Raw genomic sequence first — 115,343 nt, forward strand, 5'->3', positions numbered from 1 at the left:
AACTATTGCCATTACTAGATTGGCACATTGGTTTAGAGAAGTCGAACAAAGTGGACTTAAAAATTTTGCCACAGTAATGAGAACATTCCAGGTGCATTATGACTCAATTGCAAACTTCTTCAATAACAGAAGTACAAATGCAGCAGCTGAATCTTTTAACGCCAAAATCAAAGACTTTAGAAGAAATTTTAGAGGCGTAACTGACCTAAAATTTTTCTTATTTAGATTGACCAAAATTTATGCCTGAAATTAATGAAACCCAGTTTTTGCACCTGATCCCTAAAAATAACACAAGATTTAACCCGATTTCCCAAGTCAAACCGACCCCACTTCTAGCTTTTAAATTGCCGAAAAAAATAGCGAACAAAAAAAAGCCTCAAGTAAAACTTGAGGCTTTTTAATAGTTTTGGTTAGGCTTACAAAGCAGATACGTGCTTTGTCAACTTAGATTGTAAGTTACTAGCTTTGCTTTTATGAATAATATTATTCTTAGCTAACTTGTGTAACATAGCAACTACAGCAGGAAGTTTTTCTTCCGCTTCTTTCTTTTCAGTCAAAGCTTTCAAACTTCTAACAGCATTTCTTGTAGTCTTATGCTGGTATTTGTTTCTCAACTGCTTTTCGCGGTCACTTCTAATTCTTTTTAATGCTGACTTGTGATTTGCCATAACTTAAATATTTTTAAAAACTTAATTTTTTGTAGTCCGTAGGGGAATCGAACCCCTGTTACATGGATGAAAACCATGCGTCCTAACCCCTAGACGAACGGACCAGTATTGCTGCTTTTTTAAAGCGAGGCAAAAATACAAACTTTCTTAAAGCTGACAAAATTTATTTCATTTTTTTTGTCTTTATTTTTGCTGATTCAATATTTAAAAAAACGCTCACATCTCTCTCGATTTGCGGTTGCAAAGATACACTACATTTCAAATCCTGCAAACAAAACTTGAACTTTTTTTCGTTTTTTTTTAGTAGGCCTTTGCAAACAAAACTCTCTTAGTTGATGGCGCCCCAGAATAGACACAACTACCTTCCTCATTTTCAGCATCAATAGCTATACAGCGTATTGTAGCCTTCGTCTCCTTCTTAATTTTTTCTTCCGTTTCTTCGGTACCATCCCAATGTGCTAAAACAAACCCTCCTTTGGTTTCTACTACTTTTTTGAACTCGTCAAAACTATCCACCTTCGTGATATGTTCGTCTCTAAAAGATTTTGCTTTGGCAAATAAACTTTCTTGAATCTCTTCCAAAAGAGCTACAATAACATCTTCAATACCTTCTTGTTCTAAAGATTTTTTCTCTAAAGTATCTCTTCTTGCAAGCTCTAAAGTTCCATTTTCCAAATCTCTTGGCCCCAAAGCTATTCTAATTGGCACCCCTTTTAATTCGTATTCTGCAAACTTCCAACCTGGCTTGTGCGTTGTTCTATTGTCAAACTTAACGGAAACTCCTCTCTTTTTTAAAGCTGCAACTATTTCCAAAGCTTTTTCAGAAATAGCATCCAATTGTTCATCGTTCCTATGAATAGGAACAATAACCACTTGAATAGGCGCTAATTTTGGAGGAAGCACTAAGCCAAGATCATCGGAATGTGTCATAATTAAACCTCCTATCAAACGAGTAGAAACCCCCCATGAGGTTGCCCATACATGATCTTGTTTTCCTTCTTTATTTGTGAATTTCACATCAAAAGCTTCTGCAAAATTTTGACCTAAGAAATGTGAAGTTCCTGCCTGTAATGCTTTTCCATCTTGCATCAGGGCTTCAATGGTGTAAGTGTCAACAGCTCCAGCAAAACGTTCACTTTCTGTCTTCACTCCTTTTACAACTGGCATCGCCATAAAATTCTCTGCAAAATCAGCATACACTCCTTGCATTCTTGTTGTTTCCTCTACAGCTTCCTGTTCCGTGGCGTGAGCAGTATGTCCTTCTTGCCATAAAAATTCAGCGGTACGTAAAAACAATCTTGTTCGCATTTCCCAACGCATTACATTTGCCCATTGATTTATCAAAAGTGGCAAATCTCTATAAGACTGAATCCAACCTTTATAAGTATTCCAAATAATTGCTTCACTGGTTGGACGAATAACTAACTCTTCTTCCAATTTGGCATTTGGATCTACCATTAACTTTCCTTCTCTATCCGGATCGTTTTTTAATCTATAATGTGTTACCACAGCACACTCCTTAGCAAAGCCTTCTGCATTTTTTTCTTCAGCTTCAAAAAGACTTTTGGGAACTAGCAATGGAAAATAAGCATTTTCATGTCCTGTTTCTTTAAACATTTCATCCAAGGCTTTTTGCATGTTTTCCCATATGGCATATCCATAAGGTTTAATCACCATACAACCTCTTACTGCGGAATTCTCCGCCAAATCGGCTTTTACAACCAGCTCATTATACCACTTGGAATAATCTTCACTGCGTTTTGTTAATTTCTTGCTCATCTAAAAAAAGTTTGGCATAAATATTGTAATTTCAACCTACGTAACGGGTTGCTATCATCTGGCAAAACTAGTTAATTTTAGATTCTTCAACAATAAAAACATAATGATTATGAAAGTTTATATTCCATACACCAGACAATTGAGCTACACGATTATTATTGTATTGACTATATTCGGACTTCAATCTTGTGGTTCTTCTGCATATTATACGGAATATTCTGACGGAATATATTCCTCAAGACCAACTTATAGACAATCAAATAATACGCAAAGAGATTACAACCGTACATTTTCTAATGGTATTGCAGATTTAAACCTCGACGAATCTTTCGACCCTAATCAAGAAGAACAATATTTTGAACCTGAAGTTGATAACGATCAGAACACCAATTCAAACCAAACTATTTACATACAAGTAGACCATGGTAATTACTGGGATCCTTATTGGAACTCTAGTTGGGGATGGAATAATGGTTTTAGTTACAGACCTTATGCTTATTACGGTTTTGGATGGTCTAATTGGGGTTACAATAACTTTCATTTTGGAAACAATTGGGGGTATTGGGACTATAATTATTACGGTTACAACAATTACCGTCCTTACTATAGAAATAATTACTACAACGACAGATACTACAATAACAATTCTAGGTATTACAATTACGGAAAAAGAAGTACAACGAGTAATTCTACCTACTCAAAACGAAACACTACTTATTCTAAAAGTGCTAACAGTACTTATAGCAGAAGTTCTTCCGTTACTCCAAATACTACAGGCAGAAGAACTCCAAGCTCAAGCGCGTCAAGAAGTTCGTCTACTTTTTCTAAATACACAAAAAGTTCTGCGAGTAAAAGTCCAACCAGAAGATCAAGTACCTACAGTAGAAGTAGCTCAACCTATAAAAAACCTACAACCTCTTCCAAGAGTTCTTCAAAAAAGACATACACACCTAGAAGAAGTAGCTCTAGTTCAAGAAGCTCCTCCAACTCTAGTTCAAATACATATAGAAAATCAAGTTCTAGCAGCAACAACAGTTACACACCAAGCAGCAGTAGCAGCAGCTCAAGTTCTTCGAGCTACAGTCCTAGTAGAAGATCTTCAAGCAGTAGTTCTTCATCATCAAGCAGAAGCTCTTCATCAAGAAGGAGATAAACTTTTAAAACAATCTTAACAACATACCCATGAAAAAAATATTTTTCCTTTTTCTAGCGATTTGCTATGCTCAAAACGCTATTTCACAATCCTTGAGTTACGAAGATTTAGGTAAATTAGCTTCTCAAAACAATTTCCAAGGATCTGCCAGATTCAACGCCATGGCTGGTGCCTTTGGAGCTCTTGGTGGCGACATCAGTGCTACCTTTACAAACCCAGCTTCAGGGGCTGTTTTTAGTCACAGTGAATTTTCTGGAAGTCTAAGTGTCAATACTATTAAAACAAATGCAGCTTACTACGGAACTACGACTTACAGTGAAAACACAAAAGCAAATGTTCCTCAAGTCGGCGCCGTTTTTATTTTTGAAAATGCCAATAGAAGTCCTTGGCATAAATTTGCGATTGGATTCAATTACAGCATCCTAAACAACTTTAACAACAACTATACAGTTACAGGTAATAATACAAACAAATACGCAACTTTCATCAACCATCCTTTCGATGGAAGAGATCCAATTTCAGATTATACTATTGCAGAAGAACAAAATTTCACCAATGATACAAATGGAAATGCTGAAGTATTTACTTTTTCATTTTCCTCTGCTTATGAAGACATTCTTTATTTGGGGGCTAGTTTAAATTCTCATCAATTAAGTTTTACGCAAAACACTTTTTTAAGCGAAATAAATAATGACGGAAACGGAAACACGCTTTTTGCAGATTACTCACAATACCAATCGCAAATAAGCAATGGAATTTCTTTAGGAGTAGGTTTAATTGCAAAACTAAGTCCAAATGCAAGGTTTGGATTGGCCTACCAAAGTCCAATTTGGTATTATGACACTACTGAAGAAACTAATATTTTAGAAGCAGATGGCTTTGATGGAAGCACACAAATCGAAGCTACTGACATTAACCGAAATTACTCTAACAGCAACTACTACGCCTTGTCTAGTTTTAATTATGCTATTAAAACACCTAGTAAATTCACTTTTAGTGGCGCTTATGTTTTTGAACAAAATGGTTTAATTAGTATTGATTATTCCTTAAGTAATTATAAAAAAATTCATTTATCAGAAAACCGAAATTCCACTGGTTTTTTGAATGATAATAAAAATTTCAAAAGCGACTTAAACGACAATAGTGCGACTTTACGCTTAGGTACAGAATGGCGCTTAAAACAATGGAGTTTTAGAGGAGGTTATTTTATGGAAGATAGCATTTACGAAGAGAATGCAGATGAAATTGTTAACAAAGGGTATTCTTTTGGGTTTGGTATCACCTTAAAAAACACCAAACTTGATCTTTCATACCAAAACTCAAAGTATTTAAGTGCTTATGATTTTTATGGAGATTATGACGAAATAGACGCTGCCAATCTAGATTTTGACACTTCACAAATTACCGCAACTTTATCTTTCACACTTTAACAACTATACTTTTAAACTTTGGCTCTTTCATACTTTCGCCTTTAGACTAATTAGCCTATTTTTGCAGAAACATTTTATTTCTGATGAGTATTCATAAAATTTCCATAGAAGCGACAAACAATCCTAATATTGTTAAATTTAATAGCAACCAATTGTTAACAAAAGGCGGTAGCTATCAATACAATAATGTTGACGAAACGAAAGAGTCACCCTTATCAAAGCAATTATTTCATTTGCCATTTGTTAGCAAAGTTTTTATTAGTGCTAACTTTTTGGCTATCGAGAAATTTGACATTGTAGAATGGGAAGATATTCAGGAAGAAATAAGAGAATTGGTTGAACTTTATTTAAACCAAGGAAACAGTGTAATTACAGACGCCGCTGTTCCTAAAAAAGTTAGAATTGAAATATATGCTGAAAGCACACCAAACCCAGCTGTAATGAAGTTTGGTAGTAACAGACTGCTTTCTGAAAAAGACTACGAATACAAAAAAGTGGAGGAAACTACAAATTCTCCTTTGGCTCTAGAATTATTTCAATACGTTTATGTAAAAGAAGTTTTTATTACTGAAAACTATGTTTCTATTACTAAAAACGACAGTGTTGAATGGACTTCTGATGTGGTAAATGACTTGAGAATGTTTATCAAATCTTATATTGAAAGTAACAAACTTATTGTTGACGAAACAATTGCTATGGCAAAAGTAGACCTACCAACCATAGATATAAATACATTGGAAGGAACTTCTTTAGATATAGCAGGAATTCTTGAAGAATACGTAAAACCAGCTGTTGCGGCTGATGGTGGAAATATTATTTTCCAATCGTATGACGAAGAAACTCAAGTGGTCAATGTTATTTTACAAGGTGCTTGTAGTGGCTGCCCTTCTTCTACCGTAACTTTAAAAAACGGTATTGAAACAATGCTAAAAGAAATGATTCCTAACAAAATTAGTGCTGTTGTTGCCATCAACGGATAATTGCTTACCCATTCTTATGTCAAAAAAAATCACACCTTATAAAGATTCAAACCTTGGTAAAAAAGAGCAAGTTGCTCAAATGTTTGACAATATCTCTGAAAATTACGATGATTTAAATAGAGTCATTTCCTTTGGTATTGATGTTAAATGGCGTAAAAAAGTGATTCAACTTGTTGGAGAAAACAAGCCGAAAAAAATATTGGACATCGCTACGGGAACAGGTGATTTAGCTATTATGATGTCGGAATTAAATGCCGATCAAATAGTAGGATTAGACATCTCTGCTGGTATGCTCGAAGTTGGAAAACAGAAAATAGCTTCAAAAAATTTAACCCATAAAATTGAAATGGTTTTGGGTGACTCTGAAAACATTCCTTTTGGCGATAATTATTTTGATGCTATTACCGTATCTTTTGGAGTACGTAATTTTGAAAACTTAGACAAAGGTTTAAAAGAAATTTTACGCGTTTTAAAACCTGGTGGAAAATTTGTTGTCCTAGAAACAGCCGTTCCTACTAAAACACCTTTCAAACAAGGCTACAATATTCATTCAAAATATATTTTGCCCTTAGTAGGAAGATTGTTCTCTAAGGACAAAACAGCCTATTCTTATTTATCAGAATCAGCAAATGCTTTTCCTTACGGACAAGCTTTCAACAATATTTTAGAAAAAAATGGGTTTATTAATACAAAAGACATTCCTGTAACTTTTGGCGTTGCTTCAATTTATACCGCAACTAAATAAATTAGAATGTTTTCGTTACTTTTAAAACCTGAAAAAACTCGTATGAAAAAAATTAGTTTTATTATCCCTTTCTTATGTATTAGTGTATTTTTTAATGCTTTCGGACAAAGAAGAGTTGTGACCCAATTGCCAAATTTTGACAAACACGAAGTGCATTGGGGTTTTTATTTAGGATTAAATAGTATTGATTATAAATTCAACTACAAAGAAAGTAGTACTGAAAACACACATGTAACTTACGATAAAAAATCTGGTTTTAATGTTGGTTTAATTGGAGACATACGTATCAATAGCAACTTAAACTTACGTTTTGAGCCAGGACTTTCAAGTAGTGCTGGAACCATAAATTTTGTTGATGACCTTTTTGGAGGTGAAGAAGGAACTTCTAGCCGATTTGAATATTCTAGTGCAGAAATATCAGCGACTTATTTGCATTTACCTATTTTGATGAAATTCAGCGCCAACAGAATGAACAACATCAAACCTTATGTTATTGGTGGATTTTCATACGACCATAATTTCTCTAGTAAATCTTCAAATCCTAACGACAATCGCACTAATGTTTTTAGAATGCAAAAAGCTAATTTCATGTATGAGGTAGGTATCGGTATGGATTTTTACTTTCCATATTTTAAATTTTCTCCTTCTATTAGAGGACAATTTGCCATAACAAATGAATTAATGCCCGACAACAAATCAGAAGCACAACCATCAAGTCCTTACACCGACCCAATTGATTTTATGGGAACACAAGCTATTTTTATAAAGTTTGCTTTTGAGTAAGACTACACTCTTCTTCTAAATTCACTCAACAAAATAGACGTTGCTGTAGCCACATTTAAACTCTCCGTGGCTTGTATCACTCCAAACCTTGGAATAGACAAACTATTTGTGACATAATCTCGCACAGCATCACTTATACCATTGGCTTCATTCCCCATAATAAGCACCGCTTCTTTAGGTAGCTTTGCCTCGTAAACATTCTCACCAACCATATCGGCTATATACATAGGAGACGCACATTTTTCTAAAAAAGGAAGCAAATCAACATAATTAATGGCCACTCTAGATAAAGACCCCATGGTAGACTGCACCACTTTTTCATTATAACAATCCACAGTATTCACAGAACAAACCAATTGTTGTATACCAAACCAATCACACAATCTGATAATGGTTCCTAAATTACCCGGATCATTAACCTCGTCTAAAACCAATACCAATCCAGAACTATTCAATGCTTTTTCCACAGGAATTTTAAACAGTGCCAACACCCCGTTTGGTGATTTTAAAGAACTTAATTTTTTCAGATCGACTTCATTTACAATTTCAACCTTGTACGATGTAAAATTTTCACTTGCAGCTTCTGTTACAAACAAAGTATCTAACTCAAATGAAGAAGCTAGTAATTCCTTCACTACTTTTATTCCTTCTGCCACAAAAAGCCCTTCTTTCATTCGGTACTTTTTTTGGCGAAGTTTATTAATTACTTTGGTTTGATTCTTAGAAAAACTCATACAAAATAGTTGTTATAAGCAGCAAAAATACACTTTTTAGCATCGAATACTAAAAACAAATACAAACAGTTATTCGTGTTCGCTATTTTAACCTACAAAAGTGTTATTTTTGGACAAAATTAAAAATCCTTTGTTGAAAAACAATTTCAAAATACTAGTCAGACTTACTGTATGCAGTGTGCTTTTTATCACTTCATGTACTTCAACAAAATATGTCCCAAAGGGAGATTTCCTTCTGAGCAAAAATAAAATTATTGTCGATGGTAAAAACACCGTCAACACCGAAGTAAACGATTTAATTATTCAAAGACCGAATCAAAAATCAATTGGATTGCCGCTTTCTTTGTTTTTTTACAACTTTGGAAACATCAATTACAAAGAGGACCATGCCAAATGGATCGAAAACAATCCTAAAACTTCAAAATTTTTAAACAAAGTCTTCTCTAGAAAACAAACCTTAAAAATGGGGGAATCTTATAAAGATTTGCACAAATGGTTTTTAACCAAAGGAGAAGCTCCTGTAATTCACGACATCAACAAAACGGAAGCCAGTGTAAAAAAACTGCGAACCTATTATTTCAACCAAGGTTATTTTGATGCTGAAGTGACCAATGAACCTGATTTAGGGATTAAAAAAATAACCATAGAATATGCTGTCACAAAAAACAAGCCCTATTTTTTAAACAAAACAAGTACATTAATAGAATCACAGGTAGCAGATTCTATTTACAACACGCACAAAGACTTTTCTTTTTTAAAAGAAGGAGATCGCTATAAAGATTTAAACTTCAGAAAAGAAGCCAAGCGGCTTACAAATTTATACAGAAACAACGGTATCTATCATTTTACAGAAAACTTGATTGGTTTTTATGAAATAGACACCGCTAGTGTTGATTACAAAACAGATGTTTTGTTGAAGATTGCCAATCGTGTTTCTGAAAAAAGCGGAAAGGTTTATACCCATCCTTTAAAAATTCAAACCATAAAAGCAATTAATATCATTGCCGATTATTCTTACAATAAAAAAGATGATGTCTTTCAAGACTCCGTTTCGTATCAAGGTTACAATTTCTTTTCTCATGACAAGTTAAAATATCGACCAAAAGCTTTATTGAATTCTATCTTTATTGAACCCAATGATATTTACAAGGACAGTGCCCGAAATTTAACCAGAAATCATTTAAAGTCCTTAAAAAACTTCAAACTTGTCAAAGTAAAATACAACGAATTAAATGACGAGGAGCTAGCGGCAACCATAATCTTAACTCCGCTGAAAAAATATTCTATCGGATTAAATACCGAAGCCATACATTCTAACATTAAGCAACTAGGTTTTTCAGGAGGATTCTCCTTCTTAAACAGAAACACCTTTAAAGGAGCTGAAATTTTCAAACTATCTTTTCAAGGTTCCATCTTTGATGTTTCAAACAACACCGGTTCCGACGATACTCCTTTTAATTCATGGGAAATTGGTGCTGATGCTTCTTTAGAAATTCCTCGTTTTGTTTTTCCGTTTATCAACAACAAATTGATTCCAAAAAGAATGGGGCCTAAAACAGTTTTCTCTTTGGGTACCAGTTTTCAAAAAAATATTGGTTTAGACAAACAAAAATTTACGGGTGTTATTGATGTAAGCTGGCAAGCTACAAAAAGAAAAAAACACACCATTGAATTTATCAATGCACAGTTTGTAAAAAACTTAAACACTGATTCCTATTTCGACATCTATTCGTCAGAATATAGCAAGTTAAAAACAATTCAAGAAACCTATTTCCCTTCTGAATCTATTAGCCATTTAAATGCTTTGAGTTTTATAAACAACCAAATAGATAACGACTTTAACAACAGCAATCCTGATGAATATAAAATAGCCAAGAACATTGAAAAAAGGCATGCTATATTAACCACTAATTATGTAAGTCCGTCTATCACCTACGCATTCACCTATAATACACAGTCTAATTTTAAAGACAATAGTTATTTTTTCTTTAAAGCTAAAATTGCCGCATCAGGAAACTTAACTTCGGCAATTACACAAACAAGAGACGGCGATGTCAAAACTTTTTTAGACATTCCAATTGCGCAATTTGTACGTACCGATTTTGAATTTAAAAAATTCTGGAGAACCTCTTCTAGCAGCGTACTGGCCTATAGATCTTTTTTAGGCGTTGCCATTCCTTATGGTAATTCAGATGAAATACCATTTACAAACAGTTATTTCATTGGAGGATCCAATGATATTAGAGCTTGGAAAACCTATGACTTAGGGCCAGGATCCAGCAATTCAGGTTTGGAATACAATGTTTCAAATTTTAAATTCATCACCAGTCTCGAATATCGTTTTGATTTTTCTAGAAGTCTGAAAGGAGCCTTATTTGTTGATGCCGGAAATATTTGGGACATCACCAACTCCGACTTAACAACCGACGAAGAGAAATTTACAGGATTAAAATCTTTAGAAAACATAGCCGTGGGTTCTGGATTTGGTGTTAGGTATGATTTTAACTTTTTGGTGTTAAGATTAGATTTAGCATTTAAAACCTACGAACCTTATTTAACCAACAATAAATGGTTCCAAAATTACGACTTATCCAATGCTGTGTTGAATATCGGAATCAACTATCCATTCTAATCAGACCAAAACAAAGCAGATATTCAAGAACTCAAACACTTAAATATTTGACTATTACACCTACAACGTTTTCGTATTTTATTCTACATCACTCCGTCTAAAAAGTCGAAAGAAGAATAAAAATTATTACTTTTGTTACAAATTAAAAAAAACAAAACATGAGTCACAATATCAAACCAGGAGTTGCTACAGGAGATGCAGTTCAAGAAATTTTCAAATTAGCAAAAGCTAAAAAATTCGCTGTACCTGCTGTTAACGTAACAGGTAACAATACAATTAACACTGTATTAGAAACGGCTAAAGAATTAAACTCTCCAGTAATCATTCAATTTTCAAATGGTGGAGCAGTTTTTAACGCTGGTAAAGGTTTAGACAATACTGATCAAAAAGCTGCTATTGCAGGAGCTGTTGCAGGTGCTAAGCATGTACATGAAATGGCAGTTGCTTATGGAGTACCTGTAATTTTACATACAGATCACGCAGCTAAAAAATTATTACCTTGGATTGACGGTTTATTAGATGCTTCTGAAAAGCACTTTGCAGAAACTGGTGCTCCTTTATTTTCTTCTCATATGATTGACTTATCAGAAGAGCCTTTAGAAGAAAACATTGCTATCTGTAAAGAGTATTTAGCTCGTATGGATAAAATGGGAATGACTTTAGAGATTGAATTAGGAATAACAGGTGGTGAAGAAGATGGTGTAGACAACTCTGATGTTGATGAATCTAAATTATACACACAACCAGAAGAAGTAAATTATTCTTACGAAGAGCTTTCTAAAGTTTCTTCAAGATTTACAATTGCTGCTGCTTTTGGAAATGTTCATGGTGTTTACAAGCCAGGAAACGTTAAATTAACTCCGAAAATTTTAGACAATTCTCAAAAATTCATCGAAGAGAAACACGGATTAGGACACAACCCTATTGATTTTGTATTCCATGGTGGTTCTGGTTCTTCTGTTGAAGAAATTAGAGAATCTATCGGATATGGTGCTATCAAAATGAATATTGATACTGATTTACAGTATGCTTTCATGGAAGGAATTAGAGATTATATGGGCGCTAATGCTGAATATTTAGCCTCTCAAATTGGAAACCCAACTGGACCTGATGCTCCTAACAAAAAGTATTACGACCCAAGAGTTTGGTTACGTGCAGGTGAAGCGACTTTAAAAACGCGTTTGATCAAAGCATTTGAAGACTTAAATAATGTAAATACGCTTTAAGCACTTAATTTACATCTAAATTTTATAGAAAGAGAAACTGAAAAATAATTCAGTTTCTCTTTTATTTTTTTAGTAAATTAGCCCCCTAAAACAGATTATATATGTCATCTTGGTTTAAGAGAATAGATAAGGGAATTCATACTCCTACTGAAGCTAAAAAGGATGTACCTAAAGGATTATGGTACAAAACTCCTAGTGGAAAAATTGTTGACACTGAGGATTTAAAACAAAACTTATACGTAAGTCGCGAAGACGGTTACCACGTAAGAATTGGTAGTGCTGAGTATTTTGAAATTTTATTTGATGGTAAATTCAAAGAATTAGACAAAAACCTAGAGGCTGCAGATCCATTGAAATTTCAGGACACTAAAAAATATCCAGATAGATTAAAAGACGCTCAGAAAAAAACAAAATTGAAAGATGCTGTTAGAACTGCCGTTGGAAAATCTTTAGGGCAAGATATAGTGATCGCAGCTATGGACTTTGCTTTTATCGGAGGTTCTATGGGAAGTGTAGTAGGTGAAAAAATTGCCAGAGCAATTGATTACTCTATCAAACACAAAATTCCTTTCCTAATGATTTCGAAATCAGGAGGAGCCCGTATGCAAGAAGCTCCATTGTCATTAATGCAAATGGTTAAAACTTCCGCTAAATTAGCCATGTTGGCTGAGGCGAAAGTTCCATATATTTCATTATGTACTGATCCTACTACAGGAGGAATTACAGCTTCTTTTGCAATGCTTGGAGATATCAATATTGCAGAACCAAATGCATTAATTGCCTTTGCAGGACCTAGAGTTGTAAAAGACACTACAGGAAAAGATTTACCAGAAGGTTTTCAACGTTCAGAATTTTTATTAGAGCATGGCTTTCTAGATGCCATCTACGAAAGAAAAGATTTAAAAACACAAATAAATTTATACATTGATTTAATTTCAAATCAAAAAATAAGATCTTAATACAGAAAGCCTCATATAAATGAGGCTTTTTTTTTGAATTACAAATACAAAAACCAAGCGATTCTTCCAATTAAATTCATCACCATCTACTCGCTTCTATTCTCAACAAAACAGCAGTTGTTTAATTGAAAAATAATAGTATCTTTGCAGCCTTGATAACGTGGATTATCAATACATAAAAATTATTAATAACAAAATTTAATGTTAGCATGTATTTAACTAAAGAAGTAAAAAACGAAATTTTTAAAAAACACGGTGGTGCTGAAGCAAACACAGGATCTACAGAAGGTCAAATTGCTTTATTCACTCACAGAATTAATCACTTAACAGGACACTTAAAAAATAATCGTAAAGATTATAACACTGAGCGTTCTCTAGTAAAGTTAGTAGGTAAAAGAAGAAGCTTACTTGATTACTTGATCAAAACGGATATCGTAAGATACCGTGCTATCATCAAGGAATTAGGATTAAGAAAATAAAAATTCCAAAAAAGAGGCAAAATTATTTTGCCTCTTTTCTTTTTAGTACACATTACTCCACAGGGAACTCAACAAGCCCGAACCAAGCAACACGACACACATATTAGTAACAAAATTTAGAATTAAACTATGATTCCAAAAGTATTTAGAGAGGTTATAGACCTTGGAGATGGAAGAACTGTTTCATTAGAAACAGGAAAATTAGCGAAGCAAGCACATGGAAGTGTTGTTGTGCAAATGGGAAAAGCAATGTTGTTATGTACCGTAGTATCGAACTACAAACAAAGCGATGTAGATTTTTTACCATTAACGGTAGATTACAGAGAAAAATTTGCAGCAGCAGGTAAATATCCTGGTGGTTTCTTTAAAAGAGAAGCAAGACCAAGTGATGCAGAAGTATTGACTATGCGTTTAATTGACCGTGTTTTACGTCCATTATTCCCTAAAGATTACCATGCCGAAACACAAGTAATGGTACAATTAATGTCTCATGATGAAGATGTTATGCCAGACGCTTTGGCTGGATTAGCTGCCTCGGCCGCTATTCAATTAAGTGACCTTCCTTTTGAATGTCCAATTTCTGAAGCACGTGTTGCAAGAGTAAATGGAGAATTCGTAATCAACCCTACAAGAGCTCAATTAGCTGAAGCTGACATCGACATGATGATTGGAGCTTCTGCTGAATCAGTAATGATGGTAGAGGGTGAAATGGATGAATGTAGCGAAGAAGAAATGGCTGATGCAATTAAGTTTGCACATGAGGCTATTAAAGTACAATGTGCTGCTCAAGTAAGATTGGCAGAAGCTTTCGGAAAGAAAGAAACACGTGAGTACGCGGTTGCAGAAGAAAACGAAGAATTAGCAGCAAAAATCAACGCTTTGACTTATGATAAGTGTTATGCAATTGCAGCTAAAGGAACTTCTAAAGTAGAAAGAACAGACGCTTTTGCTGCTGTTAAAGAAGAAGTTAAAGCTACTTTTACGGAAGAAGAATTAGCAGAATATGGTGATTTAGTTGGAAAATACTTCAACAAATCTCAAAAAGAAGCCATCCGTGAATTAACTTTATCAGAAGGTTTACGTTTAGACGGACGTAAGACTACAGACATCAGACCTATCTGGTGTGAAGTAGACTACTTACCATCTACACACGGTTCTTCTGTATTTACAAGAGGGGAAACACAAGCATTGGCTACAGTAACTTTAGGAACTTCTAGAGATGCCAATATTATTGATTCACCAACAAACGAAGGTGAAGAACGTTTTTACCTACACTACAACTTCCCTCCTTTCTGTACAGGTGAAGCAAGACCTTTAAGAGGAACTTCACGTAGAGAAGTAGGACACGGAAACTTGGCTCAAAGAGCTTTAAAAGGAATGGTTCCTGCTGATTGCCCTTACACAGTAAGAGTTGTATCTGAAGTATTAGAATCTAACGGTTCTTCTTCTATGGCGACTGTTTGTGCTGGTACAATGGCATTAATGGATGCAGGTGTACAAATGACAAAACCAGTTTCTGGTATCGCTATGGGATTAATTTCTGATGGAGATCGTTATGCAGTATTATCTGATATCTTAGGAGATGAAGATCACTTAGGAGACATGGACTTTAAAGTGACAGGTACTGCTGATGGTATTACGGCTTGTCAAATGGACATCAAAGTAAAAGGATTATCTTACGAAATATTAGTAAATGCACTAAAACAAGCTCGTGAAGGTCGTTTACATATCTTAGGAAAAATTACAGACACCATTGCACAACCAAATGCAGATGTGAAATCTCACTCTCCTAAAATGGTTACAAAAAGAGTTGCTAATGAATTTATTGGCGCTTTAATTGGTCCTGGTGGAAAAGTAATCCAAGAATTACAAAAAACAACTGGTTGTACAATTGTCATCAACGAAGATCCTATTACTGAAGAAGGTATCGTTGAAATTTTAGGAACTGGAAGTGAAGGAATTAATGCTGTTTTGGCAAAAATTGATTCTGTTACTTTTAAACCTGTAAAAGGAGACAACTATAAAGTAAAAGTAATTAAAATGTTAGATTTTGGTGCTGTGGTAGAATACCTTGACGCTCCAGGAAATGAAGTTTTATTACACGTAAGTGAATTGGCTTGGGAACGTACAGAAAACGTAACTGACGTTGTTAACATGGGAGATGAATTTGAAGTAAAGTACTTCGGAACAGATCCAAAAACACGTAAGGAAAAAGTTTCTCGTAAAGCTTTGCTAGAAAAACCAGAAGGTTATGTAGCAAGACCACCAAGAGACAATTCTAGAGATAACAGAGGTAGTAGAGACAATCGTGGTAGAGATAATCGTAGAGATGATAGAAGACCAAGAGAGGACAGAAAACCTAGAGAAGAAAAGAAAGAAGATTAATTCAACTTTCTAAAACTATATAAAAAGCTCTTACCTATTGGTAAGAGCTTTTTTGTTTTTATGCATTTCTAAAAAAAGTGATTAAAGTAGACATCTATAGCGCTTATTTAAAAAAATAAAAAAAAGTTACTTTTTTTTGTAACAAAACAACTACTTCCTACGTATATATAAAAGCAAGGAGACTCCAAGCAAAAAAATTGCACCAACATCCTATTAAAACATGAGACAACTAAAAATTACCAAACAGGTAACGAACAGAGAAACTGCGTCATTAGACAAGTATTTACAAGAAATCGGAAAAGTAGATTTGATTACTGCTGATATGGAGGTTGAGTTAGCTCAACGCATCAAAGCTGGAGATCAAGTTGCACTTGAAAAACTAACAAAAGCAAATTTACGTTTTGTGGTTTCTGTTGCTAAGCAATACCAAAATCAAGGTTTAACACTTCCTGATTTAATTAATGAAGGAAACTTAGGTTTGATCAAAGCGGCTAAACGTTTTGATGAAACTCGTGGATTTAAATTTATCTCTTATGCTGTTTGGTGGATTCGTCAATCTATTTTACAAGCTTTGGCGGAACAATCTCGTATTGTAAGATTGCCTTTGAATAAAATTGGATCAATCAATAAAATCAATAAAATGTACGCTTTCTTAGAGCAAGAAAACGAACGCCCACCATCTGCTGAAGAAATTGCTAAGAAATTAGACATGACAGTAAATGATGTAAAAGAATCAATGAAGAATTCTGGCCGTCACGTATCTATGGATGCACCATTAATTGAAGGTGAAGACTCTAACTTATACGATGTATTAAACTCAGGAGAATCTCCAAATCCTGATAAAAATTTATTACACGAATCTTTAAGAGTAGAAATAGAAAGAGCCTTAGAAACTTTAACTCCTAGAGAAGCTGATGTTGTAAAATTATATTTCGGTTTGGGTGAACACCAACCAATGACACTAGAAGAAATAGGTGAAACTTTTGATTTAACAAGAGAAAGAGTTCGTCAAATTAAAGAAAAAGCAATTAGAAGATTGAAACACACTTCTCGTTCTAGAATTTTAATGACTTATTTAGGATAAACCTATCTTTCAAAACTATATACAAACTCTCGATATTCTTTATCGGGAGTTTCTTTTTTTATAGTACTTTTGCAAAACAAACTTTTAAACAAAAAGAAATGAGTAATTTAATAGCTCCATCAGTACTTGCAGCTGACTTTGCAAACTTACAACGCGATATAGAAATGGTTAACAATAGTGATGCTGATTGGTTTCACATTGATGTAATGGACGGAGTTTTTGTTCCTAATATTTCATTTGGTATGCCCGTTATTAGTGCTATTAAAAAACACGCTAAAAAAACAATGGATGTGCATTTAATGATTGTAAATCCTGACCAATACATTTCCACTTTTAAAAATATTGGCGCTGATATTTTAACCGTTCATTACGAAGCATGTACGCATTTACACCGAACATTACAAGCAATTAAGGCAGCAGGAATGAAAGCTGGCGTTGCATTGAACCCACATACACCTGTTGCGGTTTTAGAAGACGTGATCAAAGATATTGACATGGTTTGTATCATGAGTGTAAATCCTGGTTTTGGCGGACAATCTTTTATAGAAAACACGTATAAAAAAGTACAACAATTAAAAAACCTGATTGAATTTTCTGGCGCTGATACTTTAATTGAAATCGACGGTGGTGTAACCGATAAAAATGCCAATGAATTAATTGAAGCAGGTGCCAATGTGTTGGTTGCTGGTAGCTACGTTTTTGGAGCTGAAGATCCAACATCAACTATCGCAGAATTAAAAGCACTGATCAATTAAATTAATTATCTAATAACTCAGTAAAACCTGGTTTATTTTTCGCGAAAACGAATTCGTGAATATCTCTTTGCATTCATCGTTTTATTTTAAATTCCATTTATATTTACTGAATAAAATCTCTTATAATGAACAAGAAAGTTATCTTAATGATCTTAGACGGTTGGGGTGTTACTCAAGACCCAAAAGTCTCTGCAGTTTTCAACGCTAAAACATCTTTTATAGATGGTTTATACGATCAATATCCAAATGCCACTTTACGTACTGACGGTGAACACGTCGGACTTCCTGATGGACAAATGGGAAATTCTGAAGTTGGCCATATGAATTTAGGAGCTGGTCGAATTGTTTATCAAAATTTAGCACGTATCAACAAGGCTGTTAAAGAAAAAACTTTAGGACAAGAAAAAGTTTTACTTGACACCTTGAACTATGCCAAAGAAAACAAGAAAGACGTTCATTTACTAGGACTTGTTTCTAACGGAGGTATCCATGCACATATTGATCACTTAAAAGGATTGTTAGATGTTGCTAAGGAAAATGAAGTGGAAAATGTTTATTTACACGCATTCACAGACGGACGTGATTGTGATCCTAAATCTGCTCCTTATTTCTTAAAAGAAGTACAAGACCATATGGATATTTCTACAGGAGAAATAGCATCTGTAACAGGGCGTTATTATGCAATGGATAGAGACAATCGTTGGGAACGTGTTAAAGAGGCTTATGATGGTGTTGTAAATGGTATTGGGGTAAAAACTACAGATATCCAAGCTACTATTTCTGAAAACTATGAGGCAGGAATTACGGATGAATTTCACAAACCGATTATCCTAACGGATGCTGATGGGACTCCAAAAGCACAAATAAAAGAAGGAGACGTTGTTTTGTTTTTTAACTACCGTACCGATAGAGGTCGAGAATTGACAAACGCCTTATCTCAAAATGATTTCCCTGAACACGGAATGAAAAAATTAGATTTATATTACACAACTATTACTTTATACGATGCTTCGTTTAAAGGAATCAATGTAATTTATAACAACGATAATATTAAAAATACGTTAGGAGAAGTATTGTCTGCCGCAGGAAAAAAACAAATAAGAATTGCTGAGACAGAAAAATACCCTCACGTAACTTTCTTTTTCTCTGGAGGACAAGAAGAACCTTTTGAAGGAGAATCTCGTATTTTGAGAAATTCACCAAAAGTTGCTACGTATGATTTAAAGCCTGAAATGAGCGCTTTTGAATTAAAAGATGCTTTGTGTGAAGATTTAAAGAAAGGAGAAGCAGATTTTGTTTGTCTTAATTTTGCCAATGGAGACATGGTAGGACATACAGGTATGATGGACGCAGCAATTAAAGCTTGTGAAGCTGTTGATGCTTGTGCTAAAGATGTTATTGAAACAGGATTAGAAAATGGCTATTCTATCCTATTAATTGCCGATCATGGAAATTGTGAAACAATGATGAATCCAGATGGTTCTCCTCATACGGCACATACAACAAATCCGGTTCCATTAATCTTAATTGACAAAGACTTAAAACAAATTAAAGACGGTGTTTTAGGAGATGTTGCTCCAACTATTTTAGAGATGATTGGTGTTGCACAACCTGAAGAAATGACGCGTCATTCTTTATTATAATACTAAAAAATATTCCATCAAAAAACCTGTAAATCCACTTACAGGTTTTTTTTGTATTCTACAGAAGTATTCTCTATACTTATTACCAAATCTACCCCTTCAAAACTTAGTAGATTGATCAATAAAACTAGTCCTAAAAAAACTATAAAAACCTACGGTCTTTTTTGTATTTTGTACACTTATAAAAAGCTATCAAATGATTCAAAACAAACATTTAATTATTGCTGTAGATTTTGACGGAACTATTGCAGAAGACAAGTATCCAAAAATAGGAGAACCCATGCTTTTCGCTTTTGAAACGATGAAAAAACTACAGGAACAGGGCCATCGATTAATTTTGTGGACGGTTAGAAATGGAAAATCATTAGACCAAGCAGTTGCTTTTTGTAAAAAAAACGGTGTTGAGTTTTATGCCATAAATAAAAATTACCCCGAAGAAATTCTGGACGACAAGACCTCAAGGAAAATTGCAGCAGATATATTTATTGACGATAGAAATGTGGGAGGATTTATTGGTTGGGGTAAAATTTATCAACGCTTTTTTACCGACGAATTGGTAGAAAAAAAGAAATCCAAAGGACTCTTCTCTTTTTTAAAGAAATAAACTGAAAACATTCGTTTTAACGGATAAACTTGTAAAGATTCTCTCTTTCTAATTACTAGAATTTAAAGTATCTTTGCAGTCCTAAAAATACAATTCATGATTACAATTAAAACTTCAGAAGAAATAGAACTAATGCGCGAAAGTGCCCTTATCGTTTCCAAAACTTTAGGAATGCTTGCCAAGGAAGTGAAGCCTGGCGTAAGTACTTTGCATTTAGATAAACTTGCTGAAGAATGTATTCGTGATCATGGAGCAATACCTGGGTTCCTTGGACTGTATGATTTCCCAAACACTTTGTGTATGAGTCCAAATGCACAAGTAGTACACGGAATTCCTAACAAAACGCCATTGGTTGATGGAGATATTATATCTATTGATTGTGGTGCTTTAAAAAACGGCTTTTATGGCGATCATGCCTACACCTTTGAAGTAGGAGAAGTAGATCCAGAAACAAAAAAATTATTAGAGATTACCAAACAAAGTTTGTACGAAGGAATTCGTCAATTCAAAGCTGGGAACAGAGTTGGTGACGTAGGTTTTGCTATTCAAAAATATGCAGAAGATCATGGATATGGTGTGGTTAGAGAACTTGTTGGTCATGGTTTAGGAAGCGTAATGCATGAAGACCCTGAAATGCCAAACTACGGTAAAAGAGGAAGAGGTAAAAAATTTGTTGAAGGAATGGTTGTTGCTATAGAACCGATGATTAACATGGGTACAAAAAGCATCAAACAATTAAATGATGGTTGGACCATACTTACCAAAGACGGAAAACCTTCTGCTCATTTTGAGCATGATGTAGCCATTGTAAATGGAAAACCTGAACTACTTTCAACTTTTAAATACGTAAACGAAGCCCTTGGAATAGTGACCAATATAGAAGATGAATTCAGAGCCAAATAATTCTCATCTACACTAATTCCTTATCCAAGCTATGAAGCTTTTTAAATTTATTTTAAATACCATTCCTAGACCTCTTTTAATTAAAGGCAGTTATTTGGCTAGGCCGCTTATTAGCTTTTATCTTAAAGGAAATACCTATACGGATCCAATTGATGGGAAAAGCTTTCGGAAATTTTTACCCTATGGCTACGAAAACCAACGTGAAAATGTTTTAGCACCGGGGAGTTTATCTTTAGAACGACACCGTTTGCTATGGTTGTATCTTCAAAGAAAAACAGACTTTTTCTCAAAACCTTTAAAAGTATTGCACGTTGCTCCTGAGCAGTGTTTTTACAAACTATTTAGAAATCAAAAAAATTTAGACTATACAACAACCGATTTGTATTCGCCATTGGCAGATGTAAAAGCGGATATTTGTGATTTGCCTTTTGAAGACAATTCTTATGACCTCATTTTTTGCAACCATGTTTTAGAGCATATAGAAGATGACACAAAGGCTATGAAAGAATTGTATCGTGTATTAAAAAAAGGAGGAACCGGTATCTTTCAAATACCACAAGATTTATCTCGTAAAGAAACTTATGAAGATTTTTCGATAACAACACCTGAGGCACGTAAAATACACTTCGGACAATACGATCATGTTAGAGTATATGGCCAAGATTATTTTAACAAACTAAGAACCATAGGATTCGACGTTTTAGAACTAGCTTGCTTGGACATAAGCACTGCATCCGAAGTAAACAGCTTCTGCTTGTCAAAAGAAGAAATATTACCCGTTTGTAGAAAATTGTAATCTTTCAGGTATTATTGCTGTTTTTTCAAAAATTTCTCTAAGCTTTCCAAAGTTTCTTCATCTTTCGTAATTTGACCAGCTTCATTTATAAAATGGTATTTTGATGGTCCCACTTTCTCTAAAATAGCTGTACCAACATAATCCCCATTTTTATTCAACAATGGTTTTGTTTCAATTCCTTTTTCATTGATCCATACTTGCTGACCGTCACCTTTTATTGCTTCCGAAAACCCATTGCTAAAAGTACCTATGTTTGTATATTGACTTGCTAAAAGAATATTCCCACCAGAGGATATATAAGCGTAAATAGAACCCGTTTCCGTATAGAAAACTGAAAAACCTTTAAGATCTCCACCAAAATTCAAATAATCCTTTTCTATTTTTATTTGATTGTCATCATTGAATTTTTTGATTACTTTTTTATCCTTCCAGTATTTAAAATGTCTTTCTAAAAAAGGCGTTGGTAATAAGCTATTTGTTTCTAAATTATAAACCGCAACTTTCGTAGCATTATTCGGATAACAGACCAAATAGTGGTTGTCTCTTGGAAGCATAACTTGACCGTAATGTGTAGATAGTGAATTGAATTGCGCAACGGGTGGAATTGTAATTTCCTTCAAGCTTGTAGTATTCAACACTTTGATACTTGTCGGCTGCCCCTTCACGCCTTCCATCAAAACAATATATCCATCAAAATGCGAGAAATTAGCGTAAGCTCCAGGAGCAATTAATTCTTTTCCATCCACCGTAATGACTCCATAATTTCCTGTGGGACTTTTAAAAACAGCAACACCATTTTTATCAAGTTTATAAATAGTATCCGCAGATACAATCAAAGCGTCCGCTTTTTCTTGCCATACATTTTTTAAAGAATCCAATCGCTGTTGCTTTTTAAGAGCAAACATTGCAATTTCTCTTTCTTTTCTATCTTGTTCTTTTTGAAGTTCTATTTGTTCTTCCAAATCAACATACAAATACAAAACTTGACTATACGATTCAGAAGTTTTGTCCTTTTCTAATTCAAAATATTTTTTCGCATGTGTTTTCGATTTTTCAAAATCTTTCAATTTATAATAAATCATTGTCCCAAGTTCTTCAACCTTAGCCGTTGTTTCAGCACCTAATAGTTTTTGTGCTTTGTCAAAATATCCAAGCGCCTGATCCAACATATCAATATTCAACTTTTCTTCTGCCTTTATTAAATAAATACCCGCAATTTCGGTATTAGATTGGGCAAATGTTTGGTTTGAAAAAGCTAGGAAAACAACAAGAAATAGAATTTTCTTCATAATAGTATGGTGTGGTTTGTCAATAAATTGCAAGATAGTAATTTTTTAAAAAAAGGACAGCGCTTAAAGGAGAGAACTAGACAAACTATCGGACAGATATTCTTTCACCTCCCCTTTCTTATCTACATAAATTAAAAACACCTTTAATTCAGGGTGAGCTTTTAGAAAATCCAACGTTTTTTTATAGCCCATTGCCATGAATGTAGTAGCATAACCATCTACATCAGCACAATCTAAAGAAGAAATAACGGTTGCACTTAACAAATCTCGTTTGGCCGTAAAACCCGTTTTAGTATCAATTGTATGCACATACTTCTCACCTGTTAAAGAATCTATTTTGAATTTTCGATAATTTCCTGAGGTTGCCATACTCTCATTTTTTAAAGATAGTATTTTTTGAATTCCTCTAGATCCATCAAAATTTGGTTGTTCCACTCCAACTCTCCAATCTATATGTTCACTATTTTTCCCTCTAGCTCTAACTTCTCCACCTATCTCCACCAAATAATTCTCTACAGATTTCATTTCAAAAAAACGTCCAACAACATCGACACCAAAACCTTTGGCAATGGCATTAAAATCAAAATAGCTTTCAGGAAATTTTTTATAAACTATATCCTCTGAAATAGATACCTTATCAAAGCCAACATATTTCAATAAATTTTTAATTTTTAGAGAATCTAATTTTTCTACATTTTTATTTGGACCAAAACCCCAAGCATTCACCAAAATGCCAATAGTTGGATCAAATACCCCATCGGTCTCCTTATATATTCTATGCGCTTTTCCGAAAACTTCTTTAAACAAAGTATCTACTTTTGTATTCAATTCATTTTTGTTAATTCTAGATATATCGGAATTTGGGATATAAGTTGATAAGGATTTGTTTACCAAATAAAACAAACTATCTAGCTGTTTTGAGCTTACTTTTTCCTCAAAAGAAACATAAGTTATGTGAAATGTAGTTCCGAAAACATTACCTGACAAATTGTATTTGTTTGGCTCGGTTTTTGAGCAAGAAATAACAACGAAAACAAATAAAAAACAAATTGTTAAATACTCTAAAGTTCTAACCATAATCAATATCAATAATTTAGTTCGTAAAATTCGGCAAAATTCATATAGATATAGGTTGAATATGAAAGATTATTTAATATATTTGTACAAAATTAAATCATTTTTTTAACATCATGAAAAAACTAATTGCACTATTTTCAGTTTCAGCTTTATTATTAACCTCTTGTGTTTCTAAAAAACAATTTACTGAATTACAAAACGAAAACTCTAAAAATCTTCAAGAGTTGGCTGCGGCTAAATCAAATTTATCTTCAACTGCTTCTTCTTTAGACAAAGAGCAAAATAAAGTTAGTTCTTTAGAAGACAAAATCAAGTACTTATTAAAAGGTAATGAAAAAACTTTAGAGTTTGTTGATAATTTAACTGTGCTTTCTAAATCAGCTAATGAAAATGTTAAAGCTACTTTAACGCAATTGAGTCAAAAAGATGAATACATCAAACAAATTCAAGCTTTAAATTCTAAAAGAGATTCTATCAATTTAGCTGTTGCATTCAACTTGAAAAAAGTTTTAAACAACGGATTAAACGACGAAGATATTCAAGTTAACATTGAAAAAACAGTTGTTTACATCTCTATCGCTGACAAATTATTATTCAACAGCGGTTCTTTCAGAGTATCAAACAGAGCAAACGCTATCTTAAAGAAAGTTGCTGATGTAATCAATGCACAACCAGAAATGGATGTAATTGTTGAAGGACATACAGATTCTAAAACTATCAAAACTGACATTTTAGATGACAACTGGGATTTATCTGTAAAAAGAGCTACTTCTATTGTAAGAGAATTACAACACAAATTAGATGTTGACCCATCTAGATTAGTTGCTGCTGGTAGATCATCTTACCAACCATTGGTTGCTAATGATAGCCCTGCTAACATGGCTAAAAACAGAAGAACAAAAATTATTATCATGCCTAAATTAGATCAATTCTTTGATTTATTAGACAACAAATAATAGTTACTATATTTTATAAAAAGGCTCTACATAATGTAGAGCCTTTTTTTTGCTTGAATTTGAACTAAACCTAAGCTATTAGAATTTCTAAAGTCTCGCTACATTCAAAAAATCATTCATTATAATTTAACTACCTTAAGCAATCATTATTATAACTAACAAATCAAAGAGCATGAAAAAAGGAATGACAAAGGTTAGCGTATTCTACCCAAATGGAGAAAGTAAAAAATTTGATATGGATTATTACTGCAACACCCATTTAAAATTGGTAAGATCTCTATTAGGAGACGCTCTAAAGGGAGCAACGGCAGAACGAGGAATCGGTGGACCTACACCGGGTTCAGAAGCTACTTACGTCGCTATGGGGAATATGTATTTTGATTCTGTTGAAGATTTCGGAAATGCATTTGGACCCAATGCCGAAATAATTATGGGAAACCTCCCCAATTTTACCAATATAGAACCCGTTGTTCAAGTAAGTGAAGTATTGATTTAACCACATAAGTTTCCAAAAATAAATTCATACTAGATGCCTTACCTGTCTAAAATACATCTACACACAGAAAGAAGACATCCCTATCCATTTGATGTACCCGCAATAAAACACGCAAAACATATCGACGTCTCCAACAAAATAACATTTTTAATTGGAGAAAATGGATGTGGAAAATCGACACTCTTAGAGACTGTTGCCTGTCGCTTACAACTTCCACATATGGATGGTGTCGGTTATGGAAAAAAATGTTTTGATGCAGCAAAAAGCCTATTGCCTTATTTAGATTTAGAATGGTCAATTGAACGTTCAGTAGGCTTCTTTTTTAGATCTGAAGATTTTGGAGATTACCTTAACAGCGTACATCGATTAGACATGAATTTACAAAATCAAATGGGATTAGACGATCATGATGTACCCAGGCATATCATTCAACAAATGAAAGATAGTGCCAATTACCAACTACATCAAGTACGTAAAAACTATGGACAAGAATTAGATACCTTTTCTCATGGAGAGGCTTATATGCACATCATGAATGAAATGGTCAACCAAAGAGGTATTTATCTGTTAGATGAACCCGAAGCTTCCTTGTCTCCTTCAAAACAACAGGCATTTATATATTTCTTGCAAAATCACTTACGCTTGTACAATTCACAATTTATAATTGCAACGCACTCACCAATGCTAATGGCTTATCCCGATGCAACATTATACGAAATAACTAATAAAGAGATGAAAAAGACTTCACTAGAAGAGACTGATCATTATACAATTACTAAATCATTCTTAAACAGTCCTGAATCGTATTTGCGACATTTAAAATAATATTCAACAACAAAAAATCCCGACACTTAAGTATCGGGATTTTTTATAGTTAATTAATTTGAAGCTTATCCTCCAAAGTCATCAAAACGAACATTTTCTGGTGGTACACCAAAATCGTCACACATTTTAACAACTGCTTGGTTCATCATTGGCGGTCCACAGAAATAGAATTCTATATCTTCAGGAGTGTCATGATGATTTAAATAATTATCAATTAATGACTGGTGTACAAATCCTACGAATCCATCACCTTCATCATCCATATCTTTTTTCACTTTCCAATTGTCTTCTTCCAAAGGTTCAGATAGTACCAAGTGCATTTTAAAGTTCGGGAATTCTTTCTCCAAAGCTTCGAAATAATGCAAGTAGAACAATTCACGTTTAGAACGTCCACCATACCAGTACGATACTTTACGTCCCGTTTTCATTGTATGGAATAATTCATATAAGTGAGAACGCATAGGTGCCATTCCGGCTCCACCACCCACATATACCATTTCAGCATCTGAGTCATTGATAAAGAATTCACCATAAGGCCCAGAAATTGTAACCTCATCACCTACTTTACAATTGAAAATATAAGAAGAAGCAATTCCTGGATTTACATCCATCCAACCACCTTTCACTCTATCAAAAGGAGGACATGCTACACGTACATTCAACATAATATTACGTCCTTCTGCAGGGTAAGAAGCCATAGAATAAGCTCTTTCTACCGTTTCAGGATTCTTCATAACCATTGGCCATAATCCAAATTTATCCCATTCTGCTTGGAATTTGTTAGGCTCACCAGGATGATCTTGTGGATGTGCACTAATATCCATGTCAGAATACTTTACTTCACATGGAGGTATTTCAATTTGAATATATCCACCCGCTTTGTAATTCATATCCTCAGGAATTTCAACAACGAACTCTTTAATAAAAGAAGCCACATTGTAGTTAGAAACTACCTTTGCTTTCCATTTCTTAATTCCAAATATTTCTTCTGGAATAGAAATTTCCATATCATTTTTAACTTTTACCTGACACCCTAAACGAGCTCCTGCAGCCAATTCTTTACGTGTAAAGTGAGGCGTTTCCGTAGGTAAAGCTTCTCCTCCTCCAGAGTGAACATGACATTCACATTGGATACAAGTTCCACCTCCACCACAGGCAGATGGCAAAAATATTTTTTCATTTCCTAAAGTTCCTAACAAAGAACTTCCTGTTTCAACTTCAATAGTTTTCTCTCCGTTGATTGTAATTTTAACTTTCCCAGAAGGAAGTAATTTTGCCTTCGCAACCAATAAAACGGCTGTTAAGATCAAAATCAATATTAAAAATACAACGATACTTGTTATAATAGTCATCTATATAATCGTTAGTTGTTTATAATTTAATTCCTGAGAAACTCAAGAAACCTATTGCCATTAATCCTGTAATGATAAATGTAATTCCCAATCCTTTTAAAGGAGCAGGTACATTTGAGTACGCTATCTTTTCACGAATAGCTGCAATGGCTAAAATTGCCAAAAACCATCCAATTCCAGATCCCAAACCATATACAGCAGATTCTCCTACATTGAAGAAATCTTTTTGTTGCATAAATAATGAACCTCCTAAAATGGCACAGTTTACCGCAATTAAGGGTAAGAAAATACCTAAAGCTCCATACAAAGCTGGCGCAAAACGCTCAACAATCATTTCAACCAATTGTACCATAGATGCAATTACTGCAATAAACATGATAAAACTTAAGAAACTTAAATCAATTGAAGCATAATCTTCACCTAACCACTTTAAGGCTCCTGCTTTTAACAAGTAAGAATCTAATAAATAGTTTACAGGAACAGTAACAACCAATACAAAGATTACTGCAGCTCCTAAACCTACAGCTGTTTTTACTGTTTTAGATACTGCCAAGTACGAACACATTCCTAAGAAATATGCAAATACCATATTGTCAATAAAAATACTTTTTACAAAAATGTTAATATAATCCATCTTTCTTATCTTTTAGTCTTCAATTAATTTTCTATTCTTAGAACGTTGGAACCAAATAATAATACCAACCACGATCAAAGCCATTGGAGACAACAACATAAATCCGTTGTTCTCATATCCTAGCGCATACAATCCTGTAGAATCAGCAATATCTTTCGCTTTGTGTCCTAACACTTCAAATCCGAATAATTTACCTGAACCTAGCAACTCTCTAAAGAATGCTACTAACACCAAAATTAAGGCATATCCAGCTCCGTTTCCAACACCATCTAAGAATGATTTCCAAGGACCGTTTGCCAAGGCAAAAGCCTCTAAACGTCCCATTACGATACAGTTGGTAATAATCAATCCAACAAATACCGATAATTCTTTACTTACATCGTAAGCATACGCTTTTAATACTTGATCTACTAAAATAACCAAAGAGGCAACGATCAATAATTGAACGATGATACGTATACGACTTGGAATTAAATTACGGATTAAAGATACAATTACATTACTCGCAATAACTACGAATAATACCGCGATAGACATTACCAAAGCAGGCTTTAATTGTACTGTAATTGCCAAAGCAGAACAAATACCTAGTACTTGTACCGAAATTGGGTTATTATCATTTAACGGGTCAGATAATAATGCTCTATTTTTCTTTGAAAACAATGCTTCTTTTTCTTCTGCCATGATTAATTATTTTTAAAATATGGTAAATAACGAGCCAATCTTTCTTTCAACATATCAGATACACCGTCAGAAGTAATTGTTCCTCCTGAAATAGCATCTACTCCATGTGCATCACCAGTTTTAGCTCCACCTTTTATTACTTTTACTGAAAGGAAATTATCCGCTACAAATCCTGCATTGGCATCTTCTAATAAAGATTTACCTGCAAATTGTGCTTGAAACCAATCCGTAGTAATTTCAGCTCCCAAACCAGGAGTTTCTCCTTTATGGTCAAAACTTGCTCCGATAATAGTATTCTTATCTCCATCTAAGGCAACATATCCCCAAATAGCATCCCAAAGTCCTGCCCCGTATAAAGGCACTACATAAAAGGTTTTCCCTTCTTTTTCTGCGATATATAATGGAAAACGTTGTGCGTCTCCTTTTTTCAATTCTTTTTTCAAACTCAATGCAAAGGCATCAACAGCAGCATCTACAGTACCATCTTCTTTCAAAGCTAGTTGTTGTTTGATGTATTTGTTAAAACTTGCGTCAGCTTCATCTCTAGAAACTTCTACACCAATGGTAGAAAGAATCTTTTGCATTTTTTCTGCTTTTACGTTTTTCTCTTGAAGCGGTTTTAAACTTTCAGCTGTAAAAGCTAAAATACCGGCAATAAGAGTTACCATAATGATTGCAAAAATAAACGTATATGCGTTGCTATTTTTATCCATTTCTTATGCTGTTTCTAAATTATTTTTTTGACGGTTCTTACGACGTTTGATATTTCCTTCAACCACATAATGGTCAATAGTAGGAGCAAAAACGTTCATTAATAAAATGGCCATCATCATTCCTTCTGGATAAGCTCCGTTGAACACACGAATCATAATTGCAATAAAACCAATTAAAAATCCGTAAATCCATTTTCCTTTGTCTGTTTGTGCTGCAGATACAGGATCTGTAGCCATAAACACAACTCCAAAAGCAAACCCACCTACTAATAAGTGTTGCCACCATGGAAAGTCCATTAATGCATTGACACCAAAAGAATTAAAAATTAATCCCATTACCGCACCACCAATAGTAGCAGATACCATAATTCTCCAACTTGCAATTCCTGTAAACAACAAGAAAGCAGCTCCAATTAAAATCATCAATACAGAAGTTTCACCAACAGAACCAGGAATATATCCTAAAAACATATCCAAAACACTGTAACCCGCTTCTTTACCAGCAGCCAAAGAACCTAAAATAGTTTCTCCAGAAATAGCGTCGATACTTGCAGCGTCAGCTACCCAAACTTTATCTCCAGACATGCTTGGTGCATAAGAAAAGAATGCAAAAGCACGTGCTACCAAAGCAGGATTTAAAATATTCATTCCAGTACCTCCAAAAGCTTCTTTACCAATTAATACTGCAAAAGCTACGGAAACGCCTAACATCCATAAAGGTAAATCGATAGGCATAATTAAAGGAATTAACATTCCTGAAACTAAATACCCTTCGTTAATTTCATGTCCTCTAAAAATTCCGAAAGCAAATTCAATTCCTAATCCAACACCGTAAGAAACAGCAACCATTGGTAAGAATTTGATAGATCCGTAGATTAAATAGTCTACAAAACTACCCGCTTCACCTAATTGAGAAAAGTGTTGGAAACCTACGTTCCACATTCCGAAAATCAAAGCAGGGATTAAAGCCAATACCACAGTAATCATGACACGCTTTAAATCTACTCCATCTCTAATATGAGCTCCTTGTTTTGTTGTATGATTTGGTACAAATAATAATGTATCAAATGCATTGAAACCAGGTGCAAATTTTTCTAATTTTCCTCCTTTATCAAAAAGAGGTTTGTATTTGTCGAATGTATTTCTAATAAATTTCATTATCCTACCTCGTTTATCATTAAGTCTAATCCACCTCTGATGATTGCCTGTGCTTCAATTTTAGAAGAACTTGTATAATCTATCAATGCAAAATCTTCAGGTGCTACTTCGTAGATTCCTAAGTTTTCCATTTTTTCGATATCATTTGCAATAACTGCTTTTAACAGTTGCATTGGAAAAATATCGATTGGCATCACTTTTTCCATTTCTCCAGTTACTACCAAAGCACGTTCTTCCCCATTTAAATTGGTATTCAACGTATATTCTTTGTTTGGAAACAACCAAGAGAATGAAGTTTTAGATGCACTATGAATTGAACCACTTCCAATAAAAGGAATCCATCCAAACATTCTATATACATTCCCTTCAGGAATCACAGAAACGATGTTGTCATAATGACCTAAAAATCCGTTTTTAGCAGACTCTTTATCTCCTGTCAAAACATTTCCAGAAATAACTCTTGAATTATCAGCGTTGATATTCCCGTCTAACAAACTATTCAATTGTTGACCAATTGTAACGTTGTAATATTGAGGAGCTTTCACTTCTGAACCTGCCAATGCTAAAATTCTATTCGGTTTGTATTCCCCCGATAAGAAAAGGTTTCCGATAATAGCAACGTCTTGAGCATTTACAGTCCATACTTTTTCTCCTTGGTTAATTGGAGAAATATGTGAAATTTGAACACCAACGTTTCCAGCTGGATGTTTTCCTGTAACATTTACAATCTCTGCATTTTGAACTTTATTAAAAAAGGACTTAGACTCATTGACTGCCAAATACACTTTTCCAGCAGTTAATTTAGACAAGGCATCAATTCCTGCTTGGAAAGCAGCTTCTTGTTCTTTTAGAGTAAAAGCATAATTAGGAGCCAAAGGAGCTGTGTCGAAAGAAGAAACAAAAATAGCTTTGGCTTCATCCGCAGGATTTGCAATCACATCATAGGGACGTTGATTGATCAAAGGCCAACAACCACTTTCTAAAATAGAAGCACTCACCTCTTCTTTAGTCAAGCTATTTGGATCTTTTTTTCCAAAGTTTTTGAATTCATCCTTAGGCTTAGCTTCTATAACAACTGCTAAAATCCTTCTTTTTGCGCCTCTTTTAATCTCCGTTACTGTACCGCTAACCGGTGAAGTAAATTTGATTTGCTCATTTGATTTTGAATAAAACAAAACATCTCCAACAATAACCTCTGCTCCAACTTTTACCGTTAGTTTAGGTGTTATTCCATGAAAATCTTTTGGTTGTATTGCAAAAATCCCTGAACGAGGAGCTACAGAAACCTTCGTTTCTGCTATTCCTTTAAGCTTAATATCTAAGCCTTTTTTTATTCGAATGTCCTTTGACATATTTAGAATTTAAGTTAATCTGTTTAAAACTTTGCAAATTTAAAAATTTCAATTTTTTTTTACAGTTATTAGTACGTTTAATATAGTTCCAGAAGCTTATTTATAATCGTTAAAAATAACAAATAGAAAATTCTCTTTAATAACTACTTTTTGGCATAAAAAAAACAAGCAATCACTCTAAAACTTAAATTTTCTTAAAAAAATTAACATCTCAAATTGTTATATCCATCTTAAGGATCCTTGCATTTTAGTAAAACAGAAAAAACCAAAGACCAAATTTGAAGATTTCGCACCAAAAACAAACAATCCTACAATAATTAACCTTGGAAATACACAATTAACAAATCGGAAAAGCGGATTTGTTTATATTTACATATTAGAACAAAAACAACACAACTCTTGCTCAAAAAATATTTAATATTCGTTTTTATTTTAAGTCTTCCTTTTAGTTTGAAGGCTCAAAACTACACCGCCAGTTTTATCAAAAGTGTTCGAATCGCTACGAGCAGTTCTTCTGATGAAACCACGAACATCTTTCAATTAGGGCAAAGTATTTATTTAACTTTTGATGATTTAGAAGCGGATCAGAAGGAGTACTATTATACTATTGAACACTGCAACTATAATTGGGTTCCTAGTAACTTAAACAAATCGGAATATTTAGAAGGTTACGACGAGTTTGAACTGCAAAATTTCGAAAATTCATTTAACACCTTGCAAAACTTCACTCATTACACCTTAAGATTTCCAAATGAAAACACTAGAATAAAAATAAGTGGAAACTACCTGATTACCTTATTAAATAGTGATGACCAAATTTGTATTCAAAGGCGAATTGTACTTTTTGAACCAATAACAACGGTCAGTGCAAAAGTAATCCGAGATAGAGATCTTACAAATATTGACCAAAAGCAAGTCGTGCAATTTTCTATTTACCACCCAAACCTTACTATAAACAATCCTTCAAATGAAATAAAAACAGTTGTGCTTCAAAACAACGATTGGAATTTTATAAAAACAGACCTACACCCACAATTTTATAAAAAAGACGAGATTGTGTACAATTACAACGAAGCTTCTAGTTTTTATGGCGGCAATGAATTTTTAAATTTCGACACAAAAAACAGAAATGGAAACCACATCAGTATATTCCGAACAGAATTACAAGACATCTACCATCATTATATTGTACCAACACCGCCAAGAACAAAAGCTCCGTACACCTATTTCCCAGACATTAATGGAAATTATATTGTACGGACTTTAAATAGCGCGGATCCCATTTTAGAAGCTGATTATAGTTTTGTGCATCTTTCATTAGAAGCTACTAATGCTCTTATTGATAAAGATATTTATGTGTATGGAGCCTTTAATAATTTTGAAGTTGAAGAAAACAACCGCCTGGTTTTCAATGAAGCTTCTAACATGCTAGAAGCAACACTTTTGCTAAAACAAGGTTTTTACAACTACAGTTTTATCACTTACAATAAGGAAGATAAGCTGGATAAGCACCTAATTTCTGGCAGTCATTTTTTTACAGAAAACAACTATACCATTTTAGTTTACTACACGCCATTTGGACAACGAGTTGGGAAAGTAATAGGTTGTGCTACAATCAATTCTAAAAACTAATTAAACACCAACTGTATTAACATCCTTTTATAGCTTTCAACAAAACGATTATTTTTTTTAAATTTTACAAAAAAATCCAATGATTTAATTATATTTGAAATAGATCAAATGAAATTATTGTGGTTCAAAAAGTTACAAAAGGCATAAAAATATCCGTTCATACAAACTATGAAGGTCTTCATGTGCGTAATGAAAATAAGTTATACGCCTTTAGTTATTTTATCACTATAGAAAATCAAAGTAGTGACATTGTCCAACTGATTTCAAGAAAGTGGGAAATTTTTGACTCTTTAAATGAAAAGGAAATTGTTATTGGAGATGGCGTTATTGGACAAATACCCATCTTAGAACCCAAAGAAACTTATACCTATCGTTCCAATTGTTTTTTGGATTCTTCCATTGGTTCTATGAAAGGTCATTTTAACATGATCAACTTCACTTCAAAAACACAATTTAAAGTACATATACCTACTTTTCAATTAACCGTAAATGAAGTCCTAAATTAGTTCACTCTTACAAATTCAAATACTTCATCTCCTTGTCGGATAAAACATTTGGCACAATTTGAGCCATGTAAAAACTCATAGGGATTAGAGATCTCAAAATTTGGTTTATTAGTTTTAAATGTTGCTTCAACGTTGACCGTTCCTTTGGCACATTTTCTGCTAATGACAACGACATCACTAACTTCTTTTGTTTTAGGTTTCAATTCAAACCACGCACCACTTCCAACGCCACTCAGCCATTGCCCTTTTTCAGAAACATAAGCATTTTCATCAGGTACCTCTGTTCCTATGCGGTTTAGTACTTGCGGAACTTTATTAAAAAAACATTGCCAATGTTCTTTAGAAATAGATCTATTTCTATAAGGTGTTATGACTCCTTTTAAAACAGAAAACATTTTTCCTCCATTCGCCGTATTGATAACATTACTTATAGGACTTGGCGTTAAAGATTTAGAAAGAATCAATCTTCTTTTTAATTTATATTCTGTCGTTGATTGGATTAAAGTATCTGTTACAAACCGTGCACAATTACTTCCGTTAGGAATAAACGCCCCGTAAGGCACTTCTACTTTTGCTTGCAATTGCTGAACATAAGCCAAAGCTTTTTCATAGTTAATAACCGTACAAACTGTAGCAATCATTCGTCCTTCTCCATGTGTTTTTTCAGGGTTCGCTTCTAAAAACAAAAGAATTTCATCTAAGTTTAAAATCTCCGTTCCGTTATGCACAACCTCCATCGGAATATGCACTTCACAATCTGTATCTACATTTCTCACCCGCCCCATTCCGTCGGAAGTTATGTACCTTCCAAAATCGTAATAGGCTATTTTATTCGTTTCTTTTTTAATTAACAGCAGAGCAGCATGACCTGCCTGAACTGCTTTATTCCCTCCAACACCGAGTAATGGCCAAACTTTGCTAATTAATTCTCGTGTGGCCGGCTTCACAATTGTATCTGGATAGGCTAGCACTACAATAAAACCTGTATTCTCCGTCATTTTCATTTAATCTTGCAAAGAAAATAAATCCACGTTTTTATCAATTCCCGTTAACACATCTTGATAATACATAGTAACGCCTGCATCACTTTTAACAATAGACGTTACACTCAAAGTCTCTACATTTGGGCGTTTCATTTTTATAGACGTTTCTTTAGTTCCTAAACTGTCATCCAAATGAAATTCCAAAATTTCTTTTTGAGTAGCATCTGGATGCGAAGTCATAAAATCAACAAACCAAGATTCTCTTTCTGCTTTTATTGGTTTTGAATACAACGTAGAAGAAGACCAAATTTTTGATTGATTGGACAAAATTCGAATGTCTTTTTTTACCCCATCCCAAATTAGCTCAATGCAAATGGTTAAAAAAGACCAATCTATAGCAATTAAAGTAAAAGGCTCTACTCCATCCAATTCCAAATCTTCAATAGCCCATTTTACATTTTCTGCTTGCAATACTTCTTTTACCACCAAACCGCGGCTGTATGCATACGATACTTTAGCTTCATGGTTTTCATAGGCTCCATTTAACAAACAAACCAAACGTTCTTCTTCAGACAAGGCTATCCAAGTTCCACCAGCTTTTTTATCCTTCGGGTATAAATAATTGACTCCATTTTCTTTATAAAACTCTGGAAACAAAGTTTCTCTACTAGCCTGTTCATCTCTGTTTGAAGTAAAAATAAAATCACCATTTTCTTTAGGCAAATAAGTAACTGTACACATAAAATTGTTCTGCTTTGAAATAATTAAATCGCTTTTATTATTGCGATGTTCTTTAAACACACTTCTTAGTCTAAAAAAAGTCAATCCTTTACATAAGTCATCAAAAATAAACAATTAGTTCAAAGTCCCATTAAAGTTTCTAAAAGAAAACTAAAAAGTAATAAGTACCTTTGCTTCCTTTCAAATAAAGAATATTCTCCAATGCAAAGAGTATCACAAAGCTTTACTACTAAAAATATTGAGCAATTCAAGACACAACTTTTAAATTGGTCTCAAAATTTTGATACTGCCTTGTGGTTAGATTCTAACAACCATCAGCAAAAATATGCTGAAATTGAAGGTGTTTTAGCTGTTGAAATAGAAAAAAAAATAAGTTGTGATCACATCAATGCCTTTGAAAAATTAAAAAAATTCCAAAGCAGTCATCAAGATTATTTATTTGGTTTTTTATCCTACGACTTAAAAAACGACATTGAAAACTTAACTTCGGAAAACAAAGACGGTTTAGATTTTCCTGAATTGTTTTTCTTTCAGCCAAAAAAACTGATCTTTATTTCAGAAAACAACGTGACTTTTAAATACTTAGAAAAATATTCAAATGAAATAGCTGATGATTTTAAAGCGATAAATAAGACAACTTCTGAAATAACTTCTGTAGAAAATAAAAACATAAAATTAAAACTTAGAATACACAAAGACGCTTATTTAGAGAAAGTTGAAAATATTCTAAGTCACATTCACAGAGGTGATATTTACGAAGCCAACTTTTGTCAAGAATTTTATTCGGAGGACTCAACAATTAATCCGGTAAGAGTTTACGACAGTTTGAATAAAATTTCCAGAGCTCCTTTTGCCACATTTTTAAAATTCGATAACAAGTATTTACTTTCCGCTTCTCCTGAACGTTATTTAAAAAAAACAGGGACCACCATTATTTCACAGCCCATTAAAGGAACTGCCAAAAGAGCTAGCAATTTAGACGAAGACAACCTCCTAAAGAAAAAGTTAGAAAACGACCCAAAGGAACGTGCCGAAAACATCATGATTGTAGACTTGGTTCGAAATGATTTGTCGAGAATTGCCATTAAAGGAAGTGTTAAAGTGAAAGAACTTTGCCAGGTGTACAGTTTTAAACAGGTGCACCAAATGATTTCCACCATAACTTCTGAAATCCCGGAAAGCATTCACCCTGTTGACATTATTAAAAACAGCTACCCAATGGGTAGTATGACGGGGGCACCTAAAATTAAGGCTATGAAAATAATTGAAGCCCAAGAAGAAACGAAAAGAAGCTTGTATTCTGGTGCCGTAGGTTATTTTACTCCTGAAGGAAATTTTGATTTTAATGTAATTATTCGAAGTATTCTTTACAATGAAAAAAATAAATTTGTTTCTTATTCTGTAGGAAGTGCCATTACTTCACTTTCCCTTCCAGAAAACGAATTGGAAGAATGTTTGCTCAAGGCAAAAGCCATGCGAGAGGTCCTATTAAGCACAAATTGATTATATTTGACTACCCGATAAAACCTAGTTTTTATCGCTCTAACTCAAATTTCCCTAAGTGCTAAAATCTTTCGAAAAATACCTTCAAAAAAAATTACCTTTTTTAATAGATAGTCCAATACTAATAGCTGTATCAGGAGGAATTGACAGTGTTGTATTGACACACCTTATGCAACAAATTAATACCGATTGCACGATTGCCCATTGCAATTTTAAATTACGCGATGAGCAAAGTAATTTGGATGAGGAGTTTGTAAAAAAATTGGGAACACAAGTTAACTTTCCTGTTATTACAACAAGTTTTGACACGCAAAAATATGCCGAAAAAAACAATGTTTCTATTCAAATGGCAGCACGCGAACTTCGATACGATTGGTTTGAAAAAATACGCAAAGAACACAATTTTAACTATGTACTAACCGCACATCACAAAGACGATGCTTTAGAAACTTTTCTTATTAATTTTACCAGAGGAACCGGATTGGATGGCTTGACAGGAATTCCTGAAATAAACGGAAGTATTGTGCGTCCATTGCTTAGTTTTTCTAGAGAAGACGTACTACAATACGCTAAACTAAACACAATTGAGTGGCGAGAAGATCAAAGCAACAGTTCTACAAAATACTTTAGAAATAAAATCCGTCACGAAATTGTTCCTATTCTAAAAGAATTAAATCCCAACTTATTAAAATCGTTTGATAAGACCACTCAAAACCTAAGTGAAAGCAAGCTACTTATTGACGACAGAATTCGCAGTCTGAAAAAACATGTTTCTTACTTAGATGAAAAAGGAAATTATAAAATTTCAACAAAAAAAATTCTAGAACTTAAAAACCCAAAAGCGCATTTGTATGAACTTTTAAAACCTTACGGATTTACTGCTTGGAAAGACATTGTTGATTTGTTAAAAGCACAAGCAGGAAAACAATTATTTTCTAAAACACACCGCTTGATAAAAGATCGTGATGAACTGATTTTAACTCATTTTGGAGGAGAATCAGAAGTGGGTTGCCTTATTTACAAAAACACAAGCAGCATTGAAAAACCAATTCACTTAAGCATTTCGGAAGAAGTAACTTTTACAAACAGCACAAAGGAAACGGCCTTTATCGATAAGAGTTTGTTAAAATTTCCTTTGACTGTAAGAAAGTGGCAAAAAGGAGACTATTTTTACCCAATTGGAATGCAAGGCAAAAAAAAATTAAGCAAGTATTTTAAAGACGAGAAATTGTCGATACTTGACAAAGAAAATACTTGGTTGCTTTGCAATGCCGATGAAATTGTTTGGGTTATTGGCAAAAGATTGGACAATAGATACAAAACAACAAACAAAACAAAACAGCTATTAAAAATAGTATACAAGCCTTTAAAATGAAAAAAACATTCCCTATACTTTCTCTTTTATTCCTAACATTTTCCTCCATAAACGCACAAGAAAGTAACGCTAGTTGGTCTGCAAAACTAGAAAAATTAACAGATAATGAATATGCTATTGTTATTACAGCAGACTTAAAAGAAGGTTGGCATTTATACTCTCAATTTCTACCAGAAGGCGGTCCGTTGCCTACAGAATTTTCATTTGACAATTCTAAAAAAGACTTTGAGCTGATTGGAAAAACAACAGAAGGAGAAACACATTCATCTTACGAAGAAATATTTGAAATGGAAACGGCCTATTTTGAAGGCCAAGCCGTATTTACACAAAAAATAAAAAGTCTGACAAATGCTTTGCAATTTGTGACGATTACAGCCACTTATCAAACCTGTAATGATGAAGCCTGTACATTTGAGCCCGGAGAAGAAATTACAGCTACTTTGGCAAATGTAAAATTGGAAGCAAAAGCCACTAAAATTTCTAAAGAAAGTAATCGTCTTTCAGAAGAATTAAATTTAAATTTAAAAAACAGAGCTGAGTTTTTAGAAAATGAAGGCGAAAGTAATAATGAAGAAAAAGGACTAGGAACTACATTTTTACTAGGTTTTTTCGGAGGACTTATTGCTTTATTAACGCCTTGTGTTTTTCCAATGATTCCTTTAACGGTTTCTTTTTTTACTAAGAAAACAAAGAAAAAAGGTGTTTCAAACGCCATCCTATATGGTGTTTTTATTACCGCTATATATTTATTATTAAGCTTACCTTTTCATTTATTTGACTCCTTAGATCCTGAAATTTTAAACAATATTTCCACCAATGTTTGGTTGAATGTAGGTTTCTTTGTTATTTTCATTGTATTTGCATTTTCTTTTTTCGGTTATTTTGAAATTACTTTGCCACATTCTTGGTCCAATAAAATGGATTCTGCTTCGGATATAGGAGGTGTGATTGGAACTTTTTTTATGGCATTAACTTTAGCCATTGTTTCATTTTCTTGTACAGGCCCTATTTTAGGATCTTTACTTGTTGGCGCATTGTCTTCTGATGGTGGGGCCATGCAATTAACTTTTGGAATGGTCGGCTTTGGTGCTGCTTTGGCATTGCCATTTACCCTGTTCGCACTTTTCCCTAATTGGTTGAATAACTTACCTAAGTCGGGAGGTTGGTTAAATACAGTAAAAGTAGTTTTAGGATTCCTTGAAATTGCCTTGGCACTGAAATTCCTTTCTAACGCCGATATGGTAGAACATTGGGGACTTTTAAAACGAGAAGTATTTATAGGAATTTGGATTCTTGTATTTGCTGGATTGGCTTTCTATCTATTCGGAAAAATTAAATTTCCACATGACGCTCCTCTAAAAAAACTTGGTATTGGAAGAATTGTTACCGGTAGTGCTGCTGCAATTTTTTCTATTTACTTAATTTCTGGCTTGTTATTAAATACTTCTTTAAATGCGCTAAGCGGTTTTGCACCTCCTAAATTTTATAGCATTCACGAAACAAAAACCGATTGTCCCTTAGATTTGAATTGTTTTAAAGATTTTAATGAAGGCTTAGCATATGCAAAAGAACAAAACAAACCAATCCTACTAGATTTTACAGGCTGGGCTTGTGTCAACTGTAGAAAAATGGAAGAAAATGTTTGGAGTACTCCTGAAGTTTACGAAGAGTTAGAAAAATTTGTACTAATCTCCTTATATATTGATGACCGAAAAGAATTGCCTAAGGACTTACAATTTGATTACCAAAAGTCCAATGGAAAAGTAAAAAGAATTGCTACCGTAGGTTCTAAATGGGCCACCTTACAAGCTATTAATTTTGCTACGGCATCTCAGCCTTATTATGTGCAATTAGCACCGGATATGACTTTATTAAATCATCCAGAAAAATATACCGACAAGGCCACTTATTTACAATGGCTTCAAGAAGGATTAAAAAGATTTAAAAAATAAAAAAAGCCTCGAAATTAAATTTCGAGGCTTTTTTGTTTTTATGCTTTCTTAAACAATTTAGAATTTACTTCTTAAAAATCAAGATACCAATTAAATAAATCAACCTTTAATCCAACAGTAAACCAAGTAGTATTGCTTGCTAAAAAAGTTGCTGTTGGTGTTTCAGGACTAAAATCTCGAAACATAAACCCAGTAAATATTTTTAAATCTGTTCTTGGATTGATCAGATACGAAACCTGTAAATCACTATTTAAAATGGTCGCTTTTTGACCTTGCCCTACTTCGTTGTCATAATCTTGAAGTCGGCTAGTATAAGGTTTGTAAATATCACCACCATAACTTACATCCGTATCAAATGGATCTGGATCAAAGCCCTTTTGCCCCAAAACAACTTTTAAATTAGCAGCCCATCTTTCTTTTTTATAACGAGCTATAAAAACGGCTTCCCAAAAGTTAGCCCCCCATGAATGCGCTAAAGATTCACCATAATGTCCATAGTTGTAAATAGGTGTTTTATGTGAAAATGTATACGGCCGTACCTTATTGTATTCTGCTTGAATATATAAATCCTCTACTGAAAAAGCATCAAAATATTTCAATCCAATTTGCGATCCATACTTATTTGCCCAATAACCATTCTGCGCTTTTAACTCTGAAAGAGTAAATTCATCTAAAACAAATTGACCATACATAGAAAATTTCTTAGAAAACTTATAGCTCGCGTTGATCCCTAAAATTGCACTTCCTGCATCTTCTCCTCTAGCAAATTCAAGTGATTTGTAAAAAATGATTGGATTGACAAAATCCATATCCAAGCTTCCAGTTCTGGAATTGTCTGTAATAACGGCTTCAAAAACACCTATGTTTAATTTTTTTGTCACATTCATACTTAAATGATGCATAGACACATATTTTCTAGGATGTGCTTTCCCGATTCTTACATCGCTTCTGATATCCGTCAACCAAGTCCAAAGGTTGGTGTATTTAATTTTCCAAAAAGTCGTAGACAACTTAACATATGGATAAGGAGATGTCACATCCGATAGCAGTAAAGAACGGTAACCATCACCTATAAAGTTTTTTCCTTGGCCCATTTGAAAATTAAAAAACTTATTGGGTGTGTAAGAAATATAACCTTCGGAAACAGGATAATCATAAGAATTCTCTTTAAACCATTTTGCCTTCCCTCTACCAAAAATCAATCCTGCGGCTGCAAATGTTTTTTGGTCTTCAATGGCAATGGCGTCATTTACATATTGTGCAAACCGTCCTTGCGATTCAAATATTGTCGCAGAAAATGAAAATTTACTCCCTAACTCTCCTTGTATTTGAAGGATTCTAGAGTTGTTGAAGGTATAATCCAAATCTGAATTATCTTTCCCCATTTCTACATCTAACAGCATATTGGTACTAAACCAGTAATTATCTCCTTTAACCAAGGACAGATGTTCGTTCCAAAATTTTCTTCCCAACCAAGAACTTTTTTTCTTTAAAAACTGGCTCTTTTGAGCATCCAAATCTACATGTTCAGAAACATTCTTATAAATAAACGGTTTTACCGAAGTATGCGTGTTTTCAGCATTCCTATACTCATTTTCCAAATAAGCATATCGAGCATGATGAAAAGGAATATTTAAATTGCTATGATTCGATAAAAATTTTTCTTTTTTGAAATCTCTTTGAACTACACGCGATAAATTTTGTTTTTTCTTGAATGTTGATTTTTTACTTATTTCAGAAAACATAGAATTCCCATAAGCCAATTTTGGATTTGGAAAATGTAGAGGCAAAGCAAAACTCATTTCAACTGCATGTCCATTAAACTGTGCCGGAACAACTTTTGGTAAACTTTTAAAAACCCGTTCAACTTCAGTTTCAATTTCAGTGTACGGACTGTTTACATGTACAACCTCAAACTGCCCACTTCTATTCACATAAAAAAGCACATTCACCGTTCCTTTAAACTTCTCAGAAACAACTTTAGAAGGTACACGAAATACTTCCAATACAGCATTTTTAACATTCGTATTAAAGCAATTCTCTAATTCATCAATAGAATTATTTTCACAACCCGGAAATACAGGAAACCTTTGTGTTTGTGCATAGCTTTCAAAAAAACATAACAAAAAAGCGACTACTATTATTTTCTTCATACCAAACAAGTTCTTATTGTTTTGTTACCACATTATTATTGATCACATATACATCTTTTGTTTCTGGACAAACGGCACGGTTAAATTCGTCAAAATGCAAACGATGACCATATTCACTTACCCAACCTATTTGTTTGGAAGGATTTCCGACCACCAAAGCATAAGGCTTCACAGGCTTAGTCACCACTGCTCCTGCACCTATCAAAGCGTATGCACCTATTTCGTTACCACAAATAATGGTCGCATTGGCACCAATACTAGCCCCTTTACGAACATTTGTTTCTACATAAGAATCTCGTCGGATCACCGCACTTCTTGGGTTGATAATATTTGTAAAAACCATAGAAGGCCCTAAAAAAACATCATCTTCGCAAATAACCCCTGTATAGATAGATACATTATTTTGAACTTTTACATTGTTTCCTAAAACTACTTTTGGTGAAACAACAACATTTTGACCAATATTACATGAATTGCCTATCACAGCGTTGGACATCACATGACTGAAATGCCAAATTTTTGACCCATCTCCTATCACACAATCGGCATCTATAATAGCTGTATCGTGCGAAAAATAAGAGTTTTTGTTTTCCATATTTCCCTATGAATTTAAATATCCGTGTATAGCGAAAATACAAATTAGATACTAAAAAACCCCATCTTTAGAAAAGATGGGGTTAATTTTATTGGACTTCAAAACTGATGGGAACGGAAAACCTTACACCAACGTCTCTATTACCTTGCCTACCCGGAGTCATTTTTGGCAACAACTTTAAAATTCGTTCTGCTTCCTCTTTTAATTTTGGGTGAGGTGCCCTAGAAATAACATCTACAACATCTCCTTTTTTATCTACTAAAAAAGTAACATAAATATTTTTCTTTCCGCTATCCAATCCTAATTCAGAAGCTAAACCTACATCAAACTTCCGATTGATATGTTTGTACATCTTTTTAGAAAAGCAATCTCGTAATTCTTTTTGGCTCCCTTCGCAACCAGGGTAAACGGGAGCATTTTCTACCAAAACAAAGGCTACATCTTCTACAATTTCAACGGGTAAATCTATTTCATTAATTATAGGATGGTCTGTTACAGGTAAATCTTCAACAGGATCTTTATCTATAATTAGGTCTACTACATCTTCATCTGTAATCACTATCTCATCAATTAGTTCTACAACTTTCTGCGCTTTTTCTGTTTTGATGATTTTCTCTTTCAAAACTTCTTTTTCAAAGACCTGAGAACTATAATAATTGTCCGAATCCGTTAAACTTACACTATCAGCCAATGCCAACACCTCTTTTTTTGTTTCTAGTTCTAGAAAAAAATAAACGACAAACAATGCACATACCAAACCTAAAATAGTGAGCATTTTTGAACTACTTTCTAAGTTCTCATTAAATTTCTTTTTAAACACCTCATTCTCATACTTTTTGTTTTTCATAATCAAATAATTTAAAAGTTATGAAGTTCAAATTACAAGAAGCATACCATTAAAACAGAAACATGGAATTTTTAGTAGAACAAAAAAAAAGACCGTCCAATGGACAGTCTTTTTTCTATTAATTTTTTCAAACTAACCTACTCAACTTGAAACGAGATAGGTAGTGAGTAACGTACCGCAACCGGACGCCCTCTTTGTTTTCCTGGAATCATTTTAGGAAGCATTTTTACAACTCTTTCAGCTTCTTTCTGTAATCTTGGATGTGGTGCTCTTGCACGGATCTCTGTAATACCTCCAGTTTTATCAATTTTAAACATTACGAAAATTCTTTTCTTACCGGCAGACAAACCTAAATCTGATGCCAAGTTAGCGTTAAACTTTCTGTTGATGAACTTACTAATCTCCTTCATAAAGCAGGCTTTCTTTTCATCTTTCGTTCCTTTTTCACAACCTGGAAATACCGGAATATCTTCAATAATCGCAAAAGGAACATCTTCAATTACTTCTTCTCCTTCTTCTGCTTCAACAATTTCTTCAACCTCAACAGCTTCTTCTTCATCTGTTTCAGTAGTTTCAATTACTGTTTCTTCAACTTCTTTTTCATCTTCAACAACCTCAATAATTTCTGGTGCTGGTGGTGGTGGCGGTGGTGGTGGTTTTACAGGCTCAACACGCTGTGTAATTACCATTTCTTCTTCGTCCTCTACTGAAAGAGAAGCGACACCTAAATCGGCAACAATTCTATCATACGTTTTGTGCTCGATACCTACATACACACAAAATAATGCCAATACTAAACCTAATTGTATAAAAAGTTTAGTGTAGTTTTCTAAATTGGACTTTGGATTTTTCTTTACCTCCATATTATTGAAAAATTAATGAGTTCGCTAATTTACTAATTTTAAAATGACATATGCAAGCCTAACCCCACAAAATATCAACCATTTTCACCTGAATTTTATCAAAAAGCAAATACGCCATCAAAACACCTAAAGAATTGGCCCCTAAATCGACAATATCACCGGCTCTATAGCTTGTCATTGTTGCTTGCAATATTTCTAAAAAAGCGCCGTAAGCCACTAAACAAATGAAAATTTTCCATTTTGCCAACAGCTTATTTTTCTTATTTGCAACAAACCAACTTAAGCCTAATACAAAATAAGCAATAAAATGCTCCAACTTGTCTACATTAGAAATAGACAAAGTCTCTACACCTAGCTTAATTTTCGCCAAACTTAAGTAAGCAATCAGCACAGAAATTGCACTTGCAATTGTGATTAAATTACGCTCCAATAACTTTTTTATACGCTTCAGCATCTAATAAATTTTCAATATCGGCTATATCTGCTACTTTTACTTTAATCATCCAGCCTGCTCCATAAGGGTCCGAATTTACATGCTCCGGATCATCTTCCAATCCTTCATTAAATTCAATCACCTCACCTGTTACTGGCATAAACAAATCAGAAACTGTTTTTACAGCTTCTACAGAACCAAAAACTTCATCTGCTTCCACAGTTTCGTCTAAAGTATCTACATCTACATACACAATATCACCCAATTCACTTTGTGCAAAATCGGTAATTCCAATCGTTGCTACATCTCCTTCTATTCTTACCCACTCATGGTCTTTTGTGTATTTTAACTCTACTGGTATATTCATCTTATTGTTATTAATTAATTTCCTAAATTGTATGTTATACTTACTCCCGTACTTATTGATTGTCTTGGGAATGAAGTTGAAATGGCATATTTAGATGCCGATTGATCGTAATAAAAAGTAGCTATTAAATTTTTACTTAAATTATAATCAGCCGATACTTTTAATGAAAAGATATCTTGCCCTCCTGTTATTTGATTGTTTTCTGTATCTATAGTCCGAATTACATTGGCATTTTGTCTGTAGGAAATATCTGCTTTCATATTTAAATTTCCTTTCAATGTTTTAAGTTTACCTCCTAGCCTAGAACGCATTTTTAAATCTTTGATCACATAACCCAATCCAAAAATATATTCTGTTCCTCTAATATCTGACAAGGTATTGTTGTTAAAATTTAAGGACAATGTTCTGTCTTTTTTAACCTCTCCTCTAAAGGACATCGAATTTTTAAGCTTCAAATCTACTTTAATTAAGGGAGAAAAGCCATCGTTCAGACTAATATTTGCGATGATGTTTTTTGAAAAATAATTATTATTACTGTCTTTTAAAGGTATTGCTTTCGGTGCATTTCTTAATGGCTCTGTTGAAACTACTTCTCCATACTGCAAGTTATTAGAATAATTACCTAAGGTATAAGCCGACTTATAAGCATGTGAAATGGTAAAACTTGAGAAATTCTTTTTTACCCATTTTAATTTCATCAAACCTTTATAAGTAACGCGCCAGTTAGGTAAAGGAACATTTTTAAATGGTTTTAAACCTTCTGTTTTCGCATCATTCCCTGAATAAGCTGCAGTAAAGGCTGGCAACAAAACATCCTGACTATAGCCCTTGTAACCATCTATCACCGCTCCTGGATTATTTGCTTCTAAATTAGCTGTAAGTCGCTGTTGAATAACGGAAATATTATCTATGAATTTATCAAAGGTGGCATCTCCATTTCCATCAAAAGAAGTTGCGATCATATTATAACTCATACTGAAACTTCCTACTTCAGACAATTGAGAAGGACCAAACTCATAAATATCATCTGACGTATCAAAAGTATTTCTTCCATTTATGGTTGGATCAATTTGTTCAGAAATATTTCTAGTACGAATTCTATTGGCACTAATATTTATATCTAAGTCTTTAAACGGCTTTACAGACATATTTACATCCAATTTGTTGTAGTGTGTTTGTGCGTAATTTTTACTGTAATAACTTTCGTCCTCTATCGGATTTCCATCCGCATCTACCGTTTGTACATTACGAGCAATTAGCCAATTTCTTTCCAAGGCAAGGTCTCTAATATCTGATTGATCTCCAAATACAAATCCGAAGGAAGGTGCCAAACCGTCACCGTAAGAATTTCTTCCTAAGAAACCAACCTTTGGCGTATAGCCTTGTAATTGGGTTCCGTTATTTTCTGTATAACCTACTTTAACCGATTTTACCGCTGTTACCAAATCGTAAGTTAAATCTAATATTTTTTGCTTTGTTGATTTTTTCTTTTTCGAACTACTGATACTTCGTTTCGGTGCGGCTTGTGCAAATTTGGGTTTGTCTCCTTTTTTGGTAGCCTTTTTAGTCGATTTCTTTTTGGCTAAAAATAATTTTTGCAATCCTATTTCCTTATAAAACTTAGACATGTTTAAATTTGTCGTTAAGTTTTGTGTATTTGCATTTTGTATGCTGTTTCCAACTTTGCTATACAAACTTCCATCGGCATCTTTCGACAAAGGACCTGCTTGCCAATCAAAATTTGCTGTATACGAATAATCTGCTGTTACAAAACTTAAATAAGGTAATTTATCAATAGGAAGTTTGTAGGTCGCATCTAACTTTTGGCTGTAGTTACTTACTCTACCAAAATTAAAGAAATTGCTAAACAAACCAATTTCATCTTCGTCTATGGAATCATCCGTTTCAAAACGATCATAAATATGTTTGTTTGCCGCTCTAAAATTAAACTTCAAGGCTTTGGTTAAATTATACCCAATAGAATAATCCCAATCGAACAAGAAGTTTCTTTGTTTTAAGGTTGGCAACTCACTTAAGCCTGGCACTAAATTTCGTGACAACTGCTCGTTGTAATTTCTTGTAATATTACTATTTACCCCTATGGTTGAAGGCAATGGATAAAAATTAAAATCTTTGATCAGTTTTAAATACTTGCTCTTTTTAATAAAACCAATATTTTTAAAAGGTTCAATAGGTTTCGATTTAATGGTATAGGCGTAGCTCGCAGAACTTCGAACATCCTGTACCAAGTGTTTTTGCACATTGTAATCCTTATGAAACTGTTCGTTGTAACTATAAGACACAGAAAAATTCTCAATATCATACGGCATCGGTATTTTTTTTAACTCACCAACACGTTCTTTTCTTACATTGATAAAGTTGATACTTTTCCGTTTGGTATAATCTTGTGCATTGGCACTATTCTCATTGATATCTTTGGCATCTTCAAAACGAACATCTTGAAATTGTGGATCGTATTTAGGGTCTTTAAATTCTTCAGAAACTGAATAACTCATCGGAATTTTCACTCCCCAATTTTTCGGCATTAATTGCCCAACATTTACATTGGTAGAAATACCATATTGTTTAATTTCTTCCTGACTTCTTTCATTGACTCTTTGTTCAACATTTCCAAAGCCCATACTTTGCATTCGTCCTGTTACGGCTACCTCAGCTAAATCGGCAAAATTGGCATTGGCACTTACTACCGTTGCCCAACCCCCTTCATTGTCAAAACCAGCTACACGCAATTCATTGAACCATATTTCAGCACTTTGTGGTGTGTCCGAAATATTTTTCACCCCCATCATAATGGTTTTTATATTGGCCAAATTCGGATTTCCTTTTACACGAACTCTGTAGGCAGGCGCTTCATCTTCTACTGGCAATGGATACAATTCATTTACACCCGTTGCGCCAAATGCTTGGTAACGCTCCAGTTTTAATTTTCCTAAGGCTTCTAAATCTACTTCTAAATTATTTTCTTCTGGCCAAATTTCTTCTGCGGATGAATTTGAAAAAAGTGTTGCTTTTAAGGGGACTTCTATTTGATAAAAATTCTCATTCAAATCGGAACCAATACGGATTATAGCCGATAATTTATCATCACTTAAATTGATATTATTTCGTCCTTCGGCATGTATAAACATTTTTAAACGCTTGTACATACGTAAATCTGTAATCGTATTTTTATAAACACCCCTTGCTTCACCTTTTGGCAAGGCATCAACTTTTACAGAAAGTGATTGTTCATTTTGAAATTGAATATAAGTACTAGACTGTAATTGTTCTCGCACAATTCCTGGAGGCAACACATAAGGAATAGGAACTCGTGTTTCATTTTCCTCAAAATTCACGACACCTGCCGAAAAATTATTGAAATCTGTTTCGTCTAAATTATCACTTTCTACCTGTAAACCACCATGAACATTTTTTGTATAACGTCTCCAGTCACCTCTTACCAATTGCAACTGACCGAAACGTAAAACGACCGGTTTGGTGTAATTTGTGACAAACATTCTCATAAAACGAATAGAGTTGTACCCTGAAATTCCATTTACCGCTTCACCTGAGGTAATAGGAACTCTAAATTGGTACCATCGGGTTGCAACTTCCTTACCGTCTGGCATTTTTCTTACGGCATCTTTTGCGTCTACCAAAAAGCCTTTCCCCACGACTAAATCAGATTGCTTTAAAGAAATTTTATATTGATAATACGCATCAATCGTATTCATCGTCTGGTCCTTATTCACATCTTCAGCATCTGGTACTGATGTTGCGGAAGTAGGAAAATTTTCTGTACTTAAATTGGAGGTTGGTGAATTCCCTTCGGTATTATTGTAATCTTTATATCGTTTTAAAATAGTTGCCTTTTCTGTATCGTATTCCTTTCCTCTAAAAAAACGATAATTATCAGAAGAAGGATCTTCTCCTAAACCCGGGTGACGAGCTTGCTCAGCGGCATCACTCATTCCATCCAATCCAACATCTTGTGCCAATCGATCAGCATCTACTTCATTAAATGTGTATAAAAACGATTTATTGGTAGGAATATTTCCCCAAACTGTTTCTTCAGGTGCCGTTGGATCATTCGCTTCTGGAAGTCCGTTTTCAAACATTTTTTTACCGTCCTTTAAAACATCCTCAGAAATATTACCCAAGTTAAAATACAATTCTCCTTCTTCTTTTGGAGCCTCTCCAGTTGCTCCTTTTCCCTCTGTAGCATTTATTGAATAATTTAAATGCGGGTCTTGTATCCAAAACTGGATGTATTCCACATTGGCTCTTTCAAAATCTGTAGTTGTTAAAGCTCTGGTAATACCTCCCCAATGTTTTTCTACATTGGCCTCTAATTCGGCATTGGTTGCATAATTGTAACTTCCTTTTTCATTTGGATAATACGCCAAATCAAAAGTTCTTAAAGAAGTGGTTTGCGTAATATCTAAATTCGTTTCAGGAAAAAGTTCTTTGTATTCTACTCTACTTACCTCTACCCTTGATTGCTCCTCATTGGTTATACTGCTCGGTTTTAGACTAGAATTCCCTAAAAATATTTGATCAATGGTATACCAGGCCAACTTGGCTCTTTTTTTACCTAAATCTAGGTCTTCATTTTCTTCACTTCCAAAATCAAATTGTCCGTTGTTATTTAAAGGTTTACTCGCCAACTTCCAAGAACTCACATCCATCAAACCTATCGGAATTTGAGAACCTTCAAAATCGTCAATATAAGTAGTTGCTTCTCCATCCTGATTTACACCACTCGGAGTTCCAGGTTTTAAATAGGCAAAATCTGAACGAATAGAAAAATTAGAAGCTACATCAGTATCTTGAAACGGCAATTTATTCACCAATTTAGTAAAGAATGGAACCTCTGAATTGTAATTCATGGTCAGCCCCAACATGGTATTGTTTATTGGGTCGGCTCCAAAAGAAGCTTTTTGCGTTATTGGCCTTTCATTGACATTTAAATAGGTACCTGTCATTTGAAATTTATCTGAGAACTTATGCTCTACATCAATACCCACATAACTTTTTGTTTGCTGATTGAACAAGGTATTGTTTTCTAATGAAACTTGTACAGGTGCTCCAGAAGCCTCAATGGCCGGATTGATAATTTGCACCCTTCCACTTAAATAATCAACCACATAATCGGCTCCTTCAGTTAATAAAATTCCGTTTGAGGTAACTTTTACAGAACCTTTAGGAACGTTAAAAGCCCCCAAAGAAATTCCACTACTGGCATCTGCTTTGTAATACCCTTTTAATAAGAACTTATCTCGAGTCTGATAATTATTTCGTGCATTGGTTTGTGTATTGGTATACAATTCCTTGAATAAGAAATTGGCATCATCGGTATGTGTTAACTTCGCTTCCAAATCTCTACCAAAAGGTTCTACTGTTGGAAAAATAATGGTTCCATTTTCCGATTTTACAGTAACACCTTCTACAAAATCAAAATACCCATCTCCTTTCGGTTTTACAAAATTGTTCTGATCTAAGCTATCTAATTTCACTAAGTTTAACAAAGAACGATCGGAAACTGTAATTGTTTCACCATTTAAGTCGTAAGTAGATTTTGCATTTTGAAGTGTATTTATGGCAACTCCCGTTTTATCATCCTTGTACATTAAGTCCAAACGAAAACCTTCCGATTGCATTTGATATGCCCCTAAAGAATAAACATTTTTCATCATCAAATCCCAAATTCTATTATTGGTTTGAATCAGTTCACTTCGTAATAGTTTTAACACAATATTTTCACTCGACAATCGACCGTCGGTAGACAGCTCACCGACTTTATATACTTTATCACTTCCATTAAAAGTATATTGAAAGGCCACTGCCAAAACATCACCATCGGTTAACTGTCTGTTTAAAGAAAGTATCCCCAATTGAGGATGAAAGTCAAATTCATTAGCACCTAATTTCTTTGCATTTTCCAAAACCGTATAATCGGTTCCTTGCACCATAGAAGCCGGCAAAGTGTTTTTAACCGTTCCTATTTCTCTAATTCCAGCATTTTCTAAAACAGCACTCAAACTGTTAGAACTATTATCTGGATTTGCAAAAGCATTTGTGGGAGTTACCTCCCCGTTGATAATATTAGATTTTGAGGGGTCGTAAATATCAGAACCAGATTCACCTAAATCGGTTAAAGCCACAATATTCCGAACATCGGTAGTATTGGTGCTTCTATTGGTAATCCATACTTCAATATTGGTTATATTAACATTGCTGCTAATTAATGGAAATTGCTTTAAAGCTTTGTTGTAATTATTTCTAAAATAATGCGCCAAGAAAAAATGCTGGTTGGCAGCATATTGCGAAGTTTGCAATTCAAATTCATTCAAGGCAGAACCCCCTTCGGCAGAAACAGTTTTGGTTTGAGATTTTTGTTGCGATAAAACAGCCGTTACTTTTGTTTTTCCAAATTGCAATTCTGTTTTTACACCAAACAGACTTTGAGCACCGGTAATTAAATTATTACTGACATCCATACTCACATTTCCCAGTTCTATTTTTCGAACAATATCATCATTGTCGTTCGATTCATGTCCTGTAGGTATGGGTTGCAAAAATTCTATTTTTACCAAATTCTGAAAATCAAAAGAAGCTTTTGTGTCGTAATTTGCCGTTACCTTTAAACGCTCACCTACTTTGGCAGCAATACTTGCGGTAACTTGTTGGTCGAAATCGAAATTAAAACTACTTCTGTTTTCTTCTGACAATTGTGGATTTTCAATGTTTTGATACAAGGCTCCTAAACGTACATCAATAGATCCTTGGGTATTGACTTCTATTTTGTTACTTCCAAAAATAGTTTCAAACAACTTAGACTTCACATAGTACGTAGGTAACAAATCTTTTTGAGCTTCCTTACTTCCTTCTTTATCAGAATTTAATGCCGAAATTTTTTCTTGGAAATAATTCTTCATTCCATCTTTCAACCTAAAATCGGTGTATTCGGTGGTAGACATAAACAATGGTTTTTTCACCACTGTATTCCCTATTTTTTCAAGAATTACATAGCGCTTTGTATCCAAGTCGTACACCACTTCATTCATTGTGGGTAACTTTAGAAACAATCCACCATCGCTATCCTTTGAAAACTTGTAAGGCATCGGAATTGTGTCTTGCTGAGCCACCTCAGGAACGGTGTCCATTTTTACACTAGGAGGAGGCGGTGCTTGCGCATAGAGTTCACTTTGAATGAACACCAAACACAGCAAAAATAAAACCCCTTTATATTTTTGTAGTATTTTTTTCAAATGAAATTAAAAACTTTTCAATGCTTTTTTAATTAACTGTTCTACCGTCAAATCTGCTTCCGTTTTGATAATTCTATCCAATACTTTTTCAGAAATTTTTCTTGTAAAACCTAAAACTTCTAAGGCAGATAACGCTTCTTCTTTGTTTGTATTGTGTCCGGCCAGCGGCATTTCTTCTAGATCAAAGGTTTTTAAAATTTTATCCTTTAAATCTAAAATCAATCTTTGTGCTGTTTTGGCTCCAATTCCTTTTACAGATTGAATCAACGCCACATTTCCTGAAGCAATAGCTTGTTGAATTTCTTCCGCGGTCATGGACGACAACATGGTTCTTGCAATACTAGGCCCCACTCCTGAAACAGAAATTAGCAATCGAAAAATTTCTCTTTCAATTTTTGAAATAAACCCAAACAAAGTATGTGCATCTTCTTTAATAGACAAATGCGTGTAAATGGTGATGAGTTCTTCTGAAGGCAACAAACCATAAGTATGTAATGAAATATGACATAAATACCCAACTCCATTGCAATCCACAACAACATATGTTGGATTTTTTTCAACAAGTCTTCCCCTTAATTGTGTGATCATTTTTTTTATTTACACTATTTGTATTCTGTCTACTATTCTAGCTTAACGATTTGTTTTGCGCATCAATAACAGCAACTGCTGCCATATTCACCATTTCATCCACGCTAGCTCCTAATTGTAAAATATGTGCTGGTTTTTTCAATCCTAAAACTATCGGTCCTATAGACTCTGTTCCGTTTAATTCCTTCAACATTTTATAGGTAATATTTGCAGAATCTAAGTTTGGAAAAATTAACACATTTGGTTTTTTCCCTGCCAATGCAGAAAACGGAAATTTGTCTTGAATCATTTCAGCATTCAACGCAAAATCTACTTGAATAGGTCCGTCTACCGTAATTTTTGGATACGACTTGTGAATTAATTCTACTGCTTCTTGAACTTTCGTTGCTTTTTCTGATTTGGAAGCACCAAAATTAGAAAAAGAAAGCATGGCTACTACAGGATCTATTCCAAACATTTTAGCAACACTGCTGGTCATTTGCGTAATTTTTGCCAATTGACGTGGTGTTGGATCAATATTTATCGTGGTATCAGCCAAAAACATAGGCCCCCTTTTGGTCAACATTAAGTTGGTTGCCGCTATTCTGGACACCCCTTCTTGCATACCGATGGTTTCAAACAAAGGTTTGATTGTACTTGCATAATTTCTAGAATATCCAGTAATCATGGCATCAGCATCTCCTTCATTCACCATCATAGAAGCAAAATAATTACGCTCGCGCATCATTTTTCTAGCCTCTAATAAAGTAACGCCCTTTCTTTGGTTTGCTTTCCAATAAGTATCGGCATAAGCATATCTTCTTGCTCTTTCTGAATCTACTTTAGGATCTATAATTTGAACCTCTGTATCAAAGCCAATTTCTTTTTTATGAACCGCAATCATCTCTGCATTTCCTAATAAAATAGGAATTGCAATGCCTTCATCCGAAACAATTTGTGCAGCTTTTACTACATTTAACTGATCTGCTTCATTAAAGACAACTCTTTTAGGATCTGATTTTGCACGGTCGTGTAACATACGTACGACTTTACTTCCCGTTCCTAAACGCTCCATCAATTCACCTTTGTACTTGTCCCAATCTAAAATAGGATATTTAGCAATTCCAGTGTCCATAGCTGCTTTTGCAATGGCTGGTGGAATTTCATAAATCAATCTAGGATCAAATGGTTTTGGAATGATATAATTTCTACCAAAGGTTAAATTAGACGTTCCGTAAGCAATATTTACTTGTTCTGGCACCGTTTTCTTTGCCAAATCTGCCAAAGCTAAAACCGCTGCCATTTTCATTTCTTCATTAATACCTGTTGCTCTCACATCCAAAGCCCCTCTAAATATAAAAGGAAAACCTAATACATTATTCACTTGATTAGGATGGTCTGAACGTCCCGTAGCCATAATGATATCTTTTCGGGTATTGATGGCTAAATTGTATTCTATTTCCGGAGAAGGATTTGCCATGGCAAAAACGATAGGGTCATTGGCCATGGTTAACAACATTGCTGGTGTTACAACATTTGCAACTGACAATCCAATAAACACATCTGCATTTTGCATAGCGTCCGATAAAGAATATAAATCTTTATCCGTAGCAAATTCTTTCTTTTGAGAAGATAAATTTTCAATGTCTTTTCGGATAACTCCTTTGCTATCACACATGATTACATTTTCTCTTTTGGCTCCTAAAGCCAAATACAAACGTGTACAAGAAATAGCAGCTGCACCAGCACCATTCACCACAATTTGTATATCCTCCATTTTCTTACCAACAATTTCTACCGCATTTTTTAAAGCCGCCGCAGAAATAATTGCTGTTCCGTGTTGGTCATCATGCATCACAGGAATATCCAACTCTTCTTTCAATCTTCTTTCTATTTCAAAAGCTTCTGGAGCTTTGATATCTTCTAAATTAATTCCTCCAAAAGTTGGAGAAATTGCTTTTACCGTTTCAACAAATTTATCTACATCTGTGACATCTAATTCAATATCAAATACATCAATGTCTGCAAATATTTTAAAAAGCAATCCTTTTCCTTCCATCACAGGTTTCCCTGCCAAAGCTCCAATATTTCCTAAACCTAAAACAGCCGTACCGTTAGAAATAACAGCTACTAAATTTCCTTTGGAAGTATACTTATACGCATTTTCTGGATCTTTTTCAATTTCCAAACAAGGCTCTGCAACTCCTGGTGAATAGGCCAATGACAAATCTCTTTGACTTGCATATTTTTTAGTAGGAACGACTTTAATCTTTCCTGGCGTTGGCTTTGCGTGATATAATAGCGCTTCTCTTCTTATTCTAGATTCTGACATAGGTAAGTTCATTCAGTTAACAACTGACAAATATAAGTTTTTCAGAATATAAATCCCCTATTAAAAACGGGTTTTAAAATGATAAATATTTTTAATTACACGATCTCTTTCAGTGGACAGTAAAACCTAACAGGTTTTCAAAACCTGTTAGGTTTAAACTTACGGCCTAACTCGAAAAACTACTCCTTCAAAAAATCAATATTCCGTGTCAAACCAGAAAATTTGGTACGTTTTACTGCCGATTTTTTAAAAACTTTTTGAAAAATATCTTGGGTGATTTCTTGCCAATCATTCTTGGTCATTTGAAGTAAATCAGCATGAGGCTGAAATAACGGTTCGGTATGTGGTTTTGAAAACCGATTCCACGGACATACATCCTGACAGATATCGCAACCAAACATCCAATCGTCAAATTTTCCTTTTACCGAAGTCGGCAGCTCATTTTTTAATTCTATGGTAAAATAGGAAATACATTTACTTCCATCTACCGTGTTGTTTGGCAAAATTGCTTGGGTCGGACAAGCATCTATGCATTTGGTACAGGTACCACAATGGTTTGTATGAAAAGGTACGTCATATTCTAATTCCAAATCCAAAATTAATTCTGCCAAAAAGAAAAAAGAACCGTGCTTTTTTTGAATAAGTAAAGAATGCTTGCCATTCCAACCCAATCCTGATTTTTGCGCCCAAGCTCTTTCTAGAACCGGTGCAGAATCCGTAAAAGCTCTTCCTGAAACTTCTCCAATTTCTTGTTGAATTTCTTCCATCAATAGCTTCAACTTATCTTTGATCACATGATGGTAATCTTGTCCGTAAGCATATTTCGCTAATTTATAAGCAGCATCTGTCTGCTCTTCTTCTGGAAAATAATTATACGATAAAGAAATTACAGATTTCGCCCCTTCTACTAATAACGTTGGATCTAGACGTTTGTCAAAATGATTTTCGAGATAACTCATTTCTCCTTGAAAACCATTCTGCAACCATTGCTCTAACCTTGGCGCCTCTTCTTCTAAGAATTCTGCTTTTGAAATTCCAATACTTGTAAAACCAAGAGCCAAAGCTTTGGATTTTATAAATGCTGTATATGCTGTTCTCTGATTCAAATCGCTACAAAAATAGCTAATTTATATAGAATGCTAAGCGCTTTTATTCCTTCAAAAAAAATACTGAACTGACAATTCGAAACTTATTTTATCCTTATTTTTACACAAATAAAAATCACAGATGCACGTACACGTTTTACTCTTCGGAATTATAGCTGATTTGACAGGAGAAAGCAAGATCAGTTTGGCTATAGAAGCAAATGCTACCGTAAAAAACCTGAAAACGCTTTTAAAAGAAAAATACCCTCAATTAAACAGCTACAACACCTATGCAGTGGCCGTTAACGAAAGCTATGCTTTGGATGACGTACTTCTAAAAGACAGCGATACTATTGCCATTATACCTCCTGTAAGTGGAGGATAAACAATTGTGATTTTTTAATTCTAAGTCTTGAATTCAATAAACTGTCTATTCATTTAAGGATATCTTCTTAAGTCGATATGACCATGAATAGCATCCTAAGGAACTCAACATTAAATGCAAAAACCTAAATGAAAAATATATCCATACTATTAACCACCGATAAACTCTCTTTACAAGATTGTTATGATTTTGTAGATGCCCCCACTTGTGGAGGAATTGATGTTTTTGTTGGTACTGTAAGAAATCACACCAAAGGAAAAGCGGTTAAAAAATTAGACTTTTCTGCTTATGGCCCTATGGCAGTAAAAGAAATGCAATTAATTGCAGAAAGAGCTTTGGCTAAATTTGAAGTACATAAAATTGCCATTCATCATGCGGAAGGCCTTTTAAATATTGGTGACATCCCAGTAATTATTGCTGTTTCTGCCGCGCATAGAAATGCAGCTTTTGATGCTTGTCAGTTTGCTATTGACACCTTAAAAGATACAGTTCCTATTTGGAAAAAAGAACATTTTGAAGATGGGGAAGTGTGGGTAAATGCACATCCTTGAAGAAAAGTAAAAAGTGAAAAGTGAAAAGTGAGAAGTGAAAAGCGAAAAGTGAAAAGCGAAAAGTGAGAAGTGAGAAGCGAAAAGTGAGAAGTGAGAAGTGAGAAGTGAGAAGTGAGAAGTGAGAAGTGAAGTCAATATTTTATTTTCAAAAAAAGCTAATCAATCATTTTTTTTAACTGTGTGAAATATAGCCTTCTATTGAACTTATATAAACACTAGCTTTTTCAAAATTCGATTCGAAAGTTGAAATCAATTCTGGCTTTACTTGAAGTATTGCTATTTCTGTAATCATAAACTTAAACAATTTCCATTTTAGCCAATAAAAAAGAAGCATTCATATTTTGGCAAATACCCTTTTTTAATTTGTAGTCAAAAAACAATTCGTCGTTTACAATTTCTGCATCAAAATAATAATTACTTATTTGCTCGTAGGTTTCAGTTATTTCACACAGACTTAAATCGTGTGTTGCAATAATCCCAGTAGCATTTGACTTTACTAATTTTTCCACAAACTTCTTTGAACCCAAAGCTTTATCTGTACTATTAGTTCCTTTTAAAATTTCATCCAAAACAATAAAATAATGTTCCTTTTTTAAGGTATCTACAATAAATTTCAAACGTGTCAATTCGGAAAAGAAATACGAAGAATCATCTGTCAAAGAATCACTTGTCCGCATACTGGTAATTAATTTTACAGGATTATACGCAAACGAACTTGCACAAACCGGCAAACCTGAATTAGCCATCACAATACTTAAAGAAATTGTTCTTAAAAAAGTACTCTTCCCCGCCATATTTGCCCCAGTAATAATCAAAAAATTCTGCGCATCAATTTTACAAGTACTCGGAATTCTTTTTTCTTTTCTAATTAACGGATGCCCTAATTTTTCAGCATTCAAAACAATAGCACTTTCATCTATTTCAGGAAAAACGAAATCTGCATGATTAAACACAAAATTTGCCAATGAGTTTTGTGCATCAAAATAAGAGATTATTTCAAACCAAATTTCTACATGTTTTGCATAGGCATTGATCCACTTTTCTACCTTAGAACCGTTTTGTATATCCATTAAAAAAAGTCCATTCCCTACTATTGAAACCACTAGATTGTTTCGTTGATCTAAAGCATCTAAAGCTTTGGAGAATATTTTCACCAATTGCGAAGAAGGCAAGCCTTCTGCTTGAAGTGCTTTTGTTTTTTCTGTAATGGCATCTGCAACAAATTCTTGCGACTCAATATGCGCAATCAACTTGTAATATTGTTGAAAAGTACTTTTAGCCTGACTCGCATCGGCAGAGAGTTTGGTGATATTTTTAAAATAAATACTCGAAATTCCCAACCCAATAAAAAACCAAATGGTTATAAAACTGAATTGCAAGTTTCCAAAGCTTACAAACCCAATTAAAAGTAGCGAAACACCTGAAAAAACTCTGGAAATTACTTGTGCTTTTTTAGGTAAAAAAGACTGATAGTTCCCTATCCAATCCAATATAGTTTTTGGCAATACCTCAACTTTAATCATACTGGCCATGGCAGCAAACTCTTGACGCCAACTGGCTAATTTCGCCAATTCTTTTAAAGCCTTTTGTTTTTTAGGAATATTGAAATTCTCATTATTGGTTAAAACGGCCACCAACTTAGCTTTACCCGCTGTGGTCTTTGTTCTATTTAAATATTGAAAAAAGGAACCAATGCCAAACAAATCAATGTCGTAACTAAAAGCATGTTTTGGATTTACAAATTCTTCTCCTGCTTCTAGCTCTTTAAAATCGCCCGACAAAACCTGCAATTCCAATGCATTGATTTGCACCAACAATTCCAATCGATTTTTTTCTTGCTTTAACTTTAAATGTCTTTTTAAAAAGAATGAAAAAACAGCAACACCTACAAGTCCACTAGCAATCATCAGCTCTGCATTTCCTGTATGGTAATAAATAAAAAATACAGCGATGCTAAAAATAGAAAACCGCAAAGCAGCCACAAGTTGTAAACTTTTAACGACCAATTTTAATTCTTTCTGAAATTTTTCTTTTTCAGTGGTATAAAATACTTCGGGACTTTTATTCATTTATTTTTTTACGCTTAACTTTTTCACTGTTTTTTTTGCTACTTCAAATTCCTCAGGCGTATTGATATTTTGAATCAAATCATCAGTCACTTCAACAACTTCTACATCAGAATTGATTAAAATTTTTCTAGGACAAGAATAACCCTGTGCTAAATATTGCAACAATATTGGGTAGGCTTTCGGTTCCCAAATAGTGACCAAAGGCTCCATAAAATCTTTACTTTTTCCTTTAATTGCGGTCGCTATTTTTTTAGAATTTCTTTTAGACAACAACTCTTGAACCAAGGCTTCATTTACAAAAGGCAAATCGGTAGCCAATACAATATAAGCCTTGTTTGGATCTTTCATAAAAGCAGAACAAATAGCTCCAAAGGGACCTAAGCCCACAAAAGCATCGCTAATGGTTTTATGTGTTTCAATTTTTTGATGCCCACGAACAGACACAAATGTCTCTATACCTTGACTCTCTAACAAACGTACCATAAAATCACGTTGTGGCTCGCCATGATAGTCTAACAACCCCTTATCCGTTCCCATACGAACACTTTTACCTCCCGCTAAAACAACACCGTCTACTACAGGAATATTATTTTCTACCTGCTTCTTTACTTCTGCAATAATAGCCTCTACATCCGTTAAATCGAACATAGGTAAATTTTTGCAATCTGGGAATTTTTCTAGCAAGCAATCAAAAATGGCAACCTCAGGACTTGTTTTTATAAAAAACTGAATATCCGAAATTTGATCTAATCGTTTATTAATTGAATTCTCTTTTTCCGGATCTAAAAACACAACTTGTTTTTTTCCTTCAAAATGATTTCCATTGATACAAGTCAGATCGTATTGAGCAAAATGCAAGGGATTGTTGTATTTATTTTCTGAAATAACACCTGAAAAATTAAAATTTCCTGAAGTATGAAAAGTATGTACATCAGTTGTAGGAGCTGTCAAGTCTTTGTTATGCGAAGCATCAACATAAGCAACTTTAGCAATTGCGTCTAATTTAGCTCCAATAGCCAAAACCAAATCTGAGATAACCCCACATTTTACGCCAACAAAAGACAATTCATTTGGAGCAAAAAAGCCGTTTGCTCTTTTGGTGATTTTTGTATGTTTGGAATGTTTTTTCATAAAAATTAATTTGTTAATTTTATATCTGATTTACCACCCGTTTTTTCTAGAAGCTTTACTTCTTTGATAATCATTTTTTGTGAAACCGCTTTGCACATATCATAAATTGTTAAAGCCGCAATATTCACACCCGTCAAAGCTTCCATCTCTACACCTGTTTTTCCTTCTATTTTAACGGTACAAAAAATTTCTATGTTTTCATTGTCTAGAATATCAATGGTAACATCTACTCCATTAATTAGCAAAGGATGACACATGGGAATCAATTCCGAGGTTTTTTTAACCGCTTGTATTCCTGCAATAATAGCCGTTTGAAATACAGGTCCCTTTTTTGTTTTTAAATCATTGTTCTCAAAAAGCGCAATAATTTCTTCTCCCAAAAACATACGTGCCACCGCAGTAGCCTGACGCTTGGTTATTTTTTTTTCACCGACATCCACCATTTTAGGTTGGTTGTCTTTGTTTATATGTGTAAAATCACTCACTACTTTCGTTTTAGTTTTCAGTTTTCAGTGCTGAGTTTTTAATTATTCAAATTCTGTTGCGTTGTTTTAACTATTGCCGTCAGCATTCGTATTAATTCATCTATATCCAATAATAAATGATCTACTTTCAACCTTGTCAATTCACTGTCATTTAATAATCGTAACCAATATTTAGTTTCTCTAGCTTCTTTAGATAAAATTGACATTTTTGCAATAAAATCTTTTTTACTCTGCCCCGCCAAAGCTTCTTCTATATTCGCTCCAATCGAAGTGCCACTTCTTAAAAGCTGTTTCGATAAAACAAATTCTTTTTCTACTAGTAATTCTTTATATAAAGAAATTATGCCTAACGAAAACTTGTAACTTTTAGTTTTAATAATACTTTCTTTCATAGCTTTTTTTTAACTCAAAACTAATAATTAAAAACTTAAAACTATCTATAACGTAATATCGGAAAAGCTTCTCCTTTTTTAAATTCGTTTCTATCTTCAGGCAATTCAATAAAGGCATCTGCTTCCACTAAATTAGCTAAATCTCCAGAGCCATTTCCTGTCTGCGGAACGGCAATTAAAACGCCATTTTCTTGTAACAGTTTTACTTGTAAGAAATAGGTCATAGAAGGTTTAAAAGCAAAATCTTCACTCAACTTAGCAATCGGCAAATCTAGAGACATGCCCATTGATTTTTTATACCAAGGATAAAAATATTTTAAACAATTTACATAGGTAGAAACAGGATTCCCTGGAAAGGCAAAAACAACCGTTTGTTTTTTAGACGTATTCTTATCTTCTTCTAATTCACTCGTACTTAAAACAGCACTGCGTCCGAACCAAAAAGGTTTGCCAGGTCTTTGTTTTACCTTATGAAATAATTTCTCAACACCTAGTTCATTTAGCACCTCTGGGATATAATCGAACTTTCCTTTGCTTACTGCACCACTAAAAAGTAGCGTGTCATAATTCTTTAAAAACTGACTGATATTTTCCTTTAAACTCTCCTTATCATCTGGCAAATGTGCCGTGTCTGCTTTTATTTGCAAAACCGACAATAAAGAAACAAGACTAAATACATTACTTCTTCGAATTTGATGTTCTAGCGGGACTTCATCAACCCCTACCAATTCATTTCCTGTAGAAATAATCATTACTTTTGGCTGTCTCAAAACCTTTACATACGATTTTCCTACGGTTGCCAAAACACCAATTTCAGCCGCGGTAATACACGTATTTTCATGAATTAAAATATCATTTATTTTTCTATCTTTTCCTTTGACATGTATATTTTGAAGTGACACGACGGAACTTACGCTCACCGTAGCCATTCCATTTTCAATAGCAATCAACTCATAGGGAATGACAGCATCTGTGTTTTTTGGAAGAACCGCACCTGTCATAACTTCCAAACAATTTTCGAAATTTTCTAAAGTCATTTGTGGACTCCCAGCTGCCTGAACACCTTCAATTAAAAAACTTCTTTTACCGTTTTCAAAAGCAGCCGCAGAAATAGCAATTCCATCCATGCAAACTCTATCAAAGGGAGGAAAATCTCTATCGGCAACAATCGTTTCTTTTAAAACCTTGCCCAACGATTCTATAAAGGGTACCGTATCCACCCCAAAATATTGAGATTGACCAACAATAATGTCATAAGCTTCATCTACCGTAATCATGTACTTTTATTTTTTTGGCAATCTACTTACCATTATTTTCAAAATTGACAAACCATAAGCCATCATCAAGGTTTGATAAAAAGTCCAAAAGAATATATTTCGAAACGTCAATTCAAAGGCATCTTTTGCTTCACCAAAAAAAGCCACATCTACATCGCCTGAAGTATGCTTCCAAAACTTAAAGCCCACTACAAAAATGAAGATGGTAATTGCGAAATTCAACAAACCAAAAAATATTTTTTGAGCTATGGTTTTCCCTTCTGCAAAAGAAAATTTAATATAATGTAGGTTTAAATACAAGAATAAAAACAATACGGGAAATACAATTGGCACCGGTAAGTAATAATTTCCTGCAACTCCTTTCAATTGCAATATTTTTGTCAGGTCGAAATCCGAAATAATAAGCATAGACATTACTGAAACGATTAGCAATGCAATTATTTTTCGGTTGGTTCTTTTATAAATCATAGGTTTTTATATTTAGCCTCCGATAGAAGACATGCTCTCTGAAACATTTTTATTTTTCTTTCTATTGGCTTCGGCCACAAAACCATCTTTTGGCTTTTTAGAAACTAGATCGATAAATAGTTGTTTCAATTCTTCGTTACTTGCTCCGTTTCTTATAAAATCGCGAATACTGTACACCCCTTCATCAAAAAGACAATTTTTTAACTGTCCTGTAGAAGTCAATCTAATTCTATTGCAATCAGAACAAATAGTTCTTGTATAGGCCGGAATAATTCCAACAATTCCTTTTGCTCCTTCTAATTTAAAAAGACGTGAGGTTGATGATTTTACCAAAGGAAGTGTTTCAATGTTTGGATAGCCTGTTTTTATTTCGCCTAAAATTTTGGTATAATTCCAAACTTCATCCATGGCTCTTTTTCCAACACCGTTAAAAGGCATTTCTTCAATAAAACGAACTTCTATATTTCTATCTTTTGTCAATGCCACAAAATCGTTAATTTCATCGGTATTAACTCCCGACTGCACCACGACATTTAATTTTAATTTCAAACCACTTTTTTCTAGCAGTTCAAAAGTGTTCCATACTTCATCAAAAACATCTCTTCGCGTAATTTTTGCAAATTTTTCAGGACTCAAACTATCTAAGCTCAAGTTAACAGTTTTCACTTTAAATTTTGAAAGCTCTTCAACATGTTTTGCTATTCCAGCACCGTTGGTGGTTATATTTATTTCATCCAACAAATCGTTGTAAGACATCATTTTTATAAAACCCATCAAATCTTTACGCACAAAAGGTTCCCCCCCCGTTAAACGCACCTTATTCACTCCTAGCTCTGTCAAAACACGAGTTATTCGGTACATTTCTTTAAAAGTCAGTAATTCTTTTCGCTCTACAATATTTGCTCCAGCAGCAGGCATGCAATACGTACAACGCAAGTTACAACGGTCGGTAACCGCCAATCGCATATAGGTTATTTGCCTACCAAAAGAATCAACTAACTTGTTCATATTCATGTGAATTTTATAGCTTGTAAAGTTCCAACAAAAAGGCGTAAGAACAAAATATCTAGTAGCTTAAACTAGGATATGTATCAACTTCTATGAAGTTCCTAAAAGAAGCCCCTAATTATTATTCACTAAGAAAAAGTCCTGCAACTATAAGCTCTTTTTCATATAAGAAACAATACTATCTGAAGCACCCGTACTTGATTTTATAAAATCATCAGAAGCTTGACCTCTAATTTTTCTAAGTTCCGTGTTTTTCTTTAGCAACAACAACTCTTCCGAAAGTTGCTCAGCCCCTGAAGTCGCAACGCAAGCTCCGACTTTTATCAAATCTGAAGCCTCTTTAAATTTTTTATAATTTGGACCTATTACAATAGGCACTCCAAAAGTAGCAGGTTCCAATACGTTGTGTATACCACTTTTTGTATAGCCACCACCAACATAAGCCACATCGGCAATGCTATATATTTTGGTAAGTATACCAATAGTATCAATGATAAAGACTTGGTAATTTTTCAACTCTTTATTTTTCATTTCAGAATAAAGCACCACTTTCTTTTCAATACGTTTTTGCAAAGCATTAATTTCTTCTGCTTTTATATTATGCGGAGCAATGATAAACTTCTCGTCGGCACCCGCATGTGTATTGATATAAGCTACCAAATTGACTTCGTCTTCTTTCCAAGTACTTCCCGCAACTACCGTATAAGAATCGGCCTTAAACTCATTGATGAATTTTAACGAATTGTCTCTTTTCAGGATATCTGCTACTCTATCAAAACGCGTATCACCGCTAATGGTGTGATTTTCAAAACCAATAGTTTTCAGCAAATTAGATGAGTTTTCATCTTGAACAAAGAAATGAGAAAAGGTATGTAAATGATTTCGCATCCATTTTCCGTAAGACTTAAAGAAAATTTGGTTGGATCTGAAAATACCAGAAACCAAAAACGTAGGGATATTTCGTTTGTTTAATGCAGACAAATAATTTGGCCAAAATTCATATTTGATAAAAACAGCTAATTTTGGTTGCACACATTTAAAAAAACGATGGACATTCCTTTTTGTGTCCAAAGGCAAATAACAAACAAAATCTGCTTTTTCATAATCTTTTCTTACCTCATAACCAGAAGGAGAAAAAAAAGTCAATAGTATTTTATACTTCGGAAAATCTTGCTTTATTTTTTCAATAACCGGCCGTCCTTGCTCAAATTCACCTAAAGAAGCTGCGTGAAACCAAAGCACTTCATCTTCTTTTTGAAACGCTTTTTCTAAGTCGGCAAAAACATGCTTCCTGCCTTTAACAAAAAGTCCGATTTTATACTGAAACGGGGCTACAACCCGAAGGACAAAGCTAGAAATAAATACGAATATGGAATACAAGTGTTGCATGCAGTAAATGTAACAAAATAGTTTATTAGAAGTACTTTAAAAAGCAGTAAGTAACTTGAACTTATCAACTTCAAAAATAAAATTTACTATAATTAGAAACAAGAAAACTCCCTACCGATATGGAAGGGAGTTTTAAGATTGTAAAAATCTTATTTCTTAAGCTTCAAACGCTTCAATAGAAACATAAGACTTATTGTCTCTTTTCTTTTGGAATTTTACAACTCCATCAACTTTAGCGTGTAAAGTATGATCTTTACCCATATAAACGTTTTCACCTGGGTAATGTTTAGTTCCTCTTTGACGGATAAGGATATTTCCTGCTATTGCAGCTTGACCACCAAATATTTTTACTCCTAGTCGTTTCGATTCTGATTCTCTACCATTCTTCGAACTACCTACACCTTTTTTATGTGCCATAATTTTTAGGTTTTAATTCCTATATAGTATCAATAGGTATATTAATATTTTATTTTTCTTCTTTTTTAGCTGCTGCCTTTTTTGGAGCTGCTTTTTTAGCTGGAGCCTTTTTTGCTGGAGCTTCTGCATCATCTGCTGCTACTGCTTTTTTAGCTGCTGCTTTTTTCTTAGTACCACCTGCAGTAATACCTTCGATTTGGATTTCAGTTAAGAACTGACGGTGTCCGTTCTTTTTCTTGTATCCTTTTCTACGTTTCTTTTTGAAAACGATTACTTTATCACCTTTTAAGTGACCTAGAATTTTAGCTGTTACTTTAGCTCCTTCTATAGCTGGGGCGCCAATAGTTACATTTTCACCTTCTCCTACTAAAAGAACATTGTCAAAAGTTACTTTTGATCCTTCTTCAGACTGTAAACGGTGAACGTAAACCTTTTGGTCTTTCGCTACTTTAAACTGCTGCCCTGCTATCTCTACAATTGCGTACATATGTTTATGATTTAATTTTTTGTTTTGTTTAAAACGAGTGCAAATATACTTCTTTTTAATAAATAAACAAGAGCTTATTTTTACTTTATTTTTATTCCTACACCGCTTTCACTTTTCCTAACTAGACTCCTTTTTATATATTTACAGAAATAGATGCTTTATACATGAAAACAACTTTCAATTTTCTACTACTCTTCCTTTTAAGTTTCGGACCAACAAATAGCCATGCACAAAAGGACAACACAACTATAAAGCAGGTCCTGGACAAGTATTTTGAAGCAATTGGTGGCAAACAAAAAGCACTACAAGTAACAAGCTTCACATCAGAGTCAAAGTGTTTGTACAACGATAACGAATTTCTCTTTATTCAAAAATCGATGCTCCCAAATAGTTTTCTTCAAGAAATACGACTGTCAGATAAAATTATTTCCAAATTAGTTTTTAATGGCAAAACAGCACATAGAATACACAACCGCCAAAGAATAAAAGTGCAAACAAAAGAACTAAACAACTTTAAAAAGACAAGTGCAATTTTCCCTGAGTTTTCTTATTACAAAAACGCCAAATATTTAGGTATTGAGTATTTAAAAGAAAAAGCATACCATGTGGTCAAAACCGTTTCTAAAAAAATATACTACGACCGAGAGACTGGACTTAAAACACTATCGAAAACAAAATTAGACGCGAATGCGAATGAACAAAAAATTCACTTTTCAAAATATATCGCTATTGAAGGACTTAAATTCCCATCTAAATTTTCTTTTAGCATTGGAGAAGCTCAATTGGATTTTCAAACCTATCTTTTAACGTTAAATAGAGATGTGACTGAAAATGATTTTAAGTAGCTTTTTTATTCACTAAGAATACACCTAAAAAGATAACCCCTATGGAAAAAAATTGATACAGCGACAAACGTTCTCCATCTAACACTCCCCAAGCAACGGCAACCACTGTAATTAAATAAGTAATAGAAGAGGAAAATATAGGAGAAGATATTTGCACCAATTTGTTAAACAACACTTTGGCAATTGTGGTTCCAAGAAGCGCTAACAAAACAATATAACCAAAGGACTCTTGTACCAGCTCATTCGAAAAATCTACTTCAAAAAAACCTGAAAAACACAATATTACAAAAGCCGGTGGTATCAACAAGGTAAAACTTCCTGCCGTAATACTCAAAGCATCAATATCCAATAATTTACTTTTTACAATATTCATTCCCAAGGCATAACCTATAGAGGCTATAAAAATCAAAAGAGCATAGGCATAATTCTGCTCCGGATTTACCTGCATTCCATAAGCAATCAACATTAGTGTTCCTAGCAAACCAACAAACACCCCCACTATTTGTTTCTTTTGAAACACAAAATTAAAAAACAACGCCCCCAACAACATGGTAATTAAAGGCGTTAAGGAATTTAATATTGCCGATACGGAACTGTCTATTTCATGAATTGCAAATGCAAAAAAGAAAGCAGGAAAAAAACTAGCTATAAAACCAACCTGAGCAATTGGCATCCAGTGTTTCTTTTTAATTTTCAACACCTTCTTATAACTGAATGCTAACAAAACAAATCCCGCAACCAGAATTCGCAAAGCTCCTATTTGTATTGGAGAAAGACCTAACAATGCTTTTTTCATTAAAATAAAAGAACTTCCCCACATCAGCGAAAGTACTATTAAATACAACCATTTATTTTCTTTCATTTTCAACTTATTAGACATTGTTAAGGATTGTACAAAAATGAATGATTTTTCCGAATAATTAGATTAATCTACATAAATTTGTCCTATACTATTATAAACCTTTTCCTTATGAAATTAAGATATCTATTCCTTGCCTGCCTAACTGTACTTATATTGACAGTTGCTTGTAAAGACAATTCAAAAAACAACGCAAAAGAAGGTGCTACAAAAACGGAAGCATCGTATAAAACAGCCAACATTCAAATAGACGGAATGACTTGTGAAATAGGCTGTGCAAAAACTATTGAATCTAAATTATCAAAAACAGCAGGTATTGCTTCTGCTAAAGTTAATTTTGAAGCAAAATCGGGACAATTTACTTTTGACGAGAATACCATTTCTAAAGAAGAATTGATCAAAACAATTACTGCTATAGGTGGTGGTGAATTATACACTGCTAAAATAACAAGCATTGAAGAAGGTAATAGCACTTGCAAAACAAAAACCGCTTGCTGCAGTGCAGATGGAAAAACCTGCACTATGAAATGCAGTGCTGATTGCACTAAAAAAGATTGTGAAAAATGTGCTGCTAAACAAGAAGCTTGCAAAACCAAATGTGCTACCGATAAAATGGCCTGTTGTAAAAGCGAAAAAAAATGTGACACAAAAAAAGCTTGTTCTAGTAAAGATGCAAAAACATGCTCCATGAAATGCAGTGCTGACTGTACTAAAAAAGACTGTGAAAAATGTGCTGCCAAACAAGAAGCTTGCAAAACCAAATGTGCTACCGACAAAATGGCCAGTTGTAAAAGCGAAAAAAAATGCGACACAAAAAAAGCTTGTTGCAGTAAAGACGCAAAAACATGCACCATAAAATGCAGTGCTGACTGTACTAAAAAAGACTGTGAAAAATGTGCTGCTAAGCAAGAAGCTTGTAAAACAAAATGCGCTTCTGAAAAAAAAGCGTGTTGCAAAGACGCTAAAAAATAATCAGAACACATCCTGTTAAGAAATCCACTTGTAAAATTTACAAGTGGATTTTTTGATTTTAAAGAATAGCCATTTCCTAAAATAAATCCACCAAAATGACTTATTTTCGCAAAACATTTTAGCTAACTATTTCACGTGGAAAAACATTTTAAATCAATCGTAAAGGCAGCACTTATTTCTGTCTATTTAATTTTTTTAGCAGGCTCAATTGTCCGCATGACAGGTTCTGGAATGGGATGCCCAGACTGGCCTAAATGTTTTGGCTACTATATACCCCCAACAAGTGAAGAGCAAATCAACTGGCAACCTAATACAAGCTACAACAAAGGGACTATTATCATAAAAAACGAAGCTCTTATTGTTGCAAAAGATAATTTTAGCACACAAAACACTTTTAACGAAAGCCATTGGGAAGCCTACACAAAACACGATTACGCTATCTTTAATGTATACCATACTTGGACAGAATACATAAACAGATTGTCTTCTGTTCTTTCTGGATTTGTATTTTTAATCCTACTCGTAGCCGCCTATAAAAACAGAAAATTACACAAACAAATACTCCTCCTAACCTTTGGAGCGTTTTTCTTAATGCTATTTGAAGCTTGGCTAGGTAAAACAGTTATCGACTCTGTATTAAAACCATCTGTAATTACCATACACATGGTGGCCGGCTTATTTATTATCGCATTACTTTTAAAACTCTTGCATCTAATTTCTGACAAAGTCGCCAAAAACATTTCTTACAATAAAACATTCCATACTCTGCTTATTGTATCGATTCTATTTTCAATTATACAAATTAGTATGGGAACACAGGTTCGACAATTTGTAGACGAACAGGTAAAGTTATTTGGTTTTGACAACAAACAGATGAGTTTGTACAACCCTAATTTAAATTTCTATATTCATAGATCTTTTACCGTTGCTATTGTATTGGTCAACTTTTTTATATTCTACAAAAACGAAACTTTACAATTGAATTTTAAATTGCCTAAATGGATTTTAGGTTTAATTGGACTAGAAGCACTTACAGGAATTTTAATGTATTATAGCGATTTCCCGCTAGGAACACAGGCTATACATTTATTATCTGGAGCTTTGCTATTTGGCTTACAGTTTTATTTAATACTTCAACACGGAAAATTAAAACAACTAAAAAAATAACCGATCAGATTATTTTTTCCAACTCAGCGTTTCCATTAACTGAACAATATCCTTACGCAAGTAATGTACCGCAGGTAAAATAGAATCATAATTAGGTTTGGCATAAAAATAAAGCGCACCCGTTAAAAAATTATCGGTAGAATCTGTTGCGTGAAACTGAATTTGAGTAGCTGCATTTCCATAAACTTCAAACATTTTTCCATAAACTTTTCGATCCCTGTTTTCAAAAGGCATTGCTTGAATATCATCTGCCTTAATCATGTGCTTAAAAGTTAAGTTTTCAGCATCCTTAAACAATTCTCTTAAATTATTTTTTACAGGAGAATAGGTCAACACTAATGTTGCTTTCATATTAGGATATTCCACATCAATCCAATTGTTTTTTTTTAAGTGAATTTTTGCACCTGAATTGTAACGAAATTCAAAAGGTAAATTTCCAACCAACATATTATATTGTGCCGTTCTATAATCTAAACGCAAATAAGAAGCAGGTTTTGGAAGTTGCTCCTCCTTGCAAGAAACAAATAACAGAAGTACCGCAAAGGGTATAAAAAATAATTTATGAAACTGCATTTCCTAATATAGTTACTTTCAATCTTTTCAATCTTTTCCTGTCTACAGACTCTATTGTAAATAAGTAGTTTTCGAAAGTGATCTTTTCTTGTTTTTTTGGAAACTTACCCGAAATTTCCAAAATAAATCCGGCCAATGTTTCCGACTCTCCTTTTTGCTCTTCAAATTTCGTATCAGAAATATCAAGCACTCTGTAAAAATCTTTTAAGGTTGTTTTTCCTTCAAAAATATAATTGAATTGATCTAGTTTTGAATACGACAAATAATCGTTTGCATATTCATCACTAATATCTCCCACAATTTCTTCTATAACATCTTCTAAAGTCACCAAACCACTAGTTCCTCCATATTCATCTACCACAATCGCTAAATGGTTCTTTTTCTCTTGAAAGTCGACTAATAAATCATCTAGCTTTTTATTTTCAGGAACAAAATAAGGAGCACGAATTAGCGTTTGCCAATTAAATTCCTTCTTTGTGATATGTGGCAATAAATCTTTTGCATAAAGCACTCCAATTATTTCATCAATATTTTCGTGATACACAGGATTTCTAGAATAGCCATTTTCTACAATTTTATCCAAAACACCTAAAAAAGGCTCATCATCAGCAATTGCAAACACATCTATTCGAGGTTTCATTACCTGTACCGTTTCTGTATTTCCAAAAGCGACAATTCCTTCTAAAATATTCTTTTCATCTTTTGTGGTAGCCGCGTCTGAAGTCAACTCAAAAGCTTGCGACAATCTTTCAACAGAAAAACCGCTGTTCTTTTTCCCTAGCCTATTCTCAACAATACCTGTAAGTCCTGTTAAAAGTGAACTTAGCGGAGCCAAAAGATGACTCAACAACAATATTGCTCTGGACATGTTTTTAGAAAACGCGTCGGCATTTCTAGTGGCATACACCTTCGGTAATACTTCGCCAAACAATAAAATTAAAAAGGTAATTAAAACAACCTCAATTAAAAATCGAATGTTCTCAGAAATATCCGCTAAAAAAACGGTTCCCAAGGAAGCAAAAAGCAAAACAATTAAAATATTGATAAAATTATTCGCAATTAATATAGTGGCTAATAATTTTTTAGGTCGGTCTAATAAATCAATAACAATATTTCCTTTGACGCTATTCGATTTTCCAATTTCTTCCAAATTAGTTTTAGTCAATGAAAAAAAGGCAACTTCAGCACCGGATACTAAGGCTGAAGATATTAAAAGACCTATTAAGGCAAGCGCCTGTATAACGACATAAATATCGATTGAAGAAGAAGTTAAAGTACTAATGGGTTCTGGATCCAATTATAATATTTTTTAAAATGGCAAATCGTCATCCATAATTTGAGACGAAATATCTATTTGTTTATTTGTAGCTTGTGAATTGACATCTAGTTCTGATGTCGACAAAAAGGTCATATCTACCACATGAATTTCGGTAGCATATCTTTTAGCGCCATCTTGTTCCCACTGCCTAGTTTTTATTTTGCCTTCGCAATAAACCTTATCACCTTTCTTAAGGTATTTTTCACAAATTTCAGCTAACTTATTTTTTACAACAATATTATGCCATTCGGTAGAGGTAACTTTTTTCCCCGTTTGCTTATTTGTATACGAATCATTTGTAGCAATAGGAAAACGACCTATACTTCCACCACCTTCAAAATAGTGAACTTTTACTGCATCACCTAAATGACCAATCAGCATCACTTTATTTAACGTACCTGCCATAACATTTTATATGCCCCAAAAATAAAGAAATTTTGACACATTTGGGTTCAAAATTAGCTTTCTAGTAGAGATTCTTCTTTTTTTTCATGATTCGAATAAAATTCCTCTAAAAATTTATGAATAATTCTAGGAACCGCAAATTTATGCACCGTTTTCCAACAAATCAATTCCTCATTCTGAAAATCGCCATTAACCACCCAAAATTTAACAAACAAATGCTGGTGCGATAATTTGTGCACCCATACTTTTGGATTGTATAATTTCAAACTCAAATTACTACCTTTAGTCAAGGACAAATACTCAGAATTTTCAATCAATTCATTTGCCTCTATTTCACTATTTGTTTCTATCAACGGAAATTGAAATAAATTTTCCCAAATTCCTTTCCCTATTCGCTGCTCTAAAACAGTTTTCCCATCTGCAGAATTCAATACAACAAAATTAAAATATCGATTTCTAATTTTTATTTTCTTCTCTTTAAAAGGAAGCTCCGTTATTTTGTTAGAAGCATAAGCGATACATATATCATTTAAAGGACAGGTTTCACAAAGCGGGTTGGCCGGCTTGCACTGCAAAGAACCAAAGTCCATTAGTGCTTGATTGTAATTTCCTGGAGTTTTAGCAGGCAACAATTCCTGAGCCAATTCTTTAAATTGCTTGATTCCTTTGGATGAATTTATAGCCGTACTAATTCCAAAGCAACGAGACAAAACCCGATATACATTTCCGTCAACCACAGCCACTTCTTCATTATAACAAATGGAAGCTACGGCAGAAGCTGTATAATCTCCTACTCCTTTTAAAGCCAATAACTCTTTGTAAGATTTAGGAAAAACCCCCTTTAAATCGGAAACTATATACTTTGCTGAGAAATGCAAATTTCTTGCACGTGAGTAATAACCAAGCCCTTGCCATAATTTTAGCACTTCTTCTTCGGGCGCATTTGCTAAGTCGTTTACGGTTGGAAATGCCTCTAAAAACTTAAAATAATAAGACATACCTTGCGCTACTCGCGTTTGTTGTAATATAATTTCTGACAACCACACTTGATAAGCCTCCTTGTTTTTTCGCCAAGGCAAGTCACGCTTATTTCCTAAATACCACAATTCTAACCGATTACAAAACTCCATTCTCTATTTTTAGCTTTGCAATAATACATTATTTATTCCTTTAAATTTTAATGATTTAGCTTTTTGAAATTGAATTATTGTCATATATTTGCAGCCTGAATTTTTTTATAAAACACAACAGAAAATAGAATAAAATGACAAAAGCGGATATTGTATCAAGTATTTCAGACAAGTCGGGTATTGAGAAAGCAGATGTATTAGCAACTGTAGAAGCATTCATGAGTGAAGTTAAGGATGCTTTGGAAAAGGGAGATAATGTATACTTAAGAGGTTTTGGTAGTTTTATTATCAAGACTAGAGCAGAAAAAACTGGAAGAAACATTTCAAAAAACACTACTATTAAGATTCCTGCTCATAACATTCCAGCTTTTAAACCGGCTAAAACATTTTCAGAAGGAGTAAAAAACAACGTATTAGTAAAATAATAACTAATAAAATTATTAACCAAATCTGAATTCTCAGATTTATAAAACAGTACAATTATGCCAAGTGGTAAAAAAAGAAAGAGAGCAAAAATCTCTACGCACAAAAGAAAGAAAAGAGCAAGAGCTAACAGACACAAGAAAAAGTAAGGGTTCCTTACTTTTTTTTGCTGTTTAACAGCACACGTTCATTGAAATTGAAACTTTATGAAATTAAAGTTTCTTTGGGTATTATACCCTGTATTAAATTTAATCCATCTATGTAAGGATTGTATTCTTATGTAGTTAAAACTATTCGGAATGAAACTAGAATTGATTATCCGTTCAAATTCATCTGATATTGATTTTGCTCTACTAAAAGATGGTAAACTTATTGAATTTAATAACGAAACAAACAATAATAAATTTTCTGTTGGCGACATATTTTTAGCCAAAACAGGAAAAATATTAACAGGTCTAAATGCATCATTTGTAAATGTAGGTTATCCAAAAGACGGATTTTTACATTACCACGATTTAGGCCCACAAGTTCAATCGTTAAATAAATTCATTAAAAAAGTAAGCACAGGTAAATACAAAGATTACACTTTAAAAAACTTCCAATTTGAAAAAGACATTGACAAAAATGGAAGTATCGATCAAGTTCTTAAAACAAAACAAAACGTATTAGTTCAAATTGTAAAAGAACCCATATCTACAAAAGGCCCTAGAATCAGTTCAGAGATTTCTATTGCTGGTAGGTATTTAGTACTCGTCCCTTTTTCTAAACGAGTATCTGTTTCTCAAAAAATAGCAGACCCTAAAGAAAAGGAACGCCTTAAGCGATTGGCAAAAAGCATTAAACCAGCTGGGTTTGGTGTTATTTTAAGAACCGTTGCACAAGGAAAAAAAGTAGCCGAATTAGACAAAGATTTACAAAACTCATTAGAACGTTGGAAAAAAATGTGTGGGCAAATAGCCAATACAGAAACGCCAACAAAGGTTTTAAGCGAGCTAAACAGGGCATCTTCTATATTAAGAGATGTTCTTAATGATTCTTTTACTAGTATTGTTACAAATGATGAAACATTATTCCAAGAGATTAATGACTATTTACTGGAGATTTATCCAGAAAAGCAATCTATATTGAAATTACACAACCCAAAAACGCCTATTTTTGAAAAATATGGTATTGAAAGACAAATAAAATCAGCTTTTGGGAAAACAGTTTCCATGAATAAAGGTGCTTATTTAGTTATTGAACACACGGAAGCATTACATGTTATTGATGTAAATAGTGGAAATAGATCTAACAAAGCCAATTCGCAAGAAGAAAATGCTTTGGAAGTAAATATTATTGCCGCTACTGAAATAGCAAGACAGTTGCGTTTAAGAGACATGGGTGGAATAATAGTTGTTGATTTTATCGATTTACATTCTAATGAAAATCGTCAAAAATTATACGACCATCTAAAAGCCGAAATGTCGTTAGACAGAACAAAACATAAAATATTACCTCCTAGTAAATTTGGACTTGTACAAATAACTAGACAGAGAGTTCGTTCAGAAATGAACATTAAAACACAAGAGCCGAACCCTAATATAAATGGTGAAGTAGAAGCTCCTATTGTTTTAATAGAAAAATTACAAGTAGAATTAGATCGAATTATCGCAAATAAAGACAATTCAAAAACGATTGCATTACATGTACATCCGTTTGTTGCTTCGTATTTGCAAAAAGGAATTATTTCTGAACAAATAAAATGGTTCTTTAAATATAAAAAGTGGATTAAAGTATTACCAAGAGATGCTTACCAATATTTACAATATCGCTTTGAATTCAGATAACGTAAGTATTAGCAAAAAACATATCTAAAAAAAGCGCCCTATCAATTTGATAGGGCGCTTTTCTTGTTTAAGGTAGTAACTCTTAGTTATCAGCAATAACACTAGCTCCACCTTTCCATTCGTTTACACTTGCAATTCTTGAAGCTTCATAATCAACTTCTAACAAAGTTTCTCCTTTCCAAACAAACCACTTTCCTACTTTAGCACCTTTGTAATAATGTGCAATCGTAGTTTTTTTACCTTGCTTGTTAAACTGAATCCATTTTCCAGTTAATTTCTTTTCTGCATCGTAAAAACCTTGTTCTCGTACTTCTCCAGTACTGTAAAACTTAGTCACTTTCACCAAGTTTCCTTCTTTTTCATACTTTGGTGTATTTACTTTATTATTAGCAGTTATATCTTGAGCGTTTAAAACAAATGCGGTCATCACGAAGACAATCATCAATAGCTTTTTCATAATATTGGGGGTTTTAAGATTAATAGATACACAAACTTAAAAGTTATTTTACATTTAACCAACAATTTGGTAACATTAAATTAACATTGAAGCAAAACTTAACATTGGACTAAAACGACATCCCTACACAAAAATACCAAATATTACGATTAACATCTGGTGTCCAGGCGTTTATAATTTTAATAGGCCCCAAAATAGAATTATACCCATACATAAGTGCATAACCCGATTTTATGTCTTGAAAGACTTTTCCTCCATTGTAAATATCTAAATCCGTTCGTGCATAATTTCCGGCTAAGGCAATTGTGTGATCTTTAGCTATTTCATAACGCAGCTCCAACTCTCCTTTTAAATAAGAGTGATTGACCAGAGTTTCAAACTCATAGCCATAAAATCCAACATGATTATTGATCATATTATTACCATAACCTCCTAAGGAATATAAAAATTGGTCTGTCGTATTTGATCCTAAAGTTACCCCACCATCTACCGTTATATGAGCCGTTAACTTATGAAACATAGTTTTAACAGCAGCCAATTTTAATGTAGCTTGTGAAAACTGAGTGAAGTTATCCCAATAATCGGAAGAATTCATAAACCATTTGAATTCCCCATCTACCAAAAATCCATTTTTTGGAAAATACTTTTTATCATAGGTATCTAACTTTATATACCCCAAAGAATTTAAGTAATTACTTTTCTCAAAAAAGGTAGTCTCCATACTTAAGGTATTGGTATACAACTCTAAAAACTTATGCTCCAATCCAATCCCAACTGCAAATTTCTTATTATAGGTTGTTTGTAAATACGCCAAAGTCGTAAAATCAATATAATTCTTATCTATATGTGTCACCACATTGGTTATATCCGGAACTGCTATATTAAATTTAGTAAAACTAGAATTCACGCCATAACTGGTATAAAATCCGTTGTCAACAAAATAATTAAAATTGGTTCTTATATTATCTCCAATTACAATATCGGCAGATAAAATATCATTTTTTTGCAACAAATGCTTGCTCGTAAAATTCATTAAAAAACCCGACTTATAAATAGGGTCGTAGTTTAAGCCTAGCCGTATATGACTAGCCACATTGTTTTCTTCCATGTTAAACTTCAACAAATAGCTTCCGTCCTTTTTTTTCTTAAAATTATAATTAATCAAATTAAAATCTTTTGAAGAAGCCAAGTCTCCTATTTTAGTATTCAATTCATTATAACTTAAGGAGTCTCCCATTTTAAGTTTTAACTTACCAAGAATATAGGCTCTTGAATAATGGTTCAAATTATTCATAGAAAACTGTGAAACTTTGTATTTCTTTGCTCGTATTACTTTTCTATGAAAAGCAGCTACTTCATTTATTTGTTGAAGCTTAGCAATCGCCTCAAATTCTTTTTGGTGATCTATTGCCGACTGCTCTCCCAAATCAATAATCTTCGCAATATTGTCAAATGAAGTTACCGAAAAATCATGAATTTTGGGACTAATATGAATGGTTAGCTTTTTTATTTTCTCGGCATCATTGCCATACATTTGATAATTCACAATCTGATTTAAGACATCAATAACTGTCGAAACATCTTTGTATTTTTCAAGTTTTCCTTGAACATTAACTCCTATAATTATAGAAGCGCCTTTTTTTTGCATTTCATCTACCGGAAAATTATCTGAAATACCTCCATCAATATAAGCTTTCCCATCAATCATCATAGGATCCAAAAGTGTTGGCAAGGAAGCACTTGCGCGAACTACAGCTGGTAAATAGCCCTTTTCAAACACCTTTTTTTTGCCGGTTTCTATATTGGTTCCTATACAGAAAAAGGGAATGGGCAGCTTCTTAAAATCTTGGATATGATTGACATGTTCTAACAACAAGCTTAAACCATTATAAACACTTTGCCCTGCGGCAATTGCCTTAGGCAACTGCACTTTTTTATTTCGTACAGGAAAAGTTAACAGTGTTTTTTCACCATATTGCTTTTCAAAAAAAGACGTTTGACTTCTCGCAAATTTATCTTGTAAAAAAGTAGGGAAATCAATTGCTCTAATAATTGAATCTATATTTTCAGGAGAATATCCTGATGCATATAACGCACCAACAACCGCCCCCATACTAGTCCCTCCAATATAATCTATCTTTACACCCGACTTTTCTAAAACTTTTAATACCCCAATATGGGCAAACCCTTTCGCTCCACCTCCACTTAAAACCAAACCAACCTTTGGTGGTTTTGACTTACTTTTTTCCTGCGAAAACACCGGAAACATTAGTAATAACAGGAGATAAAAAAAGCCAGAAAATTTCATGTATTTTTTTTTATAAAGATAAGTAAAGTTTGAAAAACAGACGGATGCACTTTCAAATACTTTTTAGAGAATTATTGACCGTACATACCTATTAACATGCTCTACCTAAAGTCGCTATAAAACAAATACTTTAGAATTATTGTTCTTTTTTTAAGGCTTGATGAAACTCAAAAACCTTTTTAGCTCGAGAAGCTCCAATCACACTTGTCAAACTTTCAATACTCGCTTCTTTAACTCTTTTTACCGATTTATAATATTGTAACAAGGTTTCAATTGTTTGCTTTCCTACACCCGGAATTTGTTCTAATTCTGTTTGAATAGCTTGTTTGCTTCGTTTATTTCTATGATGCGTAATTCCAAATCGATGGGCTTCATTTCTTAAAAACTGAATGATTTTCAAGCTTTCTGAAGTCTTATCCAAATACATCGGAATTGGATCGCCTGGATAATAAATTTCTTCCAAACGTTTGGCGATTCCAATAATGGCAATTTTTCCTCGTAAGCCTAACAAATCTAAACTTTTTAAAGCGGAAGATAACTGTCCTTTTCCCCCGTCAATAACTATTAATTGTGGCAATGGCTCGTCTTCTTCTAGTAATCTTTTATAACGCCGAAAAACCACCTCTTCCATTGAGGCAAAATCATCAGGGCCTTCTACGGTTTTTATATTGAAATTTCGATACTCTTTTTTACTTGGCTTTCCATCTTTAAACACCACACAGGCTGCCACCGGATTTGTTCCTTGAATGTTTGAATTGTCAAAACATTCAATATGCCTCGGCTCCGAACTCAAACGTAAATCTTTTTGCATTTGTGCCATAATTCGTTTTACATGACGGTCGGGATCTACAATTTTTATTTGTTTAAAACGATCTTGTCGATAATATTTGGCATTTCGTTCAGACAGTTCCACAATCCGTTTTTTATCGCCCAACATAGGAACCGTAACTTTTACTCCTGCTCCAATATTTACTTTAAAAGGCACATAAATTTCTTTGGAAATAGAATTAAAACGTTGACGAATTTCTACAATAGATAGCTCTAATAACTCTCTATCTGTTTCTTCCAACTTTTTCTTAATCTCGGTTGTATGCGATTGAATGATAGACCCATTCGCTATTTTGAAAAAGTTCACATAGCCATAACTTTCATCGGAAATAATAGAAAACACATCTACATTATTAATAGACGGATTCACAACGGTAGATCTTGATTGGTAATTGGCTAATAAATCTAATTTTTCCTTTATTTTTTGCGCCTCTTCAAATTCCATTTTTTCTGCAAATGAAAACATCAGTTTTTCAAAAGTTTCTAACGACGATTTAAAATTACCTTTGATAATATTTTTAATCGATTTTATAGAGGCTAAATATTCTTCTTCACTTTCGTAATTTTCACAAGCACCTTTACAGGTTCCAATATGGTAATCTAAACAGACTTTGTATTTTCCTTGACTTACATTCTGTTCGCTCAGGTCAAAATTACAGCTACGCAATTGGTACAATTCTTTAATCAAATCTAACAAAGCCCTTGCTGTACGAACGGAAGTATAGGGACCAAAATATTCTGAGCCATCTTTAATTACTTTTCGAGTCATAAAAACCCTAGGAAAACGTTCTTTTTTAATGCAAATCCAAGGATAGGTTTTATCATCCTTTAGCATCACATTGTACTTTGGCTGATGCTTTTTTATCAAGTTGTTTTCCAACAATAAAGCGTCGGTTTCTGTAGCAACAACAATATGTTTTATATCACGAATCTTACTCACTAAAACACGTGTTTTTCCATTCTCATGGTTTTTATTGAAGTAAGAAGAAACCCGTTTTTTTAAATTTTTAGCTTTGCCTATATACAGCAACTGGTCATTTTTATCATAATATTGATAAACGCCTGGCGAACTTGGCAAAGTTTGGACTTGTATTTTTATGCTTTCAGACATGGTTGCTAAAATAGGTATTTTACCCGTATTTTTGTTGAATATACCGGAATCCTTAAAAAGGAATTTCTTTATATAAAAACTGCCTAAAATTACGTTATTTTGTAATTCATTTTATTCCTATGAACAAACTAGACCTTCGAAATAAATACAAAGCACTCCGCCAAAACTTAACGGCTGTCGAAGTGGAAGATAAAAGTATCGCCATTGCCAACCAATTGTTGAAGTTAGATATTTGGTCAAATTTGTACTTCCATTTATTCCTTCCTATAAAAGAACAAAACGAAATAGATACAGAACATATTTTAAACATTCTATTTGCTAAAAACAAAGAAATTGTCGTCTCCAAATCCGACTTTACAACGGGAAACATGCAGCACTTTTTATTGACAGAAAATACGCGGTTCAAAAAAAATGAGTACAATATTCCTGAACCTATTGATGGTATAGAAGTTCCCCTTGAAAAATTAGATGTTGTTTTTGTGCCCCTCCTTGCCTATGACCAAAACGGAAATAGAGTGGGCTATGGCAAAGGATTTTACGATCGTTTTCTAAAAAACACCAATGCCCTAAAAGTTGGCCTTTCTTTTTTTGAAGCAGAAGAAGAAATACAGGAGCTGTTTGAACAAGATATTCCTTTGGATTTCTGTGTTTCTCCTAACAAAAATTATTCTTTTTAAAAATCGTAAACTACTTTACAAATGCCCTAGCTATATGCAGGGCTTTTTTATAAACCACATTAAAAAAATCCAATTCTAAAAACACTTCTGTTTCAAAGTTTTAACTGTTCTAACGAAATTTAAAAATATTTCACCATATTTGTATGATGTACTACAAAAATACACATATCATCAATTCATTATTATAGTAAAATTCAATCCTTATGCTTTTTATCAAAACCTTTAAAACAGTCGTAATTCTTTGCCTTATTTGTTGTATTTCCTGCAACTCTAAAAAGAAAACACAAGAAATTCAACCTCCAAACATCGTATTAATTATAGCCGATGACGTGAGTTGGAATGATATTGGACCCTACGGCCATAAATCTGTTAGAACCCCAAACCTTAACAAATTAGCCAAGGAAGGTATGACTTTTACTGAGGCTTTTTTAACAACAAGTTCTTGTAGTCCTAGCAGAACAAGTATCATTTCAGGGCTTTATCCACACAACACAGATGCTGAACAACTGTCGTGGCCCTTACCTGAAGATAAAAAAACTTTTGTGCAAGAATTAAAAAATGCAGGCTACTGGACGGGTTTAGCTGGGAAATATCATATGGGAGACCCAGTAAAAGATGATTTTGATGAACTCTTAGAAATGCAATGGAAAGATGCTCCTATCGGACTAGACAGACGTTTAGTTGGTGATGGAAGCGGCTGCGACGAATGGTTAAAATTATTAAGAAACAGACCCAAAAATAAACCTTTCTTTACCTGGTTAGCTTCCTTTGATGCGCATAGACCTTTTTACAAAGGCATGAGTAAAAATCCACACCAAGCAAAAGACGTAGTGCTTCCTCCATACATGCCAGCTACAGAAAAAGTTAAAGAAGATTTTGCTTTGTATTACGACGAAATTGAAAGAATGGATACCTATATTGGAAATGTAGTTGTTGAGCTAGAAGCCCAAGGGGTTGCTGAAAACACGGTAATTTTATTTATCTCCGACAATGGTAGAGCTTTCCCTAGAGACAAAACAACCCTTTACGATGGTGGTATCAAAACACCATGGATTGTAAAATGGCCTGCCAAAATTAAACCGAACACAAGAAACAACAACCTAGTAAGTTCATTAGATATTGCACCTACTTTTATGAAACTGGCTGGCTTAACTCCTTTGAAAGATTTTGAAGGTGTTGATTTATCTCCGCTACTTTCTGATACAACTATCGTAGCCAGAAATGAAATTTACGCAGAAGATCATTTTCATGATTTTGAAGATTACACCAGAGCTGTAAGAACAAAGAAATACAAATATGTAAAAAACTACTATACAGACTTACCAAATACGCCTTCGGCAGATATTATTAGAGGAAGAAGCTGGCAAAGTATGAAAGAAGAAAAACTGAAAGGTTCTTTAAATACCGATCAATTAAAATGTTTTGAAATTCCAAGATTGGATGAAGAATTATTTGATATTGTAACAGATCCTAATGAATTGAACAACCTAGCCTCAAATCCTGCCTACCAAGATATTTTAGTAGATATGAGAAATCGTTTGGCAAAAATTAGAACAGAAACCAACGACATACTACCTTCTCAAAGAACTAAAGACGACTTTTTTAGAGAAACAGGACTGCCTACAAAATACAGAATTCGACCAAGACCTTCAAAAGCTGTTTATATGAAAGCGCAAAAGGATGGTATTATTTTAATGAACCCAGACATGAAATAAAATACGATTTCACAAAATAGAACAAGTCAAAATTTATAAATACTAAGAGGCGTGACAAGTAGAATTCACAAATCTTAGTATTTTCTTTTTAAAAATAAGTAACTTTCACCTTAATTTTCTATTTCAAACAAACTAAAAAATGCAAGCATCAATTCAAAAAACACCCTTTAAAAATGGTTTGCCTTTAGAATTTGAAATCATAGATTTAGAAAATGTTTTTTATAAAAAAGCAAGTATGATGACCACGCCGCATCGTGCCCAATTTTACCATATTCTTATTATTGAAAAGGGATCAGGTACCCATTATATCGATTTTAAACCTGTAAGCATTGAAGACAAAAGCATTATTTTTATTCCTCAAAATAGTGTCAACCTCTATGATATAAAAGGTTCCTATACCGGAAAAGCAATTTTGTTTACTGACAAATTCTTTTGTAAAAACAAAGAAGATGGGCAATTTTTAAATACAACTATGCTCTTTAGTAGTTTGTACGACATTGCCAAATTTAAAAATGACACTATTTCCTCCGAAGTAAACCGCTTTTTAAACGCCATGCAAACAGAATATGTAAGAAACCCCGACGTTTCACAATATAGCATACTGCATAATTTATTGCATATTTTTTTATTGCAATCAGAAAGAGAAATGCGCAAGCAAGGTTTTAAAGAACTACAACCAAGCACCAACCTTACTACGGTCCTGAATTTTAGAAATTTATTAGAAGAACAGTTTCAAACAGAAAAATCTGTAAAAACTTACGCTGCAAAAATGATTCTTTCAGAAAAACAACTGCACAAAGCCACCACAGCAATTTTGGACAAAACACCCAAACAAATTATTGACGAACGCATCATTCTTGAAGCCAAACGATTATTAGTTCATAGCAAGCAAGCCGTTAAAGAAATTGCCTATGAACTAGGTTTTGAGGAACCTACCAATTTTATCAAATATTTCAAAAAACATTCGTCGCATACACCTAACGAATTTAGAAAGCGCTACTAATCGCTTTTCCTTTTGTGGAGTAAAAGTATCACTCTTAGGCGTAAACTTACCTTTCCTACATTTCACAACTATTGCAATTTTGTCGTGTACAATTAAATAAAAACAAACACAATGAAAAATTTAGTATTTGCCATAGTAATTGGAGCAACAGCCATTGCTTGTAACCAAAAAAAAGTGGAAAACAAAACAATTAAAAAGGTAGAAAAAATGGAAATCTCAAACACACAAAAGGTAACAGAACTTTTAAAAAGTATTGAAACCGGTGCGCAAGAACCTGCGGGATACATCAACCCAAATAAATACATACAACACAACCAAGGTGTTGCTGATGGCTTAGCCGGTTTTGGAGCTTTGTTACAACAAATACCTGCAGGAACAGCAAAAGCAAATACGGTACGAGTTTTTGAAGACGGAGACTTTGTAATAGCGCATACTGATTATAATTTCTTTGGACCTAAAGTAGGATTTGATATTTTCCGTTTTGAAAATGGAGCCATCGTGGAACATTGGGACAATCTTCAAGAAAAAGTAACGCAAACCGCTTCTGGTCGTACTCAAATTGATGGTTTTACAGAAATTACCGATCTTGACAAAACAGTAGCAAACAAAACACTTGTAAAAAATTTGTTGACAGATGTTTTTTTTGGAGCCAATCCTACTAAAATTACAGACTATATTTCTACAGAAAAATACGACCAACACAACCCAAATGTTAAAGATGGTTTGGCTGGATTAGGAGAAGCTTTGGCTTCTTTAGCTAAAGCAGGTATGCCAATGGTGTATGAAAAAAACCACACCATTTTAGGACAAGGAAATTTTGTTTTATCTGTTTCTGAAGGCATCTTCCTTAAAGAAAAAGTTTCTTTCTATGACCTTTTCAGAATTGAAAATGGAAAAGTTGTAGAACACTGGGATACCATCGAAAAATTAATTCCAGCAGCGGAAGCTAAAAACAAAAACGGGAAATTTAATTTCTAAATTTTAAATCACTTTAGCTACAAAAGGGAAACAACATAAGGCTTGTTTCCCTTTTTTTATTCTCTAAAACATCAAAAAAAGCAACTCCTCACCCATCCTAAAGCCTAGAAAAAGGCTGCTTTGAACTACAAATAATGGTTTTAATCCTACTTCGTATGGTTTTGTCTAGTTTTTAATCATTCCTAAAAGCAAATTTAATGCTAATTAATAAAGATATTTGAACAACAACTCAATAAGAAGTATACATTGTTTCAATAATTTAATGTTTATTATGAAGAATCTAATTCTAGCTATTCTAGTCGCAAGCACAAGTATTGCTACCTATGCTCAAAAAAACAATCCTTTTTTTAATGCCATAGCCAAACACAAAGTTCAATCAGATCCTTCTGTTGAATGGAAAAATTTTGGTCCAGGCATGTCTGGCTACAATGAAGAACTTTGGTGCCACCCCACCGATGAAAATGTTTTATTTATGGGGCCTGATATGCATGTTGCTTATGGTTCTTGGGACAATGGAAAATCATGGCAGACGATTAAAGATTCTGATGGTTTTGGAAAAGATTTAGAGCGGGTTCTAGACATTGATTTTTCGAGACAAAACCCAAATTTTGGTTTGGCTTTAGAAAGAAGTGGAACGATTTACGAAACCAAAGACAAAGGAAGAACTTGGAGTTTGGTGCACACCCTTCCGAAGAAAAAAAATTCTTACACCAATGTACATACCCAAATTGCCATCCACCCTACCAATGACGCTATTTGGTTTGTTGGTGCTGGTGATTTTTGGAACGTTAAAGAAAATCACAGATCTAAAAAAAACATTCATGGGAAAATTCATCGCAGAGCTCAATATGGCTATGTATTAAAAACTACTGATCATGGTAAAAGTTGGAAAAAAGTTGCGGATCATATTTCTAAAGATTTAGATGTTGCCAGAATTATTTTCAATCCAAAACAACCTGAAAAAGTATTTATCGCCACCAATTATGGTTTTTTTGCTAGTAATGACGGTGGTGAAAATTGGAAAGCAAGCAGCAAAGGTTTGCCTAACAACCTGCCACGCGATTTAACTTCGTATTACAACCCGAAAACAAAAGAATTTATTTTGTATTTGGTGGAACAAACGGTTTATGAACCTAAAGGAAAAAGCATCACCACCAAAGGTGGTGTGTATAAAAGCACAGACAATGGCCAAAACTGGCAAAATATTACAGGTGACCTTGGCGTTAACTTTAACAAAATCACCTACAGTCACCATAGAAATAATTACCACAGAGCTTTAAGTTATTTTTTAGGTGAAAATTCAAAAGCATTGTATCCTAAATTTCCTGAGAACACCTATTCGGCATTTAATAGAATTGTTGTAAACCCAATTAATAAAGACGAAATTTATTTGGTAGCCAACCAACGTCATGATAAAAGTTTTGGTCCTGGTGACGCATGGAAAACGACAGATGGTGGTAAAACTTGGGTAATTTGTGCGCGTGCTGGTGAATACTGGTTTACAAAAAAGGACAAAGCTTATTGGGAACAAAAAGGAAATCCTGTTGGAGCCAATGTAGAATTCTCACATGTAGGTCGTGCCTATAAGGAAGAAAGCGAAACCCGATTTGGAAACCGATTATTGGCCATCAACTCAAAAGGAGATGTCTTTATCGGTATCGGTCAACAAACACATCGTTCATCAGACAAAGGTGCTTCTTGGCAACAAATAGATGATATTGAAACGGCTCCTGGCAGCAATGCTTGGATTGGTCGTGGTGATAGCGATTTACCAGGAAGATTTATGCTTTTAGAAACTGGAATTAAAGAAAGGTATTTACTTTGTAGTGGTGAACATGGTTTATGGCAAACCGCTCCGCTAGGAAACTATCCCGACAAAGATGCTGTGGCGGTCACACAAATTGAAGGTCAAGTTCACGACTATGGTGGAAATCACGCGGCACATTCCATTTCAACTGTAGCGGTTCACCCAAACAATCCTGATGTTATTTATGTGCTTTCTTGGAGACAAGAACACAGAGGTAAACTAAGAAGAACCCAAAACGGTGGAAAAACTTGGGAGAATATTTCTACCATATTTGAAGGAAAAAACAGCCCACACCAAGGGCTTGCTATGATGTATTCTTTAACTATTGACCCCACAGAGCCAAATACTATGTACTTCTGTTCTATCAGAAAACCAATTTCTGAAGTTGGAAAATCTGTCAAAGAAGAGGTACTTAAAAAAGGAGGCTATGGAGTTTATAAATCTACAGATGCAGGTTACACTTGGAAACTTTACAACAACGGCCTACCTCAGCAATCAAGTGTTCGAAGAATTGTGATGGATCCTAAAGATTCTAATATTTTATACGCTTGTTTAAATAAAAGTTCTGGCAAAGAACCTGCTGGTTTGTATATCTCTAAAAACAACGCTAAAACTTGGAAAAAAATGGATATCCCTTCTGAAATTCAAGGAGTGAATGATATTTTTATTGATAGAAACACCAATGACATGTATCTTTCTTGTGGCTATAGAAACGGTGCTTTAGAAAGTGGTGGTGTTTGGAAAAGCAGCAACAAAGGAAAATCTTGGAAGAAATTTTTCAAAGCCCCTTATGTGTGGCAAACCGAAGTTTCTCCAATAAACTCAAATATTATTACCGTAAATGTTCCTGCTCAAGTAGCTACAAAATTCAATCAATTTAAAAATCCTGGAATTTATTTAACAAAAGATGCGGGTAAAACTTGGAGCAAAATTAACAAAGGAATTGGACAGCCAGATAAAATGGTAGATGTAAAGCCTGATCCTTACAATGAAAATATTATTTGGAGTGCCGCCTGGGGAAGTGGTTGGTTTAAGGCAATTATCAAATAACAAAATAGCGAAACTCAATCCTATGAAAAATAGTTCCCTATGTAGCTTTGTCATATTAAGTATACTATGCTTTACTAGCTGCCAACAAAACAACTCAGAAAACCGAATCGCTTTTTTCAGAAAAATTAAAACAGAAAAAATCATTTCCGATCCTGCTGTTGAATGGAAAAGTTTTGGTCCTGCAATGTCTGGTTATTGCGAAGGATTTTGGTGTCACCCTACAGATCCGGATGTTTTATTTATGGGTCCCGACATGCATGTTAGTTATGGGAGTTGGGACAGCGGAAAATCTTGGCAAACACTTAAAGATTCTGACGGTTTAGGAAAGGACATGAAAAGGGTATTGGATATTGAATTCTCACTTCAAAACCCAGATTATGGAATGGCCTTAGATTGGAATGGTTGGGTATACGAAACCAAAAACAAAGGACGAAAATGGAACAAAATTGCCGAATCTGGAAAAAGTTACAAGGAAATTGGCATCGACCCAAACGACCCAGATTCATTTAAAAAAGGATGGTATTTTGAACAAGAGGGAACTAGACATAGCGAAATAGCGGTAGATCCTACAAATGATAAGATTTGGTATATTGGAGCTGGAGATTTTTGGAATGTAAAAAGCAACCACCGTTCTTTAAAAAAGCCAAACGGTGTACAATTTAAATATGCTTCCTATGGCTATATGCTTAAGTCGGAAGACAAAGGTAAAAGCTGGACAAAAATTACAAAGGGCTTAACTGAAAACACAGACATTGGTAAAATAATTGTCAATCCAAACAATTCTGCTCAAATTACGATGCTCACCAATCATGGCTTATTGCTTAGTACTAATGGTGGATTGACATGGAAAAACAATAGCAAAGGACTGCCCAACAACTTGCCCAGAGATCTGACTTCTCATTACAATAAAAACACAAAAGAATTTAGTTTGTTTTTAGTAGAGCAAACGTTTTATTCAAAAAATAAAAATACGGTGACTGCTAAAGGCGGGGTTTTTAAAAGTACCGATGGTGGTTCTAACTGGACAGACATCAGTGGAAATATGGCTTTTGACATGAATGCGATTAATTTTTCTTCTGAAGTTGATCGTTTTCATAAAACCATGGGATATTGGTTTGGCATAAGCAAACAAACCTCCAAAGAAACATTTACCCAATTACCTAAAAAAACTTTGCCCGTTTTTAACAGAATTGTTGTCAACCCTTTAAACAAAGAAGAAATTTATATTTCCTTCAATAAAAAACACGATTTTACTTTTGGTCCTGGCGATGTTTGGAAAACGGAAAATGGAGGAAAAACATGGACTGTTTGCGCACGTCAAGGAGCCTATTGGAAAAGCAATAAAGACACGGCTTATTGGAAAAGCAGAAACAATCCTACAGGAACAAATGTTGAATTTGCACACCTTCAAACCTATATGGACAATTCAAATGCTACTTCGGGCAACCGTATGATGCGTATCAATTCTTTGGGTGAAGTTTTTATTGGTATTGACCAACAAACCTTAAAAACAGCTGACCATGGAAAAACCTGGAAGCAAATAGACGATGACGAAACTGCTGCCGGCAGTAACAAATGGATTGGTAGAGGCGCTAGTAATTTACCTGGACGATTTTTAATTCTTGAAACAGGCATAAAAAACAGAAGATTACTTTGTTCTGGCGAACATGGACTTTGGCAAACCACAACTATTGAAAACAGGAAAGACAAGCAAGCCGTGGCTGTTGAGCAAATTGAAGGACAAGTACACGATAAAAATGGAGTTCATGGCGCACACTCTATATCCACAGCCGCCGTACATCCTAAGGATCCAAATACCATTTTCTTTTTAGCATGGAGACAAGAACATCGAGGAAAACTTCGAAAAACTACAGATGGAGGAAAAACTTGGGAAAACATTGCTACCATTTTTGAAGCTGCTAACAATTCTTGGCAGAATCTTGCTCCTCAAAATTCATTGCAAATAGATAAGTGGAATCCGAAGAACATGTATTTCTGTTCCACTTCTTTAAAAATATCAGAAATTAGCGGAAGTAAAGCTGAACCATTAACAAAAGGTGGCTATGGATTTTACCGTTCTAATGATGGCGGTTACACTTGGGAACTTAGCAACCATGGTCTTCCTAAATCGGCAAGTGTCAGAAGAATTATTTTAGATCCTGAGAATTCAAACACCCTCTATGCTGCCTTAAATAATGACGATGGTGGTTTGTACAAAACTACAGACAAAGGCTCGAACTGGAAGAAAACAGCAATTCCTTCAGAAATAAAAGCCGTTAACAATGTATTTATAGATAGAAACACAAAGGCCATTTTTATGGCTACAGGAAGAAGAAATGGAGGCTATAAAGAAGGGGGGGTATACAGAAGTAATGACAGCGGAAAAAACTGGGAGAAAATTTTTAACGCTCCCTATGTTTGGCAAGTAGAAACGTCTCCAATAAATCCAGACCTTATTGTCATCAGCGTTCCTAGTCAAATAATGAGCAGAGCCTCAGAATTTATGAATCCTGGGATTTATATTTCCAAAAACAATGGTGACGATTGGACAAAAATCAATAAAGGTTTGGGGCAACATGACAAAATAGTGGATGTAAAACCAGACCCCTACAATGAAAATGTACTATGGTGTGCAGCTTGGGGATCTGGATGGAATATTGCTTATTTAAACAATTCGAAAGAAGCCTGGTTGCTAGACAAATAAGTGTTTTACCCTTTTTATATACCTTGAAATTGGAAGCACTTTACTAATTGTAAAATAGAATTACAGAAACTGTAATTCATATGTGTTTTTATACTGTTTCATTTTAGAATAAAAGTTAGTTTTGAAATACTTCATTAAAAAAATATAAATATGACAAAAAAAATTACACAACTACTTCTCGTTTTATTTTTTACCCAAATTTCTACTGCACAAATAAAAATTTGGAAAAACCCTAAATCGTACAAACCTATAAAAACAGTACAATGGGAAGTCAACGATATAATTTATCATGTCAACAAATCGGTTAAAAATCCTTTTGACCAAACAGCTTTTGCTTTTGTTACGGATGGAACTAAAGAACAAAAAATTCCTTTATTTTATAACGGAGCTAACAATTGGGTCTTCAGATTTTCAAGTGCTACAGAGGGAACTAAAACCTTCCATATTGAATCTAGCCTAAGTAGCTTAGATAAGAAAAAAGGAAAAATTTTAATTTCTAACAACCTGAAAAAAGAACGACATGGGGGAATTGTTACAAAAAAAGAAAACCCTCAACATTTCTTTTATGAAGACGGCTCACATTATTTCAATTTAGCCTTTGAATGCGATTGGCTATTTGCATTGGATTATGGACAAAAAGACATTCCTAAAACCAAACATTTATTGTCTTTGCTAAATGAATATAAATTCAATCAAATTGTTATGAACGTGTATTCATACGATGTAAAATGGCAAAAAGACCCGCGTTTAAAAAAGTATCCTGAACATGAATATGGCGGAAGAGAGGATATTTTCCCTTTTCTTGGTTCTAATTCTAACCCCGACTTCAGCAAATTAAATGTAGCATTTTTCAAACATTTCGATAAAGTTATTTCTGAAATGCACGATCAAGAAATTGTAAGTCATTTAATGATTTATGTATGGAACAAATTGGTTGCTTGGCCAGATATGCAATCAAAAGCCGATAATTTATATTATGATTATGTGGTTAAACGCTACCAAGCATTTCCAAATATTGTTTGGGATGTTTCCAAGGAAGCTTTGCATTATACCAGAGCCACCAAAGAATATATTTTAGAACGAATTGAAAGAACCAGAAAATTAGATGCATTTAATAGATTAGTATCCGTACACGACTATGGATTCTGTGTCAATAATTCGGATGCGGTAGATTTTATTTCTACACAAAATTGGAAGCATACTTTATACCAACACATGCTGGAAGCTCAAAATAGATTTCCTAACAAACCTATTTTTAATATTGAACACGGTGGCTATGAAGAATCTCCTTATGTCGTTTTTCCTGGTGCTTATGTAAATGCTGAAGTCTGTTTACGAAGAAATTATATGTGTCTTTTTGCAGGAGGTTATACGACTTATTATTGGCAAGGAGCTTCATGGAATGCTATAATTCACAATCCCTTTGAGCAACCAGCAGACTTTATAAAACCTAAATTTGATTATTTCAAAAACATGAGGAAACTATTTGACTCTGTAAATTTTGAAAACTTCAAACCCGTGTCGCGCTACAATGGTTCTGGCTATAATTTAACCAACGAAAAGGATGGGACAATTTTATTATACGTACCTAAAGAAAACCATTATACCAGTGCCAAGACTCAAATTGCAAAAAACTTCCATCATGAAAATGCGACAAAACAATGGTTTAACACAATTACTGGTGAATTTACAGAAGAAATAAAATACATACCTTCAAAATTAGGCTTTTGGGATTTCCGCCCTTGGCGTTATCAAGCAGATGCCATTTTGATTATTAGAAACTTAGAGAAAAAGAAAAAATAGTTCTCAAAGTATTCTTCACAAATACAAGTTGTGAATATTTTAGCCTATTAAGAACTTCTTTAATAGGCTAACTTATACAAAGGACATTTGTATTGGATAAAAAAACATATAAACCTACGTATCTCCTTGCTAAATCTTAATTTCACCCTAACTTATTATTCACAAAATCATTGACAATGAAAATAAAAAAAATCATTACACTCTTAACACTATCCCTTGCAGGATTTACAACTACTCATACATCTGCTAAAACTCCTCCAAAACCAAACATTGTCGTTATCTATTTAGATGATTTGGGGTATGGAGATTTAAGTTCTTATGGAGCTACAGAATTAAGCACTCCCAATATAGATGTGTTGGCAAATGAAGGGGTTAAATTTACAAACGGATATGCAACCTCAGCCACTTGCACGCCAAGTAGATTTGGATTATTAACCGGTGTTTATCCTTGGAGAAATAAAAAAGCCAGAATCTTACCTGGTTCTGCTCCTTTGATTATTGATACTAAACAAGAAACATTGCCTAAAATGTTAAAACGTGCAGGTTACCAAACCGCTATTGTTGGTAAATGGCATTTAGGCTTGGGTGCTGGAAATGTAAATTGGAATGCGCATATTTCTCCAGGACCGAATGAAGTTGGTTTTGAAGAATCTTATATTTTAGCGGCCACACAAGACAGAACTCCTACCGTTTATATCAAAAATGGAAATGTAGATGGTCTTGATCCTAATGACCCTATTTCTGTGAGCTACAAGAAAAATTTTGAAGGCGAACCAACCGGGAAAGACAATCCTGAATTGACGACGATGAAATGGCACCATGGTCATAACAATAGTATTGTAAATGGAATTCCTAGAATTGGGTATATGAAAGGTGGTGAAGCTGCAAAATGGAGTGATGTAGATATGGCTGATCATTTCTTAAAAAAAGCACAGACTTATGTGAAAAACCATAAAGAAAAACCTTTCTTTTTGTACTATGCCTTACAACAGCCTCATGTACCAAGAACTCCACATCCACGCTTTGTTGGAAAATCTGGAATGGGACCAAGAGGTGATGTTATTTTAGAAGCCGATTATATGATTGGTGAATTTATAAAAACTTTAAAAGAAGAAGGAATTTTAGAAAATACATTAATCGTTTTTTCTAGTGACAACGGTCCTGTTTTACAAGATGGATACTACGATGATGCCATGGAAAAAATAGGAAAACACACTCCTGGAGGAGTTTTACGTGGAGGTAAATACAGTTTATTTGATGCCGGAACTAGAGTTCCATTTATGGTGTATTGGAAAGGAACCATTAAGCCTAAAGTATCAGATGCCTTGGTTTGTCAAATTGATTTGTTAGCGTCATTCGCTAATTTAGTTGGAGTAGATGCAGAACCAACAGATAGTCAAAATATATTACCAGCATTGTTGGGTAAAAAGAAAAAGGGTCGTAAAGATATTGTGTTAGAAGCAGGTTCTAAAACATCATATAGAACCGGTGATTGGGTAATGATTCCTCCGTACAAAGGAGCTAAAATGAGTTGGCATTCTTTTGTAGAATCTGGAATAGATATGGAGTTTCAATTGTATAATTTAAAAGAAGATCCTAGTCAACTAAACAACCTAGCAAAATCAAATCCTAAGCAATTGAATAAGTTATTGGCTAAATTCGAAAGTATTAGAGGAAAAGATTATTCAAATATTAAGAAAAAATAAGAATGAAAAATATCATCATCTTATTAGTTTTATTCATGATCAATAGCTTGGTTTTTGCACAAGAAAAGTTAGCAAAGCCTTTTAGTACTCCAGAAATTGAAGCACAAGTAGAAGCCATTATGTCTACAATGACAATGGAGGAAAAATTAGCTCAAATTACAGGAACTAGAATTAGAGAGTTAATGGTAGATGGAAAACTTTCTTTAGAAAAATGCAGAGAGCACATTCCACATGGTATTGGTCATTTTTGTCAATTCTCCACAGGTCAAGCTTTAGCGCCTGAAGATTTAAGAGATTTAGTTCGTGAAATTCAGCAATATTTAATGACGGAAACACGGATGAAAATTCCTGCCATTTTTCACGAAGAAGCCATCACAGGATTCGCAACACTTGGCGCAACAACATTCCCACAACAAATAGGTATTGGCTGCTCTTGGAATCCTATTTTGGTAAAAAACAATACCACTTCAACACGGAAAAATATGCGAAATGCAGGTGCAACTTTTGCCCTGTCTCCCATGTTAGATTTAAGCAGAACTGCGCATTGGAATCGCCACCAAGAAAGTTATGGTGAAGATGCTTATTTAACTTCTCGACTGGGTGTCGCATTTGTCAAAGGTTTGCAAGGTGAAGATTTAAAAACGGGTGTTGCGGCAACCGTAAAACACTTTGCAGGTTATGGAACCAAAAACAACGATGCAAAAACATTGTATGAAGAATATTTAATGCCTCATGAAGCTTGTATCAAAATTGCTGGAGCAAAAAGTGTCATGCCCTCCTATGGTGTTTACAAATCTTTACCCATTTCAGTAAATCCAACCATGATAGATCACATGCTTAGAAAAGAAATAGGCTTTGACGGATTGGTGGTTAGTGATTATGGTGCTATTAATATGGTGCATCGAAAATACAAACAGGCGCCAGATTATATGACCGCTGGTGCTATGGCTATCAATGCAGGTGTTGATGTAGAACTGTCATCACCTACAACCTTCCCTTTATTGCCCGAAGCCCTAAAAAAAGGATTGGTTACTGAGGAAATAATAAATACGGCTGTCAAAAGATCCTTAACCATGAAAGCTAGATTGGGTTTGTTAGCTAAAAACCCTAAAATAGGAAAAGAGGGTTCTTTAGATTTTGACCCTCTTGCTTTTCGAAAACTAGCTTACGAAGCTGCTTGTCAATCTATTGTTCTTTTAAAAAACAATGGTATACTTCCTCTAAAAAAAGAAATAAAAAAAATAGCCCTTGTCGGTCCTAACGCAGCAACTGTCCAAGGTTTATTGGGCGATTACACCTATCAAGCCATGCGTGCATTCTGGAAAAGTGAACAATTTGATGCAATGAATCCTAAATTGGTTACTTTAAAAGAAGGTTTAGAAAATCGACTAGGAAATTCAATTCAAATTAAACATGAAAGGGGTTGTGACTGGAGTGCTAGCCTAGAAGCTAAAATTGACAAAAGTGGTTTTGGAGATAGTCGATTAGGAAAATTAAAACTTTTAACGGTAGAAGGACTTCCCAAGCCAGACTTAAATAAGGCTTTAAAAATCGCCCTTGAAAGTGATGTTATTATTGCTGCTGTGGGTGAAAATATTTCTTTAAACGGCGAAGGAAGAAGTAGAAAAGGAATTGGCTTACCAGGAGATCAAGAGGCTTTTGTGGAAAAACTATTAGCTACAGGAAAACCTGTCGTTCTAATTTTATTTGGTGGAAGACAGCAAGTAATTGATAAAATAGAAGGAAGATGTGCTGCTATTGTCAATGCATGGTTTCCTGGAGAAGAAGGTGGCAACGCAATTGCTGACATCCTTACAGGAAAGGTAAATCCTTCTGCAAAATTATGTGTTACCTATCCTAATTCACAAGAAAAAGTAGAAGTAAACTATCAGAACGGCTATTCAAAAACAAACCCGCCTCTTTATTCATTTGGCCACGGATTGTCTTATACAAACTATAGCTATTCTAATTTAAAAGTAAAATCTAGAGCAAAACTAATAGACAAGCGAATTTCAATAGCTATTGACATTAGCAATATTGGAAAAGTTCCTGGGACTGAAATAGTACAATTGTATGTGTCCCCAACGGATCCGAACTCTACAATGAAAGCCATTCAATTAAAAGGATTCCAAAGAGTAGCGCTAGAAGCAGGAGAAACAAAAACACTCACGTTTGAGGTATCTCCGCAACAATTCGTGCAATACAAGAACAATTCATGGATAGTCGAAGCTGGAAAATATGATTTTAAAATTGGAGCTTCTTCTACAGATATCAAAGAACACAAAATAATTAATCTTACAGGAGATGATTTGATTTTACCACAAGGACGAGAAGTGTTTTTCGCGCTTAGCACAATCAAATAAAACATCGCAGTTTTTTTTCTAAAAGCGATGCTAACTCCATAATAAAAGAGTTTTCGGAAACGTTATCGGTAAAAAAACACCGAATGCAAACGTTTCCGAAAGCTAATAGAAACTATTTCTGTTTTAAATCAATTAATTGTACGAAATTAGAGCTATTCTAAACTTCAAATAATCTTACTGATGCGCACATTGTTGACTATATATAAAGTCTATTTTGGAATTATTACCTCTGCGATATTCTTATTAATTTCTTGCCAAAAAGAAAAAAAAGAAATTCTAGAACCAACAGTTTTTCCGTTTACCATGCCTACTGAAAAACCAAACATACCATTGAGTTCTTCAACCGAACGCATGTTTAGCTATGATACCCCAAGAGCACAAGACAACGAATTATTTTCTCAATTTAAATATACGCGCCTAAAGGGATTCGATTATAGCAATGGGGATGGTACAGTTTCTAGAAGAGACCCTTCTAGACCCATTTTTATAGATGGTGAATACTATGTTTGGTATACCAAAAGACATACGCAAGTTCCTCCTATCGGTTGGAGTCATGCCAAAGAGGCTACAGACATCATTCCATCTACAGATTGGGATTTAGCGGAAATATGGTATGCGAAAAGCAAAGATGGTTTTACTTGGAAAGAACAAGGGGTAGCTATTTCTAGACCAGAAAAGCCAAAATCTGGTTGGCGCTCCGTTTGTACTCCTGAAATACTTATTTGGAAAAATAAATACTATTTGTACTACCAAGCCTTTGACGAACCTAGTGGCTTAAAAGGGGATTTATGTCCTGTTTCCGTTTCCTATGCCGACACACCTAATGGCCCATGGACACATGGCGGTGATGCTGTAATTCCCTTTGGAAAAAAAGGAGATTGGGACCAACAAGCAACGCATGACCCATTCCCTATTGTTTACAATGGAAAAATTCATGTGTACTATAAATCGGCTTACAACAAATGGCCTCATAAAAGAGATAAATATGCCGTGGGACAAGGATTAGCTATTGCTGATAATCCTTTAGGACCTTATAAAAAACATCCTTTAAATCCTGTTTTAAGTTCTGGGCATGAAACGACTTATTTTCCTTTTAAAGAAGGGATTGCCGCTTTTGTGTTAAAGGATGGAAATGAAAGAGAAACAATTCAATATGCAAAAGATGGCGTAAATTTTGAAATTGCATCTAGTATTTCGTTAACTCCCACAGCCGCAGCTCCTTTTACCCCTGATGCTTTTACCAATACTAAAGACGGAAGGGGAATTACTTGGGGCTTGAGTCATTTTGTAAATGCTGGAACTCCAGAAAAAAGTTACTCAATTATTGCACGTTTCGATTGCGATTTAAGTTTAGACTATAATGAACCTACCTATAAAAAAACGGGCGTTTGGCACAAACCTGAAGTCTATTTTGAACAAGGTTTAGAAAGTCTCGGAAAACACCCTGAAGGAAGAGGAGTACAAAAAAAGGAATAATATTCTATAGAACGACAGCTTCGATTCCTTTGAAACAGTTAAAAAAAGATTTATACAAACATTATACAGTTGCCTTAAAACAAAAGAATCGGCGCAGACCTAAAAAAAACACAAACAACTAAATATCAATCTACTAAAACAATACATAAGGTTTTTACTCAGCTAAAAAACTTGTTACAAATCATATCTTCTCTTATTAGAATCATATGAAAATATTTTAATACGCGAAATAAGCAATCTTTGTATAGATCATTAAACCTTATGTCGTATGAACTTTAAAAGAACACTTATTTGTAGCTTTTTCCTTCTTTTAGTAATTGGAAAACAGGCTTTTTCTCAAAAGCAAAAATCTGCCAGTCTAAATAATTCGAAACCAAACGTGCTTTGGATACTTACCGATGATCAAAGATACGATGCCATACGTGCCTTTAACAAAATGTTGCACGGCAGAGAAATGAGTGAACTAGGTTATGTGGAATCTCCACAAGTAGATCGCCTGACAAAAATGGGAACTACGTTTATCAACACCTATTGCCAAGCATCAGGTTGTGCTCCTTCTAGAGCTTCTATGCATTATGGCCGTTACCCTTTCCGCACAGGGATTTACGAATTTGAATACCATAATAATTTTGCAGAACATTGTGAACCTACTTTACCTGAGCAAATGGCCTCATTAGGTTACCAAACCTTACATATTGGAAAACTAGGTGTTCGTATTAGAACAAAGGTGAACGGTAAAATGACCAGCCCTAAAATTTATCAAACAGATATCGATTTTAAACAATTAAGACGTGATGGATTGACGGATTGGGGTAAAGATTGGTTTTATGAAATGGATGGAAAAAAGCTAGAGTCACCTATAAAAAATTTAGAATTCTATGTAACTCCAAATGGTAAATTCGAATACATCTCTGAAAAGTTAGAAAAGGAGAATCCGAACGCTCACAAAGGGACGGCAAAATTGGTCATGGAAAAATACGACTTACTAAGACACTACAATAAAAAGAAACCCAAAACAATTTATTCTGGAGGAATTTTAGCCGGTGTCAGTCCGCAACCTGCCGGAAAAACTAGAGATGGTTACTATACTTCTATTTTTGAGGACTTCTTAAAAAATGAAAACAAAAGATTCAAAGCAGGGTCTAGAACTTTTGATGGAGTAGATACTTCGAAACCTTTATTCTGCCATATAGGATTTGATTTCCCACATACACCAGTATTGCCACCAGCTGACTATAGAGCGCGTTTTCAAAAGAAGCAATACAAAATTCCAACCTTGACAAAAACGGAATTAAATTCCATGGCGAAACAGTTTAAAAAGCAAGTAACCGTTAGTTATTCTGATCATTTTACAGATGCTGAAAAACTTGCCATGATACAAGATTATTATGCTTTTTGTGCCTATGGCGACGATTTAGTGGGCCAGGCAACTGACGATTTTATAGCTTACAGCGAAGAAAAAAAACAAGCTTGGATGATTGTTTATGTTTGTGGTGACCATGGTTGGAAACTAAACGAGCACGGCTCTGTCTCAAAATTTACACCTTGGGAAGTTGATAGCCATAACCCAATTGTGGTTGTTTCCTCTGATAAAAAAGCATTCCCTGCCGGAAAAGTAGTACGAGAATATGCTGAATTTGTAGATATCGCTCCTACTATTTTAGCTGCTGCTGGAGCTCCTTTACAAACTAAAAAATTTGATTATTTAGATGGATTTGATATGGCTAAAATTGCTTCAGGAGCTATTGTTGGCCGTGATTATGTTGTGGGTGAGAACCATGCAGTAACCGGACCTAGAGCTTTTATTAGAACAAAAGATTTTATGTTTTCAATTCAATCAAGACCTTCAAAAAAACGCGGAGAAAATATGGAATGGGCAAGAACAGCTAGTTATCCAGATTTAGACCCTTGCCTTTATCAAACATCTTCAGACCCACATGAAATAAACAACTTAGCTTTTAACAAAAAGTATGAAAAAATTGCTAAAATTTTAAAAGAAAAATTAATAAATGTAGTAATTGGTGATGGAAGAGTTGAAGTTAACTGGGGAAAGAAAGCTGATGGAACAACCGTTTATCGAAGTAATTTTGCTCCTGGTGCACACAACCATAAACTAGATTTAAACTAGACCGAATTCTTTTTAATGGAAGCAAATCTGGATACTCATAGTTTCCAGATTTCTTCACGGCAACTTTGCCTTAAAAAATTAATAAGGAATTAAAAACATTACTTGCCTAGTTTAAACCATATCTAACTTTAAGAACTTTCTATTTGCACTAAACTTGTTCTTTACATTTAAAAAACAATTTGGACCAACCAAACAGCTCAAACTATGAACTTCTTAAACAAAATCTTATTCTTTTCTTTTGTATGCTTTCAGTTGCAATCTTTTGCTCAATATACAGCAGGAAATGGTAGTGAATCCAATCCATACAGCATTAGTTCCGCTAACCAATTAATCAACTTATCACAAACTCCATCCGATTGGACAAAACATTTTAAGTTGACCAATAACATTGATATGAATGGATTAAGCTTTACTCCTATTGGAAATAGTACGCAAAGTTTTTCGGGTAATTTTAATGGAGGTTTTTATACCATTAGCAATCTTTCCATTACACCTCCTACTGAATTACTAAATGGAACAGGAATGTTTGGAAAAGTTCGAGGCCATATTTATAATTTGGGAATAAGCAATGTTTCTATAGATATCAATGGCTACAGTCGTGTAGGAGCTTTTGCTGGAATTTTAGAAGCTGGCGGTACTATCAAACAATGTTTTTCTTTGGGCGGAACCATCAATGTTGGCAATGGAGGTTGGACAGGTGGAATCGTAGGTGCTATGTTCTCTGGATCTGCTAATACAGTACAAGACTGTTACAGTTCCACAAATATTTCAGGTAGTTGGGGTTGCGGTGGAATAGTAGGTGTGACCAGAGGAGCACATAGTATTGATCGAGTTGTTTTTTACGGAACGGTGACTGGAGGAAATGCCATTGTGAGTATTCAAAACGATACAGCAGATGCTCAAAAAAACGGTATCGCACCAACCCATGCTTTTTTTGCTAGTTCAACAGGTGCTTCTGACTCAGAGGCAGTCAGCTTAACTTCTGAACAATTAACACAAACTTCAAACTATATCTTCTTCGACTTTAACAATATTTGGAAAATTGACAGTGAATTAGGTTATGCAGTATTGCAAATGGAACTTCCAGAAATTCCGTTTTTTGAGAAAATTAGAACACAAAGAGTAACTTCAAGCAATAAAGTAGTTTGGAAAAATTTTGGACCAGGAACCTCTGGTTATTGCGAAGAGTTTTGGTGTCATCCTACAGACCCTAATGTGATGTTTAGTGGACCAGATATGCATGCTGCTTTTGGAACTTGGGACAATGGAAAAACTTGGCAAACCTTAAAAGATTACGATGGTACTGGAGTAGATTTAAGACGTGTTATTGATATCAAATTCTCCTTAACAAATCCAGATTATGGAATGTTGTTTGATAACAACCAAACAGGAAGTAGTACGAGCGGGAAAATTTTTGAGACTCACGATAGAGGAAGAACTTGGAGCTATTTAAAAACAATGGGTAAAGCCCATTCTAAATTAGCAGTCCACCCTACAAACGACAATATTTGGTTTTTAGGAGCTGGTGACTTTTGGAACGTAAAAGAAAATCACAGAAGTTTAGCAAAGCCAAACGGAATTAAAATAGGAAGAGCAGACTATGGCCATGTATGGAAAACGACAGATAAAGGAAAAAATTGGAAAAAAGTAGCCACTTCAATTTCATCAGATTTAGATGTTGGTAGAATTATTTTTAACCCAGCAGATCCATCTGTCCTAATTATGGCCACAGGGCAAGGAATGTTTAGAAGTACAGATACGGGAGAAACATGGACGGCAAGTGCTACCGGATTGCCTCATAATTTACCCAGGGATTTAACTTCGTATTATAATAAAGAAACAGGTGAATTTATTCTATACACAGTAGAACAAACCAAATACACGCCTAACGGAACAAGTATTACTACTACAGGTGGCGTGTATAAAAGTACAGATACAGGTTTAACTTGGCAGCGTATTACAGGGAACTTAGGATTGAATTTACAGACAATAAACAACTATTTTGTACAAGACAGATATCATCGTTCTGTAGCTTATTGGTTGGGAATTTCAAAAGCAGATTCTAAAAATACGTATACTACCTATCCTATTTGGACACTACCCGTTTATAACAGATTGGTCGTGAATCCTATGGATAAGAACGAATTGTATTTGGTACATAATAAAAAACACGACAAAGGTTTTGGACCAGGAGATGTATGGAAATCTGAAGATGGAGGTGCTACATGGTTTGCTTGTGCTAGAAGTGGATCTTATTGGATTGCAGAAGAAAATAAATCGTATTGGGAAGCTAAAAACAATCCAACTGGAGCGAATATAGATTTTGCGCATTTACAAGTAGCTCAAGATGAAGGAACCGAAGGTGCTGGAACTAGAATGTTAGCGATCAATTCAATCGGTCAGGTTTTTACAGGAATAGAACAACAATTATTACGATCTAACAACAAAGGAGTTTCTTGGTCTCAGGTTGATGATGATGAAACATCTGAAGGAAGTAATAAATGGATTGGACGAGGAAACACAAATTTACCAGGAAGGTTTTTGTTGTTAGAAACAGGAGTACCAGGAAGAAAATTATTGTGCAGTGGTGAACATGGATTATGGCAAACTACTGATATTGGAGATTGGCCTGATGCGGATGCTGTAGCGGTTGAGCAAATAGAAGGACAAGTGCATGATCATAGTGGAAATCACGGAGCACATTCTATTTCTACAGTTGCCGTTCACCCTAATAATCCTGATATCATTTACTTTATAGCTTGGAGACAAGAACACAGAGGGAAATTTAGAAAATCAACAGATGGAGGAAAAACTTGGGAAAACATAGCCACTATTTTTGAAGCCGATAATGGATCTTGGGAATCTGTAGGTACTCAATATTCTTTAATTATAGATCCTGTAAATCCAAATAATATATATTTTACGTCTATATACAAGCCAATTTCAGAAATTGGTGGTGGAAAAAATGTGGATTTAACCAAAGGAGCATATGGTGTGTATCGCTCTACGGATGGTGGATACAATTGGTCGGTTAGTAATAATGATTTTCCTGTAGGATCTAGTATTAATAGAATTGCCATGCATCCAGACAATCCTCAAGTAATTTTTGCGGCTATGAATCAGTGGGGAACTAATGATTCAGGCGGATTGTATAAGTCTGTAGACGGAGCCGTAAACTTTACCAAGATGACCATTCCATCGGTGATAAAATCGGTAAATAATATTTTTATAGATAGAAATACCAAAGATTTATTTATTTCTACCGGATCACGTTCTGGTACTTTAGAAGGAGGTGGTGTTTGGAAAAGTACAGATGACGGTACTAATTGGGAACGAATTTTTCAAGCTCCCTATGTATGGCAAACGGAAGTATCTCCTGCCAATTCTAACATCATCACTATTTCTGTAGCGGCTCAAGTTCCAAACCAAGTTGATGAATTCTTAAACCCTGGTGCTTATTTATCTATTGATGCTGGAGCCACTTGGACTAAAATTAATAAAGGTCTAGCACATTCTGACAGAATTGTAGATATCAAACCAGACCCTATTGATGAAAATGTATTGTGGTGTGCTGGCTGGGGAAGTGCTTGGTACAAAGCAACTTTTACCCCTTCTAATTTAAGTGTTGAAGAAACACCTGTAGAAAAACAAGAAATTACTATTTACCCAAACCCTGTAACGGGATATGAAATAAACATTTCGGGATTAACTAATTTCAGTAATAATGTAAACTATACCATCATCAACACATTAGGAGAAATAGTTCGTTCTAATAAATTGTTAGATCAAAAAATAGAGATCACACAGTTAAATGAAGGATTCTATTTCTTGATATTAGCTGACGAGAACAAAAAGATTTCTCGTAAATTTTTGATTAAAAAATAAACAAACTAGAAAGTTAAACTTCCATCAAATGAAATACTTAAACAAAACATTTCTTTTAACTACCATCGCCTCTTTAATCTTTGGCTTTTCATCTAATGCTCAGAAAAAACCAAATATAATTTTATTGTATGCCGATGATATTAGTGCTCGTGAATTGCCTTTTTACGGATCGGATACATGGACATTACCCAAGGGAGGAAACTTAAAAGGAGGAGATACACAAGATGTAAGATACAGAGCTAAAACTCCAGTGTTAGATCAATTGGCACAAAAAGGAATGTATGTAAAAACAACTTGGGCAGCAACAGTTTGTGGGCCAAGTAGAGCTATGATGATGACGGGTAGGTATGCACATTTACACAAATGGTGGCATAATAAAGATAAAGGAAAAGCCCCCAACGGAAAAGGTTCTTGGGATTTGTACGGTAGTTCTCCGCATTCTATTTCTATGATTGCTAAAAAAGGGGGCTATACGACATTTTGGGCTGGAAAAACACAAATGAATATTGAAGGCTTTGAATTTGATGAAGGTTGTTTTACACCAGGTGAAGGTTCCTATAACAAAGCCATTCATACAACTGATTTTAGACTAGAAACCAGAAAAGTAAATGGAAAAAAGAAAATATACAATGCCGATACAAATAAAGCATTGACGCAAAAAAGTTATGTACAATCGGGTTGGTACTGGAAACCTCATGTACAACTGATGAACAATCCTAATGCTAAAGAAAGTTTAGAATGGTGGCCAAATACAAAAGCTTCTGAAAAAGAATTTGGACTAAATACATTTGGGCCTGATGTAGAATTAAAATATGTTTTTGACTACATGGAAAGAAAAGAAAAAGAAGACAAACCTTTTTTTATTTACCATACCAGTCATTTAGGACACGATGCCTTTGATTTTTTTTACCCTGAATCCGGAAACAAATGGCCAGGAACTCCTAAAATTCATTGGGATGGTAAAAAATACACACGTACAGAACCTAATATTACGGGTGACAATGGTGTGTACAATACACATGGAACCATTACAGAAGATGGAATTCACAACCACGTAAATTATTTAGATTATCAGGTTTCTTTGTACATGGAAAAACTAAAAGAATTAGGAATAGAAGACAATACTATTTTTATTTTTTGTGCAGATAACGGAACAAGTGGTTATGGAAAATCTAGCCCTGTTTCTCAAAAAGGAACACATGTTCCAATGCTTATTTATGCACCTGTTTTAAAAATGACCAAAAAAGGAGCGCAAGACGTACTAGTAAACATCTCTGATGTATTACCAACCATTGCAGATATTGCTGGAGTTAAAATTCCAGATTCTTATGAAATTAATGGAGAAAGCTTACTTCCTTTTTTAACAACAAAAAAAGAAAAGCATAGAGAATGGATTTATGCGTACCACAAGGAAACTCAAATTGTACGAGGAAATTTAGTAATGAAAGATGGAAATAATTTTTGGTATGATGTGAGTAAAACTCCTTCAAACTTAATTAGTTTTCCAAAAATCAAAGACTGGAATACTGTATCAGCTGCTCACAGAAAACAACGTGATGAATTGCTGCAAATTACACCAAAATACAACTTACACGAGACCGAACATGATGCTCCTAAAAACGGTTATGGAAAAGTAACGCCATTGACATTGAGATAAAATGAAAAATATAATTAGAAGTGCGTGCTTTCTTTTACTCATGCTTTCAGCAAATGCACAAACAAAAATTGCGAGCATGGGTAAAACCTTAACAGATTTTGAAATTGCAGGAGAGGACGGGATGTATCGAATTGCAAAAGCTAAAATCATCAACAAAGGAACTGTTGTACAAGTTTGGAATGATGAAATTCAAAATCCTAAAAATGTTCGATATGGCTGGCAAAAGTTATATAGAAGGTTCTCCTTTTAACACAGTCGGACTACCCGAGTCTAGTTTTTGTACAGAACATTTTGATGCCTTCTTAAAGAAAAACGAGTAGTATAGCTACTTTAAAATAAAACTACGATCCTATGTTATTGTATCTAAAAAAATCAAAACTGAATTGCCTATTTCTATGCATTGCATTTTTAATTCCTATTAACCATGCAACTGCTCAAAGTCCTGTAGAAATTTCTAAAAAACTCGAAAAAAACAAAATTTGTTTTGCCTTGTACACTGTGCATGAACAAACTTTAAAATTAACGGCTCAGTTTTATCCTGTAAAAAATTACGATCCGTATACAGCAGAATTGCAAATTAAAAACAATGGAAAATGGGAAACTGTTCAGGAAGCTAGAATTGAATACCCAGGATATACTGCTCTTTTTAGAATAGAAAATTGGGATGACACGCAAGAAAAAGAATATCGAGTAGCCTATAAAAACTCTTTTTTTTATGAAGGGATCATTAGAAAAAATCCAAAAGAAAAAGAGGAAATTATAATGGCTGCATTTTCATGCTGGTCGATTTATGAAAAACATGGAGGACAAGGTCCTGCGGACGATATCCTTAATAATTTAAAAAAACTACAACCTGATGTATTGTTTTTTGCAGGAGATCAATCTTATGATCATAGCGACCATTATGGTTATTGGTTAAAGTTTGGAGAAGTCTTTGGAGACATTATTAGAAATACACCCACCATTGTCATTCCAGACGATCATGATATGGGTCAGGGTAATTTATGGGGTGATGGAGGTAGAAAAGCCAAAACAAGAGATGGAAATTTTGGAGGTTATTACATGCCTGTAAATTATATCAAAGAAGTAGAAAGAGCGCAAACCAGTCATTTACCAGATCCGTATGATCCTACACCTGTAATGCAAGGAATTGGAGTTTATTATACCGATTACAAATGGGGAGGAATGAGTTTTGCTATTTTAGAAGATCGTAAATTTAAATCGGGGCCCAAAAGAGTTTTAGGAAAATCTAGATTTCATGACACACGTGAAATGGATGTTGAAGAAGCTACTTTGTTAGGAGAAAGACAATTAGATTTTTTAGAAGCTTGGACTACCGATTGGAAAGATGCTGAAATGAAAGCTGTTTTATCTCAAACCATTTTTGCAAATGTAACTACCCATTCGCCAACGCTAGACAAAAAACAAAAGTACAGCGTAGATTCTAACGGATGGCCACAAGCAGGAAGAAACAAAGCCTTATCTGTTATTCGCAAAAGTTTTTCTTGTATGATTGCAGGAGATCAACACTTAGGTTCTGTGCTACACCATGGAATAGAAGATTGGAACAATGCAGGATATTCTTTTGCTGTGCCTGCGGCTTCTAATTTTTGGATGCGTTGGTTTAAACCCGATGCTCCTGGGAAAAATCATGTAAAAGGAATGCCAGATTATACAGGAGAGTATTTAGATGCTTTTCATAATAAAATGACGGTCTTAGCCATTGCAAATCCAGAACATAAAGACAATACGGAAAAAGAAAATCTTTTAAACGGTAGAGCTTCCGGTTACGGAATTATTCGTTTTAACAAAACAACTAGAAATACTACTTACGAGTGCTGGGCAAGAAATGTAGATATGTTTGCTCCTGACGCCAAACCTTATAACGGATGGCCTGTAACCTTTCATCAATCAGCTAATTTTTTAATTAAAAACGCATACGAATTACCGCTATTAAAGTTGACTAAAGAAAACCAAGTAGTTACCGTAAAAAATCAATTTACCAAAGAGGTTATTTCTTCTATTAGAATAAATGGAAATAAGTACCAACCTACAGTTATGTACCCAGGAGTTTATAGTATTTCTATTGGTGAAGATGCTGCTACAAAACACCTATTTGAATTAGAGGCTGTCAAGAAAAACAAAAAACAGCTACAAATAAAAGTCAATTAATTAAGATTTCTAGTACTTGACTTCTAAAACCTACGAATAAAAAAATAGCCCTCATGAGAAAAATCATACATACGAATATCCTACTCCTTTTTGCTTTTACAAGTCTTAGTTCTTTTGCTCAAAAAGTGCAAAAACCAAATATTATTTGGATCATTACCGACGAACATAATTTTAGAACCTTAGGCTGCTACCGCGATTTAATGGATGACACACAAGCCAAGCAATGGGGAGACAAAGTCGTAGAAACCCCGAATTTAGACTGGCTAGCCAATAACGGAGCTTTATTTACAAGTATGTATGCAGCTTCACCTGTTTGCTCTCCATCTAGAGCGAGTATGTTTACAGGACAATATCCACACACGGTAAACATGTCGGTCAACAACAAAATAATGAATAAAAACTATCCTACTACGGCAGCTATTTTAAACCAACAAGGCTATAAAACAGGTTATATAGGAAAGTGGCATTTGAGTGGAGATGCAAAACCAGGATGGGCGCCAGATAGTTATGGATTTAACGACAACCGATACATGTTTAACAGAGGGCATTGGAAGAAATTTGGAATGAAAGAAGATGGCACACCTTTTATAGATTCTAAAGATAAAAAAGGAGAACTTTCTTACAATATGAATGGAGCAAATGAAAAAACATATTCTACAGATTGGTTAATGGACAGAGCCTTGAATTTTATAGAAAAAAACAAGAAAGATCCTTTTTACTGTGTGGTAAGTTTACCTGAACCGCATGGGCCAGATGCTGTAAGAGCTCCTTATGACACCCTATATAAAGATGTGAAATTTGACATGCCAAGAACTTTTACAGAGGGCAGAAACGAACACTCTCCTTATTGGAGAAAAAAAGACAAACAGGTAAATGATCCAAAAAAAATGCAAAAAATGATTGCTACCTATTTCGGTTCTGTTAAATGTATTGATGATAATATTGGAAAGCTTATTACATCTTTAAAAGAACAAAAAATACTTGACAACACCATCATTCTCTTTTCTTCAGACCATGGAGATTTGTTAGGAGAACACAATCAAATCAACAAAGGCGCTCCTTTTGAAGGCTCTGCACTTATTCCTTTTATTGTATACCACAGTCCTACAATTACTCCTGGAACCATTGTCAAAAAACCAGTCAATACTACGGATTGGATGCCTACTTTTTTAAGTATGGCAGGTGTAAAAAATCAACCAAAAAGTGCAGGTAGAGATTTGACGCCATTAATTCATAAACCAGAATTAAAAACTTGGAACGATGTTACTTTTAGTAGAATTCATAAAAGATGGCTAGCCGTTATTAACGATCGCTACAAACTAGCCATTGATGTTTCCAAATCAGCCCCTTGGCTAATCGACACTAAAATTGATCCTGATGAGTTGATCAACCATTTTGGAGAACCTTCTTATAAAGACATTACTTTGAAATTAGCCAAAAGCATGAAGGTTTATTTAAAAGAACAAAAGGATCCTTTTGAAAAGGATTCTAAGTTTATGACAAAACTGAACAACATACTAATGAACAACTAATTTTTCAGCTCATTTTTTCAATTTATGAATCCATCCAACTTCTTTAAAACCTTAGTCTTCTCAATAGTTTGCACACTAACTATTTCTGCAAAATCTAAAAAAAATAAGCCACCCAATGTCATTCTTATATTAACAGATGATTTGGGAATTGGAGATTTGGGTTGTATGGGAAACCCATGGTTAAAAACGCCAAATATTGACGCATTTTATAAGGAATCTGTTCGAATGACGGATTTTCATGTTACTCCCTTATGTACTCCGACTAGAGCAGCAATTATGACAGGTAGATATCCTATTAATAATGGAGCTTGGGCTACGTTTAAAGGAAGAGATGCTTTATCACAAAGTTCGATAACAATGGCTGATATTTTTAAAAAGAACGGTTATACAACAGGAATGTTTGGGAAATGGCATTTAGGAGACAACTACCCTACTCGACCAACAGATTGCGGTTTTGACACTGCCATACATCACTTAGCAGGTGGTGTCGGCGAGCTATCCGACTATTGGGGAAATAGTTATTTTGATGATGTGTATTATGTCAACAATGAACCCAAACAATTTGAAGGTTACTGCACTGATGTTTGGTTTGAAGAAACAACGAAATTCATCAATAAAAACAAGGAAAAACCATTTTTTGTATACCTACCAACCAATGCGCCTCATGACCCATTAATTGTTGCCGAAAAATATGCCGAACCTTATAAAAAATTTGAGGGTAAAAATATTATTAGCGCCAACTTATATGGAATGATTGCTAATATTGATGAGAATTTCGGCAAGTTTTATTCCTATTTAAAAAATGAAGATTTATTGAACAATACCATCCTAATATTCATGAGCGATAACGGAAGTCGTTATGGTTATAGCAAAGACGGAAAGCTTGGTTATAACAAAGGATATGAAGGAATCAAAGGTGACAAACTAGAGGGAGGTCATCGTGTTCCTTTTTTTATTCGTTGGCCTAATGGAAAAATACAAGGAGGAAAAGATATCGGAAACTTGGCAGCTCATGTAGATTTGATCCCCACTTTAGCTAGTTTGTGTCATTTGACGCTGCCTGAAAACATGAATTTAGATGGTCAAGATTTTTCTCCCTTATTAAAGAAGAAAAAAGGAAAAATTGCAGAAAGAACAGCTTTTATTCATCACAATCAAGACTGGCGCCCACCTGCTGATGTTGCAAAAACTTGTATCATGAAAGGAAATTGGAGATTGTTGAATGGTAACAAATTATACGATATTGAAAAAGATCCTAAACAAAAAAACAATCTAGCTCAACAGCATCCTGAATTGATCAAAGAGCTGTTACAACATAACAAAGAGTTTTTAAAACAAACAAAAAGCAATCCAGAGTATCGTGAATTGCCAGTTCATGTAATTGGAAACAAAGCACAGAAGGAAATTACCCTAACCATTCAGCATGCAATTGGAGAAGATGGTGGAATTTGGAAACCTGAGCAAGTCGCAGAAGGCATAAAAAACAGCAACAACACACATGCAATAAGTGTAGAACGTGCTGGAGAATATTTAATATCATGTAGAAGATGGCCAAAAGAATGTCCTGGTCCCATTCTTGGAATTCCAGAAAAAAATCCAAAAAACGTATATCATTACAAAACGATAGCACCTGCTAAAGTGAGAATAAGTATTGCCAATCAGATGTATGAAAAAGATATATTGGCTAAAGATGAAGCGGTTACTTTTAAAGTGTTTTTAAACAAAGGGAAAACATTTTTGGTAAACGATTTTATTGAGGGAAAGGAAAAATACGGTGTGTATTATACTTATGTAAAACATCTAGGTGAATAAAAAAAATAGAATTATGAAAACAAAAAAAACTTTAAGAATTTTACACGTAATGCTTTTGCTATTTACAATATCGTGTAATACTGATGACGATAAAACAGGAATTGTATCGGAAATAGATACTGAAGTCCCAGTCATTCAATGCCTATCAAATATTACTGTCTCTATAAGCGCTACTGAAACAGGCATTATTGTGAACTTTCCAAAACCGATAGCAACGGATAATATTAGTGCCACCGTTACACAAATTAAAGGTATTTCTCCAGGAAAGATATTCCTTGTAGGAACCACAACGAATACATTCCAAGCAAAAGATGCTGCGGGAAATATTTCTGTATGTAGTTTTGATGTGATTATTACAAGAGAGACTCCTTCTTTAAACATGCCTTATTTAATAGGAAACAACCCCACTCCTACAGGAAAAAAGTGGGTTAAAATGGAAGATTTATCTGATGAATTTGAGGGCACTTCTATTAGTAGTAATTGGGATACACGCTCTGTGGTACCTGGAAGATTTAATTGGCTAGGAAGATTTCCTGGACTATTTCAAGTCGAAAATATGAGTGTTGTTGATGGTGAATTACGCATGGAAGCGAAAAAAGAAGTGGAACCTATAAACCTGAGCAATAAAGATTGGACACATACGGGGGCCATTATCAGATCCAATGCATTCGTAAAACCAGGAATGTTTATTGAAGCCAAAATGAAAACCACCACAACTATTATGTCTGGTACATTTTGGATACAAGCTCCATCATCAGATTGTACCATACTTCCAAAAACAGAATTAGATGTTACAGAAAGTATTGGAAGAAGTTCGGGTAAGTTTAAACCTACAGAACCTGGAGAAGAAGTCCCTACTTGGTATGCAAATGCAAGAGAAGATTTTTTACAAGGAATGAATGCCACAGCTCGTGAAAGAACGTCAGCCTGTACTTCCAAAGCAGTAAATAGAGGAACTCCTTCTGACAAAGGAGGTACATTCTCTCCATCGGAAGATTTTCACGTCTATGGATTTCATTGGGAAGACCCAACCAAATTGCATTTTTATATAGATGGAATTTATAGCCATAGTATTGTGCCAAGTATTCCTTTTAACACGCCAATGGCTATAATTATGGCTATTGAAACCTATGATTTTAACTGGCCAAATGATGCAGAAGCTGATGGGTTTAATGAATCAAAAATAGATCGATCTACAAGATACAAATGGGTTAGAACTTGGAATTTAGAAGATGAATAAATAGTTTATTTAAATCTCATTTTTTCAACAATTGCAATCCTATTGCACAGTGTAAACATTTTTTAGGCTTGCAATACTCATTCTTTAATTGAATTAATGCTTGAGAATCCATCGCATTTTTAGCCACGATTTCTAGTTTGTTGAAATTTGATATAATGGTATTTTTCTCAGGCTTTATCAGTTGCACTAATTTTTCAAGTTTCTCAAATTCGTGACTTCCTTTTATTTTTTGATACGTATACATTACCGGTATTATGGTATTTATCAATAACAAATCCACAAAAGCTTTGGATATTTTTTTACTCTTTTTTGAAGAAATTTTCCCAAAAGTATAATGGGTTTCCCAATAGCTACTTGTTTTTAAATCAAACAATTCATAATAATCTGTAATTGCATTTAGTGACTGTATTTTAGAAAATAAATTTTGATGCTGCTGATATATCTGTGCCAATTGCGAAATTCTAATGGTTGGGAAATTAGCGGGTCTTAGTCTGAAAAACGAAAACTGTCCATAAAAAATAGGTACTAATTTGTATTTATGTTTTATAAAATCGAATTCTTTTTTTAATTCTTTCCCATAAACATCTTCCATTTCAGAATTTAAAAACCCTGCTTGACCGAATAACAATACTTCCAGTCCGTTTGTTAGTGTTTGTTGTTTTCTAAATACTTTAAATTCAAATGATCGAGCAAGGTTTAAAAATGCTTGTCCGTTTAATTTCATACCAAAACACTTCGCCATTAAAACAAACAATACGGCTTCCCAATCATTTGCAGATGCTTGTAACAAATCTAAAATTTGCTTCGATTTAGTTTCCAAACGCTCAAAATACAAACGCGTTAACCAACTGTTTAAAAACAAACTGGAAATATGTTGTACATCCTTTTCACATAAAATCCATTGTTCCTTTTTGTACAGCAAGGCCAAATAATTTTTTAAGGAATTTTCATGAACAAATGATTTTAAAACCAAGGTTACAATTTCATCACCATTGCTTCTTAAAACAGGTACATCATACTCCCAAACCACATGCAATATAACGGCATTATAATTGTCATCCACTTCATGATGATGCGCATACCAATCAGAAGATTTTAAATGCATTTCAACTGTACCCGCCCAGATCAATCCATTTATTTCCAAACGAGCATTCAAAAAATCAGGACCTGAATCTTCATTATGCATTCCCAATTGAATTGGCTTTATTTTTTCGCCGTTGCACCCAATTAAGTTTTGAAAATCAAATAATTTATACTTCCAAACATAATGTAAAAACTCTTCTTTTATCGGTACAAAAGTACCTCCTGATTCAAGTGGCAAGGTGTAATCTCTCATAACTGCAATTTTCTTATTAAGATACGAAATCTAATACAAACCTCCTTTAAAGGCCTTTGTTACGAACAAGGATTGTGACAAATAAAGTGTACTTTTGCAGGAATTAAAAGATATTTCAATGAACATTTTAAACGATCTTTTGTGGCGATATGCCACAAAAAAATTCGACAGTACAGAAAAAATTTCTAAAGAACAACTAGACACGCTAAAAGAGGCTTTTAACTTAACGGCCACTTCTTATGGATTGCAACCGATAAAAATGTTGGTCATTGAAAATAAAGAACTTCGTGAAAATTTGGTACCCATATCTTATGGGCAACGACAGGTGGTAGATGCTTCGCATTTATTGGTCATTTGCATTCAAAAAGACTATACGGTAAAAGATGTCGAAGCTTATTTTGAATTGGTGAAAAAAATTAGAAATACACCAGATGTGGTTATCGATCCTTTTAAAAAAAATGTGGTTTCTATTTTTTCAAACAAACCTGTTGAAGACATACAACAAGCTTCAAAATTTCAAGCCTATTTAGCCTTAGGTA

At 34.1% G+C, this 115,343-nt stretch carries 93 protein-coding genes and 1 tRNA gene (1 of these 94 running past the window's edge); 51 read left to right on the forward strand and 43 right to left on the reverse strand.

The window, feature by feature from the left end:
• On the forward strand, nt 1-247 hold a 247-nt coding region (locus tag FGM02_RS13215; protein WP_243739405.1), incomplete at its 5' end, for a transposase.
• A 169-nt stretch (nt 248-416) separates the two neighbouring features.
• Here FGM02_RS13215 and rpsT read toward each other — a convergent pair.
• The 3 genes from rpsT to proS all read right to left on the reverse strand — a co-directional run bounded on the left by rpsT (nt 417) and on the right by proS (nt 2,447).
• Nucleotides 417-668 carry a 30S ribosomal protein S20 gene (gene rpsT, locus FGM02_RS13220; RefSeq protein WP_139958587.1) on the reverse strand — a complete coding sequence of 84 codons (252 nt, stop codon included), beginning with the start codon at nt 666-668 and terminating at the stop codon, nt 417-419.
• A 32-nt stretch (nt 669-700) separates the two neighbouring features.
• Nucleotides 701-772 (reverse strand) — tRNA-Glu (locus FGM02_RS13225).
• A 196-nt stretch (nt 773-968) separates the two neighbouring features.
• Complete coding sequence (proS, locus tag FGM02_RS13230) at nt 969-2,447, reverse strand: proline--tRNA ligase (RefSeq protein ID WP_139958862.1); 1,479 nt, start codon at nt 2,445-2,447, stop codon at nt 969-971.
• 109 nt (nt 2,448-2,556) lie between these two features.
• On the opposite strand from proS, the gene FGM02_RS13235 reads away from it, so the two are divergent.
• The 5 genes from FGM02_RS13235 (at nt 2,557) to porT (ending at nt 7,538) form a co-directional block, all read left to right on the forward strand.
• On the forward strand, nt 2,557-3,600 hold the full coding sequence (locus FGM02_RS13235; protein WP_139958863.1) for a hypothetical protein: 1,044 nt from the start codon (nt 2,557-2,559) through the stop codon (nt 3,598-3,600).
• 29 nt (nt 3,601-3,629) lie between these two features.
• Nucleotides 3,630-5,030 carry an OmpP1/FadL family transporter gene (locus tag FGM02_RS13240; RefSeq protein ID WP_139958864.1) on the forward strand — a complete coding sequence of 467 codons (1,401 nt, stop codon included), beginning with the start codon at nt 3,630-3,632 and terminating at the stop codon, nt 5,028-5,030.
• 83 nt (nt 5,031-5,113) lie between these two features.
• Nucleotides 5,114-6,010 carry a NifU family protein gene (locus tag FGM02_RS13245; RefSeq protein ID WP_139958865.1) on the forward strand — a complete coding sequence of 299 codons (897 nt, stop codon included), beginning with the start codon at nt 5,114-5,116 and terminating at the stop codon, nt 6,008-6,010.
• A gap of 16 nt (nt 6,011-6,026) precedes the next feature.
• Nucleotides 6,027-6,755, forward strand: a complete 729-nt coding sequence (gene ubiE / locus FGM02_RS13250) for a bifunctional demethylmenaquinone methyltransferase/2-methoxy-6-polyprenyl-1,4-benzoquinol methylase UbiE (protein WP_139958866.1) — start codon at nt 6,027-6,029, stop codon at nt 6,753-6,755.
• 42 nt (nt 6,756-6,797) lie between these two features.
• A complete protein-coding gene (gene porT, locus FGM02_RS13255; RefSeq protein ID WP_139958867.1) occupies nt 6,798-7,538 on the forward strand; it encodes a type IX secretion/gliding motility protein PorT/SprT in 741 nt (246 codons plus the stop codon).
• Nucleotides 7,539-7,540: 2 nt separating this feature from the next.
• Here the strand turns inward: porT and FGM02_RS13260 are convergent, their stop codons facing one another.
• The gene (locus FGM02_RS13260) at nt 7,541-8,272 is read right to left on the reverse strand and encodes a TrmH family RNA methyltransferase (protein WP_139958868.1); all 732 of its coding nucleotides are present in this window, start codon (nt 8,270-8,272) and stop codon (nt 7,541-7,543) included.
• Between the two features lie 109 nt (nt 8,273-8,381).
• On the opposite strand from FGM02_RS13260, the gene tamL reads away from it, so the two are divergent.
• The 11 genes from tamL to FGM02_RS13315 all read left to right on the forward strand — a co-directional run bounded on the left by tamL (nt 8,382) and on the right by FGM02_RS13315 (nt 21,738).
• On the forward strand, nt 8,382-10,904 hold the full coding sequence (gene tamL, locus FGM02_RS13265) for a translocation and assembly module lipoprotein TamL (RefSeq protein ID WP_243739406.1): 2,523 nt from the start codon (nt 8,382-8,384) through the stop codon (nt 10,902-10,904).
• A gap of 158 nt (nt 10,905-11,062) precedes the next feature.
• Nucleotides 11,063-12,130, forward strand: a complete 1,068-nt coding sequence (fbaA, locus tag FGM02_RS13270) for a class II fructose-bisphosphate aldolase (protein ID WP_139958869.1) — start codon at nt 11,063-11,065, stop codon at nt 12,128-12,130.
• A 101-nt stretch (nt 12,131-12,231) separates the two neighbouring features.
• Complete coding sequence (gene accD / locus FGM02_RS13275) at nt 12,232-13,089, forward strand: acetyl-CoA carboxylase, carboxyltransferase subunit beta (RefSeq protein WP_139958870.1); 858 nt, start codon at nt 12,232-12,234, stop codon at nt 13,087-13,089.
• 209 nt (nt 13,090-13,298) lie between these two features.
• Nucleotides 13,299-13,568: a 30S ribosomal protein S15 gene (rpsO, locus tag FGM02_RS13280; RefSeq protein ID WP_139958871.1), complete on the forward strand. Its 270-nt coding sequence runs from the start codon at nt 13,299-13,301 to the stop codon at nt 13,566-13,568.
• Between the two features lie 129 nt (nt 13,569-13,697).
• On the forward strand, nt 13,698-15,953 hold the full coding sequence (locus FGM02_RS13285) for a polyribonucleotide nucleotidyltransferase (RefSeq protein ID WP_139958872.1): 2,256 nt from the start codon (nt 13,698-13,700) through the stop codon (nt 15,951-15,953).
• A gap of 220 nt (nt 15,954-16,173) precedes the next feature.
• A complete protein-coding gene (locus tag FGM02_RS13290) occupies nt 16,174-17,037 on the forward strand; it encodes a sigma-70 family RNA polymerase sigma factor (protein ID WP_139958873.1) in 864 nt (287 codons plus the stop codon).
• Nucleotides 17,038-17,135: 98 nt separating this feature from the next.
• Complete coding sequence (gene rpe, locus FGM02_RS13295; protein ID WP_139958875.1) at nt 17,136-17,792, forward strand: ribulose-phosphate 3-epimerase; 657 nt, start codon at nt 17,136-17,138, stop codon at nt 17,790-17,792.
• Between the two features lie 125 nt (nt 17,793-17,917).
• Nucleotides 17,918-19,435, forward strand: coding sequence for a 2,3-bisphosphoglycerate-independent phosphoglycerate mutase (gene gpmI / locus FGM02_RS13300; protein WP_139958876.1), 1,518 nt, complete (start codon nt 17,918-17,920; stop codon nt 19,433-19,435).
• Nucleotides 19,436-19,631: 196 nt separating this feature from the next.
• Nucleotides 19,632-20,039 carry a BT0820 family HAD-type phosphatase gene (locus tag FGM02_RS13305; protein WP_139958877.1) on the forward strand — a complete coding sequence of 136 codons (408 nt, stop codon included), beginning with the start codon at nt 19,632-19,634 and terminating at the stop codon, nt 20,037-20,039.
• Nucleotides 20,040-20,135: 96 nt separating this feature from the next.
• Nucleotides 20,136-20,942, forward strand: coding sequence for a type I methionyl aminopeptidase (map, locus tag FGM02_RS13310; protein WP_139958879.1), 807 nt, complete (start codon nt 20,136-20,138; stop codon nt 20,940-20,942).
• Between the two features lie 31 nt (nt 20,943-20,973).
• Entirely contained in the window at nt 20,974-21,738 is a 765-nt protein-coding gene (locus FGM02_RS13315) for a class I SAM-dependent methyltransferase (RefSeq protein ID WP_139958880.1), read from the forward strand.
• Nucleotides 21,739-21,749: 11 nt separating this feature from the next.
• Here FGM02_RS13315 and FGM02_RS13320 read toward each other — a convergent pair whose 3' ends face one another.
• A complete protein-coding gene (locus FGM02_RS13320; RefSeq protein ID WP_139958882.1) occupies nt 21,750-23,027 on the reverse strand; it encodes a hypothetical protein in 1,278 nt (425 codons plus the stop codon).
• A gap of 63 nt (nt 23,028-23,090) precedes the next feature.
• Nucleotides 23,091-24,104: an FAD:protein FMN transferase gene (locus FGM02_RS13325; RefSeq protein ID WP_139958884.1), complete on the reverse strand. Its 1,014-nt coding sequence runs from the start codon at nt 24,102-24,104 to the stop codon at nt 23,091-23,093.
• A 113-nt stretch (nt 24,105-24,217) separates the two neighbouring features.
• On the opposite strand from FGM02_RS13325, the gene FGM02_RS13330 reads away from it, so the two are divergent.
• From FGM02_RS13330 to FGM02_RS13340, 3 genes are all read left to right on the forward strand, one after another.
• Nucleotides 24,218-25,060 (forward strand): OmpA/MotB family protein, encoded by an 843-nt coding sequence (locus FGM02_RS13330; RefSeq protein ID WP_139958885.1) that lies wholly within the window; start codon nt 24,218-24,220, stop codon nt 25,058-25,060.
• 172 nt (nt 25,061-25,232) lie between these two features.
• Nucleotides 25,233-25,556 (forward strand): EthD family reductase, encoded by a 324-nt coding sequence (locus FGM02_RS13335; RefSeq protein WP_243739407.1) that lies wholly within the window; start codon nt 25,233-25,235, stop codon nt 25,554-25,556.
• A 33-nt stretch (nt 25,557-25,589) separates the two neighbouring features.
• Nucleotides 25,590-26,381, forward strand: a complete 792-nt coding sequence (locus FGM02_RS13340) for an AAA family ATPase (protein WP_139958887.1) — start codon at nt 25,590-25,592, stop codon at nt 26,379-26,381.
• Nucleotides 26,382-26,446: 65 nt separating this feature from the next.
• Here the strand turns inward: FGM02_RS13340 and nqrF are convergent, their stop codons facing one another.
• From nqrF to FGM02_RS13370, 6 genes are read right to left on the reverse strand one after another with little or no spacing between them, the layout of a single operon-like run.
• On the reverse strand, nt 26,447-27,733 hold the full coding sequence (gene nqrF, locus FGM02_RS13345; protein WP_139958888.1) for an NADH:ubiquinone reductase (Na(+)-transporting) subunit F: 1,287 nt from the start codon (nt 27,731-27,733) through the stop codon (nt 26,447-26,449).
• A 19-nt stretch (nt 27,734-27,752) separates the two neighbouring features.
• Nucleotides 27,753-28,367, reverse strand: a complete 615-nt coding sequence (gene nqrE, locus FGM02_RS13350; RefSeq protein WP_139958890.1) for an NADH:ubiquinone reductase (Na(+)-transporting) subunit E — start codon at nt 28,365-28,367, stop codon at nt 27,753-27,755.
• A 12-nt stretch (nt 28,368-28,379) separates the two neighbouring features.
• The gene (locus FGM02_RS13355) at nt 28,380-29,051 is read right to left on the reverse strand and encodes an NADH:ubiquinone reductase (Na(+)-transporting) subunit D (protein ID WP_139958892.1); all 672 of its coding nucleotides are present in this window, start codon (nt 29,049-29,051) and stop codon (nt 28,380-28,382) included.
• A 2-nt stretch (nt 29,052-29,053) separates the two neighbouring features.
• Complete coding sequence (gene nqrC, locus FGM02_RS13360) at nt 29,054-29,764, reverse strand: NADH:ubiquinone reductase (Na(+)-transporting) subunit C (protein ID WP_139958894.1); 711 nt, start codon at nt 29,762-29,764, stop codon at nt 29,054-29,056.
• A 3-nt stretch (nt 29,765-29,767) separates the two neighbouring features.
• Complete coding sequence (locus FGM02_RS13365) at nt 29,768-30,922, reverse strand: NADH:ubiquinone reductase (Na(+)-transporting) subunit B (protein WP_139958895.1); 1,155 nt, start codon at nt 30,920-30,922, stop codon at nt 29,768-29,770.
• Complete coding sequence (locus FGM02_RS13370; protein ID WP_139958897.1) at nt 30,922-32,274, reverse strand: Na(+)-translocating NADH-quinone reductase subunit A; 1,353 nt, start codon at nt 32,272-32,274, stop codon at nt 30,922-30,924. Before FGM02_RS13370 ends, FGM02_RS13365 begins: the two co-directional genes overlap by 1 nt.
• Before the next feature lie 399 nt (nt 32,275-32,673).
• Here FGM02_RS13370 and FGM02_RS13375 point away from each other — a divergent pair, with 399 nt between their 5' ends.
• Nucleotides 32,674-33,906 (forward strand): type IX secretion system plug protein, encoded by a 1,233-nt coding sequence (locus tag FGM02_RS13375; protein ID WP_166461184.1) that lies wholly within the window; start codon nt 32,674-32,676, stop codon nt 33,904-33,906.
• Nucleotides 33,907-34,025: 119 nt separating this feature from the next.
• On the forward strand, nt 34,026-34,412 hold the full coding sequence (gene apaG / locus FGM02_RS13380; protein WP_139958901.1) for a Co2+/Mg2+ efflux protein ApaG: 387 nt from the start codon (nt 34,026-34,028) through the stop codon (nt 34,410-34,412).
• Here apaG and FGM02_RS13385 read toward each other — a convergent pair.
• Together FGM02_RS13385 and FGM02_RS13390 are read right to left on the reverse strand one after the other, a co-directional pair.
• Nucleotides 34,409-35,410: a DUF6695 family protein gene (locus FGM02_RS13385; protein WP_139958903.1), complete on the reverse strand. Its 1,002-nt coding sequence runs from the start codon at nt 35,408-35,410 to the stop codon at nt 34,409-34,411. The two genes, apaG and FGM02_RS13385, sit on opposite strands and share 4 nt — an antisense overlap.
• 6 nt (nt 35,411-35,416) lie before the next feature.
• On the reverse strand, nt 35,417-36,136 hold the full coding sequence (locus FGM02_RS13390; RefSeq protein ID WP_139958905.1) for an NRDE family protein: 720 nt from the start codon (nt 36,134-36,136) through the stop codon (nt 35,417-35,419).
• 201 nt (nt 36,137-36,337) lie between these two features.
• On the opposite strand from FGM02_RS13390, the gene FGM02_RS13395 reads away from it, so the two are divergent.
• Genes FGM02_RS13395 through FGM02_RS13405 form a run of 3 tightly spaced genes read left to right on the forward strand, consistent with a single transcriptional unit; the run spans nt 36,338 to nt 40,966 of the window.
• Nucleotides 36,338-37,639: an anthranilate synthase component I family protein gene (locus FGM02_RS13395; RefSeq protein ID WP_139958906.1), complete on the forward strand. Its 1,302-nt coding sequence runs from the start codon at nt 36,338-36,340 to the stop codon at nt 37,637-37,639.
• A 58-nt stretch (nt 37,640-37,697) separates the two neighbouring features.
• Nucleotides 37,698-39,014 (forward strand): tRNA lysidine(34) synthetase TilS, encoded by a 1,317-nt coding sequence (gene tilS / locus FGM02_RS13400; RefSeq protein WP_139958907.1) that lies wholly within the window; start codon nt 37,698-37,700, stop codon nt 39,012-39,014.
• Entirely contained in the window at nt 39,011-40,966 is a 1,956-nt protein-coding gene (locus FGM02_RS13405; RefSeq protein ID WP_139958909.1) for a protein-disulfide reductase DsbD family protein, read from the forward strand. Before tilS ends, FGM02_RS13405 begins: the two co-directional genes overlap by 4 nt.
• A 71-nt stretch (nt 40,967-41,037) precedes the next feature.
• Here FGM02_RS13405 and FGM02_RS13410 read toward each other — a convergent pair whose 3' ends face one another.
• The 10 genes from FGM02_RS13410 to queG all read right to left on the reverse strand — a co-directional run bounded on the left by FGM02_RS13410 (nt 41,038) and on the right by queG (nt 57,500).
• A complete protein-coding gene (locus FGM02_RS13410) occupies nt 41,038-43,119 on the reverse strand; it encodes a gliding motility protein RemB (protein ID WP_139958911.1) in 2,082 nt (693 codons plus the stop codon).
• Nucleotides 43,120-43,132: 13 nt separating this feature from the next.
• Nucleotides 43,133-43,714, reverse strand: a complete 582-nt coding sequence (locus FGM02_RS13415; protein WP_139958912.1) for an acyltransferase — start codon at nt 43,712-43,714, stop codon at nt 43,133-43,135.
• A gap of 88 nt (nt 43,715-43,802) precedes the next feature.
• Nucleotides 43,803-44,561 carry an energy transducer TonB gene (locus FGM02_RS13420; RefSeq protein WP_139958914.1) on the reverse strand — a complete coding sequence of 253 codons (759 nt, stop codon included), beginning with the start codon at nt 44,559-44,561 and terminating at the stop codon, nt 43,803-43,805.
• Between the two features lie 137 nt (nt 44,562-44,698).
• Nucleotides 44,699-45,424 (reverse strand): energy transducer TonB, encoded by a 726-nt coding sequence (locus FGM02_RS13425; protein WP_139958915.1) that lies wholly within the window; start codon nt 45,422-45,424, stop codon nt 44,699-44,701.
• Nucleotides 45,425-45,482: 58 nt separating this feature from the next.
• The gene (locus FGM02_RS13430) at nt 45,483-45,878 is read right to left on the reverse strand and encodes a VanZ family protein (protein WP_139958917.1); all 396 of its coding nucleotides are present in this window, start codon (nt 45,876-45,878) and stop codon (nt 45,483-45,485) included.
• Nucleotides 45,844-46,224 (reverse strand): glycine cleavage system protein GcvH, encoded by a 381-nt coding sequence (gene gcvH, locus FGM02_RS13435; RefSeq protein WP_139958918.1) that lies wholly within the window; start codon nt 46,222-46,224, stop codon nt 45,844-45,846. The genes FGM02_RS13430 and gcvH overlap by 35 nt, the downstream gene beginning before the upstream one ends.
• Nucleotides 46,225-46,238: 14 nt before the next feature.
• Nucleotides 46,239-53,495 (reverse strand): T9SS outer membrane translocon Sov/SprA, encoded by a 7,257-nt coding sequence (gene sov, locus FGM02_RS13440; protein WP_243739408.1) that lies wholly within the window; start codon nt 53,493-53,495, stop codon nt 46,239-46,241.
• Nucleotides 53,496-53,501: 6 nt separating this feature from the next.
• Nucleotides 53,502-54,083 (reverse strand): Holliday junction branch migration protein RuvA, encoded by a 582-nt coding sequence (ruvA, locus tag FGM02_RS13445; RefSeq protein WP_139958920.1) that lies wholly within the window; start codon nt 54,081-54,083, stop codon nt 53,502-53,504.
• 37 nt (nt 54,084-54,120) lie between these two features.
• The gene (locus tag FGM02_RS13450; protein WP_139958922.1) at nt 54,121-56,394 is read right to left on the reverse strand and encodes an NADP-dependent malic enzyme; all 2,274 of its coding nucleotides are present in this window, start codon (nt 56,392-56,394) and stop codon (nt 54,121-54,123) included.
• 179 nt (nt 56,395-56,573) lie between these two features.
• Entirely contained in the window at nt 56,574-57,500 is a 927-nt protein-coding gene (gene queG, locus FGM02_RS13455; protein ID WP_139958924.1) for a tRNA epoxyqueuosine(34) reductase QueG, read from the reverse strand.
• A gap of 121 nt (nt 57,501-57,621) precedes the next feature.
• Here queG and moaD point away from each other — a divergent pair, with 121 nt between their 5' ends.
• Nucleotides 57,622-57,864, forward strand: coding sequence for a molybdopterin converting factor subunit 1 (moaD, locus tag FGM02_RS13460; RefSeq protein ID WP_139958925.1), 243 nt, complete (start codon nt 57,622-57,624; stop codon nt 57,862-57,864).
• A 128-nt stretch (nt 57,865-57,992) separates the two neighbouring features.
• Nucleotides 57,993-58,415, forward strand: coding sequence for a molybdenum cofactor biosynthesis protein MoaE (locus FGM02_RS13465; protein WP_139958927.1), 423 nt, complete (start codon nt 57,993-57,995; stop codon nt 58,413-58,415).
• A gap of 296 nt (nt 58,416-58,711) precedes the next feature.
• Here FGM02_RS13465 and FGM02_RS13470 read toward each other — a convergent pair whose 3' ends face one another.
• The 10 genes from FGM02_RS13470 to rplU all read right to left on the reverse strand — a co-directional run bounded on the left by FGM02_RS13470 (nt 58,712) and on the right by rplU (nt 67,538).
• Complete coding sequence (locus FGM02_RS13470; RefSeq protein WP_139958929.1) at nt 58,712-60,484, reverse strand: MutS-related protein; 1,773 nt, start codon at nt 60,482-60,484, stop codon at nt 58,712-58,714.
• The gene (mobA, locus tag FGM02_RS13475; protein ID WP_139958931.1) at nt 60,485-61,615 is read right to left on the reverse strand and encodes a molybdenum cofactor guanylyltransferase; all 1,131 of its coding nucleotides are present in this window, start codon (nt 61,613-61,615) and stop codon (nt 60,485-60,487) included.
• Nucleotides 61,616-61,620: 5 nt separating this feature from the next.
• Nucleotides 61,621-62,100: a cyclic pyranopterin monophosphate synthase MoaC gene (gene moaC, locus FGM02_RS13480; protein WP_139958933.1), complete on the reverse strand. Its 480-nt coding sequence runs from the start codon at nt 62,098-62,100 to the stop codon at nt 61,621-61,623.
• Between the two features lie 38 nt (nt 62,101-62,138).
• Nucleotides 62,139-62,492 carry a four helix bundle protein gene (locus FGM02_RS13485; RefSeq protein ID WP_139958935.1) on the reverse strand — a complete coding sequence of 118 codons (354 nt, stop codon included), beginning with the start codon at nt 62,490-62,492 and terminating at the stop codon, nt 62,139-62,141.
• Between the two features lie 41 nt (nt 62,493-62,533).
• Nucleotides 62,534-63,769, reverse strand: coding sequence for a molybdopterin molybdotransferase MoeA (locus FGM02_RS13490; RefSeq protein ID WP_139958937.1), 1,236 nt, complete (start codon nt 63,767-63,769; stop codon nt 62,534-62,536).
• Nucleotides 63,770-63,775: 6 nt separating this feature from the next.
• Nucleotides 63,776-64,237 (reverse strand): hypothetical protein, encoded by a 462-nt coding sequence (locus FGM02_RS13495; protein WP_139958939.1) that lies wholly within the window; start codon nt 64,235-64,237, stop codon nt 63,776-63,778.
• A 12-nt stretch (nt 64,238-64,249) separates the two neighbouring features.
• Nucleotides 64,250-65,245 (reverse strand): GTP 3',8-cyclase MoaA, encoded by a 996-nt coding sequence (gene moaA / locus FGM02_RS13500; RefSeq protein ID WP_139958941.1) that lies wholly within the window; start codon nt 65,243-65,245, stop codon nt 64,250-64,252.
• A 147-nt stretch (nt 65,246-65,392) separates the two neighbouring features.
• Nucleotides 65,393-66,634, reverse strand: coding sequence for a 3-deoxy-D-manno-octulosonic acid transferase (locus tag FGM02_RS13505; RefSeq protein ID WP_139958943.1), 1,242 nt, complete (start codon nt 66,632-66,634; stop codon nt 65,393-65,395).
• Between the two features lie 156 nt (nt 66,635-66,790).
• Nucleotides 66,791-67,051, reverse strand: a complete 261-nt coding sequence (rpmA, locus tag FGM02_RS13510; protein WP_139958945.1) for a 50S ribosomal protein L27 — start codon at nt 67,049-67,051, stop codon at nt 66,791-66,793.
• Nucleotides 67,052-67,100: 49 nt separating this feature from the next.
• Entirely contained in the window at nt 67,101-67,538 is a 438-nt protein-coding gene (rplU, locus tag FGM02_RS13515; protein WP_139958946.1) for a 50S ribosomal protein L21, read from the reverse strand.
• A gap of 164 nt (nt 67,539-67,702) precedes the next feature.
• On the opposite strand from rplU, the gene FGM02_RS13520 reads away from it, so the two are divergent.
• Complete coding sequence (locus FGM02_RS13520; RefSeq protein ID WP_139958948.1) at nt 67,703-68,383, forward strand: hypothetical protein; 681 nt, start codon at nt 67,703-67,705, stop codon at nt 68,381-68,383.
• Here FGM02_RS13520 and FGM02_RS13525 read toward each other — a convergent pair.
• A complete protein-coding gene (locus tag FGM02_RS13525; RefSeq protein ID WP_208021517.1) occupies nt 68,376-69,245 on the reverse strand; it encodes a DMT family transporter in 870 nt (289 codons plus the stop codon). The genes FGM02_RS13520 and FGM02_RS13525 overlap by 8 nt on opposite strands.
• A gap of 108 nt (nt 69,246-69,353) precedes the next feature.
• Between FGM02_RS13525 and FGM02_RS13530 the strand changes: the two genes are divergently transcribed.
• Nucleotides 69,354-70,214, forward strand: a complete 861-nt coding sequence (locus FGM02_RS13530) for a heavy-metal-associated domain-containing protein (RefSeq protein WP_139958950.1) — start codon at nt 69,354-69,356, stop codon at nt 70,212-70,214.
• Between the two features lie 135 nt (nt 70,215-70,349).
• Nucleotides 70,350-71,381, forward strand: a complete 1,032-nt coding sequence (locus FGM02_RS13535) for a COX15/CtaA family protein (protein ID WP_139958952.1) — start codon at nt 70,350-70,352, stop codon at nt 71,379-71,381.
• A gap of 9 nt (nt 71,382-71,390) precedes the next feature.
• Here the strand turns inward: FGM02_RS13535 and gldD are convergent, their stop codons facing one another.
• Genes gldD through mutY form a run of 4 tightly spaced genes read right to left on the reverse strand, consistent with a single transcriptional unit; the run spans nt 71,391 to nt 74,807 of the window.
• Nucleotides 71,391-71,954, reverse strand: a complete 564-nt coding sequence (gldD, locus tag FGM02_RS13540) for a gliding motility lipoprotein GldD (RefSeq protein ID WP_139958954.1) — start codon at nt 71,952-71,954, stop codon at nt 71,391-71,393.
• The gene (gene gldE / locus FGM02_RS13545) at nt 71,941-73,251 is read right to left on the reverse strand and encodes a gliding motility-associated protein GldE (protein ID WP_139958956.1); all 1,311 of its coding nucleotides are present in this window, start codon (nt 73,249-73,251) and stop codon (nt 71,941-71,943) included. The genes gldD and gldE overlap by 14 nt, the downstream gene beginning before the upstream one ends.
• A gap of 12 nt (nt 73,252-73,263) precedes the next feature.
• Nucleotides 73,264-73,677, reverse strand: a complete 414-nt coding sequence (locus FGM02_RS13550; protein ID WP_139958958.1) for a single-stranded DNA-binding protein — start codon at nt 73,675-73,677, stop codon at nt 73,264-73,266.
• A 53-nt stretch (nt 73,678-73,730) separates the two neighbouring features.
• The gene (gene mutY / locus FGM02_RS13555; protein WP_139958960.1) at nt 73,731-74,807 is read right to left on the reverse strand and encodes an A/G-specific adenine glycosylase; all 1,077 of its coding nucleotides are present in this window, start codon (nt 74,805-74,807) and stop codon (nt 73,731-73,733) included.
• 134 nt (nt 74,808-74,941) lie between these two features.
• Between mutY and FGM02_RS13560 the strand changes: the two genes are divergently transcribed.
• Nucleotides 74,942-75,232, forward strand: a complete 291-nt coding sequence (locus FGM02_RS13560) for an HU family DNA-binding protein (RefSeq protein ID WP_139958962.1) — start codon at nt 74,942-74,944, stop codon at nt 75,230-75,232.
• Between the two features lie 297 nt (nt 75,233-75,529).
• Nucleotides 75,530-77,056, forward strand: coding sequence for an Rne/Rng family ribonuclease (locus FGM02_RS13565; protein ID WP_139958964.1), 1,527 nt, complete (start codon nt 75,530-75,532; stop codon nt 77,054-77,056).
• An 82-nt stretch (nt 77,057-77,138) separates the two neighbouring features.
• Here the strand turns inward: FGM02_RS13565 and FGM02_RS13570 are convergent, their stop codons facing one another.
• From FGM02_RS13570 to uvrC, 3 genes are all read right to left on the reverse strand, one after another.
• Nucleotides 77,139-77,513 carry a toxin-antitoxin system YwqK family antitoxin gene (locus FGM02_RS13570; protein WP_243739409.1) on the reverse strand — a complete coding sequence of 125 codons (375 nt, stop codon included), beginning with the start codon at nt 77,511-77,513 and terminating at the stop codon, nt 77,139-77,141.
• Nucleotides 77,514-77,622: 109 nt separating this feature from the next.
• Complete coding sequence (locus tag FGM02_RS13575; protein WP_139958966.1) at nt 77,623-79,821, reverse strand: patatin-like phospholipase family protein; 2,199 nt, start codon at nt 79,819-79,821, stop codon at nt 77,623-77,625.
• Between the two features lie 136 nt (nt 79,822-79,957).
• A complete protein-coding gene (uvrC, locus tag FGM02_RS13580; RefSeq protein WP_139958968.1) occupies nt 79,958-81,760 on the reverse strand; it encodes an excinuclease ABC subunit UvrC in 1,803 nt (600 codons plus the stop codon).
• A gap of 119 nt (nt 81,761-81,879) precedes the next feature.
• Here uvrC and FGM02_RS13585 point away from each other — a divergent pair, with 119 nt between their 5' ends.
• The 18 genes from FGM02_RS13585 to FGM02_RS13665 all read left to right on the forward strand — a co-directional run bounded on the left by FGM02_RS13585 (nt 81,880) and on the right by FGM02_RS13665 (nt 113,468).
• Complete coding sequence (locus FGM02_RS13585) at nt 81,880-82,437, forward strand: 5-formyltetrahydrofolate cyclo-ligase (protein ID WP_139958970.1); 558 nt, start codon at nt 81,880-81,882, stop codon at nt 82,435-82,437.
• Nucleotides 82,438-82,640: 203 nt separating this feature from the next.
• Nucleotides 82,641-84,152: a sulfatase family protein gene (locus tag FGM02_RS13590; RefSeq protein WP_139958971.1), complete on the forward strand. Its 1,512-nt coding sequence runs from the start codon at nt 82,641-82,643 to the stop codon at nt 84,150-84,152.
• 139 nt (nt 84,153-84,291) lie between these two features.
• Nucleotides 84,292-85,155, forward strand: a complete 864-nt coding sequence (locus FGM02_RS13595; RefSeq protein ID WP_139958973.1) for an AraC family transcriptional regulator — start codon at nt 84,292-84,294, stop codon at nt 85,153-85,155.
• A 111-nt stretch (nt 85,156-85,266) separates the two neighbouring features.
• The gene (locus FGM02_RS13600) at nt 85,267-86,133 is read left to right on the forward strand and encodes a nuclear transport factor 2 family protein (protein ID WP_243739410.1); all 867 of its coding nucleotides are present in this window, start codon (nt 85,267-85,269) and stop codon (nt 86,131-86,133) included.
• A 271-nt stretch (nt 86,134-86,404) separates the two neighbouring features.
• Entirely contained in the window at nt 86,405-88,990 is a 2,586-nt protein-coding gene (locus tag FGM02_RS13605) for a WD40/YVTN/BNR-like repeat-containing protein (protein WP_243739411.1), read from the forward strand.
• On the forward strand, nt 88,929-91,694 hold the full coding sequence (locus FGM02_RS13610) for a WD40/YVTN/BNR-like repeat-containing protein (RefSeq protein WP_243739412.1): 2,766 nt from the start codon (nt 88,929-88,931) through the stop codon (nt 91,692-91,694). The genes FGM02_RS13605 and FGM02_RS13610 overlap by 62 nt, the downstream gene beginning before the upstream one ends.
• Before the next feature lie 150 nt (nt 91,695-91,844).
• Nucleotides 91,845-93,497 (forward strand): apiosidase-like domain-containing protein, encoded by a 1,653-nt coding sequence (locus FGM02_RS13615; RefSeq protein ID WP_139958977.1) that lies wholly within the window; start codon nt 91,845-91,847, stop codon nt 93,495-93,497.
• A 176-nt stretch (nt 93,498-93,673) separates the two neighbouring features.
• Entirely contained in the window at nt 93,674-95,203 is a 1,530-nt protein-coding gene (locus FGM02_RS13620; protein WP_139958979.1) for a sulfatase family protein, read from the forward strand.
• A gap of 2 nt (nt 95,204-95,205) precedes the next feature.
• Nucleotides 95,206-97,566 (forward strand): glycoside hydrolase family 3 N-terminal domain-containing protein, encoded by a 2,361-nt coding sequence (locus FGM02_RS13625; protein WP_139958981.1) that lies wholly within the window; start codon nt 95,206-95,208, stop codon nt 97,564-97,566.
• Between the two features lie 180 nt (nt 97,567-97,746).
• On the forward strand, nt 97,747-99,042 hold the full coding sequence (locus FGM02_RS13630; RefSeq protein ID WP_139958983.1) for a glycoside hydrolase family 117 protein: 1,296 nt from the start codon (nt 97,747-97,749) through the stop codon (nt 99,040-99,042).
• A gap of 268 nt (nt 99,043-99,310) precedes the next feature.
• Nucleotides 99,311-101,170, forward strand: a complete 1,860-nt coding sequence (locus tag FGM02_RS13635; protein ID WP_139958985.1) for a sulfatase-like hydrolase/transferase — start codon at nt 99,311-99,313, stop codon at nt 101,168-101,170.
• A gap of 204 nt (nt 101,171-101,374) precedes the next feature.
• Nucleotides 101,375-105,055, forward strand: a complete 3,681-nt coding sequence (locus FGM02_RS13640; RefSeq protein WP_139958987.1) for a VPS10 domain-containing protein — start codon at nt 101,375-101,377, stop codon at nt 105,053-105,055.
• Nucleotides 105,056-105,083: 28 nt separating this feature from the next.
• Nucleotides 105,084-106,712 (forward strand): sulfatase-like hydrolase/transferase, encoded by a 1,629-nt coding sequence (locus FGM02_RS13645; RefSeq protein ID WP_139958989.1) that lies wholly within the window; start codon nt 105,084-105,086, stop codon nt 106,710-106,712.
• Between the two features lie 76 nt (nt 106,713-106,788).
• Nucleotides 106,789-106,962 (forward strand): hypothetical protein, encoded by a 174-nt coding sequence (locus tag FGM02_RS18070; RefSeq protein ID WP_166461185.1) that lies wholly within the window; start codon nt 106,789-106,791, stop codon nt 106,960-106,962.
• 101 nt (nt 106,963-107,063) lie between these two features.
• Nucleotides 107,064-108,884, forward strand: a complete 1,821-nt coding sequence (locus FGM02_RS13650; protein ID WP_139958991.1) for an alkaline phosphatase D family protein — start codon at nt 107,064-107,066, stop codon at nt 108,882-108,884.
• Nucleotides 108,885-108,937: 53 nt separating this feature from the next.
• A complete protein-coding gene (locus FGM02_RS13655; protein WP_139958993.1) occupies nt 108,938-110,416 on the forward strand; it encodes a sulfatase-like hydrolase/transferase in 1,479 nt (492 codons plus the stop codon).
• 24 nt (nt 110,417-110,440) lie between these two features.
• Nucleotides 110,441-112,228, forward strand: a complete 1,788-nt coding sequence (locus tag FGM02_RS13660) for an arylsulfatase (RefSeq protein WP_139958995.1) — start codon at nt 110,441-110,443, stop codon at nt 112,226-112,228.
• A 13-nt stretch (nt 112,229-112,241) separates the two neighbouring features.
• Nucleotides 112,242-113,468, forward strand: coding sequence for an HYR domain-containing protein (locus FGM02_RS13665; RefSeq protein ID WP_139958997.1), 1,227 nt, complete (start codon nt 112,242-112,244; stop codon nt 113,466-113,468).
• A gap of 16 nt (nt 113,469-113,484) precedes the next feature.
• Here the strand turns inward: FGM02_RS13665 and FGM02_RS13670 are convergent, their stop codons facing one another.
• Complete coding sequence (locus FGM02_RS13670) at nt 113,485-114,804, reverse strand: DUF2851 family protein (protein WP_243739413.1); 1,320 nt, start codon at nt 114,802-114,804, stop codon at nt 113,485-113,487.
• Nucleotides 114,805-114,922: 118 nt separating this feature from the next.
• Here FGM02_RS13670 and FGM02_RS13675 point away from each other — a divergent pair, with 118 nt between their 5' ends.
• A protein-coding gene (locus tag FGM02_RS13675; RefSeq protein ID WP_139958999.1) for an NAD(P)H-dependent oxidoreductase crosses the window boundary here: on the forward strand, nt 114,923-115,343 show its 5' portion. 209 nt of this gene lie beyond the right edge of the window; the window shows 421 of its 630 coding nt (coding positions 1-421); its start codon is at nt 114,923-114,925; the stop codon falls past the right edge of the window.

This window comes from Flavicella sediminum (assembly GCF_006381105.1).
Taxonomy (GTDB): domain Bacteria; phylum Bacteroidota; class Bacteroidia; order Flavobacteriales; family Flavobacteriaceae; genus Flavicella; species Flavicella sediminum.

Excerpts from the sequence above, each read along its gene's own strand:
- rpsT (WP_139958587.1), bottom strand. The coding sequence starts at position 668 with ATGGCAAATCACAAGTCAGCATTAAAAAGAATTAGAAGTGACCGCGAA.
- proS (WP_139958862.1), bottom strand. The coding sequence starts at position 2,447 with ATGAGCAAGAAATTAACAAAACGCAGTGAAGATTATTCCAAGTGGTAT.
- FGM02_RS13235 (WP_139958863.1), top strand. The coding sequence starts at position 2,557 with ATGAAAGTTTATATTCCATACACCAGACAATTGAGCTACACGATTATT.
- FGM02_RS13240 (WP_139958864.1), top strand. The coding sequence starts at position 3,630 with ATGAAAAAAATATTTTTCCTTTTTCTAGCGATTTGCTATGCTCAAAAC.
- FGM02_RS13245 (WP_139958865.1), top strand. The coding sequence starts at position 5,114 with ATGAGTATTCATAAAATTTCCATAGAAGCGACAAACAATCCTAATATT.
- ubiE (WP_139958866.1), top strand. The coding sequence starts at position 6,027 with ATGTCAAAAAAAATCACACCTTATAAAGATTCAAACCTTGGTAAAAAA.
- porT (WP_139958867.1), top strand. The coding sequence starts at position 6,798 with ATGAAAAAAATTAGTTTTATTATCCCTTTCTTATGTATTAGTGTATTT.
- FGM02_RS13260 (WP_139958868.1), bottom strand. The coding sequence starts at position 8,272 with ATGAGTTTTTCTAAGAATCAAACCAAAGTAATTAATAAACTTCGCCAA.
- fbaA (WP_139958869.1), top strand. The coding sequence starts at position 11,063 with ATGAGTCACAATATCAAACCAGGAGTTGCTACAGGAGATGCAGTTCAA.
- accD (WP_139958870.1), top strand. The coding sequence starts at position 12,232 with ATGTCATCTTGGTTTAAGAGAATAGATAAGGGAATTCATACTCCTACT.
- rpsO (WP_139958871.1), top strand. The coding sequence starts at position 13,299 with ATGTATTTAACTAAAGAAGTAAAAAACGAAATTTTTAAAAAACACGGT.
- FGM02_RS13285 (WP_139958872.1), top strand. The coding sequence starts at position 13,698 with ATGATTCCAAAAGTATTTAGAGAGGTTATAGACCTTGGAGATGGAAGA.
- FGM02_RS13290 (WP_139958873.1), top strand. The coding sequence starts at position 16,174 with ATGAGACAACTAAAAATTACCAAACAGGTAACGAACAGAGAAACTGCG.
- rpe (WP_139958875.1), top strand. The coding sequence starts at position 17,136 with ATGAGTAATTTAATAGCTCCATCAGTACTTGCAGCTGACTTTGCAAAC.
- gpmI (WP_139958876.1), top strand. The coding sequence starts at position 17,918 with ATGAACAAGAAAGTTATCTTAATGATCTTAGACGGTTGGGGTGTTACT.
- FGM02_RS13305 (WP_139958877.1), top strand. The coding sequence starts at position 19,632 with ATGATTCAAAACAAACATTTAATTATTGCTGTAGATTTTGACGGAACT.
- map (WP_139958879.1), top strand. The coding sequence starts at position 20,136 with ATGATTACAATTAAAACTTCAGAAGAAATAGAACTAATGCGCGAAAGT.
- FGM02_RS13315 (WP_139958880.1), top strand. The coding sequence starts at position 20,974 with ATGAAGCTTTTTAAATTTATTTTAAATACCATTCCTAGACCTCTTTTA.
- FGM02_RS13320 (WP_139958882.1), bottom strand. The coding sequence starts at position 23,027 with ATGAAGAAAATTCTATTTCTTGTTGTTTTCCTAGCTTTTTCAAACCAA.
- FGM02_RS13325 (WP_139958884.1), bottom strand. The coding sequence starts at position 24,104 with ATGGTTAGAACTTTAGAGTATTTAACAATTTGTTTTTTATTTGTTTTC.
- FGM02_RS13330 (WP_139958885.1), top strand. The coding sequence starts at position 24,218 with ATGAAAAAACTAATTGCACTATTTTCAGTTTCAGCTTTATTATTAACC.
- FGM02_RS13335 (WP_243739407.1), top strand. The coding sequence starts at position 25,233 with ATGAAAAAAGGAATGACAAAGGTTAGCGTATTCTACCCAAATGGAGAA.
- FGM02_RS13340 (WP_139958887.1), top strand. The coding sequence starts at position 25,590 with ATGCCTTACCTGTCTAAAATACATCTACACACAGAAAGAAGACATCCC.
- nqrF (WP_139958888.1), bottom strand. The coding sequence starts at position 27,733 with ATGACTATTATAACAAGTATCGTTGTATTTTTAATATTGATTTTGATC.
- nqrE (WP_139958890.1), bottom strand. The coding sequence starts at position 28,367 with ATGGATTATATTAACATTTTTGTAAAAAGTATTTTTATTGACAATATG.
- FGM02_RS13355 (WP_139958892.1), bottom strand. The coding sequence starts at position 29,051 with ATGGCAGAAGAAAAAGAAGCATTGTTTTCAAAGAAAAATAGAGCATTA.
- nqrC (WP_139958894.1), bottom strand. The coding sequence starts at position 29,764 with ATGGATAAAAATAGCAACGCATATACGTTTATTTTTGCAATCATTATG.
- FGM02_RS13365 (WP_139958895.1), bottom strand. The coding sequence starts at position 30,922 with ATGAAATTTATTAGAAATACATTCGACAAATACAAACCTCTTTTTGAT.
- FGM02_RS13370 (WP_139958897.1), bottom strand. The coding sequence starts at position 32,274 with ATGTCAAAGGACATTCGAATAAAAAAAGGCTTAGATATTAAGCTTAAA.
- FGM02_RS13385 (WP_139958903.1), bottom strand. The coding sequence starts at position 35,410 with ATGACGGAGAATACAGGTTTTATTGTAGTGCTAGCCTATCCAGATACA.
- FGM02_RS13390 (WP_139958905.1), bottom strand. The coding sequence starts at position 36,136 with ATGTGTACAGTTACTTATTTGCCTAAAGAAAATGGTGATTTTATTTTT.
- FGM02_RS13395 (WP_139958906.1), top strand. The coding sequence starts at position 36,338 with ATGCAAAGAGTATCACAAAGCTTTACTACTAAAAATATTGAGCAATTC.
- FGM02_RS13405 (WP_139958909.1), top strand. The coding sequence starts at position 39,011 with ATGAAAAAAACATTCCCTATACTTTCTCTTTTATTCCTAACATTTTCC.
- FGM02_RS13410 (WP_139958911.1), bottom strand. The coding sequence starts at position 43,119 with ATGAAGAAAATAATAGTAGTCGCTTTTTTGTTATGTTTTTTTGAAAGC.
- FGM02_RS13415 (WP_139958912.1), bottom strand. The coding sequence starts at position 43,714 with ATGGAAAACAAAAACTCTTATTTTTCGCACGATACAGCTATTATAGAT.
- FGM02_RS13420 (WP_139958914.1), bottom strand. The coding sequence starts at position 44,561 with ATGAAAAACAAAAAGTATGAGAATGAGGTGTTTAAAAAGAAATTTAAT.
- FGM02_RS13425 (WP_139958915.1), bottom strand. The coding sequence starts at position 45,424 with ATGGAGGTAAAGAAAAATCCAAAGTCCAATTTAGAAAACTACACTAAA.
- FGM02_RS13430 (WP_139958917.1), bottom strand. The coding sequence starts at position 45,878 with ATGCTGAAGCGTATAAAAAAGTTATTGGAGCGTAATTTAATCACAATT.
- gcvH (WP_139958918.1), bottom strand. The coding sequence starts at position 46,224 with ATGAATATACCAGTAGAGTTAAAATACACAAAAGACCATGAGTGGGTA.
- ruvA (WP_139958920.1), bottom strand. The coding sequence starts at position 54,083 with ATGATCACACAATTAAGGGGAAGACTTGTTGAAAAAAATCCAACATAT.
- FGM02_RS13450 (WP_139958922.1), bottom strand. The coding sequence starts at position 56,394 with ATGTCAGAATCTAGAATAAGAAGAGAAGCGCTATTATATCACGCAAAG.
- moaD (WP_139958925.1), top strand. The coding sequence starts at position 57,622 with ATGCACGTACACGTTTTACTCTTCGGAATTATAGCTGATTTGACAGGA.
- FGM02_RS13465 (WP_139958927.1), top strand. The coding sequence starts at position 57,993 with ATGAAAAATATATCCATACTATTAACCACCGATAAACTCTCTTTACAA.
- FGM02_RS13470 (WP_139958929.1), bottom strand. The coding sequence starts at position 60,484 with ATGAATAAAAGTCCCGAAGTATTTTATACCACTGAAAAAGAAAAATTT.
- mobA (WP_139958931.1), bottom strand. The coding sequence starts at position 61,615 with ATGAAAAAACATTCCAAACATACAAAAATCACCAAAAGAGCAAACGGC.
- FGM02_RS13485 (WP_139958935.1), bottom strand. The coding sequence starts at position 62,492 with ATGAAAGAAAGTATTATTAAAACTAAAAGTTACAAGTTTTCGTTAGGC.
- FGM02_RS13490 (WP_139958937.1), bottom strand. The coding sequence starts at position 63,769 with ATGATTACGGTAGATGAAGCTTATGACATTATTGTTGGTCAATCTCAA.
- FGM02_RS13495 (WP_139958939.1), bottom strand. The coding sequence starts at position 64,237 with ATGATTTATAAAAGAACCAACCGAAAAATAATTGCATTGCTAATCGTT.
- moaA (WP_139958941.1), bottom strand. The coding sequence starts at position 65,245 with ATGAACAAGTTAGTTGATTCTTTTGGTAGGCAAATAACCTATATGCGA.
- FGM02_RS13505 (WP_139958943.1), bottom strand. The coding sequence starts at position 66,634 with ATGCAACACTTGTATTCCATATTCGTATTTATTTCTAGCTTTGTCCTT.
- rpmA (WP_139958945.1), bottom strand. The coding sequence starts at position 67,051 with ATGGCACATAAAAAAGGTGTAGGTAGTTCGAAGAATGGTAGAGAATCA.
- rplU (WP_139958946.1), bottom strand. The coding sequence starts at position 67,538 with ATGTACGCAATTGTAGAGATAGCAGGGCAGCAGTTTAAAGTAGCGAAA.
- FGM02_RS13520 (WP_139958948.1), top strand. The coding sequence starts at position 67,703 with ATGAAAACAACTTTCAATTTTCTACTACTCTTCCTTTTAAGTTTCGGA.
- FGM02_RS13525 (WP_208021517.1), bottom strand. The coding sequence starts at position 69,245 with ATGAAAGAAAATAAATGGTTGTATTTAATAGTACTTTCGCTGATGTGG.
- FGM02_RS13530 (WP_139958950.1), top strand. The coding sequence starts at position 69,354 with ATGAAATTAAGATATCTATTCCTTGCCTGCCTAACTGTACTTATATTG.
- gldD (WP_139958954.1), bottom strand. The coding sequence starts at position 71,954 with ATGCAGTTTCATAAATTATTTTTTATACCCTTTGCGGTACTTCTGTTA.
- FGM02_RS13550 (WP_139958958.1), bottom strand. The coding sequence starts at position 73,677 with ATGGCAGGTACGTTAAATAAAGTGATGCTGATTGGTCATTTAGGTGAT.
- mutY (WP_139958960.1), bottom strand. The coding sequence starts at position 74,807 with ATGGAGTTTTGTAATCGGTTAGAATTGTGGTATTTAGGAAATAAGCGT.
- FGM02_RS13560 (WP_139958962.1), top strand. The coding sequence starts at position 74,942 with ATGACAAAAGCGGATATTGTATCAAGTATTTCAGACAAGTCGGGTATT.
- FGM02_RS13565 (WP_139958964.1), top strand. The coding sequence starts at position 75,530 with ATGAAACTAGAATTGATTATCCGTTCAAATTCATCTGATATTGATTTT.
- FGM02_RS13570 (WP_243739409.1), bottom strand. The coding sequence starts at position 77,513 with ATGAAAAAGCTATTGATGATTGTCTTCGTGATGACCGCATTTGTTTTA.
- FGM02_RS13575 (WP_139958966.1), bottom strand. The coding sequence starts at position 79,821 with ATGAAATTTTCTGGCTTTTTTTATCTCCTGTTATTACTAATGTTTCCG.
- uvrC (WP_139958968.1), bottom strand. The coding sequence starts at position 81,760 with ATGTCTGAAAGCATAAAAATACAAGTCCAAACTTTGCCAAGTTCGCCA.
- FGM02_RS13585 (WP_139958970.1), top strand. The coding sequence starts at position 81,880 with ATGAACAAACTAGACCTTCGAAATAAATACAAAGCACTCCGCCAAAAC.
- FGM02_RS13590 (WP_139958971.1), top strand. The coding sequence starts at position 82,641 with ATGCTTTTTATCAAAACCTTTAAAACAGTCGTAATTCTTTGCCTTATT.
- FGM02_RS13595 (WP_139958973.1), top strand. The coding sequence starts at position 84,292 with ATGCAAGCATCAATTCAAAAAACACCCTTTAAAAATGGTTTGCCTTTA.
- FGM02_RS13600 (WP_243739410.1), top strand. The coding sequence starts at position 85,267 with ATGAAAAATTTAGTATTTGCCATAGTAATTGGAGCAACAGCCATTGCT.
- FGM02_RS13605 (WP_243739411.1), top strand. The coding sequence starts at position 86,405 with ATGAAGAATCTAATTCTAGCTATTCTAGTCGCAAGCACAAGTATTGCT.
- FGM02_RS13610 (WP_243739412.1), top strand. The coding sequence starts at position 88,929 with ATGAAAATATTATTTGGAGTGCCGCCTGGGGAAGTGGTTGGTTTAAGG.
- FGM02_RS13615 (WP_139958977.1), top strand. The coding sequence starts at position 91,845 with ATGACAAAAAAAATTACACAACTACTTCTCGTTTTATTTTTTACCCAA.
- FGM02_RS13620 (WP_139958979.1), top strand. The coding sequence starts at position 93,674 with ATGAAAATAAAAAAAATCATTACACTCTTAACACTATCCCTTGCAGGA.
- FGM02_RS13625 (WP_139958981.1), top strand. The coding sequence starts at position 95,206 with ATGAAAAATATCATCATCTTATTAGTTTTATTCATGATCAATAGCTTG.
- FGM02_RS13630 (WP_139958983.1), top strand. The coding sequence starts at position 97,747 with ATGCGCACATTGTTGACTATATATAAAGTCTATTTTGGAATTATTACC.
- FGM02_RS13635 (WP_139958985.1), top strand. The coding sequence starts at position 99,311 with ATGAACTTTAAAAGAACACTTATTTGTAGCTTTTTCCTTCTTTTAGTA.
- FGM02_RS13640 (WP_139958987.1), top strand. The coding sequence starts at position 101,375 with ATGAACTTCTTAAACAAAATCTTATTCTTTTCTTTTGTATGCTTTCAG.
- FGM02_RS13645 (WP_139958989.1), top strand. The coding sequence starts at position 105,084 with ATGAAATACTTAAACAAAACATTTCTTTTAACTACCATCGCCTCTTTA.
- FGM02_RS18070 (WP_166461185.1), top strand. The coding sequence starts at position 106,789 with ATGGGTAAAACCTTAACAGATTTTGAAATTGCAGGAGAGGACGGGATG.
- FGM02_RS13650 (WP_139958991.1), top strand. The coding sequence starts at position 107,064 with ATGTTATTGTATCTAAAAAAATCAAAACTGAATTGCCTATTTCTATGC.
- FGM02_RS13655 (WP_139958993.1), top strand. The coding sequence starts at position 108,938 with ATGAGAAAAATCATACATACGAATATCCTACTCCTTTTTGCTTTTACA.
- FGM02_RS13660 (WP_139958995.1), top strand. The coding sequence starts at position 110,441 with ATGAATCCATCCAACTTCTTTAAAACCTTAGTCTTCTCAATAGTTTGC.
- FGM02_RS13665 (WP_139958997.1), top strand. The coding sequence starts at position 112,242 with ATGAAAACAAAAAAAACTTTAAGAATTTTACACGTAATGCTTTTGCTA.
- FGM02_RS13670 (WP_243739413.1), bottom strand. The coding sequence starts at position 114,804 with ATGAGAGATTACACCTTGCCACTTGAATCAGGAGGTACTTTTGTACCG.